Below are 97,714 nucleotides of genomic sequence, written 5' to 3' on the forward strand. Positions count from 1 at the left end.
ACGTCAAAAGCAACGTCATTACGACCGGAATTTATATTGCTTTGTTGTACCCCAGCACCGCAACCTCACTTACTCAACAACCTCATTCCCCGCTCCAGCCCCTCTATCGTCACGGGAAACATGCGGTTGCTCATGATCTGCTTGATGACAGAGATCGATTGCCGGTATTGCCACAGGCCTTCAGGTTCAGGATTGAGCCATATATATTTGGGGAAGGCGGATGTGAAGCGTTGTAGCCACGTGGCGCCGGCTTCTTCGTTGTTGTATTCGACGGAGCCGCCAGCCTGCAAGATTTCGTACGGGCTCATGGTGGCATCGCCGACGAAGATGACCTTGGTGTCAGGGGTGTATTTGCGCAAGATATCCCAGGTCGGGAATTTTTCTGCGTGACGGCGGCGGTTGTTTTTCCACAGGTAATCGTAGACGCAGTTGTGGAAATAAAAGAACTCCATGTTCTTGAATTCGGTCTTGGCAGCGGAGAATAATTCTTCAGTCTGGGCGATGTGGTCGTCCATGGTGCCACCTACGTCCAGCAGCATAAGCACTTTGATATTGTTCTTGCGTTCTGGCTGCATCTTGATATCAAGGTAGCCGGCGTTATTCGCGGTAGCCTTGATGGTGGCGTCCAGTGCCAACTCTTCTTCTGCACCCTGACGCGCGAATTTGCGCAGGCGGCGCAGGGCGACCTTGATGTTGCGGGTGCCGAGTTCACGTTCATCGTCATAATCGCGGAAAGAGCGCTCTTCCCATACCTTGACGGCGGTACGGCTGCCGCCTTTGCCGCCTATGCGTATGCCTTCGGGGTTGGTGCCACCATTGCCAAAGGCCGAGGTGCCGCCTGTGCCTATCCACTTGCTGCCACCTTCGTGACGTTCTTTTTGTTCTTTTAACAGTTCCTGCAATCTGTCCATCAGCTTGTCATAGCCAAATTTCTCGATGGCGGCTTTTTGCTCATCGGTCAATTCGCGTTCCATGCGCTTCGTCAGCCAGTCCAGCGGGATGTCGGGGCGCTTTTCAAAGATGGTGTCTATGCCTTTGAAATACAGGCCAAAGGCTTTATCGAACTTGTCATAATGCGCTTCATCCTTGACCATGATGGTGCGCGACAAAAAGTAAAAGTCGTCGAGCGACATGCTGACCAGGCCTTTTTCCATAGCCTCCAGCAGCATCAGAAATTCCTTGATGGATACCGGGATCTTGGCGTCTTTCAGGGTAAAGAAAAAATCGATCAGCACTTGTCAGTCTCCATAGGTACAGCGCTTGTACTTCGCTTCGTACGTACTACGCTTCATATTTGGTATGCATGTATTGCAAATTCTTTTTCACACCCGCCCATTCAGAATTCAGGATGCTGTATACCACCGTATCACGGATGCGGCCATCGGGCAAAATCATGTGATTGCGCAAGACAGCATCACGCTTGGCCCCAAGGCGTTCTATCGCGGCCTGCGAGCGGCGGTTGAACCAGTCAGTGCGGAATTCGACGGCAATACAGCCAAATTCTTCAAAGGCGTGGCCCAGTAACAGCAGCTTGCATTCGGTATTCACCGGGCTGCGCTGCACGCGCTGCGCATACCAAGTGTAGCCAATTTCCAAGCGTTTGTTATTGATGTCCATATTACAGTATCTGGTGGCACCGATAATCTGGCCGCTGATGTTTTCGCGCACGACAAAGGGCACGGCTTTTTGCTGTTGTTGCATCTCCAGTGCGATATTGAGCCAGTTCTGGGTATTCTCGGGCGACGGGACAGAGGTAAAAAACAGCTTCCATAATTCGCCGTCGGCAGCGGCGGCCTGGATGTCGGAGATATGATGCTGTTCCAGCGGCTCCAGCGTGACGTGTTTTCCGCGTAAGGTCAGGGGTGTGCAATTCATGAGCGGCTTTCGCATATAAAAAGGGTGGAACAGGCAAGTCGGCGGTAAAATAGGGACTTGACTGCTAGTTTTGCATCGTTTCACCTCTTGCGCATAGATACAGTCAGGCATTTATTGAGCATGACAGTTGCGTAAATCTTGCTTTATCGCGACAAATCGGCACGTCTGTTGCAAGATTCGACAGGAATGCTTGCTAACAAAAATAAATCCAGTTATACTGCAAAGCTGTATAGAATTTTTGCGACGTGGCATTTAATCAAATGTTTTGACCTCGTCGCTTTGACCACGTTTAGGAAATCTCATGGCAAATACCGCACAAGCACGCAAACGTGCTCGTCAAGCAGTTAAACTGAATGCACACAACTCCAGCCAGCGCTCCACGCTGCGCACAGCGATCAAAGCTGTTCGTAAAGCAATCGAAGCTGGTGACAAAGCTGCTGCAACTACAATTTTCCAAAGCTCCGTATCGGTTATCGACCGTATCGCTGACAAGAAAATCATTCACAAAAACAAGGCAGCTCGCCATAAGAGCCGTCTGGCATCTGCTTTGAAAGCACTGGCTGCTTAATTGTTAAGCCTGCTTGCAAAGTTTTCGCTTTGGTAGTGCATACTGCCAAGCGTAGCCTGAAGTGAAAAAAAACCGCAATATATTGCGGTTTTTTGCTTTTTTACTTTGCCCTTTTCGTCGTCGTTGTTCCAGGCATTGGCTCTTAAGCCGCATGTGTCTGCGCAATAGCCATTTTGCTTAAATCTGGGCGAAAAAAAGGCAGGGGATAAGCCTGCCTTGCTCTTACACCAAAAAGTGTAAAAATTACATAGATGCAGAAGCGGATGCAGATGCTGGTTTTGCTTTTTTATGTTTTTTCGCTTTTTTAGCTGGCTTGGATGCATCAGTAGATGCAGCCGCTGCGGCAGATGCTGCAGGAGCAGATGCTTTGGCTGAAGGAGCAGAAGCTTGGGCGAAAGCGGCAGAAGCAAACAGACCTGCGACCAGAGCGGCGATCAATTTTTTCATTTTATGTCCTTCATCAAGAGTTGGTTACAGTAGTAAATGATCAGTGATTCAATTGAATCAAGGTAAATAACGCGACCAGTTGCCCGGGCGTTGACAGGAATTCTAATTAATTTATACGTTTTCGGGAACTTTTTCTGAAATTCCGTGCAAGTTTTATTGAAAGATTAACTTTTTGAGTTTATTTTTAAAACTTATTTGCTAAAACTTCTTTGTTAAACTCATTTGCCAAGACTAACTTCTTGCCATTCGCCTGGTAATAAAGGGTGGGTTTCCAGTGAATAACCACCGATGCTGCTTCTGACCAGGCGCAGGGTAGGCAGGCCGACTGCCGCCGTCATACGCCTTACCTGGCGATTTTTCCCCTCTGATAAAGTCATGCTTAACCAACTGGTCGGGATGCTGGCCCGGTCACGTACCGGCGGCGTGCGCGGCCATAACCATTCAGGCGGATGGATGTGCTTGACGATGCAGGGTTGGGTTACAAAATCACCCAGGTCCAGCGGCTGACGCAGTTTTTCCAGCGCTGTTTTGTCTGGTGTGCCTTCCACCTGTACCAGATAGGTCTTGGCTTGTTTGTGATCAGGGTGGCTGATGCGGTTTTGCAGTTGACCATCATCAGTCAGTAGCAGCAGTCCTTCACTATCGGCATCCAGCCTGCCAGCCGGATAGATATGCGGAATCCTGACGTAATCAGCCAGAGTAGGGCGGGTGGGATGTGCAGAGAACTGGCACATCACATTAAAGGGTTTATTGAGCAAAATCAGTTTCATGGGGCATTATGGTAACCGTAAAATGCCCGCAGCAAAACTGTAAACCTGGTTCTGCCCATTAGGGCGGAATCAGTTATTCCATGATTTGAACAGCGTATTGGTGTGCAGGGGCTGGTAGATAATGTCCCGTATTTCCATGCGTCCCCAGACAGGATTAATCGCAAGAAAGACGCTGAGGTAATCCAGCGCACGGTCCTTGTCTCCCATCGCCATTGCCAGGCGTGCTGCCCTTCGCCAGATACGATCCCAGCCGTGACTTCGGTGCAATGCTTCCGAAATCGAGGTATGGGCATCATTGATGGCGCCATTTTTGACTTGGCGTTCTGCACGCAGGATGGCTTGCAGGGCGTAATGTTGCTCTAACAAACGCCGCAGATCCCTGACCGGTTCTGCGGCACTATCAATGCGCAGGTCAATGTCTTGCCAGGCTCCCTCGGGTGTTTTCAGTAGTAATGCTGCCGACAGCTTGCCGGTGGTTTGACCGCCTGCCATCTCCCCGGCTTCCAGGCTGGCCATTAAGCGCTCAGCCAGCGTACCAGTGGAAGACAGGAAGACGCGCTTCATGCTGGACACCACCAGTTCGCTAGCGAGACCATTGCCCTGAATCGAAAAACCATCGCCGTGCTCTGCACCTGCCCATACAGAACTTAAGGCTTCAGCCCCGGTATAAGTTGCCGAGTGACCTCTGGCATCGACCATGCCGATTTGTCGCGCCGTGATTCCAGAATTGTCGAAATTATTATCTCCATCAAGCAGAACCCTGATTGCGGCATCCGGTGACTGTCCGGATGCCAGCAACGCCAGTCCCTTGGGGCCATAGGTGGGATTGGTCTCGAATTGGGAAACCAGTGCACCTACATTTGCCTGCGCATACGGAACGCTGGCCCCAACGGCAAGATTATTGGTGGCTACCGCGGCCCCACAATTGCCATTCCGGTCACAGGCAACGATAGAAAAGGTGGCAGATGCGACAGATGGCGTAGCCAGCAAAGCGATGGCGGATAGCTGCCATACATAGGTGACAAGCCTGGCTTTGGCTAGCGTGAAGCGCATGGATATACTCCTTGGTTAAGGTTTGTTGGGGCAGGTGGCATGTCGTATTTCTATTTTTGCAACTTGACTCTCGCTTCTGAGCATTGGTAAGCGATAAAGTTCAGATATTTACTGATCTGCATGAAAGGTCAGGCCAAAATTCCAGATTTTTGCTTTAAAAATAACATTTAATTGAAAGGTTGATACCGCTAAAAATATCCGTGATTACCTTGCCCTGACTGCTACTGAACTTTATGATAAGAGAGGCACAGCGCAGCTACCGATAAATTTATGCTTTATCGAAGCGATTTATTGAAGTCAAGCAAACCTTCAGGCCGTGCAACGACTATCATGAAGGTTGCCGGAGGCAGGCTTGCAGCATCAATCCGGCATGCCCTGATGCCAGCAAAGCTGACAAACTGATGGCATACAGTAAAATAGTAGTGCATAATACGAAATGATGGTCTTGTGTCTTATAGAAGAGTTAATGCAAAAGTCATGCTGCCCTGATCTACCTGATCAGACAAATTGACGGCTGGCAATATATCGGCATACAAGACAAATGAAGAGAAAAGCGCGACCCGCTTGATCGCCCAACTACGGAGAAAACGATGTATCAACATATTCAAGTACCTGCTGAAGGTAAACAAATTACCGTCAATGCTGATTTTTCGCTGAATGTTCCTGACAATCCTATCATCCCATTCATCGAAGGCGATGGCACTGGTGTTGATATCAGCCCGGTCATGATCAAGGTCGTTGACGCGGCCGTAGCGAAAGCCTATGGCGGCAAGCGCAAAATCAGCTGGATGGAAATTTATGCTGGTGAAAAATCCACTAAAGTCTATGGTCCTGATGTCTGGTTGCCAGAAGAAACACTGAAAGTCTTGAAAGACTACGTTGTTTCCATCAAAGGCCCACTGACTACGCCAGTTGGCGGCGGCATCCGTTCCCTGAACGTGGCCCTGCGCCAAGAGCTGGACCTGTACGTCTGCCTGCGCCCAGTGCGTTATTTCAAAGGCGTGCCATCCCCAGTGCGTGAGCCAGAAAAAACAGACATGGTCATCTTCCGTGAAAATTCTGAAGATATCTATGCCGGTATTGAATTCGCCGAAGGTTCTGATCAGGTTAAAAAACTGATCAAGTTCCTGACCGAAGAAATGGGCGTCAAGAAAATCCGTTTCCCTGAAACTTCCGGTATCGGCGTCAAGCCAGTATCCCGCGAAGGTACAGAACGTCTGGTACGCAAAGCGATTCAGTACGCAATCGACAATGACAAGCCATCTGTGACTATCGTCCACAAAGGCAACATCATGAAGTACACCGAAGGTGGCTTCCGTGACTGGGCGTATGCTTTGGCACAAAAAGAATTCGGCGCAGAACTGATCGACGGCGGCCCATGGTGCAAATTCAAGAATCCAAAAACAGGTAAAGAAATCACTGTCAAGGATTCCATCGCTGATGCATTCTTGCAGCAAATCCTGTTGCGTCCGGCAGAATACAGCGTGATCGCTACACTGAACCTGAACGGCGACTATATCTCTGACGCGCTGGCAGCTCAGGTTGGTGGTATTGGTATTGCTCCAGGTGCCAACCTGTCTGACTCTATCGCCATGTTTGAAGCAACCCACGGTACAGCACCTAAGTATGCCGGTAAAGATTATGTGAACCCAGGTTCCCTGATCTTGTCCGCAGAAATGATGTTGCGTCACATGGGCTGGCTGGAAGCGGCTGACCTGTTGATCAGCTCGACAGAAAAAGCCATCACTGCCAAGAAAGTCACTTACGATTTCGCCCGTCTGATGGAAGGCGCTACCCAAGTGTCTTGCTCCGGTTTCGGAGATGTCATGATCGAAAACATGTAAATTCCCATACTGTGATACGGCTTGCAGCAAGTCGTATCACTGGCAAGGAAAGCATAAAAAAGCCCTCTGTCTTTATGACAGGGGGCTTTTTTGTGGTTGGATACTTATGCGGCCTAAAAATAACTCGACCCGTGGTGAGGTTGCGCTATCTGTGGCCATCCCATGTTGAAGTTGATTGAGACATCCATGTTCAAAAAGGCAAATTAGTTACGGCAATTTCCGCACTTTTTCTAATTCTGCTGTCGCTAAGGGTTTTTTCAGCATTTTAAATTATTTGTGTTTTTGTTGATTAATATATAATTGATCTGAGAGCTAATGGCGGATCAAAGTCGGGCCCTTAATTGCTCAGACTCGTTTGATAGATGGTTAACGCACGAAAATATCAAAATCCCATGAATTTGATGGAAAAAAAATCGCTTAAGATAGTTTGGTGGAATGTTAATAATTTCTATCATTTTGATGCAGATAAGGCAGAGAAAATTGGTTCGTCGAGATGGCCTAAATCTAGAGATGAATATGACAGAAAGTGTCATTTGGTGGATAAAGCATTTGGTGAGATGTTTGATCTTGTTGGACCAATTGATATGCTTTGTTTGTGCGAGATAAGCAAAAAAGCTGCAGAGCAACTTCGCGATAGAATATTACCAAATTTTAGAGTTGTATCTTTGGATGTTAAAGAGGACGATCCGACTTTGCAGGTAGCTATATTATTTGCGCCCGATAGCGATGTTTCGAAATATGTTGAGCGCCCACCGATAATCGTGCCATCGATGCCAAGAGGAACGAGACCGATGGCTGTAATTGAAATACAAGTTCTTAAACATAAAATTAGATTAATCGCTTGTCACTGGCAGGCTAGGATAGATGAAGAAAAGTCCGAAGTTTTTCGATCAAGGAGTGCTGATTTTCTAGGGATGCATAGTTACGACTTTATTCAAGAGGATCCGTCCTTAAATCACATAGTAATTTTAGGTGATTTAAATGAAGAGCCATTTGAGAAAAATCTCCAGATTCTAAATGCGCATCGCCATAGAAATCGTTCGCTGAAAAAAAGTCATTGGGCTGACCATGACGTAAAGAGAGTGCACCTATATAACACCTCGTGGCGCCAGCTTGGTGAAAAGCATCCCTACCCATCTGAAGTGGGTTCTTTGGCAAACATGCAGGATTGTGCCGGAACTTATTATTGGGAGGATAAACAATCTTGGCATCACTTTGATCAACTAATCGTAAGTGGTGGCCTATTAACGGAAGAAAGTCCATTTATAGATGAAAATGAAATTTCCATTATTTCACTACCATCTCTCTTAACGGATGGATTGCCATTGAAATTTTCACATAGGGGATCTGAATATCGTGGACTGTCCGATCACCTTCCACTATTTGCAAAAATATCAATTTGATTAGAGGAGTTTGAACATCATGGTAGATTTTAACGCGTTGCTAAAGAAAACACTTTCAATAGTGAGTGAAGGGTATGAAAGAGCATTTAACGATTTAGAAACAGTCGTTGATAAGCTCTCGACAGCTATAAAAGAAAATGCTGGCGGTGATTTTGCTTTAGCAATGTCTACTGCACGCAGTGATGTAAAAGGAACTATTTTTCGAATTTATTTCGATACCAACGTTGATGACCCTGAAGCGGACGTAATTACGATTGTCCACATCATGATACCTTCAATTGGTTATCCAATATATCCGGGGGTTTACAACTATAAATCTGATGCTTTTAATTACGAAGGCAAGATTGATGATTTTGAGGAATTGGAGCAATACTTCAAGGGCTTCCTCGAGTCACCTGAATCTACTTTTATTCAAGCATTAGGATTCGCTATAAGAAACTTGACTGGCAAGGACGATATACCTTTTTGAAAATGATCGATATTCAAATTTCTAGTTTCGCGCTAAAAATATTCCAGTGGTAACGTGTTTGATTGACCGGGGATACCTGGGGCGGCGTGTGACTTAAGCAATCACATTATTCAACGCATACCGTATCAAATCCGCCTGCCCCTCGATATTGAGTTTGCGTTTGATATTGAGCCTGTGGGTTTCCACGGTTCTGACACTCAGGCCCAGTTCGTTGGCGATGTGTTTGTTGGATTTGCCGGTGGCGATGCTTTTCAGGATGCCCTGTTCGCGCTGGGTCAGTACCTGGCTGTTGTCAGGTGTGCCGTTTTGTTTTTTCAGACCAGAGCTGAAATACATGCCGCCAGCGATGACGGTGTCGATGGCTTCGATGATTTCGACTGCCGGGGCATCTTTCAGCACATAGGCGCGGGCACCGGCCTGCATGGACTGGTTCACATATTCTGCTTTTTCATGCATGGACAGCATGATGACAGCAATGTCCGGGTAGTCTGCCGTGAAGCGGGCTGTCAGGCTGATACCATTGCCGGCACCCAGGTTGATATCCATCAGCACCAGGTTGATCCTGGTGGAGGCAGCAATGGCCAGCGCTTCTTCGGCGCTGCCAGCTTCGCCGGCGACGTGGATGCTGGCGATGGTTTCCAGCCGGGCGCGCAGGCCATCCCGGACCAGTGGATGGTCATCTACCAGCAACAGATGGACCTGGGGTGGCTGTTCATGTGCGCTGTCTGGTTCGGCCTCTGTCAGCAATGGCAGGACCGTTTGTTGGTCGGTCATGTGTCTTCTCCGTTCGGAATGCGGGCAACGACGGTGGTGCCGTCAATATTGGATTGTAATTCCAGACTGCCGTTGATGGCAGCCAGGCGTTCGCGCATATTGCTCAGGCCTATGCCGCGATGGGGGTGATTGGCCACCCCCTTGATGTCAAAGCCGCTGCCGTCATCAGTAATGATGAGGCAGATGCTGCTGCCTTCGCAATTGAGCTGCATGTGCACATGGCTGACTTTTTCGGCATGTTTGTGGATATTTGTCAGCGCTTCCTGCGCCACCCGGAACAGCACGGTGTTGCTGATTTCACTCAAGGTGTGGAAATCGCCTTCGGCATGAAAGCTGACCGGCAGGGAGGTGGCGCTTTCAAATTCCTCTGCCAGATGGCCAAAAGCGGCCACCACGCCCAAATCGTCGAGCAGGGCAGGGCGCAGGTTATGGGAAATGCGTCGCACCTCGCTGAGGGCCTTGTTGAGCTGGTCAGTGGCGCGGGCGAATGATATCTTGGCGGCATCCGGGTTGCCATTGTTCTGGCCCAGCTTGACCAGGCCGGATTCTATCTGCAGCTTGATGGATACCAGCAACTGGCTGAGGCCGTCATGCAGGTCACGCGACAGACGGGCGCGTTCATCTTCCTGCGAGCTGACCACGCTTTGCGCCAGCACCTTGAGCTTGGCTTCGGCCAGCCGCGATTCACTGATATTCAGTGCCAGACCAGACAAAGCAATCAGCAGGGCGCTGATGAGGGCGATGCCGGCGATCCATGACATGGTGCTTTGTATGTTTTTCGCCACTTGTATATCAATTTTATTGAGGGCATTGTCCACGTCATCCAGATAAATGCCGGTACCCAGCATCCAGCCCCATTGATCCAGCATGACCACATAGCCGAGCTTGGGCATGACCTTGTGAATGGACGGTTTTTCCCACATGTAGCGGATGGCCCCACCGCCGGCTTTGGCCTTGTTGATCAGATCCCGGATGGTGAAATTGCCTTGCGGGTCGGTCATGCCCCATAAATTCTTGCCAACCAGGTCGGACTGGCGCGGATGCATGAGATTATTCCCCTGCATGTCGTAGATGTAAAAATAGCCATCGTCACCAAAATCCAGCGCGGCCAGAATTTTCTTGGCTTCTTCGCGGGTAGCAGGGCTTTGTTGTTTGCTGTTGTAGAGATGGGAAATGGCGGCGGTGCCAAGGGTGACATAATGTTTGAGCTCGGCTTCCTTGCTGGCCAGGTAAGCTTGTTCGACGGTGTTTCTTTGCTGCTTGGCGAGAAAAGTAGCCTGATAAAACACGGCTAACGCAATCCCTGCAAAGGACAGCAGGAAAGGCGCAACCGCCAGCAGGATGATTTTATACCTGAGTTTCATGAAGCAATTCGGGTTCTGCTCACAGCGATGATCAAAAAGAGCTCTACTGTAGCCTTGAACCGGATTTAAGGCAAAATGGAAATAATTGGGGTACAGATAAAAAAAACCCCGCCAAAGCGGGGTTTTTCATAAAACCAGAATCGTATTAAGGATTTTGGATGTTGGAAGCTTGCTTGCCTTTAGGGCCTTGCGTGACTTCGAACGTTACTTTTTGACCTTCTTTCAGGGTCTTAAAGCCGTTCATCTGGATTGCGGAAAAGTGGGCGAACAAATCCTCACCGCCGTCATCCGGAGTGATAAAGCCGAAACCTTTGGAATCATTGAACCACTTGACGGTACCTGTTGCCATAATGCATCTTTCAAATAGAAACTAATCACACGAGCCGTAAAAGCAAGAAACCTAGCACTATGCTACCTCCCCCTTGACCTGCTCACTTCATATTGACGATTTAATACTTATCTTGTCAATAAATATCATTCTTGGCGGAAAAAAAGCTAAAGTCAAGAAACTTTTGGTTACAAATGCCTTGGGGATGCAGTACTGTTGTATTTTTACTTAATGACAAGAATTTCCCGTAAATTAAACGGAAATAAATAGATTTTTAAAAGAAACTTGATCTATGGGAATTAATCACCATCTGCGAGAAAAGCGGAAAGCGCGTAACATTTGATCAGGGCGAGAACTAAGCCGTTTTTATTCGCTTATTATTTGTCTCTGGAATGAATCAACGTACTAGAATATACGTATGGGAAACAAGCAAGAAAACGGTACGATACTGGAACGTCAGGCTCAGAAGCTAAAGCCGCCTTCCATGTACCAGGTGATTTTACTCAACGATGACTACACTCCTATGGAATTTGTGGTGGCCATCGTGCAGGAATATTTTAACAAGGATCGTGAGACTGCTATGCAGATCATGCTCAAGGTGCACAGGGATGGCAAAGGGATATGTGGCGTTTATTCCAAGGATATTGCGCTGACCAAAGTGGAACTCGTTTTAACGCACGCTCGTAAGGCAGGACACCCCCTGCAATGTGTGATGGAGGAAGTATGATTGCGCAAGAACTGGAAGTTAGTCTGCATATGGCCTTTGTCGAGGCCCGGCAGGCTCGTTATGAATTCATCACGGTTGAGCATTTATTGCTGGCCTTGCTGGACAACCCTTCCGCGGCGGAAGTCTTGAGGGCTTGCGCTGTCAATATTGACGATTTGCGCAAAACCCTGGGTAATTTTATTACCGACAATACACCTACCGTACCAGGTACCAGTGAAGTCGATACCCAGCCAACGCTGGGTTTCCAGCGCGTGATTCAGCGGGCCATTATGCATGTGCAGTCGGCATCGAATGGCAAGAAAGAGGTCACCGGTGCCAATGTGCTGGTTGCCATCTTTGGCGAAAAAGATTCCCATGCTGTGTATTATTTACATCAGCAGGGCGTGACACGTCTGGACGTCGTGAACTTTATCTCGCACGGCGTGCGCAAGGACAGTCACAACGAACCGGCCAAGGCACCAGAGGGCAATGAAGAAAACGCTGCCGAGGCCCAGGTCAAGGAAAATCCTCTCGACCAGTTCACGCAGAACCTGAACAAGGCTGCTGCCGAAGGCAAGATCGATCCTTTGATTGGCCGTGACAGTGAAGTCGAGCGTGTGATCCAGATCCTGTGCCGTCGCCGCAAAAACAACCCGCTGCTGGTGGGTGAGGCCGGTGTTGGCAAAACTGCCATCGCCGAGGGCCTGGCATGGCGCATCACCCAAAGTGATGTCCCTGATATTTTGAGCAATGCAGTCGTCTATTCGCTGGACATGGGTGCTTTGCTGGCCGGTACCAAATACCGTGGCGATTTCGAGCTGCGCCTTAAAGGTGTGCTGAAACAGTTAAAAGACACGCCCAACGGCATCCTGTTCATTGATGAAATCCATACCATCATCGGTGCCGGTTCGGCATCGGGTGGTACGCTGGATGCATCCAATCTGTTGAAACCGGCGCTGTCCAGCGGCCAGTTGAAATGCATTGGTGCCACAACTTATACAGAATACCGTGGTGTGTTTGAAAAAGACCATGCCCTGGCACGTCGTTTCCAGAAAATTGATGTCAATGAACCAACTGTGGAACAAACCGTGCAGATTTTGCGTGGCTTGAAATCCAAGTTTGAAGAACACCACAACGTCAAGTATTCTGCATCGGCGCTGGCGACAGCGGCTGAACTGTCTGCCCGTTTCATCAACGACCGTCATTTGCCTGACAAGGCTATTGACGTAATCGATGAAGCTGGTGCAGCGCAACGCATTTTGCCCAAGTCCAAGCAAAAGAAAACCATAGGCAAGGCTGATATCGAAGACATCATCTCGAAAATCGCCCGTATTCCGCCACAGACCGTCAATCAGGACGACCGCAGCAAGCTGCGTACCATAGAACGCGACCTGAAAAACGTGGTCTTTGGTCAGGAACCTGCGATTGAAGCGCTGTCATCTGCCATCAAGATGGCACGTGCTGGCCTGGGCAAGACAGACAAGCCTATCGGTTCTTTCTTGTTCTCCGGTCCTACCGGTGTCGGCAAGACCGAGGTGGCCAAGCAACTGGCGTTCACCCTGGGTATAGAACTGATACGCTTCGACATGTCGGAATACATGGAGCGCCATGCCGTCAGCCGCCTGATCGGTGCGCCACCGGGCTATGTCGGTTTTGATCAGGGCGGTTTGCTGACTGAAGCCATCACCAAAAAACCACATGCCGTGCTGTTGCTGGATGAAATTGAAAAGGCCCATCCGGATGTGTTCAACATCCTGTTGCAGGTCATGGACCATGGCACGTTAACGGATAACAACGGTCGCAAGGCTGATTTCCGTAATGTGATCATCATCATGACCACCAATGCCGGTGCTGAAAGTTTGCAGAAACGTTCTATCGGTTTCAATGACAGCAAAGAAGCCGGTGATGAAATGGCGGATATCAAGCGTATGTTCACGCCTGAGTTCCGCAACCGTCTGGATGCCATTATCAGCTTCCGTTCGCTGGATGAAGAAATCATCCTGCGTGTGGTCGACAAGTTCCTCATGCAGCTCGAAGAGCAATTGCATGAGAAAAAAGTCGAAGCCACATTTACCGAGAATTTGCGTAAATTCTTGGGCAAAAAAGGTTTTGATCCGCTCATGGGTGCCCGCCCTATGGCACGTTTGATACAGGATATGATACGCAAAGCCTTGGCGGATGAGCTTTTGTTCGGTAAGCTAGTGACTGGTGGTCGTGTGATTGTCGACCTGGATGACAAAGACCAGGTCAAACTGGAATTTTCTGAAGGTGATGCAACGCCACCAGAAACATCACAAGAGGTGGTTGAAGTCGAATAAACTGCCTGTGTGCCCCGTACTTGCTCAGCTGTACGGGGCCTTTTCAGGAAGCTGTTTACGATCTGTAGCGAGCGTTAGCGGGAGTCAGGGTAATATAAAGCGCAGCGCAAAAAGCGGAATGTACTCTGGTACATGAGCATTTTGAGCAGCGCATGAACCCCGCGTTTCCCCCGATTGCGCTCGCGCAGTAAGATCGTAAGCAGGTTCCAACAACAATGAGCAACGGTTGCATGCCTATGCAGAGGAGACAAGTATGGCTGGTTTCACACTTCCCACCTACGTACTGGAATATACAACCAAGACTATCGATGCCGTCTTGTCACAGGCGGCACTTGAAGGTAATGAAGTTGAGATCGATGTGTATGAGCGCAGCGACGTCAACAAAAAACATACAGCTTCCGGCAAGCGTTTGAAAGATGACAACGATATGTTTCGTGTGTCGGTGACAACGCCGGCTGGCTCGCATAGCGATGACTGGAATTACACCATCCTGCGGGAATCAGCAGGACGCAGCCGCAAGATGAAAAAATAAGTGAAGAAATAAGTGAAAAAGTAAGTGAAGAAATAAGCAAAGCAAAAAGCCCGGATACTGTCCGGGCTTTTTGCTTGGTGGCTGACTTTGCCTGAATTTGCCTGCGCTTGCAGTTACTAACCCGCGCTAGTGATGATCGTCGGTGAGCTGGTAATGGTCTTGTGTACCGGGCATTTGCCTGCGATGGCAATCAGGCGGGTGCGCTGTTCTTCTGTCAATTCTGCGCCATGCAGGATGACTTCTTTCGTGAATATATCCTGCACGCCCTCCTTGTGGTGGGTCAGATTGACTTCCACCTTGTCCAGCGGCCATGCATGTTGACGGGCATACCAGCGTACGGTCATGGCGGTGCATTCACCCAGTGCCGCCGTCAGCAGATCATACGGGGCAGGGCCCAGGTTGCCACCCTCCACGTCCAGCGGTTCGTCACCTTTGATGTGATGGCCTGATACGGCGATATCGACAGCAAAATTGCTTTCGCCCGTTTCGATGACGTGGGCAGAGATGGTTTTGTCGCTCATGGTCTTGTTCCTGTGTTGATTGATGGCGGTTATTCAGGGAGAGGGATGAATTCATCATCACCCGGCACTTTGCCAAGGAGGCCGGCTTTCCAGTCGTTCTTGGCTTGCTCTATGCGCGCTTCAGAGGTGGAGACAAAATTCCAGAAGATATAACGTTGCTCAGGCAGCGTAGCGCCACCCAGCAAGACCAGATGGGCATCGCTGGTGGCGGTGATGGTCACTTCGGCACCTTCTTCAAACACTGGCATGCTCAGTTCTTGTATGGTTTCATCACCGATACGCAATTCTCCGGAAACCAGGTAGAGGGCGCGTTCGGCATACTCGGCAGGCACCTGCAACTGGCTACCGGCGGGCATTTTTGCTTCGACATAAAACAGCGGACTGAATATTTTGACTGGTGCCGTATGGCCATAGGCAGAACCGGCGATCAGTTTCAGTGCCACCTGGCCAATGTTAAATGCGGGCAAGCTGTCTGCTGCATGGTGATGAAATTCTGGCTCTACTTCTTCAAATTCTTTAGGCAGGGCGACCCAGCTCTGCAAACCGTGCAGGGTACGCGTTTGCAGGCGCTGTTCCGGACTGCTGCGCTCGGAATGCACGATACCGCGCCCGGCCGTCATCCAGTTGACGGCACCGGCCAGTATCTCCTGTTCCGATCCCAGGCTGTCACGGTGGTACATATTGCCTTCAAACAGATAGGTGACCGTCGCCAGGCCTATATGCGGATGCGGGCGCACGTCCATGCCACGCCCGGCTTCAAACTCTGCTGGTCCCATATGGTCGAGAAAGATAAATGGGCCCACCATATGCCGTTTGGCAAATGGCAGGATGCGGCCAACTGTAAAGCCGCCAAGATCCTTGACGCGTGGGCTGATGATCAAGCTGATGACACTCATATGCATGGTCCTTTCCGGGGTGGTCTGATGTCGTTGCTCGGATCTATTCCTGACTGGCACAGACATTAAAATGGTGTTGTAATTGACATGGATTGTAATTCCAAAGCGTACATCCTGCATTGCTTCGCAAAACACAGCGGGAATAGGATGATTTTTTGAGATATTTTCCTATGCATCTGCGCAGGCATCCACACATGTTCTTCAACCGGGGCGATCCTTTGTAGGATAATTATGATATCCCGTCGGACGTTGAGGCACGAACTATACTTCTATCATTAGTAGGACTTACGCAAAACGGCCCTAGCTGCGTTGCAGCTCCTCTCCTGGGAGCTGCGTACTAAAAGTACTGTCTTCGTCGCTACGCCTTGCTGGGACCGTTTTGCGTAAGTTCTAATTAGTAGAGTGCCACTCCCAATATTTTTCACATTACCCAAAAACACCATGAAACTACTCGCCTTCGCTGCCAGCAGCAGTAAAAAATCCGTCAACAAGCAACTGGTCACCTATGCCGCCCACCTGGTTGCCGGTGCCGATGTAGAAGTGCTGGACTTGAATGATTATGAATTACCACTCTTCAGCGTCGACAAGGAAGCCGATCTCGGCAAACCTGCACTGGCCCTGGCTTTTCTGGACAAGATCGCCAGCAGTGACGCCATTCTGATTTCCTTCGCCGAGCATAACGGTTCGTACAGCGCTGCCTATAAAAACCTGTTCGACTGGTGTTCCCGTGCCAATGGCAAGGTCTTCCAGGGCAAGCCCATGGTCATGCTTTCCACATCCCCCGGCGCCCGCGGCGGTGCCAGCGTACTGGCATCAGCCACGACCTCCGCACCGTTCTTTGGTGGACAGTTGAAGGCCAGCCTTTCTGTGCCGACGTTTTACGAGAATTTTGATGTGGAGAAGCAGGAATTGAAGAATGAAGAGTTGAAGGGGAAATTGCTGGCGGCGTTGGCGACGCTGGCTTGAGAGGAGGCGGCTTATCGATAAGCGGTAATCGTCGTATCGTCGCTCCAGCGAAAGCTGGAGGCCACCGGACGAGGTCTAAAGTGGCGTTTGTTGTCTACCGGCCCAATTGAAATTCCCTCCCCCTCAAGGGGAGGGTTAGAGTGGGGATGGGTATCTTTCGATAAGCGGCAATCGAAATATCGTCGCTCCAGCGAAGGCTGGAGCCTAGTGACGTTGCTTGTGTGCCGTACTTTGATTAAAAGATTGCTCTTCGTGGATACAAGCCGGGTCTCGGCCCGGCGGCCGAAATACTTTCTTTGCTTCGCCAAAGAACGTATTCAAAGAAAGGCGACCGCAGACTCGCTCCCTGCGGGAGTGCCCATTTATGTAGCGCAAAAAATGGGAAGGTCCGCAACTCGCTTCGCTCAGACATCGGACCTTCTTTTTCCATTTTCTGCACTACACAAATGGCTTCGTCCCAAGCGGATGAAGGTCAACGGCAAGGTCAAAAACAACAGCAACAGCAACAGCAACAGCAACAGCAACAGCAACAGCAACAGCAACAGCAACCCCCACACCATCGTTAATTGACAGCATTCAAATAAATATGAATGAGGTTGTGTTGACGTTGGTTTTGGCTTTGTTGTTGTTCTTGATTTTGCCGTTGTAGTTGCTTTTGACTTTAATCCGCTTGGGACGATGTAATTTGTGCTTCACAGAAAATGGAAAAAGAAGATCTGATGTTTGAGCGTAGCGAGTTGCGGATCTTCCCATTTTTTGTGATGCACAAATTATGCTGAAGCGTAGCGTAAGCACCCGTAGGGCGAGTCTGCGGTCGCCTTTCTTTGATTCCGTTCTTTGGCGAAGCAAAGAAAGGAATTCGGCCGCCGGGCCGAGACCCGGCTTGTGTCCACGAGGGGCAATCGCTTTACACACAACATAAGTATGCAACAAACGCCACTAGGCTCCAGCCTACGCTGGAGCGACGATATTATGATTGCCGTACATCGGGAGAACCCCATCCTCATCCCTGCCTTCTCCTTGAAGGAGAAGGGGTAAAAACAGCCTGGCTTGCTTACCGTGGCGCTTGCAAACCGTAGCAAAAAGCATGCATTACAAAAGTCCGGCACAGGCCGGACTCAATAGCCATCCTCAATGCTTACCCGTACTCCCAAACCCACCCTCACCACGCTCACTCTGACCAAATTCATCAACGATATTAAAACCCACCTGCAACACCGGTACGATGATCAGTTGGGCCAGTCTTTCCATGGGTTGCAGTGTGAATTCTGACTGGCCGCGGTTCCAGGTGGATACCATCAACTGGCCCTGGTAGTCGGAATCGATCAGGCCGACCAGGTTGCCCAGTACGATGCCGTTTTTGTGGCCCATGCCGCTGCGTGGCAAGATCATGGCGGCGTAGCCAGGGTCTGCGATGTGGATGGCCAGGCCTGTCGGGATCAACACCGTCTGGCCTGGCTGTATGGTGATGGCGGCGTCGATGCAGGCGCGCAGGTCAAGACCGGCGCTGCCGGGGGTGCCGTAGGTGGGCAGCAGGTCTTTCATGCGGCTGTCGAGGATTTTCAGGTCTATGTTTTTCATGGTATTGAGCAAAAATAATGCCCAAAGGGCATAGGCCCTTCGGGCATGAATGGAAGAATTAAATCAGGCTGGTACGTAGTGCTATTTCAGCTATCAGGTTCTGGGCCAGGGTTTGCTTGTCGGCGCGTGGCAGGGCAGTATGGCCCTGCTCATCAAACAGCACCAGCTCATTGTCGTCCTTGCCAAAGGTGTGATGGCCGATATTGCCAACCAGCAGAGGAATGTTTTTCTTGAGTCGTTTGGCCGCGCCGTATTGCAACAGGTTTTCTGATTCGGCGGCAAAGCCTACGCAGTAAGGTGCATCGGGCAGGGCCGCCACGGCTGCCAGAATGTCGGGGTTTTGGGCAAACTGCAGTTGCGGCACATCACTGTCGCTGGTTTTTTTCAGCTTCTGTTCGCTGGCATTGGCGATGCGCCAGTCGGCGACGGCGGCAACGGCGATGAAGATATCCTGTCTGTGTTGCACTGACTGGTTGAGTTGTGCCATCACTGCATCATGCATTTGCTGTGCAGTCTGTACCTGTATGCGGCGCACACCATAGGGTGTATCCAGTGCCGTAGGGCCAGAGACCAGGGTAACGATGGCACCGGCCTCCCAGGCCGCCTGGGCAATCGCATAGCCCATCTTGCCGGACGATAAATTGGTGATGCCGCGCACCGGGTCGATAGGTTCGAACGTGGGGCCGGCGGTGATCAGCACATGTTTGCCAGCCAGGGTCTTGGGCTGGAAGGCAGCGATGATTTCAGCCAGCAATTGTGCAGGTTCCAGCATGCGGCCCATGCCGGTTTCACCGCAGGCCTGGTCGCCGGCAGCAGGGCCCATGAGCTGTATGCCATCGGCCTTGATCTGTTGTACATTGCGCTGGGTGGCGGGGTTTTGCCACATTTCCACATTCATGGCGGGGGCAATCAGCAAGGGCAGGTGAGCGGGGCGGGCAACGCACAGGGTGGACAGTAAATCATTGCAGGCACCGTGTGCCAGCTTGAAGATAAAGTCTGTGCTGCACGGCGCAATCACAATGGCATCAGCATCACGCGTCAGGTCTATATGCGGCATATTGTTACTGATGCGCGCATCCCACTGATCGGTATAAACGGTATTGCCAGACAGGGCCTGCATGGTCACCGGGGTGATGAAATGGGTGGCAGATTCTGTCATCACCACCTGCACGTCGGCACCAGCTTTGCCCAGCGCACGTGTCAGTTCTGCGATCTTGTAGCAGGCTACGCCACCGGTCAGGCCCAGAACGATCTTTTTACCAGCCAGTCGCAGACTCATGGTGCTACTCCTTATTTTTTCACGCGGCGCAATTCATCCAGTATGAATAATGCCGCACCTATGCAAATTGCGCTATCGGCGATGTTGAAGGCCGGAAAATGATAAATTTCCAGATAATGGAAATCCAGAAAATCGATCACATGACCATACAGCAGCCTGTCGATGACATTGCCAAGTGCACCGCCCATGATCAGTGCCAGCGCCGTGCAAAACAGCTTTTGCCCGGCATGGCGTTTCATCAGATAGGTGATATAGGCGGCGGCTATCAAACCGATGGCGGTGAAAAAATAGCGCTGCCAGCCAGTTTCGGTGGCCAGGAAGCTGAACGCTGCCCCCTTGTTGTACACCAGTGTCAGGTTGAAGAATGAGGTGACGCTCAGTGTCTCGGCATAGGCAAAGGCCTTGCTGATGGTGATCTTGCTGACCTGATCCAGCAAGATGATGATGGCAGCCAGGCCCAGCCATGGCACAAGGCCAGCACCGGAAGAGCTTGAACCTGAATAATTATTGCTGGTAGCAGGACGTTTTTTGGTCGCCATGGGCATTGAACTCTTGTGAAGTCTTGGTGAATACGGGCTGGGGCAGCACATTAATGATTGATTGCTGACCCAGCCTACATTACTTACTTATTTGCTTACTTACTTAGAAAACCTGTTTACGATCTGTAGCGAGCGTGCGTCAGCAGGGTGAAGAGCAGCGCAAAAAGCGGAATGTACTTACAGTACATGAGCATTTTGAGCAGCACATGAGCCCTGATCACGCACGCGCAGTAAGATCGTAAGCAGGTTTTTATGCATAACGACGTGTTTCGCCAGTTCCAAACAGATTGCTGACGCAACGGCCACACAGGCCAGGGTGTTCTGCATGGCTGCCTACATCCGCACGATAATGCCAGCAACGCTCGCATTTTTCATATTTGGATGGAGTAACGACTACCGCTTCTTCCGCTTCGCTGGCAACCTGTTCCACACCTGCTGCAGAGGTGATCAGGGTGAATTTCAAGTCGTCGGCAAAACTGTTCAATACATCAAACTTGCTGCCGCTGGCCTTGATCGTCACTTCTGCTTGCAAGGATGAACCTATGCCACCGGCCACGCGTACTTCTTCCAGTTGCTTGGTCACATCCGTACGGACTGCGCGCAGGGCGGCATACTTGGCCAGCAAGGCTTCTGCATCGGCGATTTCTGGCAGGCTGTAATAAGTTTGCGTGAAGATGGTTTCATCACTGTCTTTGTAAGCATCGGCAGCGGCAAAGAACTGCCATGCTTCTTCAGCGGTGAAAGACAGCATCGGTGCCATCAGGCGCAACAGCGATTGTGTGATATGCCAGATTGCAGTTTGCGCAGAGCGGCGTGCATGCGAAGTCGTGCCGCTGGTGTACAGGCGGTCTTTGAGGATGTCGAGATAGAAACCACCCAGGTCTTCCGAACAGAATGACTGCAATTTGCTGACCACAGGGTGGAATTCAAACGCATCAAAATGTGTCAGGATATCTTTTTGCAATGCCGCCATATTGGCGATGGCATAACGATCTATCTCTAACAATTCATTGATCGCAACGGCATCTTTGGCTGCATCAAAATCAGACGTATTTGCCAGCAAAAAGCGCAAGGTATTGCGGATGCGACGATAGGCTTCTGTCACGCGTTTCAGGATTTCGTCAGAGATGGACAGTTCGCCTGAATAATCAGACGACGCCACCCACAGACGCAAGATATCAGCACCCAGTGTGTCGGATATTTTTTGCGGTGCCAGTGTATTGCCCAAAGACTTGGACATCTTCTTGCCATCGCCATCAACAGTGAAGCCATGTGTCAGCAAGGCTTTGTAAGGCGCACGGCCATCCAGCATCGATGCTGTCAACAATGAAGAATGGAACCAGCCGCGATGCTGGTCAGAACCTTCCAGATAAAGATCTGCCGGGAAGGCTGATTGCGCTTTATGTGAACCGCGTAAGACGGTCTGGTGTGTCACACCAGAATCAAACCAGACGTCCAGGGTGTCGCGGTTTTTCACATACATGGCAGCTTCATCACCGAGCAAATCAGCGACTTCGATTTTTTGCCAGGCTTCGATGCCTTCTTTTTCTATGCGCAGGGCGATTTGTTCCAGCAGCTCAGGCGTGCGTGGATGCAATTGGCCCGTTTCTTTGTGCAGGAAGAAGGCCATAGGCACACCCCATTGACGCTGACGCGACAAGGTCCAGTCAGGACGGTTGGCTATCATGCCATGCAAACGTGCTTTGCCCCATGCCGGGAAGAAGGCGGTGTCATCGATGGCCTTCAATGCTGTCTGACGCAGGCTGTCACCGCCCGCTTTGGGCGTATTGTCCATGCTGGCAAACCACTGTGACGTAGCGCGGTAGATGATCGGTGTCTTATGACGCCAGCAATGCATATAGCTATGCTCAAACATCTTGAACGCAAACAGGGTACCAGCCTCGCGCAGCTTGTCGCAGATAGGCTTGGACGCTTCCCAGATCGTCATGCCGGCAAAGAAAGGCAGGCTGGACGCAAACTTACCATCACCCATGACAGGGGCGATGATGTCGTCATCCTTCATGCCATGCGCCTTGCATGACTGAAAATCTTCGATACCGTAAGCAGGGGCAGAGTGCACCACGCCGGTACCAGTTTCTGTACTGACGTATTCACCCAGGTAGACTGGAGAAAAACGGTCATAGCCCGCATCCAGTGCTGACAGCGGATGTTTGAATTTGATTTCAGACAAATCCGCACCCAGGCAGGTAGCGATGACGTCACCCGTCAGACCGTAGTTGGTCAGGCTGGCTTCGACCAGGTCTTTTGCCAATATCAGCAGAATGTCTTCACCTTCACGCTGGGTCTTGACCAGTGCGTAAGTGATTTCCGGGTGCATGTTCAGCGCCTGGTTGGACGGGATGGTCCATGGCGTTGTGGTCCAGATGACGCAATACCCTTTGTCCAGCGGCAGCTTGTCCAGCTTGAAGGCGGTAGCCAGTTTGTCATGTTCAGCAAACGGGAAGCCGACATCGATGGATGGGTCACGTTTGTTTTCGTATTCAACTTCAGCTTCGGCCAGGGCAGAACCGCAATCAAAACACCAGTTGACCGGTTTCAGGCCGCGATAGACATAACCTTTTTCCAGCAATTTACCGAGTGCACGCAATTCATCTGCTTCATTGCCAAAGGCCATGGTTTTGTAGGGATTATCCCATTCACCCAAAACACCCAGACGGATAAAGCCTGCTTTTTGTTTTTCTATCTGTTCATTCGCATACACGCGTGCCTTGGCATGCACCTCGGCCACGGGCAGGTTTTTGCCAAACAGTTTTTCTACCTGAATTTCGATAGGCATGCCATGGCAATCCCAGCCTGGTACATATGGCGCATCAAAGCCAGCCATGGTACGGGCTTTGACGATCATGTCCTTCAATATCTTGTTGACCGCGTGGCCCAGGTGGATATCGCCATTGGCATACGGTGGGCCATCATGCAGGATGAATTTCGGGCGACCGGCAGATGCCTTGCGCACACGTTCATAGATTTTCTTGTCTTGCCATTCCTTGACCCACTTGGGTTCGCGCTTGGCCAGATCGCCGCGCATGGGGAAAGCTGTTTCGGTCATGTTGACCGGGTATTTACTGGCAGTTTTTGCCGCTTTGTTTTCAGACATAATGAGTTTTCTATTTTTAAAATCGGGATGAAGTCACAAGCAAGTACAGTAAAAGTACAACAAGGTGAGCTTCAAATTCGGTCAGTGGCAGAGCGTGCAGGACGGTGGCTGTCGGCAAAATAGGCGCGTGCCTGATCTGCATCCTTGTTGATGGCCGCAGTCAGGGTTGGCAGGTCTATGTATTTTTCTTCGTCCCGCAGCTTTTTCAAAAATTCTATCTGCACGACTTTGCCATACGCATGACCACTGTAATCAAATACATGGGTTTCCAGTAGCACGCGGCCACTGTCATCAACAGTAGGGCGCACACCCAGGCTGGCAACGGCAGGCAATGGCTGCTCGGCCAAACCGTGAACCTGCACGATAAAGATGCCATGCAGGGCAGGGCGATGATGGGCAATGCGCAGGTTCAGCGTAGGGAAACCAATGGTGCGCCCCAGCTTTTGGCCATGCACAACATGACCAGAAATACGGTAAGGATGACCCAGCAAGGCTTCAGCTTCATCAAAATCACCATTGGCCAATGCCAGGCGTACCGCCGATGAAGAAATGCGCACGCCCTTGTTTTGTACCGAAGGCAGGGTTTCAACCGTAAAGCCAAAGCGCTGCCCGGCTTCAGTCAGCGTGGCGATATCGCCGGCGCGTTTGGCGCCAAAGCGAAAATCTTCACCGACCATGACCCATTTGACATGCAGGCCATCGACCAATACTTTTTCTATGAAATCCTGCGGCGACAATGCGGCGAAGTGGGCATTGAAATGTTCAACGATCACCCTGTCCACACCTGCTGCCTGCAACGACGCCATGTTGTCGCGCAAATTGGCGATACGGGTAGGTGCTTTTGAGATGTCACCCATCATCTGGGCAAAAAATGCACGCGGATGTGGTTCAAATGTCATCACGGCGGCTTCTATGTCCAGACGTGTGGCGGCATCCCGCAAACGGGCAAGCAAAGTCTGGTGGCCCAGATGCACGCCATCAAAATTGCCTATCGCCAGCGCACAGGGTGCACGGGAGGCTGCATTTGGAAGTCCGCGAAATACCTTCATTGTTTCCAGAAAACTGCTGCAAAGCCTTAGATTATAAATGCTTTCGTCTGGCTATAGACCTGATCTGAGGTGCAAATGCAAATTTTGCAAGGGAATAATGCGAGAAATTCCTGTTTTGCTTGTCACTTGCTTGCCAAGGAATTAATGATGATGCGACCACAAGACATCATTGGAGCTGAGATAGGACTGAACAGCTTCCTTGTTGCCAGTCGCGTGTTTCATGATTTCACCGCAGTTGCAAATGCCCTGGTAGGGTTGAATGTGCGAGCAGGCAGAGACTTTTTGCAGGAAGACCTGGACGGATTTGCTGCAGTTTTTGCACTTGAAGGTCAGGATGCGGGCGGGTTTGTTGATCATGATGCTAATTTTCTAAACAATTAATAAATTCAGTGAGCAGGCCAAGGACTATCACTGCTCACAATACAACTGCTATTTTAATTTTAAACGCCACAATGAAGTAACTTCTTTGACGCGAGCAGCATGCAAGGGATCGTTTTCATCCGTAGATTTTGGATGACGCGGCTTGATATCCATCTTGCCGACAACGGTCAGACCACCAGCTTCTATCCAGCCCGGCAAATCTGTCGTGTTGCGCAGGCCCAGGTGTTCGGCAAAGTCTGACATGATCAGCCAGGCTTCGCCCTGCGGTTCCAGATGTTCTGCCACGCCTGCAAGAAAGCCGCGCAACATGCGGCTGTCAGGGTCATACACGGCATATTCTATGGGCGAATTGGGGCGTGCTGGTAGCCATGGTGGGTTACAGACCACCAATGGTGCGCGGCCAGGTGGGAACAGGTCTGCCTGCATCAATTCTACCTGGCCGGACAAGCCCAGCCTGTCCACGTTTTCACGGGCGCAGGCGAGGGCACGCTGGTCCTGGTCGGTCGCCACTATTTTTTTGATGCCGCGTTTTGCCAGCAAGGCTGACAGTACACCCGTGCCCACACCGATATCAAAAGCCAGGTCGGTCGATGGCAACGGAGCCTTGGCCAGCAAGTCTATGTATTCACCACGTACCGGTGAAAAGACACCGTAGTATGGGTGGATTTTTGCGCCCAGTGCAGCAATCTCCACACCATTCTTGCGCCATTCATGTGCGCCTATCAGGCCCAGCAATTCTCGCAGGGAAGCGACAAAGGCGGTCGTCGGTTCACCATATACTTCCTGACAGGCTTGCGTTACATCCGGCGCGCGGCGCAGGGTGATGCGGTAGTCGGCTTCAAAAGGAATCAATACCATCGCCAGTACGCGGGCACGCTGCGATTGTGCCTGGCGATGCAGGTTGAATGCTTCTTTTGCTGATTCTGGTGCTTTGGTTTTTTTGCTGGCCTTGGCCGGTTTTTTATCGATGCGGCGTGCTAGTGCCTGCAATAACTGTTTGGCATTGTGATAGTCGCCACGCCACAGCAGGGCCGTGCCTTCGCATGCCAGCTTGTAGGCGGTTTCTACATTGATGCGGTCATCGGCAATCTGCACGCGCCTGGGGGCCGGCGCGCCGCTTTCTGAATGCCAGCGGCATGAGCGTGCTTCGTCGTTTTCTGTCCAGTGCAATTGTGTAACCGGGTTGGGGGTGTTCATGTTTTTCTTTTTGTGATGCTGCGGGTTTGCCATGACTAAGCGTGGCCAAGGCTGGAGTGTAACAAAGAAAGGCCCTTGAATGAGTGTCCACTATGGCAGCTTGGATGTTGCGGGAGTGTTGCAGGCATGTTTTCTTTATCTATGGGCAATAAAAAATACAGCTGATGGCTGCTATCTTGTGTTAACCTCGTATTTCTTAATATATTAAGCCTGCGAGATACTTACTATGTCCATGCCATTTCGTCCTGTTCTGATTGTCACTTTGCTGTCTTCACTGGTAATGGCTGCGCCTGCCAGTATGTCTGCTACGGTTGCGCCGGTAGCTGTTACCAAAAAAGCGGATCAGGGGTTTGCCCGGATCAAGGCTGCTTTCCTGAGCGCCTTGTGGCAACAGGATCCGGATATGGCAATGGCGGCAGGTCGCTATCAGGATGCGAATAAACTGGTATTGCCCAATCAATCTACCCGCGACGCCTATGTGGTTTTTGCGGATCACTGGCTGGCGCAAATCGGCAAGGTCGATGCAGAAAGCCTGTCTGCCAGAGAACAGACTGATCTGGCACTGATACGCAATTACCTGAACGGCACGCGCTGGTACCTGACGCAATTCCGCGAATTTGAATGGAACCCGACCCAGCATAATATCGCTGGCAGTTTTGATGCCATCCTCAATACCGACTTTGCACCTAAAGCCAAACGCGTGCTGGTAGCAATACAGCGCCTGCAAGCCGTGCCTGCGTATTACGCGGCTGCCAAAGTCAGCATCAAGAATCCCACGCCGGAACATACACGCCTGGCAATCAAGCAAAGCGCCGGTGCCATCGCTGTGCTGGCAGAACTGGAAAAAACAGCCGCACAAGAGAAACTGACAGTCAAAGACAAAGCAGCCCTGGATGACGGTTTAAAAAATGCCCGTGCTGCCGTCAATGATTATGTACAGTTTCTGGAAGCATTGGAAAAAACACTGGACCCGGCCACCGCACGCTCTTTCCGTATAGGCAAGGATTTATACGAAGGCAAATTTGTTGCCGACATCCAGTCTTCACTGACGGCAGAGCAGACTTACCAGCGCGCACTGAAGTTTAGAGATGAAGCGCATCTGAACATGGAAAAACTGGCGGATCAGCTCTGGGATAAAACCATGGGCACGCAAGCTAAACCAACTGACCGCGTCCGCAAGATTGCCATGGTTATCGATAAACTGTCTGAAAAACATGTGGCCGCCCAAGACCTGTTCACAGAAATCCGCAGCCAGTTGCCGCAATTGGAAAAATGGATACGTGAGCATGATCTGGTCAGCCTGAACGCCAAAAAGCCTTTGATCGTGCGTGAAACGCCGGTCTACCAGCGCGGTGTCAGTCTGGCATCAATAGAAGCCCCCGGCATCTTCAGGCCCAATGACAAGACCTATTACAATGTCACGCCTTTTGATGGTCAAAGCCCGGAACAGATAGAAGGCACCCTGCGTGAATACAATCACTGGGTCTTGCAGATACTGAATATCCATGAAGCCATTCCTGGCCATTACACCCAGTTGCAACATGCGAATCAGTCGCCATCGGTGATCAAGACCCTGTTTGGCAACGGTGCCATGGTCGAAGGCTGGGCTGTCTACAGCGAACGCATGATGCTGGAATCGGGCTATGGCGGCAATACGCCTGAAATGTGGCTCATGTATTACAAATGGAATCTGCGCGCCGTCTGCAATACCATTCTCGATTATCAGGTACATGTGCTGGGCATGACAGAGGCAGAAGCCAAAGATTTTCTGATGAACCAGGCTTTCCAGACCAAGGCAGAAGCCGACGGAAAATGGCTGCGCGTGCAGTACACCTCAGTGCAACTGACCAGTTATTTCAGCGGTTACAGCGAGATACTGGAGTTCCGTGAACAGCTCAAAAAACAGCAGGGCGACAAATTCAGACTCAAGCAATTCCATGAACAGTTCCTCAGCTATGGCAGCGCGCCTGTGGGGATGATCAAGAAGTTGATGTTGAAGGATTAAATCAAATTGGCAATTGATAGGTGAGTGTTGTGTGTGTGTGTCCTGAGTTGCGAATTCGTTGAAAAATAAATCAAGCGGATTATTAACTCAGGGAGCTGCCTAGCTGAAATCAATCTCGGTCATAGAGAAATTTAACGTGTTTTTCTCTGTGACACCTCTGTGTCTCCGTGTCTCTGTGTTTCTGTGGTGTGTGGTTTTTGGGATGAAATAACCAGCAAGGTGTTTTGACGCCAAGGCAGTCATTCATTCGCTGCTTTCCAGTCAGCATTGCCACATGGGTACGGCGCTGACACGTATTGCTAATGCACGGTTTTGACTGTACCTATCGGATGTTGGTCTTATATCCTTATGGCCAGAAATGGGCGCATTTTTGCACATTCATATCCCGGAAGGAAACCCCTTAGCTATACCGCAGTAGTTAGCGTGTGCCATATCTTTAGCGATTAGCCCGGATGCGATCAACGCTCCGGGCTTTTTGATTTTTACTTGGCATGATTTTTAGTACTTGAAATAGTGTGGCTAGTCGCATTAAGGACGATGGGGCGATCTTGCGTAAATTCTGATGCGAAGTGTAGCGCAGCCTGGCCGCACAACTGCTGTGGGAGCAGACGGTTCGTGGTTTGAATCCTCGATTCGCCTGCCAGATTGATTTCAATGTTACTGGGCTTGATTGAAGACCTTAATTTTTGTTATGTGCAAATTTTTAGAAGCAAATCAAAAAATAGCAAAACGAAAATATTACTTGTGGTACATTTATATTGCTAATTTATATTTCATAAATTACACCGAATTTATTTTTCTTAAACTTTACTTAAGGGTGGTCATATGAAAAGTAATCGATGGAAATTTCTTGTATTTGGTTTAAGTGCATCCATTAGCATCGTAGCGCAAGCCGCTGTTACTGTTGGTTCAGCCCAATTTCATGCCAAGCTGTATTCCGAAGCATTGGGTCGCATACCAGATCAAACCGGTTGGAATTCGGCAATGAATTATTATGCTAATAGCGCTTGCAATTCGCAGACGCTTTTAGCACAAGGGGTATCAGTTCTTACCTCATCTGAGTTTAGCAACTTAACGCCAAATAACAATGAAAAGATATTTAAACTGATCCGGGCTGCTTTTCATCGCGATCCTAACTCTTCCGAATTTTCTACAATATCTGCACAATTGAACAGCGGCACATCGTGGAATTCAATTGTGCAGAGCATATTTACCTCGACGGAATTTAATCAGCGCGTATCCATATACTGTGGTTCAGCGCCATCTGGCTGGCAGCCGACTCAGCCATTTAATGTTCAATCGACGTCAACCGGCAGTTTTTCAGATACATCTGGAAGTAATTTGCAGAGCTTAATCGATCAAACGCCACCAGGAGGAACCGTTTATTTAGAACAAGGTGCAATTGTAAAATTAAATCAATCCTTGATCTTAAGACAGGGAAGGACGCTAAGCACTATAGGCTTACCTGGTAGAAGACATTCTGGCTTACTGGGCCGACTTGTGCGTGACAGTGGATTCAATGCCCCGTTGGTACAACTGGAAGCTGGAAGCACATTAAAAAGTGTATGGATTGATGGCCAAAAGAATCGGTTTGGATATTCCAGAGATGCGATAAATCTTAATTCCGTCGGCTCAAATATACAAATTATTGATAACCTGATCACTGATTCAGCTGGGTGGACAAACTCACAATATTACGGATCATATGATGATGCCACATGCTCTTACGGGTACATCGGCGCAAATTTGATTACAGCGTATGGTGCGACACACACAATTCCTGATTCACACACAGATGGATTAAGTGTTGCGTGTGAAAATACGACTGTCGAAAACAATGAAATAATAGATGCAACGGATGTCAGCATTATTGTTTTCCCTGCAACTCCCAGACAGGGCGCTGCAGTCACGCAGAGAAGTATAGTCAGGAATAATTTCGCGTTAAATGCGGGGAACTCAGCCTATGCAGCTTATGCAGTAGATGGATTGCGGAACAGGGGTGTTAGCCATAATTTCTTGGGAACTGTATTTCAAAATAATACGATCTGGTCGAGCCCAGTGGCTCACATAGATATAGTTTTGGCGGTAGGTACGCGTCCGTGGTTTGGCAGCACCAGTGATATCGGGTATGGCCCATCATTTGATGGGAACACTACGGGCATCTCTACAGTGCGGGGTAACATGGGGATCGCCATTAGTGGAATGAAAGAAGTGTACGTTCAGAATAATGTTCTTTCTTTTCTACAAGTTCCAGCGTCACCATCATGCCCGCTATTTAATGTTGGAGCATCAACATTGGATGGATACGCGAGTGGGAATATTCAATCTTTTATTAATACTGTAATTCCTGCGTGTAATTGGCATCAATAAAATTAGCGTTATGTAGCCGTAGGCATGAGTAGTAAAGATACTGCTCATGCCACATAATTTTGGCGGACCAGCGGCGAACTGATGTTCAATTTCATTCAATCGACGTGTTCAAGGTAAGGGCAGAATAGGTCGGCCTTGATTCCACTGCCGTATCTCCAACAAGCCTGACACCAGTCCTGTCTATTTACTGCGCCATCACAAGTGGGCATTCGTACAGAGTGCCTTACCTTGCATGGCAAATCAAGATATTGATTCGCCTGACATACATTTCAATAAAATGCGTTTTAGCTTGATGTAGGCGTGCTTGCCGTATCTCCTTCATCAGTGAAAATATAAATATTTTGAAGAAATAACCTGCTACATGAATAAATTCGTCATTTAATGCTTGTTTTATTTAAATGCCTGTGGCAAGATAGCTCCATCGAATACAGCAGTACCCACTAAATAAACCAACCTACAAAAGGACAGATTGTGAAAACTACGCGACTCCAACAACTGAATCAGAACTTGCGCACTCATGCGCAGGGGCTGGCACAGGCTGGCGATGCGGTTCTCAATCTGTTCCCGCTATCGTCCCATGCCTCGCTCGCCAATCTGCCTTTGCAGTTAGCGCAGCCCAGCTCGCATCCAGCATTGCCCTTGCATCATCTGGGCGCAGGTATGCAATTCAACATCCGGGGGGAAACCTCACAGGTATCCGGCACCAGTTAGTGTGCCTGATAACTGTAGCGACAAGCCCGGATGCGATCAACGCACCGGGCTTTTTGGTTTGTATACAGAGTGATTTTTAATAATTGAAATAGTAGGACCAGTCGCAGCAACGCAGCTGAGGCGGTTTTGCGTAAGTTTTGATACGGAGTGTGGCGCAGCCTGGTAGCGCAACTGCTTTGGGAGCAGAAGGTCCGAGGTTCGAATCCTCGCACTCCGACCAGTTTAATTAATACAACAGGGGATTAGCCAAGTGGTGACGGCATCTGGTTTTGAACCAGACATTCCAAGGTTCGATTCCTTGATCCCCTGCCAGTTTGACGTACCTGTCATGTCGTCGCATGTGTCGCATGCACGCTTTACAGGTAGACAGTGAAACAGAAATAAAAGCTTCAGCCTGCTTTGGGGTGGCCATAACTTAACGGTGAAAGTCGTGGACTGTGAATCCGCTTATCTCGGTTCGATTCCGAGTGGTCACCCCAAAGCAGGTTGAAGTGAATAAGGTTTATGCGCGTGTGGTGGAATTGGGATACACGCTGGTCTTAGAAACCAGTGCCGAAAGGATTGAGGGTTCAAGTCCATCTGCGCGCACCAGGTTGAAGTAGGGTGCACCATGTGCACCGGATGTTTTGTGCATATCGCTATTTGCGTAAAACAGCGAACGGTGCACATGGTGCACCCTACACCAAGAGTGAAATTGACAGAGTTTAAATGCGCGTGTGGTGGAATTGGCATACACGCTGGTCGATGAACTCATTTCACCTACAGGAGCTAGCGGGAACGGACGATTCGGGTGCATTGCTACGTTGCGCCGCTTGCTAAGGCAGCAGCCTTAGCCGCACGACGACGCCTTGCACTGCATCCCGAATCGCCTCGTTCGCACTCGCTCCTGTAGGTGAAATGAGTTCTGAACCAGTGCCGAAAGGATTGAGGGTTCAAGTCCCTCTGCGCGCACCAGGTTGAAGTAGGGTGCACCATGTGCACCGGATGTTTTGTGCATATCGCTATTTGCGTAAAACAGCGAACGGTGCACATGGTGCACCCTACACCAAGAGTGAAATTGACAGAGTTTAAACGCGCGCGTGGTGGAATTGGTATACACGCTGGTCTTAAACACGAGCGCCTGAAGGCATGAGGGTTCGATCCCCTCCGCGCGCACCAGGTTGAAGTAGGGTGCACCATGTGCACCAGGTTTTTCGTGCCATCGAATTGTATAAAACATCGAACTGTGCGTGCAGCGCATCCAGTAAATTGGACCGTGCATCTATAAAACGACACATACAGAATTTTGGAAGCGTGGCAGAGTGGTTGAATGCACCTGTCTACATACAGCTTTGCTGTCGGGGGCCGTGAGTTCGAATCTCACCGTTTTCAATTTTTACTTTCTCATGAAGGAGCAACTGAAAGCCTGTTCCTTCATGAGAAGCTGATGTATCCGCTTATGCCCATAGATTGAAACGTGTAATTTCTTCGTGCTGAAAAGCGACAATCCGGGAGCGTATTCTAGTTTTGAAATCCGATTGCCTTATTCACTTGTTTTCATATTGATGAAATGAATCTTATTTATGTATTCCGACATTTATAAAGTAAGTCAGCTCGGTAAAGGGTTTCTGGCTGTCATGGCCAAACCTGTTGGCGGTGAATGGATAGAAGATGAGTTTCGTGGGATCGCGCAATTCGGAATATGCCGTCTCGTGTCTCTTCTTGAAAATCATGAAATTCGTGAATTGGGCTTGCAAGCCGCACCTGCTTTATGTGCCGCAAATCAAGTTGATTTCCTGCACTTTCCTATCAAGGACAGAGGTGTGCCATCTTCCTTATCTGCTACGAAAAAACTCGTGACGCATCTGCATTCGTCCATTGTTAATGGCGACAATACGGTAATACATTGTCATGCCGGCATTGGCAGAACAGGATTGCTGGCTGCAGCAATCCTGATAAGGCATGGCGAAGATGTGGCTGAGGCTCTTTCAATGGTAAGTAAAGCGCGCAGGGTTCCTGTTCCTGACACCGAAGAGCAAATAAATTGGCTTAAACAGCATCAGGCTGCCTTGCGTATTTGATGTGTCTGATGTGCCTGACCTTCCTCAGGTGCCTGATTTGCCGTTTTTTCGCAAAACCCAGGCATGCCACACCATTCTTGCAAGTAAATATTTCCAAGTGGAAAATTATCTTCAGTCTATTTTGGTGCAGCCTGAGAAAATTTGTCAAAAATGCCCCAAAGCAGTTCAAAAAATGTGGCAAGAGTAGTTTTTTTACAAATCTGTTAAAAAAAGTAAACACGGGTCACAAAATTGACATGTGTCGATGTTAATCTAGTAATCGTTTGCGCAAACGATTGCTTAGTTGAACTGTCGTTAAATCTCGTTTCTGGAAAGCTGCAAACAGCATCGTGGTAAGAAGAATAGGTAGAGCTTTACAAGAATGGCTGCTTACAGATATCTGAACAAGGCTGGAATAAAAGAAGCGAGAGAGCAACGTGTTTCTAACCGGAACACGTGCGTGAGATGGTAGTTTGGCCCTCTGTTTTGACGATTTCATCTGAATGAAGATATGTGTTTGACCGCCACATCATCGAATGTCAAATATCAATCATTCTGGGGGAATTTTTTATGCAAGGCCAACAAAAAAACGGCAGGCTAAAATTGCTGACGCTACAACTAAGTCTGATTTTTGCAGTTAGTTTTACGGGGATGGATGCGGCCTACGCATCTATTCCAGATCATCATGAATTTGATGCCAGTCTGCATGTGCCATATCGTTCTGACGCCAAAGCCGGTGCCGAATCCCGTTATTTCACGATGGAATTCGAATACCCGTATGTCACCAAGGAACAGTCCATCACCTGGCGGCTGGAATTGCTGGGTGCTGATGGGCGCGTTATTGACCATTGGTATGGCGTAGAAAAACTCTTCAAGAAAACCGTGACAACGCAGTTTTTCTGGAGCGGTCGCGGCCCCAGGGGCGAAGCCCTGAAAGACGGTATCTATCAGGTCAGACTGACTGCCAAAGCTACGGACACTGTGGCGTTGCAGGCGGCTCCGGCGGCGGATGTTGCCACCCTGGTTGAACGCGCCCTGGCCAAACATGATACCGAAATCATCACGCAAAGCTGGCCACTGCAAGTCGGTAGCGTGGCTGCCCCCAAAATGCCAGGCTTTGCGGCCTTGCCGACCAAAGCCAGCAAAACCCTGTCAACTTCCAGTACCACCAGCACAAGCCGTCAGGCAGTTGCTGGCGCTGCACCGCCACCTGTTGCAGCCACCGGTTCTTTGCCTTACACCGTGTATTACGGCAACCTGCATAGCCAGACCAATCACAGCGATGGTGGTGGCGAGCTGACATCCTGTGTTGGCGCGCAAAACCCGCAATCTGCCGCCTATGGCCCGACGGATGCCTATCAATACGCATTGAACAAGGGCCTGGATTTTTTGATGACGTCTGAACACAACCATATGTACGACGGTTCTGACAGTACCAACGCATCTGCCAATCCGGCCACGGCTAAAAACCTGTATCAATCCGGCCTTGCCGCTGCTACCAGCTTCAATTCCAGTCATGCCGGTTTCCTGGGTATTTACGGTATGGAATGGGGTGTCATCAGCAATGGCGGGCACATGAATATTTTCAACTCGAATGAATTGCTGGGTTGGGAATACAATAGTAGCAACCAGCTAATCGCTGACACACTTACCACCAAGAACGATTATGCCGGTCTGTACACACTGATGCGTCAGCGTGGCTGGATAGGGCAGTTCAATCATCCTTCCACCAGCGGACAGTTCCTCGTCAACAGCACACCATTCGGTTTTACCGCAGACGGTGATCAGGCTATGGTAGCTTGCGAAGTCCTGAACACTTCAGCATTTTCGACCAACACCACAGAAACCGAAACCAGCCGCAGTACCTATGAAGGTGCCTGTAACAAGGCGCTGGAAGCCGGTTTCCACGTTGCCTTTACCACAGACCAGGATAATCACTGTGCCAACTGGGGTGCGTCTTACACCAACCGTACCGGCGTATTGTTGCCAACGGGTGCTGCCTTCAATACCGCCAATTTTATCGATGCATTGAAAGCGCGCCGTATTTTTGCCAGTATGGACAAGACCTCGCAAATCGTGCTGACCGCCAATGGCCATGTCATGGGTGAACGCTTCACCAATAGTGGCACACTGACTCTGGTCAGCAATTTTGCCAGCACCAGTGGTCGTACTGCTTCCACGGTCGTTATTTACGAAGGTGTGCCAGGCCGCAATGGCACGGTAACGCAATTGTCCAGCACCGCCACGACCACCATCACCCCGACAGTGGGCGAGCATTTTTACTATGCAAAAATCACTCAGGACGATGGCAATATCCTGTGGTCGGCACCGATCTGGGTAACCCAGTCGAATAGTGCAGATACCACGCCACCAACGGTCAGCGCAGGTGAATCCGGCAGCAGCGGTACGATTACGCTGTCCGCCAGTGCGACTGATAACGTGGGTGTCAGCAAGGTCGAGTTCTATGTGGACAGTGCACTCAAAGGCACAGTCACCAGTTCCCCGTACAGCATGACACTGAACTCCACCAGCCTGAGCAATGCTAGCCACAGTCTGGTCGCCAAGGCCTATGATGCCGCTAACAATGTGGGTACGTCATCGGCAGTCGGCTTCACCATCAATAACCCGACCAGCGACACGACCCCACCTACGGTCTCTGTCAGTGAAAGCGGTAGCAGCGGCACCATTACCCTGTCTGCCACGGCGACGGACAATGTGGGTGTCAGCAAGGTAGAGTTTTATGTTGATGGCACGCTGAAGGCAACCAGCACCGCATCGCCGTATTCAACCACGCTGAATTCCACGACCTTGTCGAACGGTAGCCATAGCCTGACTGCCAAAGCCTATGACGCTGCCAATAATATCGGTACATCGTCGGCCTTGAGTTTTACGGTCAACAACACGACCTCGACGCAGTTGATTACCAATGGTGGTTTCGAAAGTGGTACTGGTTCCTGGACGGCCAGTTCTGGCGTCATCAGCACAGGTGGTTCTGAAGCATCGCGCACTGGCAGCTATAAAGCATGGCTCAACGGTTATGGCAGTGCCCACACTGATACCCTGTATCAGCAGGTCACCATCCCCGCTGCTGCCACATCAGCCAGCCTGAGTTTCTGGCTGAAGGTAACATCAGACGAAACCACGACCACCCAGGCTTACGATACCCTCAAACTGCAAATTCAAAACAGCAGTGGCACCGTATTGGCAACACTGGCGACGTATTCGAACCTGAACAAGGGGACTGCCTATGTCAACAAAACCTTTGATCTGACCAGCTATAAAGGGCAGACAATACGCGTGTATTTTGTGGGTGTGGAAGGTAGCGTGACGGCTACGTCTTTCCTGATTGATGATGTGTCGCTGATCGCCCAGTAAACTGATTCGTCGCAATATTGAAAAAGCCTGCCGGTTGATGAACTGGCAGGCTTTTTCTTTATCTCGGGATGCTATTCACTACAACTGGCTAACATTATGAAAATCAGGAAGCGACCAGCAAAAAGTACCCGCTTTCCAGAACGCCTGTATCGACCACGGCGTTAATCGCCGCTTGAGGATTGCTGGTTTGTATGGCATCCGTGGTGACACCGTTAATGACGGCGTAGACGGTGTAGGTATCACTGATATTCAGCGTGCTTGGGATAAAGTCATCGGTAACGACGACATTCTGTGTTACCTGGTCATTTTGGCGTATGGAAAAAATGACGGGTCCCACGCAAGTCTTTTGAAGCTGCAATTGATTCGGATTGCTATACGGCACATGGATCATGTCAAATTCAAATGTACCTTGCTGCATAACTTGTTTCACCTGCGCTAGAAAACCCGCAGCCCCGACAAAGCTCTGGCTGGCGCTGGTGTAGGTATTACCTTGTATGACGGTCGTCGCAAAGACGCTGGCGGGAGGTAAGTCAGTCGCCAGTTCTGCCATGGATTCCGGCGGCACTGGCAAATGCTCTGCAATCAGCATATCCCCTTTCAACACCGTAAAATAGGCCTGGTAATTGGTTTTGTTCGTCAAGTTCATGGACATTACACTCTCCTGTAGGGTGATTTGCCTTGCAGACATGAAGGCGGAAGCGGGATTGTTTATTTTACATTAACATATCGATATTACACAATGCAGGTTCGCCGACTAATATTCTATTTTGTTGTTAATTTGATCATGGTGCCAATGCCACCAATACCGCCAATCAGGAAAGAATTGTATGCACATCAGGTTTTATCATGCCCCGGATGCCAATTGCTGCGAGCGATTGTTATGGATACTCGATTACAAGCGCGTGCCCTACGAACGTATAGACGTGGGGCTGACACAGGTGGGTGAACATGTCACCCAACACAGTCCTTTTGCCCGCGTGCCACTGATGGAAATTGATGGCACACCCTTGAGTGAATCCATGGCCATGGCCGAATTCATCGAAGAGCTGGTGCCCAATCCGCCCTTGCAATACACCGAAACCTTTGCCCGGGCCCAGGTCCGCGAGATTTGCGAAGCAGTCAATTCGTCCATCCATCCACAGCAAAACGGCAGCACCGTCCGGTATTTTCATCCCGAATGGAGCCGGGAACAAATGAAGCCGGCACGTGCCAACTGGCTCAATATCAACCTGCAAAAACTGCAAAGCCGCCTGTGGCGCAGCAGCCAGTTTGCTGTAGGTACAGATTTCACCCAGGCCGATATTTTTGTCAGCATCATTTATCGCAAGGCCGTAGATTTGGGTGTGCCCATCACTGATCTGCCGCAGTATGAAAAACACTGGCAGTTTTTGATGTCGCATGAAGCGATACGTGCCAGCTGTCCGGTGAATTGACATACATTAATCGTGAACATGTAATTTGATGACTAAAAAATTATTTTGGAGCGACCCCTATCAAACCAGCCTGCTGACACAGGTCAGTGCAGTGGATGGCAATGATATTCGTCTGGTATCGACGATCTTCTTTGCTTTCTCTGGCGGGCAGGAAAGTGATCAGGGTACGATAGCCGGGCATGCGGTAGTCGCTGCGCGCAAGGAAGGGTTGGAACTGGTGTATACGCTGGCGGATGGCCATGGCTTGTTGCCGGGGCGGGATGTGGAAGTCCGTATAGACTGGGAACGGCGTTATCGTCTGATGCGCCTGCATTTTGCGGCGGAGCTGGTGCTGGAATTGTTTTACAAGTCGCTATCTGGTGTCGGTAAAGCAGGTGCCCATATTGCCGGGGACAAGGCCCGCATCGACTTTGTCTGGCCTGAAAGCATTGCGCCTTTGCTACCCGCATATACGCAAGAAGCGCAAGCCATCATTGATGCCAATCTCGATATCATATGTGCCTTTGATGATGAGACGACACAGCGACGTTATTGGGAAATCAGCGGATTTTCGCGTGTGCCTTGCGGCGGTACCCATGTCAAAAAGACGGGTGAACTGGGGCAGATCAGGCTGAAACGCAACAATATAGGGCGTGGCAAGGAGAGGGTGGAGATTTATCTGACGCCATAAAAAAACAGCGATTGCAAAAATGCAGATCGCTGTTTTTTTGAATGCAGACAAGGGCTGGTGTTTATTTCCCAAACAGTGATGAAAACTGTTGCAGTACATCTGCCGGATTGATGCTTCCGGCTTCCGGTACCTGGCCATGTGGGGTCAGGTGATCGATGATGCCGGGCAAAAATTCGGCCAGATGACTGGCTGCGCCTTCGTGGGAAATGCCGGCGGAATCAGCCAGTTGCTGCAATTGTCCGCCACCCAGGGCTTGCTGAATTTGCGCGGCAGAAATCGGCAGGTTTTGCCCTGTACCTATCCAGGATTGCACGATGTCTCCAAGACCAGCCTGTTGGAGGGTGTTGATCAGCGACTGCAAACCGCCGCCGGACTGATTGCTGCTCAGCATGCCCATTGCCGCCTGGATCAGCATGGATTTAGAGTCAGTACTGCCGTTGTTACCTTGGTTCATGCCACCCAGCATGCCTAATGCGCTATCAAGAAGTCCCATGATTATCCTTTCAGATGAAGTTGATGTGTACAACTATACATATGGCAGAGTGTATGTCGCCTAGCGTACAGTAATTGTGAACTTTATATGAAATTTGACATTGTTTTACTGCGATTGCAATGTCTGAATTACATTCCGCCCCAGGCGGCATTCAATATGGCAATGGCGGCCAGGCCTGCTGTCTCGGTGCGCAAGATGCGTGGGCCCATGGACAGGGCCAGCACACCATGTTTGATGGCAAGATTTTCTTCTTCATCCGTGTAACCGCCTTCTGGTCCCACCATCAGGCTCACGGCTTGTGCCGGGTGGTGGCGTGACCAGTCGGCCAGTGACTGGTCAGCGCGTGGCGTCAGTAATATCCTCTGATGCATGTCTTGCTGGCCCAGCCACTGGGTGTAGTTCATCACCGGTGCCAGATGGGCGAGGCGGTTGCGGCCACACTGTTCGGCAGCGGCAACGATAATACCTTGCCAGTGTGCCTGTTTTTTCTCGGCACGTTCTGCCGACAGCTTGACGACGCAACGTTGCGCCGCCAATGGCTGTATGGCGCTGACGCCCAGCTCCATGGCCTTTTCTATGATCCAGTCCATTTTTGATGCTTCTGGCAGCGCCTGCACCAGGTTCAATGAATAGGGCAGCTCACATTCTTCCGGCAAAAATACTTTGACATCTGCGGTCACATTTTTCTTGCCGACTTCGGTCAGGGTAGCGACATGGCAGCCACCTTCGCCATTGAAAATATGGATGTTGTCACCGACACTTTGGCGCAGCACAAACACATGATGTGCAACTTCATCCGGCAGGGCAATGCTGGCACCTATACTCAAGGGCAGCGGACAATAAAAACGTGGCATTGCTTTCTCGATTAATTTAAAACTTATTCTAATATGTCATGCAGGCTGCGTTTAGCATCCCCAACCCCAGACTCAACGCCCCCAGGAAAACGCCTGAGGCAATTTTATTGTCAGGTATGTCAGACACAATGCCGGGTATCAGCAGGCGGGCAACGCCAAATGCCAGTAACTGTATGACCAGTGCCACCACACCCCAGAAACACATGTCCACCAGGCTGACACTGTTGGCAATGGCTGATGCCAGCGCCGTACAGTAACCAAGCACAGCACCCGACAGACTGGCAGCCGCCGCCACATTGCCAGCACGTATCAGGGCGATCTCGCGATACGGGGTAATGCGGATATAGATCACCACAAAGATCGCCAGCAAGACAAAGGCGGCGGCGATATGGCTGAAGAAGGCGATCAGTCCGTGTGCTACTAATTGTTCACTCATAGGGCATCCTATTCTACAAAATAATGGGGAATGAAACGGCTGGTGTTCTTGGTGATCAGGGTTTCATCTTCGCGTATGCCTATGCCAGCCGGTTCGTCGCCGACTATCCAGGCACCGATGGAGGTATATGCCGGTGTGATGCCGTCATCAAACCTGGGCTGGGGTGCATACGCCTGATAGATATACCCTTCGGCGCCATAGTCACCGTCAGTATGCAGTACCTGACCATCGGCATAGATGGAAATGTTTTCACCCTCGCGTGAATACAGCGGTTTTTTCACATGATTGCCACTGATGCGCCAGGCATCAAACGACGCGGGCAGCAGGTTGGGGTGATTCGGAAACAGTTCCCACAGTATCGGCAGTATGGCCTTGTTGGACAATACCATTTTCCATGCAGGTTCTATGATGCGCATCGGGCGCTTCAGCAAATGGTTGGCGAAATCTTCGCGACACAGCCATTCCCAGGGGTAAAGTTTGAACAGATTGTCTATCCGGCTGTCGGCATCATCGACGAATACGCCTTCTTCTTCATCCCAGCCCAGGCTTTCTATGGCGCATTGTTTGGTGGCAAAACCTGCCTGTATGGCGGTGTCGCGCAAGTAAGAAAGATTGCCTTCATCTTCTTCGTTACTACCTGCACAGGCGAAATGCAGCATGCCCTTGTTGGGGAATTTTTTCCACTGTTCTATCAGTTTTTCATGCAGAGAATTGAACTGATCTGCATCCGGATGCACGTCTTGCAGCCAGTACCATTGTGCGACACTGGATTCCACCAGGCCGGTCGGGGTGTCGGCATTGTATTCGAGCATCTTGGGTGCGCCGCTGCCATTCCAACTGAGATCAAAGCGGCCATACAGCGAAAATTCTTTGCTGCGCCAACTGTCTTCCACTTGCGACCAGAATGCGCTGGGGATGGCAAATTTTTCCTGCATGCCATTTTTGATGACGTGGTCCACCGCTTGTAGCGACATCTGGTGCAGATCGAGGCTGGCTTGCTCCAGTACGTCGATCTGTTCTGCGCTAAAGCAGTAGGCATAACGCTCGTCCCAATACAGACCATCGATGGAATGGTAGCTAAAGCCCAGGGATTCAAATTGCTGCTGCCAGCCCGCGCGTGGCGTGAGTGAGGTACGTATCATTAACCGCCCCCGGAAGAACCGTGTGACGTACTGCCAAAACCACCGCGGCTGACGCTGCCACGGCTGACACTGGTGCTGCGGCTGACAGCATGGTCGCTGCTGCCACCCTGAAAGCCAAAACTTCTTTGCGCAGTTTCACGGTTGCCCGGACTGTAGTGCGGACCAAAGTAATGCATGTTGTAACCACTGTAATGTCCGCCGGTGCCCGTGTAGGAAGAGCCGGTGTAGCCATTGCCCGTACCTGTACCTGTGTTGTTCAGATTTGCATCCGTATTCAGATTGCTGGTAGCGACTGATTCACATGCGGGGCCATCGCCCCAGTCCTTACGGCAGTCTTCCAGGCTCTTGTATTGATCGCGTATGGCGGTCAGTTCCTGGTTGCTGTCACTGTCACTGCTGCTACACGCAGTCAGTGCAGCACTGGTCACTAGCATTAGCGGCAGGGTACGGCTTGCCCTGCGTTTGCCATGTTGTTTGTTTTTTCCGGCACTCACGGTTTCTCCTGGTTCAGGTGGCCGGCATCAGGTCTTTCACATAATTGGGTAAAGCAAATAATGCCTGATGCACATCTGCATTGTAATACTTTAGCAACGGCAAGCCACGGTGTTTGATGCGCTGATTTACCGTTGACGCGGGAATCGTCTGGGGATTGAGCTGTTTGCTGGCAATTGCCATACCCCACAGGGCACCATACAAGGGGATGAATACCGTGTAAGGATGGATCTGGGCAAACGCTGTTTGCAGTTTGGCCAGTGTAGTGCTGAAGCGCTCGGGATGATAAAACGGGCTGCCCAGGTGCAGCACCAGCATGCCTTCTGTCGTCAGGCGTCGGGCGCAAATCTGGAAAAATTCTTCCGTCATGCAGGTGGCCGCAAGTGAATTGCCGGTGGGGCTGACGGGGTCGGTCAGATCCAGCAAAATCAGGTCGTAGACATCGCTGCATGAACCTACATAGGCAAAGCCGTCTTCATGGCGGTGTTGTATTTTTGAATCATCCAGGGCACCACGATGGATATTGCCGAGGTGCTGGCGCGCCATGGTCACCACATCGGCATCAATTTCACACAGGGTGATGCTGGTGATGCTGGGGTGCTTGAGTAATTCTTCGCAGGAACCGCCATCACCACCGCCTATGATCAGGGCGGTGCGTGGTTCCGGGTGAGCAATTGCGGCGGGGTGGACCAGGCATTCATGATAAAAGAATTCGTCTTTTTCCGAGGTCATCATGGCACCATCTAGTCGCATGACTTTGCCAAAATCGCTGGTGTCGGCGATCTCTATATCTTGCATGGCACTGGTGTGTCGTGCTAATACCTGGTTGATGCGGGTAGCAGCAAAGCTGTGGTCGCTCAGGGCTTCAAATGTAAGGCCAGTGGCCAGGCCAGTGGTCGGGTCAGAGGCAAGCTCGCCGCGTTGCAGTTCCTGCCGCGATACCGTGCGTGGCTTGAACACGGCAATCAGCGCATCAACTATTTGCCTGGCCTTGCTGTCATTGTCATGGTTGAAGTTGCAGACATATACATCCAGCGTCACTGCATGACGTTCTGGCCAGGTATGGATGGCGACATGCGATTCTGCCAGCAGCAGGGCACCGGTGACGCCGGCCGGGCTGCCATCTTCATGCGTGAAGGGGTGAAATTTTTCACCGACTATGGTGAGACCGGCAGCGATGGTGATGTCACTCAGGCACAGACGCAGGCTTTCCGGGCTGACGAAATATTCTGGCGCTGCTTCACAATTGAAACAGTCGGCGGTCAGGTGTAAGCCTTCCATAAGTCTTTCTTTAATTCAGTGGTTCAAAAATGCCCTGCAAGTCTTCTGCCGTCAGTTGCACGCTGGCGATTTCGCCCTGGTCCAGTATGGCACGGGCCAGGTCGGATTTTTTAATCTGCATTTCCTGGATTTTTTCTTCCAGCGTGCCCTTGGCGATCAGGCGATAGACAAATACGGGCTTGTCTTGCCCTATGCGCCAGGCGCGGTCGGTAGCCTGGTTTTCTGCTGCCGGGTTCCACCATGGGTCATAGTGGATGACGGTGTCGGCTGCTGTCAGGTTCAGGCCCACGCCACCAGCTTTCAGGCTGATCAAAAACAGGGGGATATCACCTTCCTGGAAGCGGCGTACCACTTCGCCACGGTGTTCTGTATCACCGGTCAGGATGGCAAAGCGCAACTGCTTTTCAGTCAGTGCTTCGGCGATCAGGGCCAGCATGCTGGTGAACTGTGAAAATACCAGAATCTTGCGACCTTCGGCCAACAGCTCATCGATCATGATCAGCAATTCTTCCAGCTTGGCTGAAGGCGGCATTTTGTCTTTGCTATTTTTTGCAGATTTAGTTGCGTTGGTAGCATTGGTAGCCTTGGCACCAGTAATCTTGACCAGTCGTGGATCACAGCATACCTGGCGCAGTTTCAGCAGCGCATCAAGGATGACAATCTGGCTGCGTGCCACACCTTTCTTGGCGATTTCTTCACGGACTTTTTCATCCATCGCCAGGCGCACGGTTTCATACAGATCACGTTGCGCACCGCTGAGTTCTATGTGGCGCAAGACTTCGGTCTTGGCTGGCAGTTCCGTCGCCACCTTGTCCTTGGTACGACGCAGTAAAAACGGTTTGATGCGACGTGTCAGCAGGGCGTGGCGCTGGCTGTCACCGAGTTTTTCTATGGGATGCTGGAAGTCTTTGGTAAATGACTTGATATCTCCCAGCAGGCCCGGCATCAGGAAATTAAATTGCGACCACAGTTCCCCCAGATGATTTTGCAAGGGCGTACCGGTCAGGCACAGGCGGTGATTCGCTTGCAGCAGGCTGGCAGTCTGGCTGGCCTTGGCCTGGGCATTTTTGATGTACTGCGCTTCGTCGAGTATCAGCAAATGATAGCGATGTGCACGCAATGCTTCTTCATCGCGCGGCAGCAGGGCATAGGTAGTCAGTACCAGGTCCACCCGCGGTATTTGTTCAAACAGTTTGCTGCGGTCTTTGCCCTGCAAGACCAGTACCCGCAAATCGGGGGCAAAGCGTTGTGCTTCGCTGGCCCAGTTATCCATCAGACTGGTAGGGGCAACCACCAATGCTGGCTGGCTTAAACGACCGGCTTCTTTTTCTATCAGGATATGGGTCAGGGTTTGTATGGTCTTGCCCAGGCCCATGTCGTCAGCCAGTATGCCAGCCAGTTGGTATTCGCGTAAAAACTGCATCCATGCCACGCCTTCTTTTTGGTAATCGCGCAGGCTGGCGCGCAAGCCTGCGGGCGGGGTGATGGTATTGATGCCACCAAAGGTCGCCAGGCGTTGGCCAAAGCTTTGCTGGCGTTCGCCACCTATCCAGCGCAAATGGGTGGTGGCCGATAGTTCTGCCAGGCGTGCCGCGTCCAGCATGGGTAGCCGCAGTTTGTCGCCTTGATGTTCATTGAAATACAGCTCGCCCAGGATCAGCAGGATAGGCTTGATGCGCGCATAGGGCAGGGCGACGCGGGTATTGTCAGGCAGGGCCAGTAAGACTTGTTCATCATCGGCGCGCTGGTTGACTTGTTGCAGGCTAAAGTCTTGCGGTGCCTGGCGTATCAGGCTGACCAGCAGCGGTAGTAATGAAATTTTGGTCTGGTTGACGACGATGCCCAGTTCCAACTCAAACCAGACCGATTGCTGGGTATCTTCATCCACTTCTGCATACCAGTCTTCGACTTCCTGCAGGTTGTAGCGATAGTCATCTTGCTGGCGTATATCCCAGCCCTGGCTGATCAGGCCGGGCAGGTCTTTGGTCGCAAAATGCAGCCAGGCGTTCTGGTCTGGCAGACATTGCAACAGGTCTGTTTCATGCCCGGGTACCACTTGCAGTTGAAACCCCATATCCTTCAGGGTTTGCGTTGCGGCCTGTTCGGCAGGCTGATCCCTGAGTATGTTTTCCAGCCCGTGCTGGCCGCGACGCAGCAGGCTATCGCCTGCCTGATCGGCTTCTGCCATTACATTGTCATAGGCAAAGCGCAGGACGGCGTAATCAGTACACAGGTCGGCTGTGGTCAGGGCATTCAATTCAAGTACCGGGCGCATACGGACATCGGCACGCACCTGTGCATCCAGTTCGGCAGGCAGGGGAATCAGGTGTTGCAAGCCCATGTCCAGCAGACGATTTGCCATGGCCAGCCGGGTTTCCGTGCGGGTAACAGCCAGCAAGGGGGCTTCCTGCACCAGATTGATCAACGCAGGCAGGGGAAACTTGCCGGTAGCGGCCACATGCAGCTCGCCGCAACTGTTTTGGCCGATCAGCCACGGTGGTTCGGTGGGTAATATGTAAGGGCCAGGTGTTGAATCGGCAGAGACCGATGTCTCTGCACCGGTGCCATCGAGTTGCCAGCGCAGCCGCAGGTAGTCCTTGTCTTCCTGCCAGGCCAGATGGGCCTGTTGCAAAGGATGGTAAGCCAGTCTGGATAACTGGCTTTGTTTTTTTTCTGTATTCAGCCAATACAGTTTGCCGGCTTTGGCGACGCGTTCGAGCAAGACCGCACCCATCCTGCCTTTGGGGGAATAGTGCGAGTAATAAAACGAATTCATCGTGCACATATTGAATAGCGCCAGCAATTCGTAATCTGCTTCTCGCAGAAAATGGGCTGATTTCATCATGTCGCGCACGGCCAGCGACAGCTTGGTGTATTTAAGCTCGCCTTTGGCATTCTGCTTTGCCTTGCCGGGTATCAGTCTTACTTCCTTGCTGCCCGCCACGGTGGACAGGCTGAAAATCAGCATGCCATCGTCTGTTTCTTCGTTGCCGGATTCGCTCTCAGTGCTCAGGGCAGGGCTGTCATGCCGGGCAAATTCCAGTTCGCGCAGCCATTTCTGTTCGGTGAAACCAAGCGCCGTGCCATTGCTGGCTGCATGGTCGGGTGGTGGGCTGGCCTTGTTCTGGTGATCAAGAATATTCAGTAAAACGGCTGCTACATGCTTGCAATTGTAATCAACCGGGCAACTGCAGGCGCCATTGACGGCTTCCAGTGTTTCATTTTCAAACACCAGTTCTATCTCTTGCGTATAGATATTACGGCCGCTGCCCTGGACTTCGCTTTCTACGAAATCATTATCAAAACTCCAGCCTCTGACCTTGTTTTCTGTTGCATAACTGATACCACGGATGAACACCTCGTGGGGAAATTGCCGGGCAAGATCGTCGAGGGAGAAATGACGTTTTTTTGATGACATGCGTAAGCTTTATAGATAAACCCAGTGATTTTACAGTCTAAAACAGCCTGTTTGCGCTTCTGAAGCGTCGCAATTGTAGTATGGACCCCATGCTCTGGTAAAATATCGGGTTTCGCAGGGATGGAATTATTCCTCCTCAGCCGCTTGCTTCACTGACCAGTTTTCTCAAGACAAACTTCTGACACCATGATTTCATCTCTTCAGCCAGCAACACTTACCAAGATGGCCAATGCAATTCGTGCCTTGTCCATGGATGCGGTACAAAAAGCCAATTCCGGTCACCCGGGCGCGCCTATGGGCATGGCCGATATCGCCGTTGCTTTGTGGAAAGGCCATTATCGCCACAATCCGACCAATCCAAAATGGATTAACCGCGATCGCTTTGTGTTGTCAAATGGCCACGGTTCGATGTTGCATTATTCGCTGCTGCACCTGACAGGCTATGACCTGTCTATGGATGAAATCAAAAATTTCCGTCAATTGCATTCCAAAACTGCCGGTCACCCTGAAGTACACGTGACACCAGGCGTGGAAACCACCACTGGCCCATTGGGGCAGGGCATTACCAATGCCGTTGGTATGGCGCTGGCTGAAAAACTGCTGGCTGCCGAGTTCAATCAGGGTGACCTGAAAGTGGTTGACCATTACACCTATGCTTTCATGGGCGACGGTTGCCTGATGGAAGGCATTTCGCATGAAGCCTGTTCACTGGCGGGCACGCTGCAACTGAATAAACTGATCGCCTTCTGGGATGACAATGGTATCTCCATCGACGGTCATGTCGAAGGCTGGTTCACAGACAATACCCCAAAACGCTTTGAAGCCTATGGCTGGAATGTGATCCCGGCGATTGATGGTCACAATGCTGAAGCCGTATTCAATGCCATTACTGCTGCTAAAAAATCTGACAAGCCTACCCTGATCTGCTGCAAAACCGTCATCGGCAAGGGCTCGCCAAATATGGAAGGCACGCACAACGTGCACGGTGCTGCCCTGGGTGACAAGGAAATCGCCGCAGTCCGTGCCAACATCGGCTGGGAATACCCACCATTTGAAGTACCAGCTGACGTCTATGAAGCCTGGGATGCCAAAGCTGATGGCGCCAAAGCCGAAGCGGAATGGAATGCACAATTTGCAGCCTACACTGCCCTGTTCCCGCAAAAAGCGGCTGAACTGACACGCCGCATGAATGGTGACTTGCCAGCCAACTTCGACGAAGTGGTGGCGAATGCGATTGCATCCTGCGTAGAGAAAAAAGAAAACATCGCGACCCGCAAGGCCAGTCAAAATGCGATCCAGGCATTTGCGCCATCGCTGCCAGAATTCCTCGGCGGTTCTGCCGATCTGACAGGTTCCAACCTGACCAACTGGAAAGAATGCGTTGCCGTGCGTGGCAACCAGGCTGGTAACCATATCAACTATGGCGTGCGTGAATTCGGCATGAGCGCGATGATGAATGGTATCGCCCTGCATGGTGGTTATATCCCGTTTGGCGCGACCTTCCTGACGTTCTCTGATTACAGCCGCAATGCCATCCGCATGGCAGCGCTGATGAAAATCCGTACCCTGTTTGTGTTCACGCATGACTCTATCGGACTGGGTGAAGATGGCCCTACGCATCAATCCGTCGAACATGTGTCCAGCATGCGCCTGATCCCTAATCTGGATAACTGGCGTCCATGTGACACGGTGGAATCAGCAGCGGCATGGGCACATGCGGTAAAACGTAATGATGGCCCATCGACGCTGATTTTTTCACGCCAAAACCTGCCGTATCAAGAACGTACTTCCCAGCAAATTGCTGATATACAGCGCGGTGGTTATGTTTTGCAAGATGTGGCTGATGCAAAAGCAGTATTGATTGCGACTGGTTCTGAAATTGAACTGGCTGTCAAATCTGCGGCTGAACTGGCACAGCAAGGTATTGCAGTGCGCGTGGTGTCCATACCTTGTACGGACGTATTTGATCGCCAGGATGCAGCATACAAAGCAGCGGTATTGGGCAAGGGCTTGCCACGTATAGCCATCGAAGCCGGTGTCACCGACTTCTGGTATAAATATGTCGGTCTGGAAGGCGCGGTTGTCGGTATCGATACTTTCGGTGAATCGGCACCAGCAAGCGTCCTGTTCAAATACTTTGGCTTCACTGTTGATAACGTTGTTGCCAAAGTAAAAGCGACTTTAGTTTAAGCTGGAAGACAGAATTGACAGACATTACTGTGAGCAGCATCAAAGAGGTCAGCCTGCGTCGTGCTACTGTAGACGATGCAGAGGCGATTGCTGCTGTGCGTGTGGAAAGCTGGCAGGCTACCTATCGTGGCATGATACCGGACAGTTATCTGGATGAAATGCGCGTAGAAGACAGCATGCTGAAGTGGCGTCAGATACTGCAAGCGATGTCGCAAGCGCAAGACCGTATTTGCGTCTATGTGGCTGAAAGCGAAGGCCATATTATCGGTTTCGCATCCGGTATGATGCTGCCTGAACCCAAGCTGGGCATGCAGGCTGAACTGACCGCAGTGTATCTGCGGCCAGCCTGGCAGCGTTCTGGCATAGGCCGTCGCATGGTACAGAAAGTAGCACGTACCTTGCAGGCACAAGGTGCAGAGAGTTTGCTGGTGTGGGCCATATCCGGCAATTCCATCGCCCGCAATTTCTACGAGGAATTGGGTGGCGTCCTGTTGATCGAACAAGCATTCAGCTGGGATGGCATGGATTTGATGGAAGTGAGTTACGGCTGGCGCGATTTGTCGGTGCTGATGGCATCGGTGAATGCCATGCGTACTCCTTTGTCTTTGCATTAGACGTATTTTGAAGACCGAAAAACTCACCACAGAGACACGGAGACACAGAGAAAGGCAAGAGAGAACGAGATATTTATGCCCGAGTGGTTTGATCCTCCATTTGGCTTTCTCATGTTTTTCCTCTGTGTCTCTGTGTTGAGAGGTCTTAAGCTGTAAGTGCTCAGATTTTTATTTGTATTTATTGTTGTTTAGTCCTTTGGAGATAAAACCATGACGATTCGCGTCGCAATCAACGGCTATGGCCGTATCGGCCGCAACATCCTTCGCGCTCATTACGAAGGTGGCAAGTTCAAGAATGAGATCCAGATCGTTGCGATCAATGACCTCGGCAATGCAGAATCCAATGCCCACCTGACCCGTTACGACACAGCCCACGGCAAGTTCCCAGGCACAGTCACGGTCGAAGGCGACACCATGATCGTCAATGGCGACAAGATCAAGGTATTTGCAGAACGCAATCCAGCCAATATCCCTTGGGGTGAATTGAATGTTGACGTCGTGCTGGAATGCACAGGCTTCTTCACAACAAAAGAAAAAGCGTCTGCCCATCTGGCTGGTGGTGCGAAAAAAGTCATCATCTCTGCACCTGGCGGCAAAGATGTGGACGCAACCATCGTCTACGGCGTCAACCATAGTGTGTTGAAATCCACTGACACAGTGATCTCCAACGCATCCTGCACAACCAACTGTCTGGCGCCGTTGGCCAAGCCTTTGAATGATGCCATCGGTATCGTCAACGGTTTGATGACAACGATCCACGCCTATACCAATGACCAGGTACTGACAGATGTGATGCATGAAGACTTGCGCCGCGCCCGTTCAGCCACCATGAGCATGATCCCGACCAAAACCGGCGCAGCTGCTGCCGTTGGCCTGGTATTGCCAGAACTGAATGGCAAGCTCGACGGTTACGCCATGCGCGTACCAACCATCAATGTATCCGTGGTTGATCTGACTTTCGTTGCTGCCCGTGATACGACAGTGGCAGAAATCAATCAGGTTCTGAAAACTGCATCCGAAGGCGCCCTGAAAGGTATCCTGGATTACAACACGGCACCGCTGGTATCGGTTGACTTCAACCACAATCCTGCGTCCAGTACCTATGATGAAACACTGACAAAAGTATCTGGTCGTCTGGTCAAGGTATCGAGCTGGTATGACAATGAATGGGGTTTCTCCAACCGTATGCTGGACACCACTGTTGCGCTGATGAATGCAAAATAATTTGCTTAAAAAGTAAATTCAAAGCAAATTCAAAAGCAAGTTTTTTATGCCGCTAAAAAATACCCCGAACTTTCGGGGTATTTTTTTGTCTATCTCTGGCATGCTTGATTTTTTATAGAGGAGATAGCCGTGCAGCTTAAAAAATTAATTGCCGACAATAAAGGTTTCATCGTACTTATGCTGGGCATGGTCTTTGTGCGTAGTGCACTGGCCGATTATTACATGGTGCCGACCAGTTCCATGTACCCGACACTGCTGGAAGGGGATCGTGTCATCTGTGACCGTCTGGCCTATGACGTCAAATTGCCATTTACCGATGTCGTCCTCAAGCATGTGGCGGACCCGCAGCGTGGTGATGTTGTCACTTTCACTTCGCCGGTAGATGGTGTGCGCCTGATCAAGCGTCTGGTTGCCGTGCCTGGCGATGTGGTGGAAATGCGTGAAGAAAAACTGTTCATTAACGGTGTTGCCGCCAGCTATGAAGCTCAGGAACCACGCAGTGACGACCATCTGACACCAAAACGTGAATACAAAGGCCAGCAACTGGTCTACAAAGAACAGTTAGGCAGTCTGCAACATCAAATGATTGTCATGCCAGAGCGTGAAGCACTGCGGACTTTTGCTCCCGTCAAAGTCCCTGAGGGCGAGTATATGATGCTTGGGGATAATCGCGACAATAGCCACGATTCCCGCTACATCGGTCTGGTCAAACGTGAGCTGATTACCGGGCAAGTCAAGCGCCTGATGTATTCGCTGAATGGCGACCAGTATTATTCGCCACGATTTGACCGTTTTGGCGCGAAAATCTGACGCCTGGTCGGCGCCTGTTATTGAATTCAATCCCTTGAGGCATACAGGTCGCTGACCAGTATGCCTCATGTCTTTTGATAAAGTCAAAACCAGATACAGCCATGATGTTGCACGATGCCGCATGATGTCAGATCTGCGGCATTACCAGCCACCAGCCACCAGCCACCAGCCACCAGCCACCAGCCACCAGCCACCAGCCACCAGCCGCAATCGATGTTAAGACAAAGTTTACATTTGTTGCAATTTTTGGGATGATGCTGGCTCTTTTGGCATACGCATGCCGCATTTACCCACACCGCAGCAAGGTTGATCTTATGGCTAACGAAGCCGATATCCAGAATCTCTACATCGCTTATTTCAATCGTCCGGCAGACAAAGATGGGTTGGCTTACTGGAAATCATCGACCATGAGTCTGGTCCAGATCGCACAAAGCTTTTCTGAACAAAAAGAATATGCCAGTGCCTTTGCCGGTTTTACGGTAGAACAAACCATCAATGCGCTGTATACCAATCTGTTCAATCACAAGGCTGATGCTGCCGGACTAAGCTACTGGAGCAATCAGATCAAATCCGGACAGGTAGGGGTAGGGGCCGCAGCCATCGCAATTTTGAGTGGCGCGACTGGGCCAGACCTCGACGCAGTACGTGCAAAAAATGCAGCCAGCGCCAGTTTTACCTCGAATCTGTCTGCCAACCATGCTGCCGCATCCGTGTATAGCCAAGCTGGCGTAGCCCAGGGCCTGGCCAAATCATGGCTGGCTACGGTGGTAGATGGTAGCACCCAAAAAGCGGCACTCGACAGCCTTGGTTTTATCACCGCCAAAATGCTTGCCGGCTTACCGGATACATCCGTGAACGGCAATATGCTGGCTGTCGCGGCGGGGCAAGTCAATCCCGGCAGAAGCGGTAACTTTATTTTCAGTGCTGATGATGCCAGCCTGCTGGTAGCCAATACCAAACTCACAGGCAATGGCGGCGCAGTGGCCTTGAATGTGAATACGTATTTTTCGCCCGTGTCGCATACGACGAGTACGGTCACGGGCGTACAAACCCTGAATTTGCAGGCCGGTGCCAATACCAGCAATGCAGGTGCCAATTTCTTGAACAGTTTTACCACCATCAATGCCAACAAGGCAGATGGTGGTGATACGATAGTCTTGGGTAATCTGACGCGACAAAACGTCAACCTCAACAATGTTAGCGGCACGTCCAGCGTGACCCTGGGAGGGGCTGGTCAGAGCGTGACACAGACATCTGAATTTGCCAGTGCCACCGTCAAGACCAGTCTGGCCAATCTGACTGATGCCAGGTTTAGTTTCAGCAACACGATTTATAACGAACATGTGCTGGAGGTTCTTGATAGCGGAACTTTTGACCTGAGCAGCACCCTTATGGCTAACTTCACTGGCCTCATTCTGCACAGAAATAACGAACTGTACTTCACGCCGTCAAAGCCGATTTCGATTACCACTGACAAAGGTGCATACAATAAAATTACTTTCGGCATTAACTCGGGTACTACGCAAGAGGTCAGATTCAAAAATCAATTATCTGGCACCCTGACGCTGGAAGGCATGTCTAACACGATCATTGAAGATAGCGTTGCCTCCAATATCAATTTTTTTAGTAACTCTGGCTCATTGAGTGTCAAAGACAATAACGACAGATCGCACTATATCAACAGCAGCGTTCCGACCAAGGTAGATGCCAGCAGCATGTCGGGCTTGCTGTATTTATCCGGATCGGGTGCATTTTCTCTCTCGGGCATGGGTATTTCCAGCACTGCAAGTTCCGTCGTCAACGATGGTATTACCGGCTCGCTGACCTTGACGACAACAGGTACGAATAATGTAATGTATCACGGACTTCGGGGTGTCGCACCAGTCATCATCAACCTGAATGGTACTGGCACTGTTAATGTCGATACCTTCAATCAGGATGCCGTCGTGCGGGTGAATGTCAATTCGACAGATGCCAAGCTATGGTTGTTAAGTTACTCAAAACAAATACAGATCATTGAACCTGAAGGTAAAACGGGTTCATTTAACCTCGAATTATCTTTGGGCTCTGCCGCAACGGTGAAGCTGGCTTCGACAGGAGGTGGCAGCGATATATTGAATATTTCTGGTGCTTCCATGTACTATTTTCTGACCGGCGGTAATGTGATCAGTAATTTCAATATCACAGGCTCAGATAAATTTAAAACCGGCGTGCAGGCAACTTCCCTCGACAAGTTGAGCATTGCTTCTTCAGACGTGGCCGGTTTGGCAGCCAAGATCGCCAGCGGCGCTGCGGCAGCGGGCAATGCCCTGACCGCGACTCCGGGCCAGGCATTTCTGATCACAGTTGTCAGTGGCCAGGCGGCGGGCACTTATTTCTACGAACACATGAGCAAGGTTGCCAACAGCGTGGAAACCAATGACGTTATCGTCAAGCTGATCGGTGCAGGGCAGATTGCAGTGACGGATATCATTGCCTGATTCATCGCATGATTTCAAAGATGCTTTTCGCCGGACACTGTTTTAAGGTGAACGCATGGATCAATTTATGCTCAGGCTGGGTTCATATTTAGGCGACACCGGCACAGGCTTGTTTTCAATCTGACAAAGTCTGTGTAAATTGGTTAATATGCGAAACGGATATTGATCTTGCGGGAGATCTTTGCATGTTTTTGCTTATGCCTAGGAGTATAAATATACTGCGGCTTGCCTTTGCCGCCTCCGTCTCCATGTCATTGCCCATTTGCGCGCTTGGTGATGAAGTCAGGACCAATTATTTCAATGATCCTTTTCTCAGGGTGACCCAGGGCATCAGCGAATGTCCTGTCCCTGAAGGCCCCATGCTGACCGAGGCGCAAGCGAGGGCAGAAGCGCATGGTCGCATCGAGCGTGGTACCAGCTGTTATCAGTCGGGTCAGTGTCGCCTGCCAAATTCCTATCTGTACGACAAGGAAATCATTCCCAGGGTCAAACGCGCCATAGAGGCCGATGGTCGTTTTGCTGAAACCAGTATCTGGGTGGAAGGCCAGCGCCGCTTTGTCTGGCTCAAGGGTTGCGTCCGTACTGCCGGGCAGGCCAGTGAGCTCGAAAAACTGGTACGTAGCCTGGATGACGTGCAGGGCGTCATGAATCAACTGACCGTCAAATAGCCTTAGCCAGGTACAGGCAGGGCTAGATGGTCCATTCCGCCACAATTGTTGCGCTGCACAGCGACTAATGCTGGACTAAGTTGATTCAGACATGAAATATTGGTCTTGCATTGAAAATTACATGCTGGGTATTCGAGCCGGTCCACACCTGAAGGAGATATGCCATGAAATGGATGAGCAAGCTGATTTTTATCGCTGTGATGGGTTTCGTCATGTCTGCCCCTGCCTCGGCGCGGGAAGAGCGTGGTTCGACTGCACAGGCGCAGGCCCTGGTTAAAAAGGGTATAGCCTACATCAAGAAAAATGGCCGTGAAAAAGCCTTTGCTGATTTCAACGATACCTCCAACAAGGAATTTCATGATCGCGATCTGTACCTGTTTGTCTATGACATGAACGGCATGAGCCTGTCACACGGCGCCAATCCCAAAATGATAGGCAAGAATCTGCTGGATCTGAAAGTCGAAGGCAAGCCCATCATCCGTGACATGATCGCCGCTCTTAAAACCAAAAATGATGGCTGGATTGACTATCAATGGCCAAACCCGGTCACCAAAGCCCTGGAAACCAAGTCCAGTTACTTTGAAAAAGTGGATGACTATTTTGTGGGCTGCGGTGCTTATAAATAGAACTCATTTCATAAATAGGGGTGAGATGCGTTTGCCTCATAACGTGGGCTGGCAAGGCGGACGAGGCAGTCAATAGCGAGTCTATTGACAACGAGTCCAACGCAGTCCAGCACGCGTTATGAGGCAAACCCTTCGGGAGCTGACGATTCGGGCGCATTGCTACGTTGCGCCGCTTGCTAAGGCGCCAGCCTTAGCTGCGCGACGACGCCTTGCACTGCATCCCGAATCGCCTTGCTCGCACTCATCCCTATTTATGAAATGAGTTCTAATTGAACGTCTTGTAAAAAAACCGGTACAGATGACATGTACCGGTTTTTTTATGGCTTCTCTTGCGATGTCAGAGTATTACTCACTTTTCCATCCGATTTCTGTCCGTCAAATAACTTCCAGGTGATGCAGGAAATCGCGCCCTTCAACTGGTAACGGAGAGGCGATCAACAAACCTCAATCACAAGCCTTCCCAATTGGCATCACCAATTGGCATCACCAATGGGGGCAGCAGCGAAACTTCTCGTTTTGAATTGTGAAATAGCCTGCGCAAGCTGACTTACGCAGTGCTGATTCCGTATCATTTTTTAACGATTGATTAACGATTGATTAACGATTGATTGCTAGTTTGTATCGAATTAGCGACAAGTCTGAATGTGCTGTAGCGTACACTATTTTATGTGACTCTCTATCCGACTCTTTCTCTCTCTTTGCTGTTTTAGGTTGTTGCTTCGCTTCAATTTTTTTCAGTGGTTTTCGAGCAGTATTTCTTATAAGAAGGAGTTGGATCATGCCGGAAAAAACCATCATCGCCAAACCGTTCTCAGGTGATTACAGAATAGATGTGCTGCTTGATGACGTCAATTATCGCTGGAATGCAGGCAAGGCTTTAGGGACGCCTGTAGAAATCAGCTATAGTTTTATCAAGTCTCCAATCTCGACAGCTTCCGACTCAGACAAAAATGGTTTCAAAGCCTTTACTACGGAACAGATGGCCGCTGCCAGGGCGATCTTTGCAGACATTGCCCAGGTCTTGAATGTGACCTTCAAGGAAGTGGCTGATACCGATATTCAATCCGGCATACGGCTGGCAAATAATATTCAGGACAAAAGTGCCGGTTATGCCAAGCTTCCTGTGCCGACGGCGGATGGCACGGCATTTTCTGCTGGTAGTGGCGATCTGTTCATGTCAACGACGTACATGAATGTGAGCTATGAAAGAGGTAGCGAAGCCTACAAGATACTGATACACGAAATAGGGCATGCGATAGGCCTTAATCATCCCGGTAACTACAATGCGGGTGAGCCACCCAGTACCGAAGCGGGCAACTATCTGGCCACGTCTGAGGACAGTAGCTGGATTTCCATCATGTCCTACAACGCGATCGCGCAAAACCAGCAAGGCGAGTTTTTCGGGACCTACGATATGCTGGCGTTGAAGTATCTGTATGGAAGCAGGGCTTATCACACCGGCGATGATACCTATGCCTATAGCGATGTCGATGGCCGCACGCTCAAGATCATCAACGACACGGGCGGTATTGATACCATAGACGTGTCGAAGGCAACTGTGGCTGCAACTATCAATCTGACACCGGGATCTTTGAATTCAATAGGGCGCATTGCCAGTGGTGATGCAGCCATCAATAATATATCCATCGCCTTTGACGCAACGATAGAAAATATTATCGGTACCGCCTTTAGTGACAAGCTGACCGGCAACGCGGCCAATAATCTCATCAATGGTGGTGGCGGTGATGATGTAATCAATGGCGGGGCAGGGCTGGATACCGCACAATATGCAGGTCTGAGATCAACTTACACGGTTGCCAGCAACAACAGTGGCTTTAATGTATCCAAGCCGAATTCACAAGGTGTGGATACACTCAGCAATATGGAACGACTGAAATTTTCAGATCTGTCGGTCGCACTCGATATTGACGGTATAGCTGGTCAGGCCTACCGTATTTATCAGGCGGCTTTTGGCCGTACCCCCGATCTGGCGGGTCTTGGTTACTGGATCAAGGACATGGACAAGGGTTCCAGCCTGACGACGGTGGCGGCAGGCTTTATGCAATCGAAAGAATTTCAGGCCCTGTATGGTGTCAATCCCTCGGTCGATACCTTCCTGACCACCTTGTACAAGAATATTTTGGGGCGTTTGCCTGATCAGGCCGGTTACGACTACTGGAAAGGTGAATTGAGCACCAATAAAATCAGTTTTGCCGGTACGCTGGCCAGTTTTACCGAAGGACAGGAAAACAAGCTCAAGGTCATTGGCGTGATACAGAATGGCTTTGATTTTATTGAATATACGGGTTAAAGATAAGGCTAAGACGATGGCTAAGGCGATGGCCGAAGCCACTCAGTGTCGTCAAATATCACTAAGGCCAGCATCGCAGGCAAAGCCTGAAGCTGGCTGCTGGCCGTGTCAGCTTACCTTACCTTACCTTACCTTACCTTACCTTACCTTACCTTACCTTACCTTACCTTACCTTACCTTACCTGCCCTCGGTATAACCCAGGGTCAATGAAATTTGCCTGGCGGTATCGGTCAGGTTGCTCAGCCATTCTTCTTGCAGGCGGTCGGCAGGGGCGGAAATGGATAGGCCGGCGATCATCTTGCCGCTGTCATCATGGATGCCGGCTGCCATGCAACGCACACCCAGTTCCAGCTCTTCATTATCCCTGGCGTAGCCAGTTTCACGGACGGCGGCCAGTTCTTTTTCCAGCTTGTTGAGGTCGGTAATCGAATTTTTATTGTGTCCTGCCAGACCGGTGCGTGTGGCATAGGCGCGAATGGCCTTGGGTTCATCCAGCGACAGGAATAACTTGCCGGTGGATGTCAGGTGCAGCGGCGCACGGCCACCGATTGCACGTACCACCTGCATGCCCGAACGTTCAGAAAATGCCCGGTCTATATAGACGATTTCATCACCCTGGCGTACCGACAGGTTGATGGTCTGGTTGGTCTGACGGTGCAGGGCGCGCATGAATTCCAGCGCTGCTTCGCGTACGTTAAGACGGCTTTTGACAATATTGCCCAGCTCCAGCAGCCGCATGCCAAGGCGGTAATAGCCCGTATCAGCGCGGTCAACAAAGCGGGTGATGACCATGTCATTGAGGATGCGATGCGCAGTCGAAGGATGCAAGCCGGTTACTATAGCCAACTCCTTCAGACTGACCGGATCCTGGTAGCGCGACAGGGCATCCAGCAGGGATACCATGCGCTCTATGACCTGAATCGAGGTTTTATCTGAGCTGGTAGAGTCGTTTTTCATATTATGGTTGGTGCGCTGCAATAACTACGTTATACCACAATGTGAAATTGGCGTCACTGCTTCGTCGCCAAAAAGTCAACTTCCACAGGGTTTTGTTCGCGTCAATTTAATGTAGAACAAGTAAATCTGCTTGTCCCCAACTTATAGTCCTGTAAAATTCGCCACCTGAGCGAAGCTCGGACGGCCTGGCTGATATCTGCCAGGCCTGGATTAAGGTTTAAGGAAGAAAAATGTCTGAAAAAGAACAAGCTGTCAGTGAATTTAAAAGCAAGAGTGGCCTGCGCCGGATTTTTTCGGCTTTCTTTTACTCTATAGACGGTTTTCGTTCCGCCTGGAAAAACGAACATGCTTTCCGTCAGGAACTGGTGCTGGTCGTCATCGGTGTCGTGATCGCCCTGATCTTGCCAGTGTCCGCTTTTGAAAAGCTGATGATGATCGCCGTGCTGGTATTGATCCTGGTGGTGGAGCTGATCAATTCGGCGATTGAGGCGGTGGTTGACCGCGTCTCGCTCGAACGTCATACCCTGTCAAAAAATGCCAAGGACTTTGGCAGCGCCGCCGTGTTGCTGACCTTTTTGATTGCGGTGGCAACCTGGGCCGTGATCCTGATGGACCGCTTTTACTATTGATACCCTCCATGACAACCACCCACATCATTGCAACTGCCAATGCGGCGCTGGAAGCTGAACTGGCTGCTGCCATCAATAACAAGACCAAACCTCTTGGAAGTCTGGGCCGTCTGGAACAACTGGCCGCGCAAATAGGTTTGATACAGCAAACCGCTCAGCCGCAATTACGTGACCCGGCCATCGTCGTATTTTCCGGTGACCATGGCGTGGTGGCAGAAGGTATTTCGGCTTTCCCCCAGGATGTGACCTGGCAGATGGTAGAAAATTTTCTGGCCAATGGCGCCGCCATCAATGTCTTTGCACGTCAGAACGGCATTGCCCTGCATGTGGTGGATGCTGGTGTGAATCATGATTTTGGTCCACGTGAAAAACTGCTCAGCATGAAGGTGGCAGCAGGCACACGCAACTTTGCCAAAGAACCGGCAATGAGTGCAGCCCAATGTCAGGCCGCCATGCGAAATGGTGCTGAACTGGTGGCGAGTTTGTCTGGCAATGTACTGGGTTTTGGCGAGATGGGCATAGGTAATACCACGGCAGCTGCGGCAATCATGCACAAGCTGACCGGCATCGCTGTCGTTGATTGTGTAGGCGCAGGTACAGGTTTATCCAGCGAAGGTATACGTCACAAGCAGGCTGTGATTGAAGCGGCTGTAGTCTTGCATGCTGATGTGATCCAGCCAGCAGATGTGCTGGCCACCTTTGGCGGTTTTGAAATCGCCACTATGGTTGGTGCCATGCTGGCGGCGGCAGAGCGTCGCATGGTCTTGCTGATCGATGGTTTTATCGTTACCAGTGCCTTGCTGGTAGCCGCCAGAATGCAGCCAGCCATACTTGATTATTGTGTGTTTTCACATCAGTCAGATGAAAGCGGCCATGCACGCATGTTGCAGGCATTAAAGGTCAAGCCTGTACTGCAACTGGATTTGCGTCTGGGTGAGGGCACGGGTGCGGCACTGGTGTACCCCATGTTGCAGGCTGCGGTGAATTTCCTGAACCAGATGGCGACTTTTTCCTCCGCCCAGGTGAGCGAAAAAAGCAGCGACTAAACAAATCTATATTGCAGGAGCTGGCTTGCATCAACTACGCTTATTCTTTATTGCCCTGCAATTTTTTACCCGTATTCCCATTCCTGCGTGGGTGGGGTTTGAGGCTGACTGGCTGCGCCAGTCTTCACGTTATTTTCCGGCAACTGGCTGGGTGGTCGGTGCGGTATGTGCTGGCGTGTATGCCGGTGCCGCCGAGCTATGGCCACATGCGGTGGCGGTGTTGCTGTCCACCATTGCCGGTATCTTGTTGACCGGCGCTTTCCATGAAGATGGCTTTGCTGATGTCTGCGATGGTTTTGGCGGTGGCATGACGCCAGAACGGGTGCTGGACATCATGAAGGATTCTCGCGTCGGTGCCTACGGTGCCATCGGCATCCTGCTGATGCTGGCGCTGAAGCTGACATTGCTGATCAGCCTGCCGCCAGCGCTGATTGTGCCCATCCTTTTTATCGCTCACCCCTTGTCACGTCTGGCATCATGCAGCCTGATCTGGCGCATGCACTATGCGCGGCATGAAGGCAAGGCCAAGCCACTGGCGCAAGATATGCATACTGGTGAATTTTTGATCGCATGCCTGTCAGTATTGCTGCCGTCGGCCTTGCTGCTGCACTTCTTTCCTTTTCCGCCAGCTTCAATCCTGATGGCGCTGGTCTTGATGTGCTTGCTGACCTGGCGCATGGCACGCATGTTCCAGCGTCGTATCAATGGTTTTACTGGTGACTGCCTGGGGGCCACGCAGCAGGTGGCAGAGGTAGGCATTTATCTGGGTTTGCTGGCTTTTCAGGTGCAATGAACATGCGCCTGCATTTGCTGCGCCATACTAAACCACAGATTGCCGATGGTCTGTGCTATGGGCAGGCCGATGTGCCTGTGCTGGCCGCAGATTACCAGATGCTGGCGATAGAGATGCGCCAGAAACTGTCTGCCGGTATCCCTGTATTTTCCAGCCCCTTGCAGCGCTGTGCCTTGCTGGCACAGGCACTGCATGATCAGCCGCAACTTGACCCGCGTTTGATGGAAATGCACTTTGGTGCATGGGAACTATGCGCCTGGGATGCCGTTCCCAGGGCAGAGATTGATGCATGGGCAGCAGCCCCGGCAACATATTGCCCTGGCGGTGGTGAATCGGCGCTGGATGTGGCGCAAAGGGTGATTGCCTGGCTGACAGATGTACGCCAGATGCAATTGCCAGAAGCCCTGGTGGTTGCCCATGCGGGCATTATGCGCATGCTGCTGACCTGGCAGGATGGCATGGCAGCAGATGAACTGGCGCAACTGGTTTGCGCGCAAAACCGCAGCCTTGCTTTTGGTGAATATATAGAAATACTGGTATTTCATAAATAATGCAGATAGTATTTACGCAAGACTGACAGTAAAGCCCGCAGTGTATGGCCATCGCATGATAGAACTCAGAAAATCACCCCGTGTCACAGTAACCTGGCGCTCTGGTATCAAAATGCCGGATGGCAGGTTGATATTCACCAAAGTGATCAATATATCGGCAGAAGGGGTGCTCTTGCAGTCGCCTGAAAACCTGGTTCCCCTGCGCAGTTATCCCATGATGATAGAAATCCCCGGTATCGTGCAAGAAGCCGAGCTCTACAAGGTCAGTTGCAAGGGCACGGTCAGGCATGCCATTCTTAGCGGTGATAGTTATAACGTTGGCATGCTGTTATCAGAAATGTCTGAATTGCATGCGCAACTTGTTGTCGCGTGGATATCCAAAACCGCGCATCTGACCTGAAATTGTACTGTCGGGCAACATTGGCAAGGCAAATCTGCTTTGTTTTCAATAAGTTAATAAACTGATCTGCCTCAGTGTTTACTGTCCCTTAACTTGCGGCTACCCCTATCTGTCTATAGAATGGCGGGGTTTTGGTGCTCGTGGATATATTCATATCTGCGGTTAAACGGGAAACACGACGCCTGGCTATGCCAGACAAACGTGTGCTGCCCCCGCAACGGTGTACAAGTTGCTGCAAAGACTGAATGCTTGTTTTTTCACATTCAGATTTGTAGCCAGCCATTTTCCAATACCACTGTGCAATGTGCATGGGAAGGTCAGATGGTGATATTTGTCAGCCCGGATACCGGCCAGAATAAGTGAAGTGATACGGACGGGGATATTTCGTGAAAATCAGACGCAGAAAGCTGCGTCCCCTTTTCAATCAGGCCACAGGCGCTGACGATACCGATTGTTCCTATTGCTTTTTCCATTGCAGCCTGCGGGGACGTCGGCTGCATGTTTTATTTTTCTGAAAATCATGACATCTGTATTCAAACCGCTCGCCCTCAGCCTGGCCTTGGCCGCTGCATTCCCGTCTTCTACTGTCTTTGCACAAACTGCTGCCGTTAGCGCGGCTTCCAGTGTGGTCATTACCGCTGGCCGCCAGGCGCAAGCCGCCAAAGACGTGCTTGCTGACAATGTCGTCATCACTGCGGAAGACATCGCCAAATCTGGCGCTGCTTCCATTGTCGACCTGTTGCAACAACAACGCGGCATAGAAATTACCCGCAACGGTGGACCAGGCACTTCATCTTCCGTGTTTTTGCGCGGTGGTAATAATGCGCAAAACGTAGTGTTGATTGATGGCGTACGCATCGGTTCATCCACCACAGGTGGTGCAAGCTGGTCTTCCATCCCACTGTCACAGATCGACCGTATCGAAGTCGTGTATGGTCCCTTGTCCAGCCTGTATGGCGCAGATGCCATGGGCGGCGTGATACAGATATTCACTAAAAAAGGTACAGGCGTTATCACACCTACCGTATCGGCTGGTCTGGGTAGCTATGGCACACGCAAATTGCAGGCAGGTTTGTTCGGCTCTGTTGCCAGTAATATCAGCCTCAGCCTGAACGCGGGACATGAAGAGAGTGATGGATTCTCTGCCACCAAACCCGGCGTCGGTTCCAGTTATAACGCGGACAAAGATGGCTACAAGATGGATAGTTTCAATGGCCGTCTGGTATGGGAAATCAGCAAGGGTTTTGAACTGGGTGCCAGTGTTTTACACAGCCGCAATGACGCACAGTATGATTCCGGTGCAGCAAAAGATGACCACAATATCGGTACACTGGAAACCATCGCCATCTTTGGCCGTGGCAAGTTCACTGATGACTGGTCTGCCTCGCTGCAATATGCACAAACGGCAGACAAGGGCTTCAGTACAGGCTTTGGCTCCAGCCAGATCGATACGCGTCAGAACAGCGTCAGCTTCCAGAATGATATCCGTATCGGTAAAGACGTACTGCAACTGATCGCCGAAACGCGTGAAGAAAATGTTGATTCTGTTTCTTCAGGCGTGGCCACAGAGGGCATCAACGGCGCGAAACGCACGACGAATTCATTTGCTGCATCGTATGTATTCAAGCAAGATGCGCATCTGGCCAGCGCCAGCATCCGCAACGACCGCAGTTCGCAATATGGTTCCAATACCACAGGTAGCGTTGCTTACGGTTACCGTTTTACTGACGCCCTGCGCGTCAATGCCAGCTATGGCACCAGCTTCCGTGCACCAACTTTCAATGAACTGTATTACCCTGGTTATGGCGTTGCCAGCAACAAACCAGAAAAAGCAAAAAATGCAGAAGTCGGTGTGTATTTTGAGCAGGGCGATACGCAGCTGAGCGCTGTGTATTATCAAAACAAGGCAACGGATCTGCTGGTCAGCACCAATGTCTGCCCTGTAGAAAAAGCGACTCATCAGTTTGGTTGTGCTTACAACGTCAATAAAGCAACCCTGTCTGGTTTGACAGTAGGCGGCACTACCCGTTTTGCTGATCTGACCCTGCGTGCTTCCATCGACATCCAGGACCCGAAAGACGACACGACAGGCAAACGCCTGGCACGCCGTTCCAAACAGCATGGTACTTTGGCTGCTGAATATGCGTTCTCGAATGCAAAAGTTGGCGTGGAAACCATCTACTCTGGTGACCGTTTTGATGATGCAGCCAACACCAGAAAATTGGGTTCATATAATTTGCTGAACCTGTATGCGACCTATGAAGTGGCAAAAAATACCACCGTGCTGGCACGCTGGAACAATGCCTTGAACAAAGACTATGAACTGGCAAGAAATTATGCAACGGCCGGTTCGAATGTATTTGTTGGTGTGAACTACGGCTTTAAATAAGTCTGGCATTGGTGTGAGGCGATGCAGCGGATATTGCTGTATCGCCCATCACATTACAAGCTCAATGACTGATGTGCAGGTTCGGATTTTCAAAAGACGCTGCACATCACCACCTGTTTTACCTATGGACCAGACCGATGATGGCGTCTTTTTTTTCTGCACGACAGCGTAAGCAATCAGCCAGGATGGCGGTTGCTCAACGTGCCGGACTGGTTCTTCCGATTTTATTGGCCGCTGCTGTCGCCAGCATACTGATCGCTTGCGTGTGCGGTTCTGTATCGCTGAGCTTTGCCGAGTTATGGCAAGCCTTGCTGGAATTGTTGCGCGGCCCGCCAACGACCTTGCCCGGCAGTCTGCTGGATTTGCGTCTTGGTCGTGCGCTGACCGGTTTTGTGACCGGTGCCACACTGGCACTGGCCGGCGTCATGATGCAGGCGCTGTTACGCAATCCGCTGGCTGACCCCTATGTGCTGGGCATATCTGGCGGTGCATCTGTCGGTGCGCTGGCAACCATACTTTTTTTTGGCGCGTTCTGGCTGGTGGATGTGGCTGCCTTTGCCGGTGCGATTACCGTAGCGCTGCTGTTGTTTGGTTTGGCCTACCGTGATCTGCGCGGTGCTGGCAGCACCGATGGCAGTGCACCTGTCTTGTTGCTGACCGGTGTCATCGTTGCCACTGGTTGCGGTGCCATCATCACCCTCATGCTGTCGATTGCGCCGGACAGCCGCCTGCGTGGCATGGTGTTCTGGATGATAGGTGATCTGTCGAATACCCAGTCGCGCTATCTGCCCTGGCTGATACTTGGCGTTATCCTGCTGTTTGCCATGCGCAATGCGCGTTCCATCAATGTCGCTGCCATGCATGCCGACAATGCCAGCACCCTGGGTGTCAATATTGGCCGTCTGCGCCAGTTGCTGTTTTTATGTTCTGCCTTGTTGACGGCCAGTGCGGTCAGCAATGCTGGCAGCATAGGCTTTGTTGGCCTGATCATGCCGCATATCTGCCGCTTTGCCTGGGGGCCAGATCACCGCCTGCTGCTGCCTGCTGCGACTTTGGCTGGCGGTTGTTTCCTGGTGCTGGCTGATACCGTTGCCCGCACGGTGGTAGCACCACAGCAGTTGCCGGTTGGCGTCATTACTGCACTGGTAGGTGTGCCGATGTTCCTGCTGCAACTGCATCAACTGCGGAGGCGCTGATGGACATTCGCGCCCTGAATTTATCCGTAGGCAAGCGTGTACTGGTGAATGAGTTGAATTGGCACATACAGCCAGGTGAATGCTGGTGCATCATAGGTCGCAATGGTGCAGGCAAGAGCACCTTGCTGCGCACGCTTGCTGGCCTGCGCCCCATAGAAAGTGGCCAGGTTTATCTGCGCGACAAATTGCTGCAAGACTGGTCATTGACCGAGCTTGCACGTGAGCGTTCTTTCTTGCCGCAGGGCAGGGTAGATGCTTTCGGTTATTCTGCACTGGATACGGTACTCAGCGCCCGTCATCCCTACCAGAATGCGCATTACTGGGAAAACAGCGACGACATGGATCTTGCCCTGTCATCTTTGCGTGAATTGGATGTCGCCGACATGGCAGAGCGCGATGTACGCAGCCTGTCTGGCGGTGAAAGACAGCGCGTAGCCATCGCCGCCTTGCTGGCCCAGGATGCCAGGTGGATGCTGCTGGATGAACCGGCGAATGCGCTGGACCTAGGGCATCAGGTCAGCGTCATGCAATTGTTTGCCCGCTTGTGCAGCAAGGCAGATGCCCAGCAAAACAAGGCTGTCGTCATGGTCAGTCACGATCTCAACATGGCTTACCGCATTGCTACCCATGCCCTGTTACTGATGGGTGATGGCAGTTGGCAAGCCGGGCCTGCTGATGACATATTTAACGCCTCCCAACTAAGTATCTGTCTGGGGCACCCAATAGAACGCTTCACGCATGGCGCGCAAACCATATTCCTGCCGCAAAACTAATCATCACCGCAAACGATAACTACAGACTATCACCATGACAAGTGCAATGCCACCCAAGCCAGACACCGCGACAGACAACATCAACACCCGTCATGAACGCCGCATGCAGCGAAAAAAGGCGATGATGGATGAAAAGATAGAGCAGGCCCAACGCAAGACTGGTGTCCTGCTGGTGCATACCGGCAACGGCAAGGGTAAAAGTTCCAGCGCCTTTGGCATGGTCATGCGTGCCATGGGGCATGGCATGAAGGTGGGTGTGGTGCAGTTCATCAAGGGGGCGATGTCGACCGGTGAAGAAATTTTCTTGCGCCGCTTTCCAGACGAAGTCGAATTCCATGCCATGGGCGAAGGCTATACCTGGGTTACGCAGAACCGTGAACGTGATATGGAAAAAGCTGCCGTCGCATGGGAGCAGGCAAAACGTTTTCTGACTGACCCAACCATAGGCCTGGTGGTGCTGGACGAACTCAATATCGCCCTGAAATACCATTACCTGGATTTGCAGATGGTCATTGATGATCTGGATGGCAGGCCAGAAATGCAGCACGTCGCGGTCACCGGTCGTGGTGCCTTGCCAGAGATTATCGCCATTGCCGATACCGTTACAGAAATGCAGGTCATCAAACATGCCTTCAAGGAAGGCATCGTGGCACAGGCAGGTGTGGAATGGTAAGGCCCAGCGCCAAGGTCGTTCTGATATCGGCTATTGCGTCAGGCCAGGGCAAGACCACCACCACGGCAGCAATGGCACGCAAGCTGGTAAATCTTGGCAAGAGCGTACGTGTATTTAAAACCGGGCCAGACTTTATCGACCCCATGATGTTGGAGCGCGCTTGCGGTTCAGCCGTGCATTCACTGGATTTGTGGATGGTGGGTAAAGCTGAATCCGAAGGCATGCTGGCGCGTGCTGCACTGGATGCAGATGTCATTCTCATCGAAGGTGTCATGGGCCTGTATGACGGCAACCCTTCATCAGCCGATCTGGCGCGTGCCTTTGGCGTGCCTGTCGTGGCGGTACTGGATGCCTCAGCCATGGCGCAGACCGTAGGCGCTTTGGCCATGGGTTTGCGTGATTTTGGGCCAGTGCATCTGGCGGGCGTTATTGCCAACCGCATCGCCTCTGAAGGCCATGCGAAGATGGTAGCGGCTGCCATGCGCGATATCCCCTTGCTGGGCAGCCTGCATCGTCAGGACGAAGCCTTGCCCGAACGTCATCTGGGCCTGGTCGTGCCGCAAGAAGTGGATAGGATAGACACCATACTCGACGCCATGGCCAACAGTCTGGAACTGGACATGCAGGCCTGGGATGCCTTGCCAGACAGCAGTTTTGAATTGCATGGACAGGCCTCACTGCACACCTCGCAACATGTATCTCAACCCGCAACCAATCTGGCAGGCAAGACCATTGCCATTGCGCGTGATGCCGCGTTTGCGTTTATCTATCCGGCTAATCTTGAATGCCTGATCGGACTGGGTGCCGAACTGGTTTTCTTTTCGCCTTTGGCCGATGAAGCAATACCGGCGCAAGCGGATGCCCTGTATCTGCCGGGCGGTTACCCGGAACTACATGCACAGACACTGACGCAAGCCGGTAACTGGCTCGCATCTGTGCAAGCCGCCCACGCGCAAGGCATGCCTATCCTGGCGGAATGTGGTGGCATGATGGCCATTACCGAAGGTCTGGTCGATCAGCGAGGCCAAAGCTGGCCTATGGCAGGTTTATTGCCGGGCAAAGTCATCATGCAAAAAAGGCTGGCCGCACTGGGCGCACAAGCCGTGGCGACACCGCAGGGCGAATTGCGCGGGCATACCTTTCATTACTCGCGTTTTGAAACCACATTGACTGCCAGCAGCCATACCATCAAACATTCTACGCAGCAGCAGGGTGAAGCGATTTACATAGCTGGAAATGTGCGTGCCTCTTATTTTCATGCCTATTTTGCTTCGAATCCGGCGGCTACGGCTGCGCTGTTTTTAGTGGATACATTATTGGATCCATTAGTGAATACATTAAGGGACGAAACATGAACCCCGCACATCGTGCCAGCCTGATTTTTGGTGGTGCGCGTTCGGGCAAGAGTGCATTTGCCGAACAACTGGCGACCAGACTCAGCAAGGATCAGAAAGAAGTACTGTACCTGGCAACCGCTAAGGCAGGTGATGCCGAAATGCAGGAGCGCATTGCTCATCATCGTGCGCGCCGCCCTGCACATTGGGGCACGCTGGAACAAAGCCTGGAACTGGGTGCGACCATCATGGCGCATAGCCGTGCAGACAATATCATCCTCGTCGATTGCCTGACGGTCTGGCTGTCGAATCTGCTGTTTTCAGAATCGACAGACTTTCCTGAGATAGGCCACATTACGCCCCCACCACAGTTCGCCGTGCAACGCCAGGCCTTGCTGGATGCATTGGTACAGGCACCCGGACAAATTATCCTGGTATCGAATGAAGTCGGTATGGGTATTGTGCCTATGGGGGCGGTATCGCGCTGGTTTGTCGATGAAGCCGGGCGTTTGAACCAGGCCGTGGCAGCCATTGCAGACAATGTGGTCTGGGTTGCTGCCGGTTTGCCGCTGTATTTTAAAGGCCAGCCATGCTGATGCAGGATGGTCTGGTCATGGTGTTGTGCCTCCTACTGGGTATCCTGCTGGATGTGGGCCTGGGCGAAGTGAAGAAGTTCCACCCGCTGGTGGGTTTTGGTAATCTGGCAAACGCCATAGAACGCCGCTTTAATACACCAACAGCAAGTCGCTGGACCGGTGCCCTGGCCTGGTGTCTGGCGGTCTTGCCACTGGTCGCACTCAGCCTGCTAATGCTGGTGCTGGCGCAGCGTTTCAGCCTATGGCTGGCTCCCGTATTGCACATCGTATTACTGTATTTTTGCCTGGGTTTGCGCAGCCTGCATGAGCATAATGCCGCTATCGCCACGGCTTTGCAGGCCGGTGATTTACCGGAAGCCAGAAAACGTACTTCTTACATCGTCAGTCGCGACACGCAAGATGCGGACGAAGCTTACCTGGCCAAAGCCAGTGTCGAATCTGTGTTGGAAAATGGCTGCGATGCCGTCTTTGCCACCTTGTTCTGGTTCATTCTGCTGGGTGGTGCTGGTGCAGTGCTGTACCGGCTGGTGAATACCCTCGATGCGATGTGGGGTTATCGCTCGGCACGATTCCTGCGCTTTGGCTGTGTTGCAGCACGCATGGATGATGTCATGAACTGGATACCGGCCCGCCTGACTGCATGCACCTATGCCATACTCGGCAAGACCCGACTGGCATGGCAATGCTGGCAGCGCCAGGCACCTGGCTGGCCCAGCCCGAATGCAGGGCCAGTGATGGCCGCCGGTGCTGGTGCGCTGGGCCTGGCGCTGGGTGGCACAGCCAGTTATGACGGCATAACGGAAACACGGCCACCGCTGGGGGAAGGTGATACAGCAAAGGCGGCAGATATTCTGCGTGCCCTGCGCCTGGTGGAAGGGGGGGCCGCACTCTGGTGTGGCATCGCTTTACTGTCGGCTTTATTTCTGGGCGGGGTCATTCATGCTTGAACATGGCGGCAATTTACGCGATGCAGTGCGGCATTTTGGCCGCCCGCTGGAAGACTGGCTGGATTTGTCCACTGGCATCAATCCGCATTTCTATCCGGCACCGTCACTGGCAGCTAATGCATGGCATCGCCTGCCTGAATATTCTGATGCCCTGGTACAGGCTGCGCAATCTTATTACCGTGCACCGCAGATGCTGGCAGTGGCAGGCTCTCAGGCAGTGATACAGGCTTTGCCACGCTTGCGCCCGACTGCGCAGGTTGTCGTATCCGCACCCAGCTATGCCGAACATGCTTACCAATGGCGGCAAGCCGGGCATGCTGTGACAGAATGTGCGTATGCTGCGCTTGACAGCGCAGTGGCCGGTGCAGATGCAGATGTTGTTGTGCTGTGTAATCCCAATAATCCTACGGGTGAAATTATTCCGGCAGCCCAGCTTTTGCGTTGGGCAGCACATCTGGCTGGGCGTGGTGGCTGGCTGGTGGTGGATGAAGCCTTTGCCGACACCGTGCCTGATATCAGCGTGGCGGCCCACGCAGATCAGCCTGGCTTGATCGTCCTGCGTTCTGTCGGCAAGTTCTTTGGCCTTGCAGGCATACGTCTGGGCTTTGTCGCCGCCGAGAGAAATTTACTTTTGCAGCTGGCGAATTATCTTGGCCCCTGGAGCGTGAGCGGACCCGCGCAACAAATCGCTATTGCTGCTTTGAATGACCAGGTCTGGCAAGCCCAGACCGCAGAGCTTTTGCAACAAGAAGGGGAACGCCTGCGCCAACTTTTGAAGATGCATGGTATGCATGCGTCGGGTACGGATTTGTTCCAGTGGTGCAGTCATCATGAACTGGATGGTCAATCGGAACAGTTATGGCAGTTCATGGCAGAGCGCGGCATATGGCTGCGCTGGTTTGCGCAGGGGCTACACAGACCGCATGGTCTGCGCTTTGGTTTGCCGGGGAGTGAGGCTGGGTGGTTGCGGTTGGAGAGCGCTCTGGGTGAATGGTGTGAGTTAAATCGTTAAGACCACTCACCACAGAGGCACAGAGACACAGAGGAAGTGCAAGAGAGAGCATTGCATTTCGCGTTGATATTTTGAATATGGAAAGTTTATGTCCAAGCTTTTGAGTTTTGTGATTACTATGGGGTTTGCTGTCTTGGCCGGTCATACACAGGCGGCGATTACTGTGACGGATGACATGGGTAATCAGGTGACGTTGGCGAAGCCGGCGCAGCGGATTATCAGTCTGTCGCCGCATGTGACGGAAATGATTTACGTGGCAGGTGCGGGTGAGCGGATTATTGGTACGGTCAAGTACAGCGATTATCCGGTAGCGGCAAAAAATATTCCGCATGTAGGTGACAATCGTCAACTGGATATTGAACGCATACTGGCGATGAAGCCGGATTTACTCATCGTCTGGATGCACGGTGCCTATGAGCGCCAGCTGGAAATTCTGCACAAATCCGGCGTCCCCTATTTTTTCAGTGAACCGCACAAGCTGGACAATGTAGCCGACACCCTGATCAAGTTCGGCAATCTGTTTGGCACAGAAAAACAGGCGCAGGCAGCGGCAGCAGAATTCAGGCAACAGGTGCAACAGTTGAGCAGCCAGTACCAGAACAAAAGCAAGGTGAAAACCTTCTATCAGGTATGGGGCAAGCCACTGTATACATTGAATGACAGCCACATCGTCAGCGATGCGATCCGTACCTGTGGCGGCGAAAATATATTTGGAAAATTACCCACTACCGCACCCGTTGTCGGGACGGAAGCCGTCTTGCAGGAAAATCCTGAAGTCATTATTTCTGGTGACAGCAAAACCCAGGCTGTGAGTGGCGTCGAGCAATGGAAAACTTTCCCCACCTTGCTTGCAACCAAAAACAATAATCTGGTGTCTATAGAAGGCGACCTGGTCAACCGTTCTGGTCCACGCATTATTGAAGGTGCAAAACTGATTTGTCAGGCGCTGGAACTGGCCAGGCAAAAACGCGATAAAACCGTGGCGCCGCCACAAGGGAAAAAATGAATTCAGCCAGTATGTATCAACGCATTGCCTGCCTTTCCACCGAAGCGGTGGAAGTCTTGTATGCCCTGGGGGCAGAAGACTGTGTTGCCGGCATTTCTGGCTATACCACCCGTCCGGCTCGCGCCCGTGATGAAAAACCCAAGGTCAGCGGCTTTTCATCTGCCCAGATAGACCGCATTCTGGCCGTTAAGCCTGATCTGGTCATTGCCTATTCGAATATGCAATCCGAAATATCGCGCGAACTCATCAGTGCTGGCATAGAAGTGCATGCCTTCAATCAACGTGATGTCGCCGGTATTTTACACATGATCAGGGTGTTGGCGAACCTGGTTGGCAAGCAGCAACAGGGCGCAGCATTGATTGCAGAACTGCAAGCGCAGATAGACACCGTCAAACGACAGGCAGGGCTATGGACGCGTCGCCCCTTGGTGTATTTTGAAGAATGGAACGAACCCCTGATGTCAGGTATAGGCTGGGTGTCTGAATTAATACAGATAGCAGGTGGTGAGGATGCTTTTGCCGACCTGGCGGTTTTCCACAGCGCCAAACAGCGCATCATTGCCGACCCCGCTGAAGTTGTCAGGCGGGCGCCGGATATCATCATCGGTTCCTGGTGTGGCAAGAAATTCCGGCCCGACAGTGTCGTGGCCCGTGAGGGCTGGGATCATATTCCGGCCGTGCGTTATGGCCGGGTGCTGGAAATAAAATCGGCAGATATCCTGTCTCCCGGGCCGTCAGCGATACAGCACGGGCTGGTGCAATTGCATATACTGATTGCCGAATGGCAGGCAGCACAAAACTCTTGAAATTAGTATACGGTCATATGAATATTTCCACGCTGATGGTACAAGGCACCACGTCCGACGCAGGTAAAAGTACGGTCGTCGCCGCCCTGTGCCGTTTGCTATACCGGCAAGGCGTGCGCGTCGTACCCATGAAGCCGCAAAACATGGCATTGAATAGTGCCGTGACCATCGATGGTGGCGAAATAGGTCGCGCCCAGGCCTTGCAGGCCGTGGCTGCGGGTTTGCCTGCGCATACCGACATGAATCCGGTCTTGCTGAAGCCATCGTCGGATACCGGCGCCCAGGTCATCATCCATGGCAAGGTGCGGGCAGATATGGATGCGCGTGATTACCATCAATACAAAACCGTCGCAATGGGTGCCGTGCTGGAATCCTACGCCCGTCTGCAACAGCAATATGACGCGATTATCGTCGAAGGTGCAGGCAGCCCGGCAGAGGTGAATTTGCGTGACCGCGATATCGCCAACATGGGCTTTGCCGAAGCCGTCGATTGCCCTGTTATCCTGGTAGCCGATATTGACCGTGGTGGCGTGTTTGCCCATTTTGTCGGTACCCTGGATTGCCTGTCAGAATCCGAACAAAAACGCATCGTCGGTTTTGTCATCAACCGCTTTCGTGGTGACATCCGCCTGCTGGAACCGGGGCTTGAGTGGCTGGAACAAAAAACCGGCAAGCCTGTGCTGGCCGTACTGCCTTATCTGCATGGCCTGCAACTCGATGCCGAAGATGCAATACAGTCCAGCCAGGGCAATGCAGGCAAGTTCCGCATCATTGTGCCCGCCATACCGCGTATCTCGAATCACACGGACTTTGATGCGCTGCGCGCCCACCCGGATGTCGATCTGCAATTCATCGGCCCCGACAGGGCGATACCGCCTGCCGATCTGATTATTTTGCCTGGCAGTAAAAACACCCGCGCCGACCTGGCATTTTTGCAAGCGCAGGGCTGGCAGCCCGTGCTGGAAAAGCACCTACGCTATGGGGGCAAGGTCATCGGTATTTGCGGTGGCTATCAAATGCTGGGTCAGGTTGTTAGCGACCCGCATGGTGTAGAGGGTAAGGCCGGTGATTCGGATGGACTGGGCCTGCTCGACATCACCACTGAACTGACGCAAGAAAAGCGCCTGCAACAGGTGACAGGTGTTTGCGCATTTAATGCAAATGCTGCACAAGTCAGCGGCTACGAAATCCACATGGGCATCACCTATGCCAGCAATGACACGCAGCCCGTCTTCACCATCAACGGCGAAGACGAAGGCGCACGCTCGCCGGATGACCTGATCCTGGGCACTTACCTGCACGGCCTGTTCGACCACCCCGAAGCCTGCGCAGCCCTGCTGGCCTGGGCCGGCCTGGAAAGCGAACACAAGGTCGACCTGGCAGCCTTGCGTGAACACAGCCTGAATCGGGTAGCTGATGCCTGCGTACCCTTGCTGGATGCCTTGCAACGGTTATAATTTGTTGCTGTCTTTTTTGTGCCGCTTGCGCGCATGATGGGCTGCACATCTATACATCTGCATCATTCACGCATCGAGAAAAACTTGATCTCTAAAACAGTTCTTGCCAGTTGCCTGTCATTGGCCACGATGCACGCGCATTGCTTTGCTTATGCGCTTGAAGATGCACCGGCCAAGGTAGAAATTTCCAGTACCAGAGATCCCGAGCTTAAATCATACAGACAGATGTATAAGGGGCTGGAAGCATTTGATCAGTACCGGCAACTGGCTCCTGCTGCGATGCTGAAATTCACGCTGCTACCGGTTGATGCCAATACCAGCCTGAATGATTTGACCATGCGTATTGCCAGCGAGCAGAGTTCAATCCCTGTCGCTGTTGGCGCTGATGGTCGCTTTGTCTTGCCAAAAATTGCCAGTGCCCTCAACGAAAATGCCGATCTGCTGCTGAACCGGAAAAAAGGCCTGTTCCGCTGGCGCCCTGATATACGTAGTGAAGGTGTACCGTCAGACAAGCGACGTCTGGGCGACTTGCGTCTGGAATGCGCCATATGGTGGGCTGTGGAATATGAAGACACGCCCTACGACACCCGCACCCTGTTTCGACTGCTTGGTGGTGCCTGCCACTCATCCTTTATCGTTATTTCTTTCTGGTCGCCCAGGAGATTGAGCGCGGCTTATCTGATCAACAAAGACCGCAGGGAAAAAATACAGATCAGCAAGAATGGTCTGCAATTCGTTCCGCCTCTGTATAACAAGGACTGGAGTGACGATACCCTGGTCGAATTTGAATTTGCAGCACCAAGCGAAGAGCCGGCCCTGTCAAAGTAAGCCTAAGTACGCAAGGCATGACGACTTATGCCAGTAGCGCAGGCTATTTCAGCCGAATTCAATCAAGATGACGCTAATTTCAGGAGCATTGCCGGAAATCATACATTTTTGATGTAATAATAAGCAGCGTTAATATATTGGGTATTTGGCGTCGAACCTCAATTTTAAGGAAGCATCTTGGACGAATCGCTTTCTAATTCGGCAACATTATCATTTTTTGTGGACGAATCCGCAGGGGTATTGCGCGCCCACTATACGCCGCAGGAAGACACGGGCACTCCTGATCTTGCCGATCTGGAAGAGGCGCTGAACGCCAGTGAATATGCCGGTTTCTACAGAGAACAGTCCGCTCTGTTGGCCTTTATAAAATTGTGCCGTGACGCCAAAGAACCAGTCAAACTCGATATCGGCGCACGCAGGGATGCAGAATTCTCATTACGCCTGTCCGATGATTTATTGTCTGCCTGGCTGACGCTGATACCCGCCCAGGGCGGAAAGCCAATAGGTAAAGCAGTCAACGACGCCTTGCGTGAGCAGGGCATCATTCATGGCATTTTGCATGCAGAACTGGATGCGGCCCTGGCCGCAGGCGTCTGTGACAATCTGCTGATTGCCCAGGGTGAGCCAGTGCGCGACGGTACAGAAGCAAAGCTGGAACCCTTGTTCGGCGAATATAAAAATGCCAAAACGCAAAGAGATGAACTGGCCGTCATCAAGTTTCGCGAGCTGGGCCATATCCTGATTGTACATGCGGGCGATGAGCTGATGCGCCGCATACCGCCAGTGCAGGGTAAATTCGGCATGAACATCATGGGCCAGGTGGTACTGGCCAAGCCATTGCCAGAGATGCAGTTTGGGCCACACCTGCAAGGTGCCGCAACAGCAGCCACTGATCCCAACTTATTGCTGGCGACGAATAGTGGCCAGCCCATGATCGTATCTGATGGGGTGATCGTCAACCCCGTGCTGCAGGTGCCTGATGTTGATCTCAGCACCGGCAATATCCGTTTTGAAGGCACCATCCATGTTGAAGGTGATATCAAGGCCGGCATGAGCCTGAACGTGACCGGCGATGTGATCGTCAACGGCCTGGTAGAGGCGGCCGAGATTGTTGCCGGCGGCAATGTGGCAGTAAAAGGTGGCATTATCGGCCTGGCCGAAAAAAAACCAGGCACGCAAAGCATGAGCGGCATCACCTCGCGCATCAAATGCGGGGGTACCGTGCAGGCACTGTTTGCCGAGCATTCGCATATCGAAGCCGGGCAGGCCATACAATTGGAACAAAGTGCCCGCCAGTGCGACCTGATTGCCAGAAAAGAAATCATCGTCGGCAAGCCCGGCTCAGGCGTAGGCAATATCCTGGGTGGCAGGGCGCAGGCTGCATTGCTGGTTGCTGCTGCTTCGCTGGGCTCTTCCAATGGTGCAAAAACCCAGATACAGGTGGGCTTTGATCCTTACCTGGAAGAGGAAATCAAGGCTAAGGAAAATCAGGCCGGGCGCAAGGAAGCAGAACTGGATCAGGTCTTGAAGCTGCTGGCTTTTTTCGTCAAAAATCCGCAAAAGGCTGCCGGTGGCGTCGGTGAAAAAGTCGACGCCAAACGCCTGCATCTGCTGGATGAGCTAAAGGCACTTGATGCAGAGATTGATGCGCTGGAATCCGAATTGGAATTGATAGAACAGGCCGGCGTCAAGATCATCAAAAAAATCCACGAAGGCGTGGAAATCCAGATAGGCAAACAAAAATGGCTGGTCAAGGAAGACGCCGGACCAGGTAACTATCAGGTGCGTGACGGCAGGATAGTGATTGTGTGAATTTTGCTTGTCTGGGGCGCAGCATCATTGATTTGGCAATCATCATGTTACGGAGCAGGATAAGTGGACAGGCTTATTTAGCCGCCTTCTCCGGCTTCCAATCCTGCGCCAGCGCCAGGGCTTCGCTGACTTGTTCCTTGCTCATTTTGGCTTCGACAAATTTCTTGTAGACGGCGGTGTCTTCATAATCGCCAGCCAGGGTCAGCCATTTGTAGGCTTCTACCAAGTTGACATTGACGCCTCTGCCTTTCAGGTAGATCAGGGCCAACTGGTACTGGCCGCTGGCGTTGCTTTGATTGGCGGCTTGCTGGAATAATTCTTTGGCTTTGGCAAAATCGCGTGGTACGCCAGTGCCGGTGACATACAGTATGCCCAGGCTGTACTGGGCGTCAGCATAGCCCTGGTCGGCGGCTTTTCTGAACCAGGATGCAGCAATGCCGTGGTTGGAGACAATGCCTTTGCCTTTTGCATACATGCGCCCCAGGTTCACCTGTGCTCGTACATTGTCTTTGCTGGCAGATTGTTCAAACCAGGACATGGCTTGCTTGTAGTCTTGCTCTATGCCTTCGCCGTTCAGGTACATCAGGCCAAGGTTGAACTGGGCATCGGCATTGCCCTTGTTGGCTGCTGCCCTGAATGATTCTGCCGCAGACGGAAAATCACCTTGTTCGTAATAGGCGACGCCGTCTTTGAAGTCGTCGGCGTGGGACAGTGGTGCCATGCTGAAAGTGGCAAGCACGGCAAGCAAGGGCAGCAGGGTTTTGTATTTCGGCATGGTGACCCTCACAAGGTTTATTGGGGTTTCTTATGTTGCAGGAAATGTTATTTCGGGTAATGCTTTTGCCTTGGAGATGCTGTGATTTTAAAGCAAACCTTAAAGCTACCATTTTAATATCTATCTTTCCGGGTCACTGAAAAGAGTCTCCAGTTTGCTCAGAAACTGGTGCACATGGTAGGCATCTACCAGGCCGTGGTGCACGAATATGGCAAGGGGCAGCAACAGTTTGCCATCCTGCTCAAACATCTTGCCTACGGATATTTTAGGGACGCTGTCCTTGCGGTCATATTGCCGTGCATGGGTCAGGCCGGTGAAGCTGATCCAGGGTATGGCAGAAAAATGGATAACGTCATCACGCGCGCATTCATCGTTAAAGCACAGACCACTGCTGTTCTTGATTTTATCCATTGCGACGTTGGCCCCGGCGACGAAAGCGGAAAAATCTTCTTCGTAGTAGATGGGGCAAAAACCAAAAGTATGATCGGCGCGCTGCACGGTGGCATTCGCATGTATGACTTCGTAGTCAAACACTTTGCCATCTTCTATGCGATAGCGCATGGCATCGGTGAGCATGATGGCGCGCAGGATGCTGTGCAGATAGAACAGGAAAAAAGACTGCTTCTTTGCCTTGCAATGCTGGTAGGCATGGGTGCAGTCTACATTCAGGTTCAGGCCGTGGAAAGGTTCATCCATTTGCGAAAAAAAGGCGTAGTGCTCGCGCCGGTTCCAACTCGCTATATCTAACTGCTTTTTCATGTTTTACGTTATTCAAAATAAGAGAGGGCAGAATAAATCTGCCCCCTTATCATAACCTGTCAGATGCAATCAGTTCAACGCATTGCGGCAATCATCTTTTCCAGCTTGACGGTGTCGGCGCAGAAGGCGCGTATGCCTTCGGACAGTTTTTCTGTCGCCATGGCGTCTTCGTTCAAGTCAAGGCGGAAGGTTTTTTCATCCATGCTGACTTTTTGCAGGTCAGAAGAAGCCGCCAGTTCCTTGCTCAGTTTTTGCGTGACATTACTATTGCTGTCGCTGAGTTTTTGCAGCAGGTCAGGGCTGATGGTCAGCAAGTCGCAACCGGCCAGTTCCAGGATTTGTGAAGTATTGCGGAAGCTGGCACCCATGACTTCGGTGTTGTAGCCAAACTTGCGATAGTAAGTATAGATTTTCTTGACGGACAGGACACCAGGGTCATCGGCACCAAAGATTTCCTGGCCAGTCTTGTTTTTGTACCAGTCATAGATACGGCCAACGAAAGGCGAGATCAGTTGCGCGCCAGCTTCTGCACAGGCTATCGCCTGGGCAAGGCTGAACAGCAGGGTCATATTACAGCGTATGCCTTCTTTTTCCAGCACTTCAGCCGCACGAATGCCTTCCCAGGTCGAGGCAATCTTGATCAGGATGCGGTCGCGCGGGATGCCGGCAGCTTCATACATGGCGATCAGTTGGCGGCCCTTGGCAACAGTGCCGGCAGTATCGAAGGACAGGCGGGCATCGGTTTCAGTAGAGACGCGGCCAGGGATGACTTTCAAAATTTGCAGACCAAAAGCGATCAGGAGGTGATCGATGGTTTCATCGATGGATTTGCCTGCCGTGTCCTTGACTGCTTTTTCCAGTAAAGGCAGGTATTCCGGTTTTTGCACTGCCTTCAGGATCAGGGATGGATTGGTGGTCGCATCGCGTGGTGCATAAGCCTGTATTGCCTGGAAATCACCGGTATCGGCAACAACGGTCGTGTATTGCTTGAGTTGTTCTAATTGGTTCATGGTATGTGCAAAGGTAGGGGCAAGGTCAAAAAAATCAGGGCAGGACGGTCACCAGCGGTTCGCCTGCAACGATATCACCAATCACGGCGGCTTCCAAGAAGCCGCCCTGGCGGAAAATTGCCAGCACATCTTCTACTGCTGCCGGGTCACAGGCAACCAGCAGGCCGCCGGATGTTTGTGGGTCGGTCAATAAAGATTGCTGGGGTGGGTTGATTTGTGCATCCAGCCTCACGGATTCGCTATAGGCGGCCCAGTTGCGGGCAGATGCACCGGTTATGTAGCCATCTCTTGCCAGCCGTTCTACATTGGCCAGCATGGGTACGGCAGACATCTGCAAGCGGGCACCCAGTGCCGAGCCACGGCAAACTTCCAGCAAATGGCCCAGCAAGCCAAAACCGGTGACATCGGTCATGGCATGCACACTATCAAGCGCAGACAGGGCCTGACCGGGTTTGTTGAGTTTGGTGGTGCTGGCGATCATGGTGTCATAGCCAGCGCTGTCGAGCACCTGTTTTTTCAGGGCGGCAGACAAAATGCCTACCCCCAGCGGTTTGCCAAGGATGAGCTTGTCACCGGCTTTGGCATCGGCATTGCGTTTGACTTTCGATGGGTGGATCAGGCCCATGACTACCAGGCCATAAATCGGTTCCACAGAATCAATGGTATGGCCACCTGCGATAGGGATGCCAGCTTCGGCACAGATAGATTCACCGCCCTGAATAATCTTGCCAATGACTTCCAGCGGCAACTGATTGATGGGCATGCCGACCAGAGCCAGGGCCATGATGGGTGTGCCACCCATGGCATAGATATCCGAAATGGCATTGGTGGCAGCGATACGACCAAAGTCAAAGGGGTCGTCCACGATGGGCATGAAAAAATCGGTGGTGGCGATCAGCGCCTGCTCGTCATTAAGTTTATAGACGGCGGCATCATCCGAGGTTTCTATGCCCACCATCAGCGCTGGTGGCACAGGAAAACCGGATGATTTTTTTAATATTTCAGCAAGTACACCCGGCGCAATCTTGCAACCACAGCCACCACCATGCGAGAAGGAGGTAAGGCGAACTGGGGAGTCGGTAGATGTGTTCATGGGGGCTTTTATACTTTTTTATGCTTGTCGGAAGCTAATCATTATACGCCGGACCGATAAGTATAAAAAAAGCGACCACCGAAGTGATCGCTTTTTAATGATATTGCGTATGCAGCAATGTCTATGTTGCTTGCGCTATCGCAGGATAGCGCTGACAGGCATTAATAGTCGCCGAAGGTACGACGAGTACTGCTGTCGTTGGAACGATTGCCTTTGTAGCCGCCGCTGCCTTCTTTGCGTGGACCTGCACCGGTGCCACTGGACGAAGGTGCTGCCGGTTTGCTGAAGCTGCGTTGACCTGGCTTGCTGTTGCCATAGCCGCCACCGCCGCCAGCTTTGCGTGTATCGCCTGGTTTCCAGCCGTTAGGCTTGCGGGCAGCAGAGCGTGCCGGTGCTGCTGATTTCTTAGGTTCGAAACCTTCGATGACATCGACAGGTATCAATTGCTTGGTGAAGCGCTCGATACGTTTGACGTGCATGCCTTCTGCATGATTCACCAGGGAAATGGCCAGACCTTTACGACCAGCACGGCCAGTACGACCGATACGGTGAACATAATCTTCAGGGAACTTCGGCAGATCGTAGTTGAATACGTGCGTAATCGCAGGAACGTCGATACCACGGGCAGCAACGTCGGTTGCTACCAGTACACGTACCTGGCCACGGCGCAATGCGTCCAGTGTGCGGTTACGTGCACCCTGGTGCATGTCGCCATGCAGGGCAGCAGCAGCGAAGCCGGCAATGTTCAAACGGTCAGCGATGGTGTCTGCATCACGTTTTGTAGCTGTAAATACAACGGCTTGGTCAACGGTAGTGTCGCGCAGCAGGTGATCAAGCATGCGATTTTTGTGGGACAGATCATCCACAAAGTGAACGCGCTGCTGGATATTTTCATGCTTGCTGGCAGAGCCGGCGATCTGGATGACCAGAGGTTCGGTCGTGATGCGTTTAGCCATGTTACCGACGACGCCATCCAGTGTTGCAGAGAACAGCATTGTTTGACGTGTAGGAGGGGTGGCAGCAACGATTTTTTCGATATCGTCGATGAAACCCATGTCCAGCATGCGGTCGGCTTCGTCCAGAACCAGCATTTGCAGTTCAGAGAAATCGATCTTGCCGGATTCCATATGGTCGATCAGACGGCCGGGTGTTGCCACCAGAATTTCTGGATTGCGGGACAGCAATTGCATCTGTTTAGGATAAGGCATGCCACCCAGGATGGACACGGCCTTGATACGGCGTGAATAAGCGCTGTATTTGTCGGTTGCTGTGGTTACTTGCAAAGCCAGTTCGCGGGTTGGTGTCAACACCAGCATTTTTGGTTTTGCAGCAACAAAACGTGGTTTGTCGCCACGTGAACGTGCAGCCTGACGTTCTTGATTAGGGGTTTTGCTGCTGGCAGCGTCATAGCTGACAACTTCAGCAGTGACCAGTTTATGCAATGCAGGCAGCATGAAAGCGGCAGTTTTGCCGGAGCCGGTCTGGGATGAGACCATCAGGTCACGACCTTCAATCGCGGCAGGGATCGCCTGTTCTTGTACCGAAGTTGGCTTGGTATAGCCGGAATCAGTCAGAGCGCGGATGATATTGACGTGGAGACCTAGTGCTTCAAAACTCATGAATTTCTTTCGTAATTAGGGCATGTGCAAAATGCGGCAGCGATGCCTGGCAAACCAGCCATAAGACCGGTTTCGCAGCATATTTGCCGGAACGATTGCTTCTGTCCCAGTATAAATTAGCGCGTTGCTAACGAACGCGCGCAACAATGCAGCGCCAACCAAACGAAATGAACACAGAAAATCCGACGAGGGACGACAATGAAATTTCGGCACAAAAGCTTTGCGCCGGTATGATGTCTATGGATTACAACCAGACATGCGAGGCGGGAGGGCTTTTACATGCACTATCCCAACTACTTGGATATGCACAGGCTTGCGATGCTACTTGGTTTTACATCGATATCACTGCTGTGCAGAAATATTGCAATGCAAAAAACGAGACTATACACGATTTGCAGAGAAAATGCAGCCCATTTCGGTAAATATCTGCGAAAAGTACTAAAAAGTGCTACCGGTAAGTGTTACCGATAACTTTAATAGGATTTACACAGAGCATACAAAAAGTTGCTGCGTTTAAAGCTCCTTCCCCTTCAAGGGGAAGCTTGGGATGGGGATGGGGTTCAGACGTAAAGTCATTTACTGCAAATTAACTGAAAAGAGGGGGGGTAATCGCAGATTTATATCTGGCAGATTACTCTGTTTTGTTCTGTGCAGCAGTGTGTTTAAAACAGCCGCCAGCAAAAATGCTGCCAGTAAAAATCGGTATCACCCTGGGCATCGAAACGGAAACGCTTTTCTTGCCAGCCCATGGCAAATAATGACAGCACCTGGTCATAGTAGGCATCCGGTTTGATAGGTTGTGCCTGCAAACGCAGTTGTTGCTGTACCAGCGTTTTTTGCATGCCCAGCGCCTGCACAAAAGGCAGTATGGCAGCAGAAAATCCGCTGGAACCCGGGCCATTGATTTCACCGGTCAGAATATTGATGTATTCAGGCGGATAACCCTTGCTGTCTATCAGGTTGGCCATGGGGCGCAACTGTTTCAGCAGGTTTGACTTTTCACTGTCTTTATCTGACATCATGCCAGCCCACAGATAGGTACGGATGGCATTATAGCCACCCTGGCCTTTTTCTATGCCCTGGGTATCTGGCTGGAAGCCTCTCTGGCTGTCATAGATGATCCAGTCTGCCACGTAGCCTTTGGGGGCGCTGCCAGTGATCAGGCGGGTGGCCGCGTTGAGCATGCGTTTCCAGCGGTCATCGTTTTCCTTGCGTTCAAACCAGCGCAATAGTGGCAGTGGCATATAGCTGGCGTTTAGTTTCCACTGGTTGCCAGCCAGATTGAAACCGCTGGGGGCAGGTAACAGTATCTGGCCCAGGCCGGGCAGGTCTGCTGTTTCTTCATTCATGATTCTTTGTGCCAGCAAGCTCGACAGGGCGCTGAAGCGCGGTTCTTTCCATTGTTCGCCTGCCAGGCCAAGGGCATAGGCTATCCACAAGTCAGCGTCTGAGGCTGGGTTTTTGTCGATGATGCCCCAGCTATTGTCTTCACGCTGTCCCCATTGCCAGGCGGGCAGGCGGGCTGTCAGGTCACCTGCGGCGAGATTGTTTTCTGTCCAGGTCAGAATGCGCTCGAAGGCAGGGCGATCGTTTGCTGTCAGGGCAAAGAACAGGGCATAGGCCTGGCCTTCGGAAGTCGTGGGCTTGCGCGCGCCACTATGATCTATCACTCGCCCATCATCAGCGATAAAAGTCTTCTTGAAGTTGTTCCAGGCTGGCCAGGGGTCATTGCATGCAGCCGCATGGGCCAGTTCGCACAGCAGCAGGCAAAAGCCAAGGCTGATCAGCAGCAGCCGGGACAGGCTGGCGCATGCCTTATGCAAGGTCTTGAGTCTTAAAGTAGGGGAAGAATTCATGCCATAAGCATACTGCAATACAGGATGCGACGGGGGCGCAACCTGTATTGTCAGGGGGGAGGGTACTACTTACTTGTCGTAAGAATCTGCATTCAAACCCATAACGTGCGAGAAGCCGCCGTCTACATAGGTGATTTCGCCGGTAATGCCGTTCGCCAATGGTGACAGCAGGAAAGCGGCAGTGTTACCTACATCTTCGATGGTGACATTGCGACGCAGCGGTGCATGTTCTGCAACGAAGCCCAGCAATTTGCCAAAATCCTTGATACCACTGGCAGCCAGGGTTTTGATCGGGCCAGCAGAAATGCCATTGACGCGTATGCCTTTTTTACCCAGGTGTTCTGCCAGATAACGGACAGACGCTTCCAGCGATGCCTTGGCCAGACCCATGGTGTTGTAATGCGGGATGGCACGGATGGCACCGAGGTAAGACAAAGTCAACAATGCCGAATCTTCGCGCAGCAGTGGCAGGGCGGCTTTTGCCATTGCCGGGAAGCTGTAGGCAGAAATATCGTGCGCAATGCGGAAGGCTTCGCGGGAGAGTCCATCAAGAAACTCACCGGCAATGGCTTCGCGCGGCGCAAAGCCGATTGCGTGTACCAGTCCATCGAGTTGATCCCAGGATTTGCCCAGGTCAGCGAAGACTGCTTCGATTTGTTCGTCGCTGGCGACGTCACAATCAAAGATCAGCTTGCTGTCAAATTCAGCCGCGAAATCGGTGATCCTGTCTTTGAAACGCTCTCCTACATAGGTAAATGCCAGCTCAGCGCCTTCGCGTTTGCATGCCTGGGCAATGCCGTAAGCGATAGAACGGTTGGACAGCAAACCGGTGATCAGAATTTTTTTGCCTTGCAGAAATGCCATGTTGACTCCAGATATGACCGCAATATGCTTAAGACTCTCCCGTATTGACGTAGTGGAAAGCCTTATTCTATTGCGCTGTGGGTTTTTGTTACTTGTTGTTTCTACATCAGGGGTGGTGGCCTCTGTGTGGAATGCGTAAATTGCAGCCTTTTCCGCAACAGGTCGGAATTGTAGTTGCTCTCATCGAAACGGGCAAATGCTAAGTTTGCTTCAAATTGGCCACCCATAGGGCGGGTGGCCTGCTTTGGCCTGCTTTTGCTTGTCTATATCATAGCGCGTAGCCGGAAAAGCGCTGGATTTTGATTAAAACAGGCTTAAAATTGCCATTTTGAATAGACATTGTGGTCAAATTACAGCACAAACCGCATTTCCTTCACCAGTGCCCCCGGCAAGACTGCACCGCCGGTATGTCTTTCACCATAGGAACGGTCATCCATGATGACTTCGGTTTCCTGTGTCAATGCCAGCAGATTGTCACCCAGTATCTTGAACAGTGAATCATCAAAGCGCATGACATTCAGCGGTGCCTTGATTTCCCCGTTTTCTACCCAGAAGGTGGCAAAGCGCGTCATGCCGGTGATGCGGCAAGTAGCGCGATCAGAAAAATTCAGATACCACAGATTGCTGACGTAAATGCCGGTTCCCAGTTCTTTCAGGACATGGGCTTTAGCCAGTTCGCCCTCACGCATGACCAGCGACTTGGCTGATTCATCTTCACCGGCGCCATTGCCAGTCAGGCCAAACTCTTTGGCGCTGCGTGGCGATATCATGCTGCCAGTCAGCTTGCCGTTCTGTACCAGTGCTATCACTTCAGGTTTGATGAAACCCTGGGCCTGGAAGGCTGGTTCCAGACCGATGCGGCTATCTTCACTGATATCGACCATGGCATGCAGACTGGCCTCGCCGGATTGCAGTCTGCGCAGGGAACTATGTTTTGTACGCAAGGCTTTTTCTGATAAGCCGCCCCAGTTCAGCATCATGATCAGTTCATTGAGAGCGGTTGGACTCAGATAAACGCGGTAGTTGCCCGCCGGGACGGTAACTGGTGGCCGTGCCAGCAGCGCCAGGTTTTTACGGGCATCTTCAAATGCGGCAAGAAAGGCTGCCTTGTCCCAATTAAACCCGGCGTAATTTGATTTGACGGCCTTGTCCGCTGCATGGAACAGGCTCCAGTCAAAATTGACGTTATTGCTTTCATACCAGTTGCGTTGCCCGAGAGAGTTGGCAAAACCGCGATAGAGCGTGCCAGTGGTCAGCAAGCCCACCATATCGACATCACCTGCGGCAGCCAATATCTGTTCCACCATCTCTTCGACCGGCGGCAGGGATGATGGCCGGATCAGCGTATTGCTGTTGACGGTATCAGCAATCAGCAAATGCGGGTCAGTTGGCAGATCAGACAATTGCGCGCGTAAATCCTGCACTGCCTGGCTGATCGCCAGACGGTCGCCATGCAGTTCACCACTCAGGTTGAAGCTGCTTGTGGCATGGGTTTGCCCCTGTATCAATTGTATGCGCAGTGTCTGTTGCAAGACATGGCCGGGCTGACGGATTGCACTATGATTGAAACGCACAAAATCACTGGATTCTGCCGAAAACCAGGTGGTGCTGATTTCTGTGCCTTGCAATTGTTCCTGTACCAGATCGGCCAGGGAAAGAAAGTAAGCATGCATCAGACTTCCCCTCCAAACACTTCCACCTGGCTGAACAGGCAGGCCGGCGACGCATGGCCCACACGTATCACCTGCGATGGCTCACCCTTGCCGCAAAACGGCGTGCCCATGACGGCCAGGGTGGCGTTATTACCTACCATTTTCAGTGAGCGCCAAAAGCTTTCTGATATGCCGCGATAGTTCGGGTTCTTTACCAGTTCCTGCAATTTGCCATCGCGTATCACCTGTCCGAATTCACAACCAAATTGAAACTTGTTGCGTGAATCATCGATGGACCAGGACACATTGGTATTCATCAACACACCATATTCAATACTGGCTATCATTTCTTCCAGACTGCTGTCACCAGCTTCTATATTCAGATTGGCCATGCGGTCTATCGGTGGACGGTTCCAGTCACAGGCGCGGGAATTGGCAACACCAGACATGCCGGCGCGGGCTTGTGACAGGGCACTGCCCAGTGGTTTTTCAAGTATGCCGTTTTTGATGATCCAGGTTTTATCGGCAGCGCTGCCATCGTCATCCCAGCCAAAACTGGCAAACTGTTCGCTGCGTGTCGGGTCGTAAGTGACATTGAGCAAATCCGAACCATAGCGGAAATGCCCAAACATGTCGGGCGTGACAAAACTGGTGCCGGCGAAATTACGTTCATCGCCCAGTATGCGGTCAAGCTCCAGCGGATGACCGATGGATTCATGGATCTGCAACATCATCTGTTCTGGCATCAACAGCAAATCCATACGGCCACTGGGGCAATTCGGTGCATGCAGCAAGGCAAGTGCTTCGGCAGCGACGCGCTTGCCTGCGCCGTAAAAACCGGCTTGCTGCAAGACTTCCATGCCACCCTGGCGACAAAAGCCGTTGTACTGGCCACCCAGGCTGCGGGTCTGGGTTTCTACCCCTTTATTTGCGGTAACGCTGAGATTGGGTATCAGATAATTGAAGTGCTGGCGGATATCCGCACCGGCGCTGCTGAAAAATAATTGTTCTGTCGTGACCATGCCTATCGAGGCACTCCAATCCACGATGAACTGACTGATCTGGCAGTCAACTGATTCCTGCATCAGCAGGGCGATCAAATCCTTGCGGCTCCAATGGTTGCCAGCCGGACTTTCATAACTGCCCACGACGGATGATTGACTGATCTGGCTGAAATCGGTCACCGCCTTGCCGGCACTGATGGCAGCCCATTCGGCGGCACGTTGCAACGCAGCACGCAAACCATGACGCGACAGGTCACTGGTGGCAGCATAGCCGTAGCCACCCTGATGGATGACCGTCAGCATGGCACCGTAACTGCGGCGGCTATGCAGGGGTTGTAAGATATTTTGCCTGACCAGCAGTTCTTCGCTGCGTTCGTCAACAACCCGCATGGAACAAAAATCCACCGCAGGCATCAATTCCAGAAACAAACTTTTCAAAGCATCCAATAGGGACTCCGTCTTATGTGCAGGTGAGAAGCGCAAGAAAAACAGGCGCAGGCCCACGTCAATACGGTTATCTTGCCAGTGTTTGTAATTTTGGTCAAAAAGATAAATGTTATGAGATGTGACCAGGATTAAGCAGTGGCTTTATATTTTTTAAATAATATGGGGTGATGTCTTTGAGAGAAGTATGTTTTCACCATGGATTTGTTTTGCGTAATATGAAACGGTGCGCGCAGCGCACCCTACGCCGGTGCTGCTATTCGGGCGATTCGCAGGGGGCGCCACGCGCACCGATTTAGCAAAAGAAGTGTGGAACTGCTTGAGTGATGCATGCTATCGCAGTTTTGTTTCAGCTACTATTTTTAAGGGTTTTCTTCGCCATACGGCTGACCGATTCATTATCGTCGTCGGTTACCAGCGTTGACAGTGGCACCCAGGCCAGATCATGCGACTCATCGCTGACGCAAAAATCAAGATGCCGTGCCTGGAACAGAAAACGCAAGTCGTAATGATAATGGCCTGGTTCATTGTGTCTGGCCGGGATGGCATGTGCATCCACGTCAAACAATGTTGCGTGCAGCAATTGCAAATCCTGGATGCCGCTTTCCTCCTGTGCTTCGCGTGCGGCGGCAGCCTGTATGTTGATGTCGCCATCATCCACATGTCCACCCAGTTGTAACCAGCGATTCAATTTTTTGTGATGTGTGAGCAAGGCTGCCTGTCCATCTGGCGACAAGATCCATGCTGATGCCGTCACATGGCCTGCCAGCGTCTGGCGACTGCAACAAGCCTTGGTATGGGTGACAAAGTCCAGCGTCTTTTGCAGATGCAGGGTTTCAGTGGCATCCGCTGGCTGATGGGCAAGCAGTAGAGCGATGAGCTGGTCTTGCATGGGAAATATGGAACGGAGGGAGATGGTTGTTGTAAATCAGGCTCTGCCCTGTTTGATCAGGGCAGAGCATTGTCAAAACTTAGTGTTGCAGGCCCTTTGGTATGGCATTCAGCAAAGTCCTGGTATAAGCCTGGGTCGGGTTCAGATACAGGTCATCCGAATTGGCGAGTTCTACGACCTTGCCTTTATTCATCACCATGACCTGGTCGGCAATGTATTTGACGACAGCCAGATCATGCGAGATGAAGATGTAGGACAGGCCAAATTCTTCCTGCAAATCCTGCAACAGATTCAATACCTGTGCCTGTACCGATACGTCCAGTGCTGATACTGATTCATCGCAGACCAGCACTTCCGGCTTCATCGTCAGGCAGCGCGCAATGGCTATACGTTGACGTTGTCCACCAGAAAATTCATGCGGATAGCGATGGAAGGCGATAGTGGGCAAGCCAACTTTTTCCAGCAATTGGTAAGCCATGGCAGAACGTTCGCTGTCGTTGGCACCAATGTTATGAATATGCATGGGTTCCATCAGAATTTGTCCCACGGTAAAGCGCGGGTTTAACGAAGCATACGGGTTCTGGAAAATGATTTGTATGCGGCGCTTGTAGTGATGAAATTCCTTGTTCGACATGGACAGGATATCCTTGCCTTCAAACAGGGCTTGGCCAGACGTCGCCTGGTGCAGACGCATCAGTGTCAGGCCAACCGTGGTTTTGCCAGAACCTGATTCACCCACCACGCCCAGGGTCTTGCCACGCGCCAGTTTGAAAGATACGCCTTCAACCGCCTTGAATTCTTTTTTGCCAAAGAAACCTTCGCGCGAGTAAAAACTTTTACCCAGGTCTTTGACTTCGAGCACGATCTCTTCGTCGCCTTTAAGACCACGCGGGCGCTGTTTCTGATCAGCCAGCGCGCCTTTGTTGTTCATGAAATCGGCAATGACCGGCAGGCGCCAGGGGCGGGTGTCGAGTGTAGGGCGGCAGTGCAGCAGCGCCTGGGTGTAGGTATCTTTCGGGCTTTCAAAGATTTGCTCTACCGTGCCTGCCTCGCGGATTTCGCCATTACGCATGACGATGACGTGGTCAGCAATTTCACCGACCAAAGCCAGATCATGGGTAATGAACAGCACCGACATCTTGTGCTTGATACGCAAGGCATCGATCAGGTCGATGATCTGCTTTTGTATGGTGACGTCGAGAGCAGTAGTCGGTTCATCGGCAATCAGCAATTTGGGTTCACACGCGATCGCCATGGCGATCATCACCCTTTGCTGTTGCCCGCCAGACATCTGGCTGGGGTAGGCATCAATCTTGTTTTTTGGATCGGGGATGCCGACTTCTTCCAGCAATTCTATGGCGCGCTTGCGGGCTTGTTTGGCATCCATACCCATGTGCAGGCGCAAGACTTCGGCGATCTGGAAACCAACGGTAAACACCGGGTTCAGCGATGTCATCGGCTCCTGGAAAATCATCGAGATTTCCTTGCCGCACAGGTCACGTCTTTCAGCGTTGCTGAGTTCCAGCAGGCTACGGCCTTCAAAAATGATCTTGCTGTCAGCAGCAATGCTGGATGTATCTGGCGGTAGCAAGCCCATGACGGCGAGTGAGCTGACTGACTTGCCGCTGCCGGATTCACCCACCAGGGCAACGGTGGAATTGCGCGGAATTTCAAAGGAAATACCCTTGACCGTTTCCACGCTGTCCTTTTTATTGACGCGGAAAGACACGCGCAGGTTTTCTACTTTCAGCAAAGCTTGATTTGTGTTGTCTTGGCTCATGATCTGTCCTTATTTCAGCTTGGGGTCGAGCGCATCGCGCAAGGCATCGGTGAACAATGAGAAGGCTGTTACCAGCACGGCCATTGCTGCGGTTGCGGCAACCAGTTGCCACCATTTACCCAGAATCAACTCATTCTGCGCTTCATTGAGCATACTGCCCCAGGACACCACACCAACAGGTACGCCAAAGCCAAGGAAACTCAGAATGACTTCGGATTTGATAAAGCCCACTACCAGGATGGATACCTGCACCAGTGCCACATGGCTGACATTCGGGAAGATGTGCACGAACATCTTGCGCCAGTGCGAAGCACCGATGGCATCTGCCGCCCATACGTATTCACGCGCCTTGTGTTTCATGTATTCAGCACGGATCAGGCGGAAAGGCCCAGTCCAGCCAGTGAATGCCAGGATCAGGATGATGGTGGTCACACCTTTTTGCTGTAATACCGCAGCAACCGAAAGTATCAGCAGCAGGTAAGGGATGGAGGTGAAGATGCTGTAGAACCAGTTGAAAAAGTCATCGACTTTGCCGCCAAAGTAACCAGCCAGTGCGCCAAAGATGGTGCCCAGCAGAGTTGCCAGGAAAGCCGCAACCAGGCCAACCACGATGGAAGTCTCTGCACCTTTGATAGTTTTTTTGATGATGTCATGTCCCCATTTGTCAGCGCCAAAGGGCAGGGTGGTCAGACGTTCACCCACGACGGCTTTACCGGACTTGGCGAGCTCGGTGCGGATTTCTGCCATTTCCTTGGCCAGTGGATCAGGGATGCCGTAGTCATTCACGATGACCGCCTGATCAGCATCGGGCTGCTTGCGCAATTCGCGGATAATGTCGGCCAGCGGATCCAATGGATTGTCTGGCGGCGGTGCTTCAACTTCAGCCTTGGCGACCGTGCCTGTATCTGCACCGACAAAGCCTGGTGGGGCATAGCTGACACCGCTTTCCTGTTCCCAGTCAGACGCGATGACGCCGGTGGCAGACAATACCAGGGCAATTAAAAAGGCAATCACAATCCCCATGGCAATCATGGCGACCTTGTCGGCGCGCAAGCGGCGCCATGCCAGCGCCCATAGCCCGGGTGATACAGTTTGAACAGATGGATTTGTTGTAGTCGTGCTCATGAATGATCCTTATTTCAACTGTACGCGTGGATCAACCGCCTGGTACAACAGATCGGTCAACAAATTAAAGAACATGGTGGCAGCAGCGACATACACGGTGATGGCTTTAATCACGGGGAAGTCACTGCGCTCCACTGCCAGGATCACTTCGCGGCCTATGCCGGGAATGGAAAAGAAACGCTCGATCAGGAAGGCACCAATCAGCAAGGCCGGCAGGTTGGACATGACGTGGGTGATGATGGGTATCGATGCATTGCGCAAGACATGCACCCATTTCACGCGGCTTTCGGTCACGCCTTTGGCGCGGGCAGTGCGTACATAATCCTGGTTCACTTCATCCAGCACAAAGGTGCGGAACAGGCGCAGGTTAGGTGCCACGCCCACGGCCAGGGCGATCAGGATAGGCAGGGCAGAATATTTGAACAGGTTCTCGGCAAAATGATTGCCCCAGCCCTGTACCGGGAACATGCCCATTTTGTAGGCAAAGAAATACTGACCAACGATGATGTAGACCAGAATACTGACCGACATGCCGACAGTACAGGCGATCATCACAGAACGGTCTGTGAATGAACCGCGCTTGAAGGCAATTGCCAGCGCCAGTGCAATGGCGATCAGGGTTTCGATGATGGTCAGCGGGATCAGGACCGTCAGCGATGGCCCAAGGCGTGTGCCTATGATGGACGATACGGCTTCACCGGTACTCCAGCTATTGCCAAAGTTGAAGGTGACGATCTGTTTGATGAAAATCCACAACTGTACGTAATACGGCTGGTCTATGCCCAGTTGCGTACGGATATTGGCAATCTGTTCGGCATTCGACATCTTGCCAGCCAGGATGTAGGCGGGATCGCCGCCCACCCAGTTAAACAGGAAAAACACCAGCAGGATGACACCCAGCATCGTTGGTGCCATCTGCCATAAGCGGCGCAGAATATAAGCGGTCATGTTTGTCTTTCGGTTTTCAAATTTCAGTTAGTCTGCGGCTCATTTTTTTGTTTATTTATTTTGGTCGATGTCGATCTGCATCCACTCTATATGCATGATGGGGTGCTTTTTGTAACCTATTACGCGTGGTTGTGCCAGCATCATGCGATGGCGGGCATACCCCAGGCGTTGGGCAGCATACAGTTCCATGATGCGTGTCATCTTGTGGTACAGCAGATCGCGCTCTGGACCTGGTGCCAGTTTTTGTGATTGTTCATACAGTTTGTCATATTCAGGGATGGTGACGCAGCCATTATTATTCATGTGTATGTTTTTACCGTAAAACAATTGCATGAAGTTGTCACCATCCGGGTAATCGGCTATCCAGGGTGAAATGCGCTGCATTAACTGACATTGCTTTTCTGCTTTCAGGATTTCAGCAAAGGGATGGAATTCGGCGCGCATTTTAATGCCTATGCCGTCGTAGGATTTTTTCCAGACTTCGGCCTGTAAATGGCCACGTGATTCGGTCTGTGCAGTGTGGACAATTTCCAGTGGACTGCCATCGGGCAGCGTGCGGTAACCATCCTTGCCTTTTTTGTAGCCGAATTTGTCCAGCAAGGCATTGGCGGCGGCAGGGTTGTACTGGATGCTGCTTTTGTAATTCGGATCATGTCCCACCACGCCAGGTGGGATGGGATATTGCAACGGTATCGCATGTCCATTGTCGACGATGCGTATTTCTTCTTCCACGTTGTGTGCCATGGCCATGGCGCGACGCAGGGCGATCTTTTCTTTGCTTAAGCCACCAAAGACCGGGTCTTGCATATTCCAGTAGTAGACAGTCAGTTCGGGGTCAACAATGCGCGACATCTGTATACCGCGCTTGACAAATTCAGGTTTTAAATCCGGGCCGTTCAGCACTTGCGGTGCCAGGCCGCCATAGAGCTGGAACAAATCAATTTCATCTTTCTGGAACGCCAGCAGGCGCGACTGATCTTCCAGTATCACATTGACGATGACGCGCCCAATTTGCGGCATGCGCTTGCCTTTCATCGCCGCGATGATTTTCTGGTCATTCGGGTCTGCACTGGGCTGGAAATCCCATATATTGGTGTGGTAGTCAGTATTGGCATCCAACACCATTTTCGAGCCGCGCACCCATTCAATCAGTTTGAATGCGCCAGTACCGACGGGGTTTGCCATGGCAGCACCCTGTACGTCCTGGTATTTTTCTATAACCTCACGTGCCACAGCGGACATGGCGGTGTACGCCAATATCATGGGCAGGTTAAAGTCCGGGCGCGTCAGGTGGATGCGCAGGGTATATTTATCGATGACTTCCAGACCGGGTACTTTGGCCGAATAATCGAACTTGCCAGATTTTTTTGCCTGTGCAGCCAGTTGATCCAGACCTGTGATCTTGTCCTCTAACAACCATACATGACTGGAGGCGATTTTTGGATCCATGATGCGTTTGAACGAATACACATAATCGTCCACCGTCAGTTCACGTTTCTTGCCGTTGAACGCGGCGTCCGGCGTGAAGTAGATCCCCTTTTTTAACTTGATGGTGTAGGTTTTGCCGTCCGCAGAAATCTCGGGCATGCTTTCTGCCGCTTCAGGAATGATTTTCGCGGGGCTGGCCAGGTAATCATAGGTGAACAGGCGTTCAAAAATCGCTTCGTTAATAGCGTTTGAATATAAGTCACGGGTCGCCGCAGGGTCAAAGCCGGTTTCTGCAACGGGGAAGATGGTCCTTAATACTTTATCCGGATCAGCAAACTCGGGCTTGGCGGCAAGTGCCTGCAAGGGCAAGGCAGATGAGATGAGGCCAGCCAGGGCAAGGCACAATGCCATGCCCGTTCTGCTTAGCGTGCGCGCTGATTTGTCGCGCTGAAACGGATGAGGTAACTTCATAGACAGATTCTCCTGCTTGGTAAAACGATGTGATGGCTAATGGTGATGACGGGCTTGAAAGACAGGAAACAGGTTCTTAATGTTTTTCGACATCAATGAAGGCCCAGTCGGAATGTAATATCGGGTGTTTTTTGTAGCCCACAATCCACGGGCGATACAGCCAGCTACGGATGCGGGATGTATGTACGATCCAGGGCGTATCGGCCTCCACCTGGCGATTCATTTGTGCATACACTTTATTGCGTTCTTCACCCAGCGGCAGGGATACCGCTTTGCGGAACAACGCGTCATAAGCGGGTGACTCATAGCAGGCGTGGTTGCCAGCGCCGGCTTTGGGGCCGTACAGCAGTTGCAGAAAGTTCTCACCATCAGGGAAGTCGGCATTCCAGGCACCGCCCCACATGTTTAATTTACAGGCAGACGCAGCTTTCAGATTGTCAGCAAAATTACTGACCGGGAATTCTATGCGAATACCAATACGGTCTAGCCCACGTTTATAGATTTCTGACTGTACCTTGTAGATGGCAGCCGGTTCCACGGTTTTTTTAAGAGTGAGCGGGCTACCGTCGGGATTGTTTCTGTAACCATCAGGACCACGTTTGTAGCCGAAATGGTCGAGCAGTTTATTTGCCAGGCGGATGTCATACGCCAGACTGCTGCGGTAAGCGGGGTCGTAACCTACGACATCTTTAGGGATGATCATCTCTGATCGCACAGCCTGTCCCAGACGCATCTGGGTAATTTCATCTTCATAGCTGTAGGCCATGCCTACAGCACGGCGCAGCGCAATTTTTTCTTTGGTATAACCACCGACGACCGGGTCACGCATATTGAAAATCGTGAAAACGATACCGGCATCCGTTACCCTGTCCATCTTGATGCCCTGGGCCTTCAATTCTGGTTTCAGTGCTACGCCATCCAGTGCCGCCGTCGCTGCACTTTGTGGCAGCTTGTCGATATCCAGTTGCTTGTCCTGAAATGCCAGCCAGCGCGATTGTTCTTCTTCTATGATGCTGATATCGACCTTGCCGACCTGGGGCATTTTCTTGCCCTTCATCTGCTTGACGATCTCTTCGTCACGGGCACTGCCGGTTGATTTGAAATCCCAGGTGTATCCACGATATTCAGGATTGGCCGTCAGCAGAATTTTGCTGCGCGGCATATATTTCTCTACCATATACGGTCCGGTACCCACGGGATGCAGGCCGGTCTGGTCGCCATAAGCTTCGATCACTTCGCGGGCAACGGCACCAAAGCCGCCATAGGCAACCACGTACAGGAAGTTGTAATCGGTTGCCTTCAGCTCAACCCGCAACGTGTATTTATCGACAGCCTTCAGGCCGGCGACGGGGGCATCGTAATCAAACTTGCCAGTCTTTTTGGCTTTTGCAGCGACATCGTCCAGACCAACTATCTTGCCTTCGATAAAACTGGCGTTTGGTGAGCGGTTGACCGGATCGAGCAAGCGTTTGAAAGTGTACACATAATCTTGCGCGGTCAATTCATGCTTCTTGTCCTTGAAGGCAGGGTCTGGGGAAAAGAAAATGCCTGGCTTGATCTTGAATACGAACACTTTGCCCTGGTCGCTGATTTCGGGCATGGCTTCGGCTGCCAATGGTATGAGGCGGGCAGGGCGTGACAGATAGTCATAACTGAGTAGCGGCTCGAAGATCGCTTCACTGACCCAGCCAGAATAAAAATTTTGTGTTTTCGCCATGTCGAAACCATCGTCGGCAGCTTCAAACGCTTGCCGGACTATTTTTCCGGTATCGGCCGGATTAGCGGCTTGCAGGGATGGTGTTGCAGTTGCAGCAATCAGCAGGGCAAAACTAAAACACAAATTCTTGACTGGGTCTGGCATTTCACATACCTCTTGTTCGACATTCATTTCCAGGGGGAGCTATCACTTATCCGTTTTCCGGATATCGTTATGATCATGAAACATAGCAGGGTCTGTCCTTGTGCACACGGATGTCTGGGTGTTGCCGACATCACAGGCTCCAGACAGTTTGCACTGCATTGTTTCCGCTTATCCCTGGCAGGGGTTGAAAGGTTTAAAAAGCCGTAACCATAACGTAAGTCTTCATACTCAGGCGCATGTCACGAAAATTTTTATTTCAAGCGGGGCACTACAAATGGGCAATATCCTTTCAAGTGTGCTTGATTGAGCGCAAAGCGCTAGAAAAATGCACCATTTTGAGTAGAGCTATGTTGCTGTGCGTAATGAAAATGAAAATTGACGACACAACTTTAGGTAGTTTTGATCGCAAAAAACATGCCAAAAAAAATTTAATTTTGGTGCGTAACGTCGCAGGCAAATTTATCGATGGAGAGCACAGCCAGTGAACGGGCTTGCACCATTTTTATGCTGCATAGCACAAGAAATTAGGTTTCCTATATGAGGAATTTTTTGGCAAAATGCGCCATGTTGTTTTTTTGCCCGGGGAATTGGCAAAGCGCTTGACAGTTTCTTTGCATAAGTGGTTTTATGCGCCTTCGGAAAATTTTTTGACGGGTAAATTTTCATTTTTACACGCAAAGAGAAAATATTTTTCATTTTATAAATGAAGGGGATTCGCAAAAATAACAGGCATAATTGCCGCGCAGTTTTGCTGGAAATTATATAAATAATAAAAACAACAAGCTTTCTTGTTCACCATATTCACTTTTTGACGGGCTCATGTTGCAAGCTTATAAGGTCATGTCACATCGTAATAAGCTTATGCTGCATCGTTAAATAGTGTTGAATGTGGGTGTCGAATAAGTAAATGGCTTAATAGATTGATTAAGATTTATTACTTGGTCAATAACTGGTCGGACCAGTTTGGCTTTGGAAGAGGCCAGAAAATGGCTGCTGGCAAAATTAAATAAGTCAGTTTTAGGTAAAAACGCGATTTATATTTTGGTGAGCCTGCCGCTTATGAATTTATCAGCGGTTTTAAGTCAGTATGGCGTTTTATTGATACACAGCATTTATAATCACTTTTTTGTTTGAGTTGTTTTGACTCGCGTCAAACAGTAGACCTTGTGGTAGTGGAGGAGCAGGAATGGATTTTTCAAATCGCCAGCAAGAGCCGGGAAAGAAATTTATCGGATTAGGGCTGGTCATATTATTTCACGTGCTGGTGGTATATGCACTGGTGTCGGGCCTGGCGCGCAAGGCCATGGAAG

Annotated in this window: 86 protein-coding genes, 6 tRNA genes and 1 riboswitch; of the genes, 50 read left to right on the forward strand and 42 right to left on the reverse strand. The window is 51.3% G+C overall.

From position 1 onward, the window contains the following. Nucleotides 1-65: 65 nt before the first annotated feature. Entirely contained in the window at nt 66-1,235 is a 1,170-nt protein-coding gene (locus tag ACO0LK_RS10845; protein WP_186948222.1) for a vWA domain-containing protein, read from the reverse strand. A 46-nt stretch (nt 1,236-1,281) separates the two neighbouring features. Further along, complete coding sequence (locus ACO0LK_RS10850) at nt 1,282-1,875, reverse strand: GNAT family N-acetyltransferase (RefSeq protein WP_422974905.1); 594 nt, start codon at nt 1,873-1,875, stop codon at nt 1,282-1,284. A 301-nt stretch (nt 1,876-2,176) separates the two neighbouring features. Between ACO0LK_RS10850 and rpsT the strand changes: the two genes are divergently transcribed. After that, the gene (gene rpsT / locus ACO0LK_RS10855; RefSeq protein ID WP_186948220.1) at nt 2,177-2,443 is read left to right on the forward strand and encodes a 30S ribosomal protein S20; all 267 of its coding nucleotides are present in this window, start codon (nt 2,177-2,179) and stop codon (nt 2,441-2,443) included. A gap of 243 nt (nt 2,444-2,686) precedes the next feature. Here rpsT and ACO0LK_RS10860 read toward each other — a convergent pair whose 3' ends face one another. The 3 genes from ACO0LK_RS10860 to ACO0LK_RS10870 form a co-directional block, all read right to left on the reverse strand. Beyond that, nucleotides 2,687-2,890, reverse strand: a complete 204-nt coding sequence (locus ACO0LK_RS10860) for a hypothetical protein (RefSeq protein WP_422974907.1) — start codon at nt 2,888-2,890, stop codon at nt 2,687-2,689. A 218-nt stretch (nt 2,891-3,108) separates the two neighbouring features. Next, the gene (locus tag ACO0LK_RS10865) at nt 3,109-3,660 is read right to left on the reverse strand and encodes a pseudouridine synthase (protein ID WP_422974908.1); all 552 of its coding nucleotides are present in this window, start codon (nt 3,658-3,660) and stop codon (nt 3,109-3,111) included. A 69-nt stretch (nt 3,661-3,729) separates the two neighbouring features. After that, the gene (locus ACO0LK_RS10870; protein WP_422974910.1) at nt 3,730-4,713 is read right to left on the reverse strand and encodes a DUF1028 domain-containing protein; all 984 of its coding nucleotides are present in this window, start codon (nt 4,711-4,713) and stop codon (nt 3,730-3,732) included. Nucleotides 4,714-5,303: 590 nt separating this feature from the next. Here ACO0LK_RS10870 and icd point away from each other — a divergent pair. The 3 genes from icd (at nt 5,304) to ACO0LK_RS10885 (ending at nt 8,429) form a co-directional block, all read left to right on the forward strand. Continuing rightward, on the forward strand, nt 5,304-6,557 hold the full coding sequence (gene icd / locus ACO0LK_RS10875) for an NADP-dependent isocitrate dehydrogenase (protein WP_186948217.1): 1,254 nt from the start codon (nt 5,304-5,306) through the stop codon (nt 6,555-6,557). 392 nt (nt 6,558-6,949) lie between these two features. After that, complete coding sequence (locus ACO0LK_RS10880; RefSeq protein WP_422974912.1) at nt 6,950-7,960, forward strand: endonuclease/exonuclease/phosphatase family protein; 1,011 nt, start codon at nt 6,950-6,952, stop codon at nt 7,958-7,960. A 19-nt stretch (nt 7,961-7,979) separates the two neighbouring features. Beyond that, complete coding sequence (locus ACO0LK_RS10885) at nt 7,980-8,429, forward strand: hypothetical protein (protein ID WP_422974914.1); 450 nt, start codon at nt 7,980-7,982, stop codon at nt 8,427-8,429. 93 nt (nt 8,430-8,522) lie between these two features. On the opposite strand, the gene ACO0LK_RS10890 is transcribed toward ACO0LK_RS10885, so the two are convergent. The 3 genes from ACO0LK_RS10890 to ACO0LK_RS10900 form a co-directional block, all read right to left on the reverse strand. Next, complete coding sequence (locus ACO0LK_RS10890) at nt 8,523-9,203, reverse strand: response regulator transcription factor (protein ID WP_422974916.1); 681 nt, start codon at nt 9,201-9,203, stop codon at nt 8,523-8,525. Then, the gene (locus ACO0LK_RS10895; RefSeq protein WP_422974918.1) at nt 9,200-10,567 is read right to left on the reverse strand and encodes a cache domain-containing protein; all 1,368 of its coding nucleotides are present in this window, start codon (nt 10,565-10,567) and stop codon (nt 9,200-9,202) included. Before ACO0LK_RS10895 ends, ACO0LK_RS10890 begins: the two co-directional genes overlap by 4 nt. Before the next feature lie 145 nt (nt 10,568-10,712). Further along, nucleotides 10,713-10,916 carry a cold-shock protein gene (locus ACO0LK_RS10900; protein ID WP_162021162.1) on the reverse strand — a complete coding sequence of 68 codons (204 nt, stop codon included), beginning with the start codon at nt 10,914-10,916 and terminating at the stop codon, nt 10,713-10,715. A gap of 397 nt (nt 10,917-11,313) precedes the next feature. Between ACO0LK_RS10900 and clpS the strand changes: the two genes are divergently transcribed. The 3 genes from clpS (at nt 11,314) to ACO0LK_RS10915 (ending at nt 14,451) form a co-directional block, all read left to right on the forward strand. Further along, a complete protein-coding gene (gene clpS / locus ACO0LK_RS10905) occupies nt 11,314-11,622 on the forward strand; it encodes an ATP-dependent Clp protease adapter ClpS (RefSeq protein ID WP_110257372.1) in 309 nt (102 codons plus the stop codon). Continuing rightward, nucleotides 11,619-13,919: an ATP-dependent Clp protease ATP-binding subunit ClpA gene (clpA, locus tag ACO0LK_RS10910; RefSeq protein ID WP_422974920.1), complete on the forward strand. Its 2,301-nt coding sequence runs from the start codon at nt 11,619-11,621 to the stop codon at nt 13,917-13,919. Before clpS ends, clpA begins: the two co-directional genes overlap by 4 nt. Before the next feature lie 253 nt (nt 13,920-14,172). Beyond that, complete coding sequence (locus ACO0LK_RS10915) at nt 14,173-14,451, forward strand: hypothetical protein (protein WP_422974922.1); 279 nt, start codon at nt 14,173-14,175, stop codon at nt 14,449-14,451. 116 nt (nt 14,452-14,567) lie between these two features. On the opposite strand, the gene ACO0LK_RS10920 is transcribed toward ACO0LK_RS10915, so the two are convergent. Together ACO0LK_RS10920 and ACO0LK_RS10925 are read right to left on the reverse strand one after the other, a co-directional pair. Next, nucleotides 14,568-14,972, reverse strand: coding sequence for an OsmC family protein (locus ACO0LK_RS10920; protein WP_422974924.1), 405 nt, complete (start codon nt 14,970-14,972; stop codon nt 14,568-14,570). A gap of 29 nt (nt 14,973-15,001) precedes the next feature. Then, nucleotides 15,002-15,868 carry a pirin family protein gene (locus ACO0LK_RS10925; protein WP_422974926.1) on the reverse strand — a complete coding sequence of 289 codons (867 nt, stop codon included), beginning with the start codon at nt 15,866-15,868 and terminating at the stop codon, nt 15,002-15,004. 441 nt (nt 15,869-16,309) lie between these two features. Between ACO0LK_RS10925 and ACO0LK_RS10930 the strand changes: the two genes are divergently transcribed. After that, on the forward strand, nt 16,310-16,834 hold the full coding sequence (locus ACO0LK_RS10930) for an NADPH-dependent FMN reductase (protein WP_422974928.1): 525 nt from the start codon (nt 16,310-16,312) through the stop codon (nt 16,832-16,834). A 90-nt stretch (nt 16,835-16,924) separates the two neighbouring features. Beyond that, nucleotides 16,925-17,404 (forward strand): hypothetical protein, encoded by a 480-nt coding sequence (locus ACO0LK_RS10935; protein ID WP_422974930.1) that lies wholly within the window; start codon nt 16,925-16,927, stop codon nt 17,402-17,404. 561 nt (nt 17,405-17,965) lie between these two features. Here ACO0LK_RS10935 and dut read toward each other — a convergent pair. The 7 genes from dut to ACO0LK_RS10970 all read right to left on the reverse strand — a co-directional run bounded on the left by dut (nt 17,966) and on the right by ACO0LK_RS10970 (nt 25,975). After that, nucleotides 17,966-18,415, reverse strand: coding sequence for a dUTP diphosphatase (gene dut, locus ACO0LK_RS10940; protein WP_422974932.1), 450 nt, complete (start codon nt 18,413-18,415; stop codon nt 17,966-17,968). Nucleotides 18,416-18,473: 58 nt separating this feature from the next. Beyond that, nucleotides 18,474-19,688, reverse strand: a complete 1,215-nt coding sequence (gene coaBC, locus ACO0LK_RS10945) for a bifunctional phosphopantothenoylcysteine decarboxylase/phosphopantothenate--cysteine ligase CoaBC (protein WP_422975048.1) — start codon at nt 19,686-19,688, stop codon at nt 18,474-18,476. Nucleotides 19,689-19,705: 17 nt separating this feature from the next. After that, nucleotides 19,706-20,233, reverse strand: a complete 528-nt coding sequence (gene lspA, locus ACO0LK_RS10950) for a signal peptidase II (RefSeq protein ID WP_422974934.1) — start codon at nt 20,231-20,233, stop codon at nt 19,706-19,708. A 250-nt stretch (nt 20,234-20,483) separates the two neighbouring features. After that, nucleotides 20,484-23,348 (reverse strand): isoleucine--tRNA ligase, encoded by a 2,865-nt coding sequence (ileS, locus tag ACO0LK_RS10955; RefSeq protein ID WP_422974936.1) that lies wholly within the window; start codon nt 23,346-23,348, stop codon nt 20,484-20,486. Between the two features lie 71 nt (nt 23,349-23,419). After that, nucleotides 23,420-24,397 carry a bifunctional riboflavin kinase/FAD synthetase gene (locus tag ACO0LK_RS10960; RefSeq protein WP_422974938.1) on the reverse strand — a complete coding sequence of 326 codons (978 nt, stop codon included), beginning with the start codon at nt 24,395-24,397 and terminating at the stop codon, nt 23,420-23,422. Between the two features lie 141 nt (nt 24,398-24,538). Next, a complete protein-coding gene (locus ACO0LK_RS10965; protein ID WP_110257360.1) occupies nt 24,539-24,754 on the reverse strand; it encodes a hypothetical protein in 216 nt (71 codons plus the stop codon). 72 nt (nt 24,755-24,826) lie between these two features. Then, nucleotides 24,827-25,975: a methyltransferase gene (locus tag ACO0LK_RS10970; protein ID WP_422974940.1), complete on the reverse strand. Its 1,149-nt coding sequence runs from the start codon at nt 25,973-25,975 to the stop codon at nt 24,827-24,829. 232 nt (nt 25,976-26,207) lie between these two features. Here ACO0LK_RS10970 and ACO0LK_RS10975 point away from each other — a divergent pair, with 232 nt between their 5' ends. The 11 genes from ACO0LK_RS10975 (at nt 26,208) to ACO0LK_RS11025 (ending at nt 36,475) form a co-directional block, all read left to right on the forward strand. Further along, a complete protein-coding gene (locus tag ACO0LK_RS10975) occupies nt 26,208-27,980 on the forward strand; it encodes a DUF885 domain-containing protein (RefSeq protein ID WP_422974942.1) in 1,773 nt (590 codons plus the stop codon). Between the two features lie 825 nt (nt 27,981-28,805). After that, a complete protein-coding gene (locus tag ACO0LK_RS10980; protein ID WP_422974944.1) occupies nt 28,806-30,350 on the forward strand; it encodes a hypothetical protein in 1,545 nt (514 codons plus the stop codon). Between the two features lie 471 nt (nt 30,351-30,821). Next, on the forward strand, nt 30,822-31,061 hold the full coding sequence (locus tag ACO0LK_RS10985) for a hypothetical protein (RefSeq protein ID WP_422974946.1): 240 nt from the start codon (nt 30,822-30,824) through the stop codon (nt 31,059-31,061). 143 nt (nt 31,062-31,204) lie between these two features. Beyond that, nucleotides 31,205-31,281 (forward strand) — tRNA-Pro (locus ACO0LK_RS10990). A gap of 16 nt (nt 31,282-31,297) precedes the next feature. Beyond that, nucleotides 31,298-31,373 (forward strand) — tRNA-Gln (locus tag ACO0LK_RS10995). A 92-nt stretch (nt 31,374-31,465) separates the two neighbouring features. Further along, nucleotides 31,466-31,540: transfer RNA gene (locus tag ACO0LK_RS11000), tRNA-His, on the forward strand. A gap of 27 nt (nt 31,541-31,567) precedes the next feature. Further along, nucleotides 31,568-31,652, forward strand: a tRNA-Leu gene (locus ACO0LK_RS11005). 482 nt (nt 31,653-32,134) lie between these two features. After that, nucleotides 32,135-32,219 (forward strand) — tRNA-Leu (locus ACO0LK_RS11010). A 129-nt stretch (nt 32,220-32,348) separates the two neighbouring features. Further along, nucleotides 32,349-32,432 (forward strand) — tRNA-OTHER (locus ACO0LK_RS11015). Between the two features lie 191 nt (nt 32,433-32,623). Beyond that, nucleotides 32,624-33,121, forward strand: coding sequence for a protein-tyrosine phosphatase family protein (locus ACO0LK_RS11020; protein ID WP_422974948.1), 498 nt, complete (start codon nt 32,624-32,626; stop codon nt 33,119-33,121). Nucleotides 33,122-33,670: 549 nt separating this feature from the next. Then, nucleotides 33,671-36,475, forward strand: a complete 2,805-nt coding sequence (locus tag ACO0LK_RS11025) for an Ig-like domain-containing protein (RefSeq protein WP_422974950.1) — start codon at nt 33,671-33,673, stop codon at nt 36,473-36,475. A 103-nt stretch (nt 36,476-36,578) separates the two neighbouring features. On the opposite strand, the gene ACO0LK_RS11030 is transcribed toward ACO0LK_RS11025, so the two are convergent. Further along, a complete protein-coding gene (locus tag ACO0LK_RS11030; RefSeq protein WP_422974951.1) occupies nt 36,579-37,127 on the reverse strand; it encodes a hypothetical protein in 549 nt (182 codons plus the stop codon). Nucleotides 37,128-37,302: 175 nt separating this feature from the next. Here ACO0LK_RS11030 and ACO0LK_RS11035 point away from each other — a divergent pair, with 175 nt between their 5' ends. After that, the gene (locus ACO0LK_RS11035) at nt 37,303-37,908 is read left to right on the forward strand and encodes a glutathione S-transferase family protein (RefSeq protein WP_422974953.1); all 606 of its coding nucleotides are present in this window, start codon (nt 37,303-37,305) and stop codon (nt 37,906-37,908) included. Between the two features lie 28 nt (nt 37,909-37,936). Next, nucleotides 37,937-38,578, forward strand: a complete 642-nt coding sequence (locus tag ACO0LK_RS11040; RefSeq protein WP_422974955.1) for an alanyl-tRNA editing protein — start codon at nt 37,937-37,939, stop codon at nt 38,576-38,578. A gap of 61 nt (nt 38,579-38,639) precedes the next feature. On the opposite strand, the gene ACO0LK_RS11045 is transcribed toward ACO0LK_RS11040, so the two are convergent. From ACO0LK_RS11045 to ACO0LK_RS11075, 7 genes are all read right to left on the reverse strand, one after another. Next, entirely contained in the window at nt 38,640-39,071 is a 432-nt protein-coding gene (locus ACO0LK_RS11045; RefSeq protein WP_422974957.1) for a YidB family protein, read from the reverse strand. A 128-nt stretch (nt 39,072-39,199) separates the two neighbouring features. Beyond that, nucleotides 39,200-39,925, reverse strand: coding sequence for a 16S rRNA (uracil(1498)-N(3))-methyltransferase (locus ACO0LK_RS11050; protein ID WP_422974959.1), 726 nt, complete (start codon nt 39,923-39,925; stop codon nt 39,200-39,202). Between the two features lie 28 nt (nt 39,926-39,953). Then, the gene (locus ACO0LK_RS11055) at nt 39,954-40,361 is read right to left on the reverse strand and encodes a DUF350 domain-containing protein (RefSeq protein WP_422974961.1); all 408 of its coding nucleotides are present in this window, start codon (nt 40,359-40,361) and stop codon (nt 39,954-39,956) included. Nucleotides 40,362-40,369: 8 nt separating this feature from the next. After that, nucleotides 40,370-41,503 (reverse strand): glutathionylspermidine synthase family protein, encoded by a 1,134-nt coding sequence (locus ACO0LK_RS11060; RefSeq protein WP_422974963.1) that lies wholly within the window; start codon nt 41,501-41,503, stop codon nt 40,370-40,372. Beyond that, the gene (locus ACO0LK_RS11065) at nt 41,503-41,997 is read right to left on the reverse strand and encodes a hypothetical protein (protein ID WP_422974965.1); all 495 of its coding nucleotides are present in this window, start codon (nt 41,995-41,997) and stop codon (nt 41,503-41,505) included. The genes ACO0LK_RS11060 and ACO0LK_RS11065 overlap by 1 nt, the downstream gene beginning before the upstream one ends. Nucleotides 41,998-42,010: 13 nt before the next feature. Next, nucleotides 42,011-43,276, reverse strand: coding sequence for a polyamine aminopropyltransferase (gene speE / locus ACO0LK_RS11070; RefSeq protein WP_422974967.1), 1,266 nt, complete (start codon nt 43,274-43,276; stop codon nt 42,011-42,013). A gap of 10 nt (nt 43,277-43,286) precedes the next feature. Further along, nucleotides 43,287-46,694, reverse strand: a complete 3,408-nt coding sequence (locus ACO0LK_RS11075; protein ID WP_422974969.1) for an SNF2-related protein — start codon at nt 46,692-46,694, stop codon at nt 43,287-43,289. 186 nt (nt 46,695-46,880) lie between these two features. Between ACO0LK_RS11075 and tkt the strand changes: the two genes are divergently transcribed. From tkt to lepB, 4 genes are all read left to right on the forward strand, one after another. Continuing rightward, nucleotides 46,881-48,884, forward strand: a complete 2,004-nt coding sequence (tkt, locus tag ACO0LK_RS11080; RefSeq protein WP_422974971.1) for a transketolase — start codon at nt 46,881-46,883, stop codon at nt 48,882-48,884. Between the two features lie 14 nt (nt 48,885-48,898). Beyond that, entirely contained in the window at nt 48,899-49,498 is a 600-nt protein-coding gene (locus ACO0LK_RS11085; protein WP_422974973.1) for a GNAT family N-acetyltransferase, read from the forward strand. 210 nt (nt 49,499-49,708) lie between these two features. Next, nucleotides 49,709-50,722, forward strand: coding sequence for a type I glyceraldehyde-3-phosphate dehydrogenase (gap, locus tag ACO0LK_RS11090; protein WP_422974975.1), 1,014 nt, complete (start codon nt 49,709-49,711; stop codon nt 50,720-50,722). Between the two features lie 129 nt (nt 50,723-50,851). Beyond that, nucleotides 50,852-51,532: a signal peptidase I gene (gene lepB, locus ACO0LK_RS11095; RefSeq protein WP_329605203.1), complete on the forward strand. Its 681-nt coding sequence runs from the start codon at nt 50,852-50,854 to the stop codon at nt 51,530-51,532. A 127-nt stretch (nt 51,533-51,659) separates the two neighbouring features. On the opposite strand, the gene ACO0LK_RS11100 is transcribed toward lepB, so the two are convergent. After that, entirely contained in the window at nt 51,660-51,818 is a 159-nt protein-coding gene (locus tag ACO0LK_RS11100) for a hypothetical protein (protein ID WP_422974977.1), read from the reverse strand. A 28-nt stretch (nt 51,819-51,846) separates the two neighbouring features. Here ACO0LK_RS11100 and ACO0LK_RS11105 point away from each other — a divergent pair, with 28 nt between their 5' ends. The 4 genes from ACO0LK_RS11105 (at nt 51,847) to ACO0LK_RS11120 (ending at nt 57,617) form a co-directional block, all read left to right on the forward strand. Then, nucleotides 51,847-54,012 carry a DUF4214 domain-containing protein gene (locus ACO0LK_RS11105; RefSeq protein WP_422974979.1) on the forward strand — a complete coding sequence of 722 codons (2,166 nt, stop codon included), beginning with the start codon at nt 51,847-51,849 and terminating at the stop codon, nt 54,010-54,012. A gap of 248 nt (nt 54,013-54,260) precedes the next feature. Continuing rightward, entirely contained in the window at nt 54,261-54,680 is a 420-nt protein-coding gene (locus tag ACO0LK_RS11110; RefSeq protein WP_422974981.1) for a BON domain-containing protein, read from the forward strand. 164 nt (nt 54,681-54,844) lie between these two features. Then, nucleotides 54,845-55,306 carry a cache domain-containing protein gene (locus ACO0LK_RS11115; RefSeq protein ID WP_422974983.1) on the forward strand — a complete coding sequence of 154 codons (462 nt, stop codon included), beginning with the start codon at nt 54,845-54,847 and terminating at the stop codon, nt 55,304-55,306. 778 nt (nt 55,307-56,084) lie between these two features. Beyond that, on the forward strand, nt 56,085-57,617 hold the full coding sequence (locus ACO0LK_RS11120) for a DUF4214 domain-containing protein (RefSeq protein ID WP_422974985.1): 1,533 nt from the start codon (nt 56,085-56,087) through the stop codon (nt 57,615-57,617). Nucleotides 57,618-57,795: 178 nt separating this feature from the next. On the opposite strand, the gene ACO0LK_RS11125 is transcribed toward ACO0LK_RS11120, so the two are convergent. After that, a complete protein-coding gene (locus ACO0LK_RS11125; RefSeq protein WP_186948871.1) occupies nt 57,796-58,575 on the reverse strand; it encodes an IclR family transcriptional regulator in 780 nt (259 codons plus the stop codon). Between the two features lie 230 nt (nt 58,576-58,805). Here ACO0LK_RS11125 and ACO0LK_RS11130 point away from each other — a divergent pair, with 230 nt between their 5' ends. From ACO0LK_RS11130 to ACO0LK_RS11215, 18 genes are all read left to right on the forward strand, one after another. Beyond that, nucleotides 58,806-59,204 carry a diacylglycerol kinase gene (locus ACO0LK_RS11130; protein WP_186948870.1) on the forward strand — a complete coding sequence of 133 codons (399 nt, stop codon included), beginning with the start codon at nt 58,806-58,808 and terminating at the stop codon, nt 59,202-59,204. Between the two features lie 8 nt (nt 59,205-59,212). Then, a complete protein-coding gene (gene cobT / locus ACO0LK_RS11135) occupies nt 59,213-60,250 on the forward strand; it encodes a nicotinate-nucleotide--dimethylbenzimidazole phosphoribosyltransferase (RefSeq protein ID WP_422974988.1) in 1,038 nt (345 codons plus the stop codon). Nucleotides 60,251-60,275: 25 nt separating this feature from the next. After that, nucleotides 60,276-61,043 (forward strand): adenosylcobinamide-GDP ribazoletransferase, encoded by a 768-nt coding sequence (locus tag ACO0LK_RS11140; RefSeq protein ID WP_422974990.1) that lies wholly within the window; start codon nt 60,276-60,278, stop codon nt 61,041-61,043. A gap of 2 nt (nt 61,044-61,045) precedes the next feature. After that, nucleotides 61,046-61,594 carry a histidine phosphatase family protein gene (locus ACO0LK_RS11145; protein WP_422974992.1) on the forward strand — a complete coding sequence of 183 codons (549 nt, stop codon included), beginning with the start codon at nt 61,046-61,048 and terminating at the stop codon, nt 61,592-61,594. Between the two features lie 55 nt (nt 61,595-61,649). Next, complete coding sequence (locus ACO0LK_RS11150) at nt 61,650-61,994, forward strand: PilZ domain-containing protein (protein ID WP_422974994.1); 345 nt, start codon at nt 61,650-61,652, stop codon at nt 61,992-61,994. A gap of 115 nt (nt 61,995-62,109) precedes the next feature. Beyond that, nucleotides 62,110-62,363: riboswitch (cobalamin riboswitch) on the forward strand. Nucleotides 62,364-62,514: 151 nt separating this feature from the next. Then, nucleotides 62,515-64,383 carry a TonB-dependent receptor domain-containing protein gene (locus ACO0LK_RS11155; protein ID WP_422974996.1) on the forward strand — a complete coding sequence of 623 codons (1,869 nt, stop codon included), beginning with the start codon at nt 62,515-62,517 and terminating at the stop codon, nt 64,381-64,383. 140 nt (nt 64,384-64,523) lie between these two features. Further along, nucleotides 64,524-65,579 (forward strand): FecCD family ABC transporter permease, encoded by a 1,056-nt coding sequence (locus tag ACO0LK_RS11160; RefSeq protein ID WP_422975050.1) that lies wholly within the window; start codon nt 64,524-64,526, stop codon nt 65,577-65,579. Continuing rightward, nucleotides 65,579-66,352 carry an ABC transporter ATP-binding protein gene (locus tag ACO0LK_RS11165; RefSeq protein ID WP_422974998.1) on the forward strand — a complete coding sequence of 258 codons (774 nt, stop codon included), beginning with the start codon at nt 65,579-65,581 and terminating at the stop codon, nt 66,350-66,352. The genes ACO0LK_RS11160 and ACO0LK_RS11165 overlap by 1 nt, the downstream gene beginning before the upstream one ends. 34 nt (nt 66,353-66,386) lie before the next feature. Beyond that, a complete protein-coding gene (cobO, locus tag ACO0LK_RS11170; RefSeq protein WP_422975000.1) occupies nt 66,387-67,025 on the forward strand; it encodes a cob(I)yrinic acid a,c-diamide adenosyltransferase in 639 nt (212 codons plus the stop codon). Further along, nucleotides 67,019-68,380 carry a cobyrinate a,c-diamide synthase gene (locus ACO0LK_RS11175; protein ID WP_422975002.1) on the forward strand — a complete coding sequence of 454 codons (1,362 nt, stop codon included), beginning with the start codon at nt 67,019-67,021 and terminating at the stop codon, nt 68,378-68,380. The genes cobO and ACO0LK_RS11175 overlap by 7 nt, the downstream gene beginning before the upstream one ends. After that, nucleotides 68,377-68,955, forward strand: coding sequence for a bifunctional adenosylcobinamide kinase/adenosylcobinamide-phosphate guanylyltransferase (gene cobU, locus ACO0LK_RS11180; RefSeq protein WP_422975004.1), 579 nt, complete (start codon nt 68,377-68,379; stop codon nt 68,953-68,955). Before ACO0LK_RS11175 ends, cobU begins: the two co-directional genes overlap by 4 nt. After that, nucleotides 68,955-69,902, forward strand: coding sequence for an adenosylcobinamide-phosphate synthase CbiB (gene cbiB, locus ACO0LK_RS11185; protein ID WP_422975052.1), 948 nt, complete (start codon nt 68,955-68,957; stop codon nt 69,900-69,902). The genes cobU and cbiB overlap by 1 nt, the downstream gene beginning before the upstream one ends. Continuing rightward, on the forward strand, nt 69,895-70,914 hold the full coding sequence (cobD, locus tag ACO0LK_RS11190; protein WP_422975006.1) for a threonine-phosphate decarboxylase CobD: 1,020 nt from the start codon (nt 69,895-69,897) through the stop codon (nt 70,912-70,914). The genes cbiB and cobD overlap by 8 nt, the downstream gene beginning before the upstream one ends. Nucleotides 70,915-71,002: 88 nt before the next feature. Continuing rightward, nucleotides 71,003-71,920: a cobalamin-binding protein gene (locus ACO0LK_RS11195; RefSeq protein WP_422975008.1), complete on the forward strand. Its 918-nt coding sequence runs from the start codon at nt 71,003-71,005 to the stop codon at nt 71,918-71,920. Further along, on the forward strand, nt 71,917-72,726 hold the full coding sequence (locus tag ACO0LK_RS11200; RefSeq protein WP_422975010.1) for an ABC transporter substrate-binding protein: 810 nt from the start codon (nt 71,917-71,919) through the stop codon (nt 72,724-72,726). Before ACO0LK_RS11195 ends, ACO0LK_RS11200 begins: the two co-directional genes overlap by 4 nt. Before the next feature lie 35 nt (nt 72,727-72,761). Next, on the forward strand, nt 72,762-74,183 hold the full coding sequence (locus tag ACO0LK_RS11205) for a cobyric acid synthase (RefSeq protein WP_422975054.1): 1,422 nt from the start codon (nt 72,762-72,764) through the stop codon (nt 74,181-74,183). 84 nt (nt 74,184-74,267) lie between these two features. Next, a complete protein-coding gene (locus tag ACO0LK_RS11210; protein WP_422975012.1) occupies nt 74,268-75,011 on the forward strand; it encodes a hypothetical protein in 744 nt (247 codons plus the stop codon). 219 nt (nt 75,012-75,230) lie between these two features. Then, nucleotides 75,231-76,823, forward strand: a complete 1,593-nt coding sequence (locus ACO0LK_RS11215; protein WP_422975014.1) for a DUF342 domain-containing protein — start codon at nt 75,231-75,233, stop codon at nt 76,821-76,823. A 73-nt stretch (nt 76,824-76,896) separates the two neighbouring features. On the opposite strand, the gene ACO0LK_RS11220 is transcribed toward ACO0LK_RS11215, so the two are convergent. The 15 genes from ACO0LK_RS11220 to ACO0LK_RS11290 all read right to left on the reverse strand — a co-directional run bounded on the left by ACO0LK_RS11220 (nt 76,897) and on the right by ACO0LK_RS11290 (nt 96,404). After that, nucleotides 76,897-77,598, reverse strand: a complete 702-nt coding sequence (locus ACO0LK_RS11220) for a tetratricopeptide repeat protein (protein WP_422975016.1) — start codon at nt 77,596-77,598, stop codon at nt 76,897-76,899. 120 nt (nt 77,599-77,718) lie between these two features. Further along, nucleotides 77,719-78,357, reverse strand: coding sequence for a CatA-like O-acetyltransferase (locus tag ACO0LK_RS11225; RefSeq protein WP_422975018.1), 639 nt, complete (start codon nt 78,355-78,357; stop codon nt 77,719-77,721). Nucleotides 78,358-78,431: 74 nt separating this feature from the next. Further along, on the reverse strand, nt 78,432-79,367 hold the full coding sequence (gene tal / locus ACO0LK_RS11230; RefSeq protein ID WP_422975020.1) for a transaldolase: 936 nt from the start codon (nt 79,365-79,367) through the stop codon (nt 78,432-78,434). A 34-nt stretch (nt 79,368-79,401) separates the two neighbouring features. Next, nucleotides 79,402-80,460, reverse strand: coding sequence for a selenide, water dikinase SelD (gene selD / locus ACO0LK_RS11235; RefSeq protein ID WP_422975022.1), 1,059 nt, complete (start codon nt 80,458-80,460; stop codon nt 79,402-79,404). Nucleotides 80,461-80,621: 161 nt separating this feature from the next. Continuing rightward, entirely contained in the window at nt 80,622-82,079 is a 1,458-nt protein-coding gene (locus ACO0LK_RS11240; protein ID WP_422975024.1) for a DEAD/DEAH box helicase, read from the reverse strand. Nucleotides 82,080-82,741: 662 nt separating this feature from the next. Continuing rightward, nucleotides 82,742-83,935, reverse strand: a complete 1,194-nt coding sequence (gene bcsZ / locus ACO0LK_RS11245) for a cellulose synthase complex periplasmic endoglucanase BcsZ (protein ID WP_422975026.1) — start codon at nt 83,933-83,935, stop codon at nt 82,742-82,744. A 69-nt stretch (nt 83,936-84,004) separates the two neighbouring features. Continuing rightward, on the reverse strand, nt 84,005-84,799 hold the full coding sequence (gene fabI / locus ACO0LK_RS11250) for an enoyl-ACP reductase FabI (protein WP_186948849.1): 795 nt from the start codon (nt 84,797-84,799) through the stop codon (nt 84,005-84,007). 350 nt (nt 84,800-85,149) lie between these two features. Further along, nucleotides 85,150-86,472, reverse strand: coding sequence for a TldD/PmbA family protein (locus ACO0LK_RS11255; RefSeq protein ID WP_422975028.1), 1,323 nt, complete (start codon nt 86,470-86,472; stop codon nt 85,150-85,152). Beyond that, nucleotides 86,472-87,869, reverse strand: a complete 1,398-nt coding sequence (locus tag ACO0LK_RS11260) for a TldD/PmbA family protein (protein WP_422975056.1) — start codon at nt 87,867-87,869, stop codon at nt 86,472-86,474. Before ACO0LK_RS11260 ends, ACO0LK_RS11255 begins: the two co-directional genes overlap by 1 nt. 379 nt (nt 87,870-88,248) lie before the next feature. Next, nucleotides 88,249-88,791 (reverse strand): NUDIX hydrolase, encoded by a 543-nt coding sequence (locus ACO0LK_RS11265; RefSeq protein ID WP_422975030.1) that lies wholly within the window; start codon nt 88,789-88,791, stop codon nt 88,249-88,251. A 79-nt stretch (nt 88,792-88,870) separates the two neighbouring features. Beyond that, nucleotides 88,871-90,571, reverse strand: a complete 1,701-nt coding sequence (locus ACO0LK_RS11270; protein WP_422975032.1) for an ABC transporter ATP-binding protein — start codon at nt 90,569-90,571, stop codon at nt 88,871-88,873. 9 nt (nt 90,572-90,580) lie between these two features. Next, the gene (locus ACO0LK_RS11275; RefSeq protein ID WP_422975034.1) at nt 90,581-91,696 is read right to left on the reverse strand and encodes an ABC transporter permease; all 1,116 of its coding nucleotides are present in this window, start codon (nt 91,694-91,696) and stop codon (nt 90,581-90,583) included. 9 nt (nt 91,697-91,705) lie between these two features. After that, complete coding sequence (locus ACO0LK_RS11280) at nt 91,706-92,644, reverse strand: ABC transporter permease (protein WP_422975036.1); 939 nt, start codon at nt 92,642-92,644, stop codon at nt 91,706-91,708. 51 nt (nt 92,645-92,695) lie between these two features. Next, on the reverse strand, nt 92,696-94,543 hold the full coding sequence (locus ACO0LK_RS11285; RefSeq protein WP_422975038.1) for an ABC transporter substrate-binding protein: 1,848 nt from the start codon (nt 94,541-94,543) through the stop codon (nt 92,696-92,698). A 76-nt stretch (nt 94,544-94,619) separates the two neighbouring features. Further along, nucleotides 94,620-96,404 carry an ABC transporter substrate-binding protein gene (locus tag ACO0LK_RS11290; RefSeq protein ID WP_422975040.1) on the reverse strand — a complete coding sequence of 595 codons (1,785 nt, stop codon included), beginning with the start codon at nt 96,402-96,404 and terminating at the stop codon, nt 94,620-94,622. Between the two features lie 236 nt (nt 96,405-96,640). Here ACO0LK_RS11290 and ACO0LK_RS11295 point away from each other — a divergent pair, with 236 nt between their 5' ends. After that, nucleotides 96,641-96,889: a hypothetical protein gene (locus tag ACO0LK_RS11295; protein WP_422975042.1), complete on the forward strand. Its 249-nt coding sequence runs from the start codon at nt 96,641-96,643 to the stop codon at nt 96,887-96,889. Between the two features lie 478 nt (nt 96,890-97,367). Next, complete coding sequence (locus ACO0LK_RS11300; RefSeq protein ID WP_422975044.1) at nt 97,368-97,538, forward strand: hypothetical protein; 171 nt, start codon at nt 97,368-97,370, stop codon at nt 97,536-97,538. The last annotated feature ends 176 nt before the right edge of the window (nt 97,539-97,714 follow it).

This window comes from Undibacterium sp. Ji49W (assembly GCF_049340205.1).
GTDB lineage: Bacteria > Pseudomonadota > Gammaproteobacteria > Burkholderiales > Burkholderiaceae_D > Undibacterium.

What these genes read in the sequence shown, in the direction of transcription:
- ACO0LK_RS10850 (WP_422974905.1), bottom strand. Translation starts at nt 1,875, where the DNA reads ATGAATTGCACACCCCTGACCTTACGCGGAAAACACGTCACGCTGGAG.
- rpsT (WP_186948220.1), top strand. Translation starts at nt 2,177, where the DNA reads ATGGCAAATACCGCACAAGCACGCAAACGTGCTCGTCAAGCAGTTAAA.
- ACO0LK_RS10860 (WP_422974907.1), bottom strand. Translation starts at nt 2,890, where the DNA reads ATGAAAAAATTGATCGCCGCTCTGGTCGCAGGTCTGTTTGCTTCTGCC.
- ACO0LK_RS10865 (WP_422974908.1), bottom strand. Translation starts at nt 3,660, where the DNA reads ATGAAACTGATTTTGCTCAATAAACCCTTTAATGTGATGTGCCAGTTC.
- ACO0LK_RS10870 (WP_422974910.1), bottom strand. Translation starts at nt 4,713, where the DNA reads ATGCGCTTCACGCTAGCCAAAGCCAGGCTTGTCACCTATGTATGGCAG.
- icd (WP_186948217.1), top strand. Translation starts at nt 5,304, where the DNA reads ATGTATCAACATATTCAAGTACCTGCTGAAGGTAAACAAATTACCGTC.
- ACO0LK_RS10880 (WP_422974912.1), top strand. Translation starts at nt 6,950, where the DNA reads ATGAATTTGATGGAAAAAAAATCGCTTAAGATAGTTTGGTGGAATGTT.
- ACO0LK_RS10885 (WP_422974914.1), top strand. Translation starts at nt 7,980, where the DNA reads ATGGTAGATTTTAACGCGTTGCTAAAGAAAACACTTTCAATAGTGAGT.
- ACO0LK_RS10890 (WP_422974916.1), bottom strand. Translation starts at nt 9,203, where the DNA reads ATGACCGACCAACAAACGGTCCTGCCATTGCTGACAGAGGCCGAACCA.
- ACO0LK_RS10895 (WP_422974918.1), bottom strand. Translation starts at nt 10,567, where the DNA reads ATGAAACTCAGGTATAAAATCATCCTGCTGGCGGTTGCGCCTTTCCTG.
- ACO0LK_RS10900 (WP_162021162.1), bottom strand. Translation starts at nt 10,916, where the DNA reads ATGGCAACAGGTACCGTCAAGTGGTTCAATGATTCCAAAGGTTTCGGC.
- clpS (WP_110257372.1), top strand. Translation starts at nt 11,314, where the DNA reads ATGGGAAACAAGCAAGAAAACGGTACGATACTGGAACGTCAGGCTCAG.
- clpA (WP_422974920.1), top strand. Translation starts at nt 11,619, where the DNA reads ATGATTGCGCAAGAACTGGAAGTTAGTCTGCATATGGCCTTTGTCGAG.
- ACO0LK_RS10915 (WP_422974922.1), top strand. Translation starts at nt 14,173, where the DNA reads ATGGCTGGTTTCACACTTCCCACCTACGTACTGGAATATACAACCAAG.
- ACO0LK_RS10920 (WP_422974924.1), bottom strand. Translation starts at nt 14,972, where the DNA reads ATGAGCGACAAAACCATCTCTGCCCACGTCATCGAAACGGGCGAAAGC.
- ACO0LK_RS10925 (WP_422974926.1), bottom strand. Translation starts at nt 15,868, where the DNA reads ATGAGTGTCATCAGCTTGATCATCAGCCCACGCGTCAAGGATCTTGGC.
- ACO0LK_RS10930 (WP_422974928.1), top strand. Translation starts at nt 16,310, where the DNA reads ATGAAACTACTCGCCTTCGCTGCCAGCAGCAGTAAAAAATCCGTCAAC.
- dut (WP_422974932.1), bottom strand. Translation starts at nt 18,415, where the DNA reads ATGAAAAACATAGACCTGAAAATCCTCGACAGCCGCATGAAAGACCTG.
- lspA (WP_422974934.1), bottom strand. Translation starts at nt 20,233, where the DNA reads ATGGCGACCAAAAAACGTCCTGCTACCAGCAATAATTATTCAGGTTCA.
- ileS (WP_422974936.1), bottom strand. Translation starts at nt 23,348, where the DNA reads ATGTCTGAAAACAAAGCGGCAAAAACTGCCAGTAAATACCCGGTCAAC.
- ACO0LK_RS10960 (WP_422974938.1), bottom strand. Translation starts at nt 24,397, where the DNA reads ATGAAGGTATTTCGCGGACTTCCAAATGCAGCCTCCCGTGCACCCTGT.
- ACO0LK_RS10965 (WP_110257360.1), bottom strand. Translation starts at nt 24,754, where the DNA reads ATGATCAACAAACCCGCCCGCATCCTGACCTTCAAGTGCAAAAACTGC.
- ACO0LK_RS10970 (WP_422974940.1), bottom strand. Translation starts at nt 25,975, where the DNA reads ATGAACACCCCCAACCCGGTTACACAATTGCACTGGACAGAAAACGAC.
- ACO0LK_RS10975 (WP_422974942.1), top strand. Translation starts at nt 26,208, where the DNA reads ATGCCATTTCGTCCTGTTCTGATTGTCACTTTGCTGTCTTCACTGGTA.
- ACO0LK_RS10980 (WP_422974944.1), top strand. Translation starts at nt 28,806, where the DNA reads ATGAAAAGTAATCGATGGAAATTTCTTGTATTTGGTTTAAGTGCATCC.
- ACO0LK_RS11020 (WP_422974948.1), top strand. Translation starts at nt 32,624, where the DNA reads ATGTATTCCGACATTTATAAAGTAAGTCAGCTCGGTAAAGGGTTTCTG.
- ACO0LK_RS11025 (WP_422974950.1), top strand. Translation starts at nt 33,671, where the DNA reads ATGCAAGGCCAACAAAAAAACGGCAGGCTAAAATTGCTGACGCTACAA.
- ACO0LK_RS11030 (WP_422974951.1), bottom strand. Translation starts at nt 37,127, where the DNA reads ATGTCCATGAACTTGACGAACAAAACCAATTACCAGGCCTATTTTACG.
- ACO0LK_RS11035 (WP_422974953.1), top strand. Translation starts at nt 37,303, where the DNA reads ATGCACATCAGGTTTTATCATGCCCCGGATGCCAATTGCTGCGAGCGA.
- ACO0LK_RS11040 (WP_422974955.1), top strand. Translation starts at nt 37,937, where the DNA reads ATGACTAAAAAATTATTTTGGAGCGACCCCTATCAAACCAGCCTGCTG.
- ACO0LK_RS11045 (WP_422974957.1), bottom strand. Translation starts at nt 39,071, where the DNA reads ATGGGACTTCTTGATAGCGCATTAGGCATGCTGGGTGGCATGAACCAA.
- ACO0LK_RS11050 (WP_422974959.1), bottom strand. Translation starts at nt 39,925, where the DNA reads ATGCCACGTTTTTATTGTCCGCTGCCCTTGAGTATAGGTGCCAGCATT.
- ACO0LK_RS11055 (WP_422974961.1), bottom strand. Translation starts at nt 40,361, where the DNA reads ATGAGTGAACAATTAGTAGCACACGGACTGATCGCCTTCTTCAGCCAT.
- ACO0LK_RS11060 (WP_422974963.1), bottom strand. Translation starts at nt 41,503, where the DNA reads ATGATACGTACCTCACTCACGCCACGCGCGGGCTGGCAGCAGCAATTT.
- speE (WP_422974967.1), bottom strand. Translation starts at nt 43,276, where the DNA reads ATGGAAGGCTTACACCTGACCGCCGACTGTTTCAATTGTGAAGCAGCG.
- ACO0LK_RS11075 (WP_422974969.1), bottom strand. Translation starts at nt 46,694, where the DNA reads ATGTCATCAAAAAAACGTCATTTCTCCCTCGACGATCTTGCCCGGCAA.
- tkt (WP_422974971.1), top strand. Translation starts at nt 46,881, where the DNA reads ATGATTTCATCTCTTCAGCCAGCAACACTTACCAAGATGGCCAATGCA.
- gap (WP_422974975.1), top strand. Translation starts at nt 49,709, where the DNA reads ATGACGATTCGCGTCGCAATCAACGGCTATGGCCGTATCGGCCGCAAC.
- ACO0LK_RS11100 (WP_422974977.1), bottom strand. Translation starts at nt 51,818, where the DNA reads ATGCGGCATGCGTATGCCAAAAGAGCCAGCATCATCCCAAAAATTGCA.
- ACO0LK_RS11105 (WP_422974979.1), top strand. Translation starts at nt 51,847, where the DNA reads ATGGCTAACGAAGCCGATATCCAGAATCTCTACATCGCTTATTTCAAT.
- ACO0LK_RS11110 (WP_422974981.1), top strand. Translation starts at nt 54,261, where the DNA reads ATGTCATTGCCCATTTGCGCGCTTGGTGATGAAGTCAGGACCAATTAT.
- ACO0LK_RS11115 (WP_422974983.1), top strand. Translation starts at nt 54,845, where the DNA reads ATGAAATGGATGAGCAAGCTGATTTTTATCGCTGTGATGGGTTTCGTC.
- ACO0LK_RS11120 (WP_422974985.1), top strand. Translation starts at nt 56,085, where the DNA reads ATGCCGGAAAAAACCATCATCGCCAAACCGTTCTCAGGTGATTACAGA.
- ACO0LK_RS11125 (WP_186948871.1), bottom strand. Translation starts at nt 58,575, where the DNA reads ATGAAAAACGACTCTACCAGCTCAGATAAAACCTCGATTCAGGTCATA.
- ACO0LK_RS11130 (WP_186948870.1), top strand. Translation starts at nt 58,806, where the DNA reads ATGTCTGAAAAAGAACAAGCTGTCAGTGAATTTAAAAGCAAGAGTGGC.
- cobT (WP_422974988.1), top strand. Translation starts at nt 59,213, where the DNA reads ATGACAACCACCCACATCATTGCAACTGCCAATGCGGCGCTGGAAGCT.
- ACO0LK_RS11145 (WP_422974992.1), top strand. Translation starts at nt 61,046, where the DNA reads ATGCGCCTGCATTTGCTGCGCCATACTAAACCACAGATTGCCGATGGT.
- ACO0LK_RS11150 (WP_422974994.1), top strand. Translation starts at nt 61,650, where the DNA reads ATGATAGAACTCAGAAAATCACCCCGTGTCACAGTAACCTGGCGCTCT.
- ACO0LK_RS11155 (WP_422974996.1), top strand. Translation starts at nt 62,515, where the DNA reads ATGACATCTGTATTCAAACCGCTCGCCCTCAGCCTGGCCTTGGCCGCT.
- ACO0LK_RS11160 (WP_422975050.1), top strand. Translation starts at nt 64,524, where the DNA reads ATGGCGTCTTTTTTTTCTGCACGACAGCGTAAGCAATCAGCCAGGATG.
- ACO0LK_RS11165 (WP_422974998.1), top strand. Translation starts at nt 65,579, where the DNA reads ATGGACATTCGCGCCCTGAATTTATCCGTAGGCAAGCGTGTACTGGTG.
- cobO (WP_422975000.1), top strand. Translation starts at nt 66,387, where the DNA reads ATGACAAGTGCAATGCCACCCAAGCCAGACACCGCGACAGACAACATC.
- ACO0LK_RS11175 (WP_422975002.1), top strand. Translation starts at nt 67,019, where the DNA reads ATGGTAAGGCCCAGCGCCAAGGTCGTTCTGATATCGGCTATTGCGTCA.
- cobU (WP_422975004.1), top strand. Translation starts at nt 68,377, where the DNA reads ATGAACCCCGCACATCGTGCCAGCCTGATTTTTGGTGGTGCGCGTTCG.
- cbiB (WP_422975052.1), top strand. Translation starts at nt 68,955, where the DNA reads ATGCAGGATGGTCTGGTCATGGTGTTGTGCCTCCTACTGGGTATCCTG.
- cobD (WP_422975006.1), top strand. Translation starts at nt 69,895, where the DNA reads ATGCTTGAACATGGCGGCAATTTACGCGATGCAGTGCGGCATTTTGGC.
- ACO0LK_RS11195 (WP_422975008.1), top strand. Translation starts at nt 71,003, where the DNA reads ATGTCCAAGCTTTTGAGTTTTGTGATTACTATGGGGTTTGCTGTCTTG.
- ACO0LK_RS11200 (WP_422975010.1), top strand. Translation starts at nt 71,917, where the DNA reads ATGAATTCAGCCAGTATGTATCAACGCATTGCCTGCCTTTCCACCGAA.
- ACO0LK_RS11205 (WP_422975054.1), top strand. Translation starts at nt 72,762, where the DNA reads ATGGTACAAGGCACCACGTCCGACGCAGGTAAAAGTACGGTCGTCGCC.
- ACO0LK_RS11220 (WP_422975016.1), bottom strand. Translation starts at nt 77,598, where the DNA reads ATGCCGAAATACAAAACCCTGCTGCCCTTGCTTGCCGTGCTTGCCACT.
- ACO0LK_RS11225 (WP_422975018.1), bottom strand. Translation starts at nt 78,357, where the DNA reads ATGAAAAAGCAGTTAGATATAGCGAGTTGGAACCGGCGCGAGCACTAC.
- tal (WP_422975020.1), bottom strand. Translation starts at nt 79,367, where the DNA reads ATGAACCAATTAGAACAACTCAAGCAATACACGACCGTTGTTGCCGAT.
- selD (WP_422975022.1), bottom strand. Translation starts at nt 80,460, where the DNA reads ATGAACACATCTACCGACTCCCCAGTTCGCCTTACCTCCTTCTCGCAT.
- ACO0LK_RS11240 (WP_422975024.1), bottom strand. Translation starts at nt 82,079, where the DNA reads ATGAGTTTTGAAGCACTAGGTCTCCACGTCAATATCATCCGCGCTCTG.
- bcsZ (WP_422975026.1), bottom strand. Translation starts at nt 83,935, where the DNA reads ATGAATTCTTCCCCTACTTTAAGACTCAAGACCTTGCATAAGGCATGC.
- fabI (WP_186948849.1), bottom strand. Translation starts at nt 84,799, where the DNA reads ATGGCATTTCTGCAAGGCAAAAAAATTCTGATCACCGGTTTGCTGTCC.
- ACO0LK_RS11255 (WP_422975028.1), bottom strand. Translation starts at nt 86,472, where the DNA reads ATGCATGCTTACTTTCTTTCCCTGGCCGATCTGGTACAGGAACAATTG.
- ACO0LK_RS11260 (WP_422975056.1), bottom strand. Translation starts at nt 87,869, where the DNA reads ATGCCTGCGGTGGATTTTTGTTCCATGCGGGTTGTTGACGAACGCAGC.
- ACO0LK_RS11265 (WP_422975030.1), bottom strand. Translation starts at nt 88,791, where the DNA reads ATGCAAGACCAGCTCATCGCTCTACTGCTTGCCCATCAGCCAGCGGAT.
- ACO0LK_RS11270 (WP_422975032.1), bottom strand. Translation starts at nt 90,571, where the DNA reads ATGAGCCAAGACAACACAAATCAAGCTTTGCTGAAAGTAGAAAACCTG.
- ACO0LK_RS11275 (WP_422975034.1), bottom strand. Translation starts at nt 91,696, where the DNA reads ATGAGCACGACTACAACAAATCCATCTGTTCAAACTGTATCACCCGGG.
- ACO0LK_RS11280 (WP_422975036.1), bottom strand. Translation starts at nt 92,644, where the DNA reads ATGACCGCTTATATTCTGCGCCGCTTATGGCAGATGGCACCAACGATG.
- ACO0LK_RS11285 (WP_422975038.1), bottom strand. Translation starts at nt 94,543, where the DNA reads ATGAAGTTACCTCATCCGTTTCAGCGCGACAAATCAGCGCGCACGCTA.
- ACO0LK_RS11290 (WP_422975040.1), bottom strand. Translation starts at nt 96,404, where the DNA reads ATGCCAGACCCAGTCAAGAATTTGTGTTTTAGTTTTGCCCTGCTGATT.
- ACO0LK_RS11295 (WP_422975042.1), top strand. Translation starts at nt 96,641, where the DNA reads ATGTCACGAAAATTTTTATTTCAAGCGGGGCACTACAAATGGGCAATA.